General features: G+C 35.9%; 95 protein-coding genes, 2 tRNA genes and 1 pseudogene (2 of these 98 cut by a window edge). 49 read left to right on the top strand and 49 right to left on the bottom strand.

From position 1 onward, the window contains the following. Nucleotides 1–141, bottom strand: partial view of a SusC/RagA family TonB-linked outer membrane protein gene (locus E0Y80_RS07310; protein ID WP_156307003.1) — the beginning only. The gene continues 2,982 nt to the left of window position 1, outside the view; only the first 141 of its 3,123 coding nucleotides appear in the window; it begins with the start codon at nucleotides 139–141; its stop codon lies beyond the left edge, outside the window. Nucleotides 142–496: 355 nt separating this feature from the next. Between E0Y80_RS07310 and E0Y80_RS07305 the strand changes: the two genes are divergently transcribed. The 4 genes from E0Y80_RS07305 to E0Y80_RS07290 all read left to right on the top strand — a co-directional run bounded on the left by E0Y80_RS07305 (nucleotide 497) and on the right by E0Y80_RS07290 (nucleotide 4,521). Next, nucleotides 497–1,972 carry a xylulokinase gene (locus E0Y80_RS07305; protein ID WP_156307002.1) on the top strand — a complete coding sequence of 492 codons (1,476 nt, stop codon included), beginning with the start codon at nucleotides 497–499 and terminating at the stop codon, nucleotides 1,970–1,972. An 11-nt stretch (nucleotides 1,973–1,983) separates the two neighbouring features. After that, entirely contained in the window at nucleotides 1,984–3,312 is a 1,329-nt protein-coding gene (xylA, locus tag E0Y80_RS07300) for a xylose isomerase (protein WP_156307001.1), read from the top strand. 156 nt (nucleotides 3,313–3,468) lie between these two features. Beyond that, nucleotides 3,469–3,542, top strand: a tRNA-Asn gene (locus tag E0Y80_RS07295). A 58-nt stretch (nucleotides 3,543–3,600) separates the two neighbouring features. After that, entirely contained in the window at nucleotides 3,601–4,521 is a 921-nt protein-coding gene (locus E0Y80_RS07290; protein ID WP_156307000.1) for a PfkB family carbohydrate kinase, read from the top strand. A 115-nt stretch (nucleotides 4,522–4,636) separates the two neighbouring features. On the opposite strand, the gene E0Y80_RS07285 is transcribed toward E0Y80_RS07290, so the two are convergent. Both E0Y80_RS07285 and murB read right to left on the bottom strand, forming a co-directional pair. Next, a complete protein-coding gene (locus tag E0Y80_RS07285) occupies nucleotides 4,637–5,152 on the bottom strand; it encodes an RNA polymerase sigma factor (RefSeq protein ID WP_156306999.1) in 516 nt (171 codons plus the stop codon). A 279-nt stretch (nucleotides 5,153–5,431) separates the two neighbouring features. Continuing rightward, nucleotides 5,432–6,448, bottom strand: a complete 1,017-nt coding sequence (gene murB, locus E0Y80_RS07280; RefSeq protein WP_156306998.1) for a UDP-N-acetylmuramate dehydrogenase — start codon at nucleotides 6,446–6,448, stop codon at nucleotides 5,432–5,434. A 103-nt stretch (nucleotides 6,449–6,551) separates the two neighbouring features. On the opposite strand from murB, the gene E0Y80_RS07275 reads away from it, so the two are divergent. Further along, nucleotides 6,552–7,163, top strand: coding sequence for a TetR/AcrR family transcriptional regulator (locus E0Y80_RS07275; RefSeq protein ID WP_156306997.1), 612 nt, complete (start codon nucleotides 6,552–6,554; stop codon nucleotides 7,161–7,163). On the opposite strand, the gene E0Y80_RS07270 is transcribed toward E0Y80_RS07275, so the two are convergent. Continuing rightward, the gene (locus E0Y80_RS07270; RefSeq protein ID WP_156306996.1) at nucleotides 7,152–8,129 is read right to left on the bottom strand and encodes a YpdA family putative bacillithiol disulfide reductase; all 978 of its coding nucleotides are present in this window, start codon (nucleotides 8,127–8,129) and stop codon (nucleotides 7,152–7,154) included. The two genes, E0Y80_RS07275 and E0Y80_RS07270, sit on opposite strands and share 12 nt — an antisense overlap. Next, entirely contained in the window at nucleotides 8,122–10,311 is a 2,190-nt protein-coding gene (locus tag E0Y80_RS07265) for an FUSC family protein (protein ID WP_156306995.1), read from the bottom strand. The genes E0Y80_RS07270 and E0Y80_RS07265 overlap by 8 nt, the downstream gene beginning before the upstream one ends. Nucleotides 10,312–10,547: 236 nt before the next feature. Between E0Y80_RS07265 and E0Y80_RS07260 the strand changes: the two genes are divergently transcribed. From E0Y80_RS07260 to E0Y80_RS07235, 6 genes are all read left to right on the top strand, one after another. Further along, nucleotides 10,548–13,124 (top strand): phosphoenolpyruvate carboxylase, encoded by a 2,577-nt coding sequence (locus E0Y80_RS07260; RefSeq protein WP_156306994.1) that lies wholly within the window; start codon nucleotides 10,548–10,550, stop codon nucleotides 13,122–13,124. A gap of 78 nt (nucleotides 13,125–13,202) precedes the next feature. Then, nucleotides 13,203–13,823, top strand: coding sequence for a hypothetical protein (locus E0Y80_RS07255; protein WP_156306993.1), 621 nt, complete (start codon nucleotides 13,203–13,205; stop codon nucleotides 13,821–13,823). A gap of 10 nt (nucleotides 13,824–13,833) precedes the next feature. Beyond that, nucleotides 13,834–14,856: a Gfo/Idh/MocA family oxidoreductase gene (locus E0Y80_RS07250; protein ID WP_156306992.1), complete on the top strand. Its 1,023-nt coding sequence runs from the start codon at nucleotides 13,834–13,836 to the stop codon at nucleotides 14,854–14,856. Nucleotides 14,857–14,934: 78 nt separating this feature from the next. After that, nucleotides 14,935–15,822 carry a Ppx/GppA phosphatase family protein gene (locus E0Y80_RS07245; protein WP_156306991.1) on the top strand — a complete coding sequence of 296 codons (888 nt, stop codon included), beginning with the start codon at nucleotides 14,935–14,937 and terminating at the stop codon, nucleotides 15,820–15,822. Nucleotides 15,823–15,869: 47 nt separating this feature from the next. Continuing rightward, nucleotides 15,870–15,953: transfer RNA gene (locus tag E0Y80_RS07240), tRNA-Leu, on the top strand. Between the two features lie 107 nt (nucleotides 15,954–16,060). Next, nucleotides 16,061–17,770, top strand: a complete 1,710-nt coding sequence (locus tag E0Y80_RS07235; RefSeq protein WP_156306990.1) for an FAD-dependent oxidoreductase — start codon at nucleotides 16,061–16,063, stop codon at nucleotides 17,768–17,770. A 95-nt stretch (nucleotides 17,771–17,865) separates the two neighbouring features. Here E0Y80_RS07235 and E0Y80_RS07230 read toward each other — a convergent pair whose 3' ends face one another. After that, nucleotides 17,866–18,660 carry a (Fe-S)-binding protein gene (locus E0Y80_RS07230; protein ID WP_156306989.1) on the bottom strand — a complete coding sequence of 265 codons (795 nt, stop codon included), beginning with the start codon at nucleotides 18,658–18,660 and terminating at the stop codon, nucleotides 17,866–17,868. Nucleotides 18,661–18,672: 12 nt separating this feature from the next. After that, entirely contained in the window at nucleotides 18,673–19,968 is a 1,296-nt protein-coding gene (locus E0Y80_RS07225) for a 4Fe-4S dicluster domain-containing protein (RefSeq protein ID WP_156306988.1), read from the bottom strand. 221 nt (nucleotides 19,969–20,189) lie between these two features. Between E0Y80_RS07225 and E0Y80_RS07220 the strand changes: the two genes are divergently transcribed. Continuing rightward, the gene (locus E0Y80_RS07220; protein WP_156306987.1) at nucleotides 20,190–21,881 is read left to right on the top strand and encodes a GMC oxidoreductase; all 1,692 of its coding nucleotides are present in this window, start codon (nucleotides 20,190–20,192) and stop codon (nucleotides 21,879–21,881) included. A gap of 75 nt (nucleotides 21,882–21,956) precedes the next feature. Here the strand turns inward: E0Y80_RS07220 and E0Y80_RS07215 are convergent, their stop codons facing one another. From E0Y80_RS07215 to E0Y80_RS07190, 6 genes are all read right to left on the bottom strand, one after another. Next, a complete protein-coding gene (locus tag E0Y80_RS07215) occupies nucleotides 21,957–22,523 on the bottom strand; it encodes an OmpH/Skp family outer membrane protein (RefSeq protein ID WP_156306986.1) in 567 nt (188 codons plus the stop codon). Between the two features lie 95 nt (nucleotides 22,524–22,618). Next, entirely contained in the window at nucleotides 22,619–23,152 is a 534-nt protein-coding gene (locus tag E0Y80_RS07210) for an OmpH/Skp family outer membrane protein (RefSeq protein WP_156306985.1), read from the bottom strand. 56 nt (nucleotides 23,153–23,208) lie between these two features. Further along, a complete protein-coding gene (gene bamA, locus E0Y80_RS07205) occupies nucleotides 23,209–25,782 on the bottom strand; it encodes an outer membrane protein assembly factor BamA (RefSeq protein ID WP_156306984.1) in 2,574 nt (857 codons plus the stop codon). A 120-nt stretch (nucleotides 25,783–25,902) separates the two neighbouring features. Further along, nucleotides 25,903–26,640 carry an isoprenyl transferase gene (locus E0Y80_RS07200; RefSeq protein WP_156306983.1) on the bottom strand — a complete coding sequence of 246 codons (738 nt, stop codon included), beginning with the start codon at nucleotides 26,638–26,640 and terminating at the stop codon, nucleotides 25,903–25,905. Nucleotides 26,641–26,972: 332 nt separating this feature from the next. Then, the gene (locus E0Y80_RS07195; RefSeq protein ID WP_317163535.1) at nucleotides 26,973–27,866 is read right to left on the bottom strand and encodes an NAD kinase; all 894 of its coding nucleotides are present in this window, start codon (nucleotides 27,864–27,866) and stop codon (nucleotides 26,973–26,975) included. Between the two features lie 42 nt (nucleotides 27,867–27,908). Continuing rightward, on the bottom strand, nucleotides 27,909–28,571 hold the full coding sequence (locus tag E0Y80_RS07190; RefSeq protein ID WP_156306982.1) for a CBS domain-containing protein: 663 nt from the start codon (nucleotides 28,569–28,571) through the stop codon (nucleotides 27,909–27,911). A 175-nt stretch (nucleotides 28,572–28,746) separates the two neighbouring features. Here E0Y80_RS07190 and E0Y80_RS07185 point away from each other — a divergent pair, with 175 nt between their 5' ends. Together E0Y80_RS07185 and E0Y80_RS07180 are read left to right on the top strand one after the other, a co-directional pair. Further along, nucleotides 28,747–29,580, top strand: coding sequence for a lyso-glycine lipid O-acyltransferase GlsA (locus E0Y80_RS07185; RefSeq protein ID WP_156306981.1), 834 nt, complete (start codon nucleotides 28,747–28,749; stop codon nucleotides 29,578–29,580). A 3-nt stretch (nucleotides 29,581–29,583) separates the two neighbouring features. Further along, the gene (locus tag E0Y80_RS07180; protein ID WP_156306980.1) at nucleotides 29,584–30,549 is read left to right on the top strand and encodes a glycine N(alpha)-acyltransferase GlsB; all 966 of its coding nucleotides are present in this window, start codon (nucleotides 29,584–29,586) and stop codon (nucleotides 30,547–30,549) included. 57 nt (nucleotides 30,550–30,606) lie between these two features. Here E0Y80_RS07180 and E0Y80_RS07175 read toward each other — a convergent pair whose 3' ends face one another. Genes E0Y80_RS07175 through E0Y80_RS07165 form a run of 3 tightly spaced genes read right to left on the bottom strand, consistent with a single transcriptional unit; the run spans nucleotide 30,607 to nucleotide 32,278 of the window. Beyond that, on the bottom strand, nucleotides 30,607–31,050 hold the full coding sequence (locus E0Y80_RS07175) for a GNAT family N-acetyltransferase (RefSeq protein WP_156306979.1): 444 nt from the start codon (nucleotides 31,048–31,050) through the stop codon (nucleotides 30,607–30,609). Between the two features lie 6 nt (nucleotides 31,051–31,056). After that, nucleotides 31,057–31,506 (bottom strand): GatB/YqeY domain-containing protein, encoded by a 450-nt coding sequence (locus tag E0Y80_RS07170; protein WP_156306978.1) that lies wholly within the window; start codon nucleotides 31,504–31,506, stop codon nucleotides 31,057–31,059. Between the two features lie 10 nt (nucleotides 31,507–31,516). Continuing rightward, nucleotides 31,517–32,278, bottom strand: coding sequence for an SDR family NAD(P)-dependent oxidoreductase (locus E0Y80_RS07165; RefSeq protein WP_156306977.1), 762 nt, complete (start codon nucleotides 32,276–32,278; stop codon nucleotides 31,517–31,519). A 486-nt stretch (nucleotides 32,279–32,764) separates the two neighbouring features. Here E0Y80_RS07165 and dnaB point away from each other — a divergent pair, with 486 nt between their 5' ends. Beyond that, on the top strand, nucleotides 32,765–34,363 hold the full coding sequence (gene dnaB / locus E0Y80_RS07160) for a replicative DNA helicase (protein ID WP_156306976.1): 1,599 nt from the start codon (nucleotides 32,765–32,767) through the stop codon (nucleotides 34,361–34,363). 166 nt (nucleotides 34,364–34,529) lie between these two features. On the opposite strand, the gene E0Y80_RS07155 is transcribed toward dnaB, so the two are convergent. Next, a complete protein-coding gene (locus tag E0Y80_RS07155) occupies nucleotides 34,530–35,213 on the bottom strand; it encodes a M15 family metallopeptidase (RefSeq protein WP_156306975.1) in 684 nt (227 codons plus the stop codon). Nucleotides 35,214–35,508: 295 nt separating this feature from the next. Between E0Y80_RS07155 and E0Y80_RS07150 the strand changes: the two genes are divergently transcribed. The 8 genes from E0Y80_RS07150 to E0Y80_RS07120 all read left to right on the top strand — a co-directional run bounded on the left by E0Y80_RS07150 (nucleotide 35,509) and on the right by E0Y80_RS07120 (nucleotide 42,906). After that, on the top strand, nucleotides 35,509–36,138 hold the full coding sequence (locus E0Y80_RS07150; RefSeq protein ID WP_156306974.1) for a CatA-like O-acetyltransferase: 630 nt from the start codon (nucleotides 35,509–35,511) through the stop codon (nucleotides 36,136–36,138). A 115-nt stretch (nucleotides 36,139–36,253) separates the two neighbouring features. After that, nucleotides 36,254–38,539 carry an ATP-dependent helicase gene (locus tag E0Y80_RS07145; protein ID WP_156306973.1) on the top strand — a complete coding sequence of 762 codons (2,286 nt, stop codon included), beginning with the start codon at nucleotides 36,254–36,256 and terminating at the stop codon, nucleotides 38,537–38,539. Between the two features lie 58 nt (nucleotides 38,540–38,597). Continuing rightward, the gene (locus tag E0Y80_RS07140) at nucleotides 38,598–39,323 is read left to right on the top strand and encodes a DUF4290 domain-containing protein (RefSeq protein WP_156306972.1); all 726 of its coding nucleotides are present in this window, start codon (nucleotides 38,598–38,600) and stop codon (nucleotides 39,321–39,323) included. A 116-nt stretch (nucleotides 39,324–39,439) separates the two neighbouring features. After that, on the top strand, nucleotides 39,440–40,765 hold the full coding sequence (gene murA, locus E0Y80_RS07135) for a UDP-N-acetylglucosamine 1-carboxyvinyltransferase (protein ID WP_156306971.1): 1,326 nt from the start codon (nucleotides 39,440–39,442) through the stop codon (nucleotides 40,763–40,765). Between the two features lie 97 nt (nucleotides 40,766–40,862). Beyond that, nucleotides 40,863–41,495 carry a YceI family protein gene (locus E0Y80_RS07130; RefSeq protein WP_156306970.1) on the top strand — a complete coding sequence of 211 codons (633 nt, stop codon included), beginning with the start codon at nucleotides 40,863–40,865 and terminating at the stop codon, nucleotides 41,493–41,495. Between the two features lie 117 nt (nucleotides 41,496–41,612). Further along, nucleotides 41,613–42,086, top strand: coding sequence for a 23S rRNA (pseudouridine(1915)-N(3))-methyltransferase RlmH (rlmH, locus tag E0Y80_RS07125; protein WP_156306969.1), 474 nt, complete (start codon nucleotides 41,613–41,615; stop codon nucleotides 42,084–42,086). A gap of 56 nt (nucleotides 42,087–42,142) precedes the next feature. Further along, nucleotides 42,143–42,277 carry a hypothetical protein gene (locus tag E0Y80_RS20870; RefSeq protein ID WP_262885848.1) on the top strand — a complete coding sequence of 45 codons (135 nt, stop codon included), beginning with the start codon at nucleotides 42,143–42,145 and terminating at the stop codon, nucleotides 42,275–42,277. A gap of 332 nt (nucleotides 42,278–42,609) precedes the next feature. Beyond that, a complete protein-coding gene (locus E0Y80_RS07120; RefSeq protein ID WP_156306968.1) occupies nucleotides 42,610–42,906 on the top strand; it encodes a hypothetical protein in 297 nt (98 codons plus the stop codon). 241 nt (nucleotides 42,907–43,147) lie between these two features. Here the strand turns inward: E0Y80_RS07120 and E0Y80_RS07115 are convergent, their stop codons facing one another. After that, nucleotides 43,148–43,609: an NUDIX domain-containing protein gene (locus E0Y80_RS07115; RefSeq protein ID WP_156306967.1), complete on the bottom strand. Its 462-nt coding sequence runs from the start codon at nucleotides 43,607–43,609 to the stop codon at nucleotides 43,148–43,150. Nucleotides 43,610–43,722: 113 nt separating this feature from the next. Further along, nucleotides 43,723–44,451: a hypothetical protein gene (locus E0Y80_RS07110; protein ID WP_156306966.1), complete on the bottom strand. Its 729-nt coding sequence runs from the start codon at nucleotides 44,449–44,451 to the stop codon at nucleotides 43,723–43,725. Between the two features lie 143 nt (nucleotides 44,452–44,594). Between E0Y80_RS07110 and E0Y80_RS07105 the strand changes: the two genes are divergently transcribed. Continuing rightward, nucleotides 44,595–47,012 (top strand): alpha-ketoacid dehydrogenase subunit alpha/beta, encoded by a 2,418-nt coding sequence (locus E0Y80_RS07105; protein ID WP_156306965.1) that lies wholly within the window; start codon nucleotides 44,595–44,597, stop codon nucleotides 47,010–47,012. Nucleotides 47,013–47,044: 32 nt separating this feature from the next. Here E0Y80_RS07105 and E0Y80_RS07100 read toward each other — a convergent pair whose 3' ends face one another. Genes E0Y80_RS07100 through E0Y80_RS07080 form a run of 5 tightly spaced genes read right to left on the bottom strand, consistent with a single transcriptional unit; the run spans nucleotide 47,045 to nucleotide 52,283 of the window. Continuing rightward, nucleotides 47,045–47,902 (bottom strand): ROK family protein, encoded by an 858-nt coding sequence (locus tag E0Y80_RS07100; RefSeq protein WP_156306964.1) that lies wholly within the window; start codon nucleotides 47,900–47,902, stop codon nucleotides 47,045–47,047. Then, entirely contained in the window at nucleotides 47,892–48,989 is a 1,098-nt protein-coding gene (gene aroC / locus E0Y80_RS07095) for a chorismate synthase (protein ID WP_156306963.1), read from the bottom strand. Before aroC ends, E0Y80_RS07100 begins: the two co-directional genes overlap by 11 nt. Before the next feature lie 59 nt (nucleotides 48,990–49,048). Then, entirely contained in the window at nucleotides 49,049–50,302 is a 1,254-nt protein-coding gene (gene aroA, locus E0Y80_RS07090; RefSeq protein WP_156306962.1) for a 3-phosphoshikimate 1-carboxyvinyltransferase, read from the bottom strand. Nucleotides 50,303–50,304: 2 nt separating this feature from the next. Continuing rightward, nucleotides 50,305–51,411: a chorismate mutase gene (locus tag E0Y80_RS07085; RefSeq protein WP_156306961.1), complete on the bottom strand. Its 1,107-nt coding sequence runs from the start codon at nucleotides 51,409–51,411 to the stop codon at nucleotides 50,305–50,307. A 41-nt stretch (nucleotides 51,412–51,452) separates the two neighbouring features. Further along, nucleotides 51,453–52,283: a prephenate dehydratase gene (locus E0Y80_RS07080; protein WP_156306960.1), complete on the bottom strand. Its 831-nt coding sequence runs from the start codon at nucleotides 52,281–52,283 to the stop codon at nucleotides 51,453–51,455. A 591-nt stretch (nucleotides 52,284–52,874) separates the two neighbouring features. Between E0Y80_RS07080 and E0Y80_RS07075 the strand changes: the two genes are divergently transcribed. From E0Y80_RS07075 to E0Y80_RS07065, 3 genes are read left to right on the top strand one after another with little or no spacing between them, the layout of a single operon-like run. Next, the gene (locus E0Y80_RS07075; RefSeq protein ID WP_156306959.1) at nucleotides 52,875–53,729 is read left to right on the top strand and encodes an EamA family transporter; all 855 of its coding nucleotides are present in this window, start codon (nucleotides 52,875–52,877) and stop codon (nucleotides 53,727–53,729) included. Further along, nucleotides 53,726–54,343, top strand: coding sequence for an IMPACT family protein (locus E0Y80_RS07070; protein WP_156306958.1), 618 nt, complete (start codon nucleotides 53,726–53,728; stop codon nucleotides 54,341–54,343). Before E0Y80_RS07075 ends, E0Y80_RS07070 begins: the two co-directional genes overlap by 4 nt. Next, nucleotides 54,340–55,194 (top strand): nucleoside phosphorylase, encoded by an 855-nt coding sequence (locus E0Y80_RS07065; protein ID WP_156306957.1) that lies wholly within the window; start codon nucleotides 54,340–54,342, stop codon nucleotides 55,192–55,194. The genes E0Y80_RS07070 and E0Y80_RS07065 overlap by 4 nt, the downstream gene beginning before the upstream one ends. A gap of 8 nt (nucleotides 55,195–55,202) precedes the next feature. Here E0Y80_RS07065 and rodA read toward each other — a convergent pair whose 3' ends face one another. The 11 genes from rodA to E0Y80_RS07010 all read right to left on the bottom strand — a co-directional run bounded on the left by rodA (nucleotide 55,203) and on the right by E0Y80_RS07010 (nucleotide 67,886). Further along, nucleotides 55,203–56,483, bottom strand: coding sequence for a rod shape-determining protein RodA (gene rodA / locus E0Y80_RS07060; protein ID WP_156306956.1), 1,281 nt, complete (start codon nucleotides 56,481–56,483; stop codon nucleotides 55,203–55,205). Then, on the bottom strand, nucleotides 56,476–58,455 hold the full coding sequence (gene mrdA / locus E0Y80_RS07055) for a penicillin-binding protein 2 (protein ID WP_156306955.1): 1,980 nt from the start codon (nucleotides 58,453–58,455) through the stop codon (nucleotides 56,476–56,478). Before mrdA ends, rodA begins: the two co-directional genes overlap by 8 nt. 19 nt (nucleotides 58,456–58,474) lie before the next feature. Further along, nucleotides 58,475–58,951, bottom strand: a complete 477-nt coding sequence (locus E0Y80_RS07050; protein ID WP_231595985.1) for a rod shape-determining protein MreD — start codon at nucleotides 58,949–58,951, stop codon at nucleotides 58,475–58,477. Nucleotides 58,952–58,994: 43 nt separating this feature from the next. Beyond that, nucleotides 58,995–59,831 (bottom strand): rod shape-determining protein MreC, encoded by an 837-nt coding sequence (gene mreC / locus E0Y80_RS07045; protein WP_156306954.1) that lies wholly within the window; start codon nucleotides 59,829–59,831, stop codon nucleotides 58,995–58,997. An 81-nt stretch (nucleotides 59,832–59,912) separates the two neighbouring features. Beyond that, complete coding sequence (locus E0Y80_RS07040) at nucleotides 59,913–60,935, bottom strand: rod shape-determining protein (RefSeq protein ID WP_093098220.1); 1,023 nt, start codon at nucleotides 60,933–60,935, stop codon at nucleotides 59,913–59,915. Between the two features lie 150 nt (nucleotides 60,936–61,085). Further along, nucleotides 61,086–62,759 carry a M1 family metallopeptidase gene (locus tag E0Y80_RS07035; protein WP_156306953.1) on the bottom strand — a complete coding sequence of 558 codons (1,674 nt, stop codon included), beginning with the start codon at nucleotides 62,757–62,759 and terminating at the stop codon, nucleotides 61,086–61,088. 16 nt (nucleotides 62,760–62,775) lie between these two features. Continuing rightward, on the bottom strand, nucleotides 62,776–64,440 hold the full coding sequence (locus E0Y80_RS07030; protein ID WP_156306952.1) for a DNA polymerase/3'-5' exonuclease PolX: 1,665 nt from the start codon (nucleotides 64,438–64,440) through the stop codon (nucleotides 62,776–62,778). 163 nt (nucleotides 64,441–64,603) lie between these two features. After that, entirely contained in the window at nucleotides 64,604–65,923 is a 1,320-nt protein-coding gene (locus tag E0Y80_RS07025) for an NAD(P)/FAD-dependent oxidoreductase (RefSeq protein WP_156306951.1), read from the bottom strand. A gap of 186 nt (nucleotides 65,924–66,109) precedes the next feature. Beyond that, nucleotides 66,110–66,439 (bottom strand): 2Fe-2S iron-sulfur cluster-binding protein, encoded by a 330-nt coding sequence (locus E0Y80_RS07020; RefSeq protein ID WP_156306950.1) that lies wholly within the window; start codon nucleotides 66,437–66,439, stop codon nucleotides 66,110–66,112. A 2-nt stretch (nucleotides 66,440–66,441) separates the two neighbouring features. Next, a complete protein-coding gene (locus E0Y80_RS07015; RefSeq protein ID WP_156306949.1) occupies nucleotides 66,442–67,446 on the bottom strand; it encodes an NAD(P)/FAD-dependent oxidoreductase in 1,005 nt (334 codons plus the stop codon). Further along, nucleotides 67,443–67,886 carry a MarR family winged helix-turn-helix transcriptional regulator gene (locus E0Y80_RS07010; RefSeq protein ID WP_231595984.1) on the bottom strand — a complete coding sequence of 148 codons (444 nt, stop codon included), beginning with the start codon at nucleotides 67,884–67,886 and terminating at the stop codon, nucleotides 67,443–67,445. Before E0Y80_RS07010 ends, E0Y80_RS07015 begins: the two co-directional genes overlap by 4 nt. 228 nt (nucleotides 67,887–68,114) lie before the next feature. Here E0Y80_RS07010 and E0Y80_RS07005 point away from each other — a divergent pair, with 228 nt between their 5' ends. Next, nucleotides 68,115–69,125 (top strand): zinc-binding alcohol dehydrogenase family protein, encoded by a 1,011-nt coding sequence (locus E0Y80_RS07005; RefSeq protein ID WP_156306948.1) that lies wholly within the window; start codon nucleotides 68,115–68,117, stop codon nucleotides 69,123–69,125. A 31-nt stretch (nucleotides 69,126–69,156) separates the two neighbouring features. After that, complete coding sequence (locus tag E0Y80_RS07000) at nucleotides 69,157–70,818, top strand: glycoside hydrolase family protein (protein WP_156306947.1); 1,662 nt, start codon at nucleotides 69,157–69,159, stop codon at nucleotides 70,816–70,818. Nucleotides 70,819–70,872: 54 nt separating this feature from the next. On the opposite strand, the gene E0Y80_RS06995 is transcribed toward E0Y80_RS07000, so the two are convergent. After that, nucleotides 70,873–71,751, bottom strand: coding sequence for an AraC family transcriptional regulator (locus E0Y80_RS06995; RefSeq protein WP_156306946.1), 879 nt, complete (start codon nucleotides 71,749–71,751; stop codon nucleotides 70,873–70,875). 80 nt (nucleotides 71,752–71,831) lie between these two features. Here E0Y80_RS06995 and E0Y80_RS20980 point away from each other — a divergent pair. The 3 genes and pseudogenes from E0Y80_RS20980 to E0Y80_RS06985 all read left to right on the top strand — a co-directional run. After that, nucleotides 71,832–72,017 (top strand): annotated as a pseudogene (locus E0Y80_RS20980) (glycoside hydrolase family 95-like protein); the annotation flags it as partial. A 129-nt stretch (nucleotides 72,018–72,146) separates the two neighbouring features. Beyond that, nucleotides 72,147–75,218, top strand: coding sequence for a SusC/RagA family TonB-linked outer membrane protein (locus E0Y80_RS06990; RefSeq protein ID WP_156306945.1), 3,072 nt, complete (start codon nucleotides 72,147–72,149; stop codon nucleotides 75,216–75,218). A 17-nt stretch (nucleotides 75,219–75,235) separates the two neighbouring features. Continuing rightward, nucleotides 75,236–76,765: a RagB/SusD family nutrient uptake outer membrane protein gene (locus E0Y80_RS06985; RefSeq protein ID WP_156306944.1), complete on the top strand. Its 1,530-nt coding sequence runs from the start codon at nucleotides 75,236–75,238 to the stop codon at nucleotides 76,763–76,765. A gap of 79 nt (nucleotides 76,766–76,844) precedes the next feature. Here the strand turns inward: E0Y80_RS06985 and E0Y80_RS06980 are convergent, their stop codons facing one another. Both E0Y80_RS06980 and E0Y80_RS06975 read right to left on the bottom strand, forming a co-directional pair. Then, nucleotides 76,845–79,091, bottom strand: a complete 2,247-nt coding sequence (locus E0Y80_RS06980) for a glycosyl hydrolase family 95 catalytic domain-containing protein (RefSeq protein WP_156306943.1) — start codon at nucleotides 79,089–79,091, stop codon at nucleotides 76,845–76,847. A gap of 147 nt (nucleotides 79,092–79,238) precedes the next feature. Beyond that, a complete protein-coding gene (locus E0Y80_RS06975; protein ID WP_156306942.1) occupies nucleotides 79,239–80,231 on the bottom strand; it encodes an acyl-ACP desaturase in 993 nt (330 codons plus the stop codon). Nucleotides 80,232–80,383: 152 nt separating this feature from the next. Here E0Y80_RS06975 and E0Y80_RS06970 point away from each other — a divergent pair, with 152 nt between their 5' ends. Continuing rightward, a complete protein-coding gene (locus E0Y80_RS06970; RefSeq protein ID WP_156306941.1) occupies nucleotides 80,384–81,607 on the top strand; it encodes an aminotransferase class V-fold PLP-dependent enzyme in 1,224 nt (407 codons plus the stop codon). A 9-nt stretch (nucleotides 81,608–81,616) separates the two neighbouring features. Further along, nucleotides 81,617–82,036: a SufE family protein gene (locus E0Y80_RS06965; protein ID WP_156306940.1), complete on the top strand. Its 420-nt coding sequence runs from the start codon at nucleotides 81,617–81,619 to the stop codon at nucleotides 82,034–82,036. Nucleotides 82,037–82,090: 54 nt separating this feature from the next. Here E0Y80_RS06965 and E0Y80_RS06960 read toward each other — a convergent pair whose 3' ends face one another. Continuing rightward, nucleotides 82,091–82,867, bottom strand: coding sequence for a peptidase associated/transthyretin-like domain-containing protein (locus E0Y80_RS06960; protein ID WP_156306939.1), 777 nt, complete (start codon nucleotides 82,865–82,867; stop codon nucleotides 82,091–82,093). 76 nt (nucleotides 82,868–82,943) lie between these two features. After that, complete coding sequence (gene murI, locus E0Y80_RS06955; protein ID WP_156306938.1) at nucleotides 82,944–83,774, bottom strand: glutamate racemase; 831 nt, start codon at nucleotides 83,772–83,774, stop codon at nucleotides 82,944–82,946. A 128-nt stretch (nucleotides 83,775–83,902) separates the two neighbouring features. On the opposite strand from murI, the gene E0Y80_RS06950 reads away from it, so the two are divergent. After that, the gene (locus tag E0Y80_RS06950; protein WP_156306937.1) at nucleotides 83,903–85,285 is read left to right on the top strand and encodes a glycoside hydrolase family 140 protein; all 1,383 of its coding nucleotides are present in this window, start codon (nucleotides 83,903–83,905) and stop codon (nucleotides 85,283–85,285) included. A 43-nt stretch (nucleotides 85,286–85,328) separates the two neighbouring features. Here the strand turns inward: E0Y80_RS06950 and E0Y80_RS06945 are convergent, their stop codons facing one another. Continuing rightward, complete coding sequence (locus E0Y80_RS06945; protein ID WP_156306936.1) at nucleotides 85,329–86,750, bottom strand: glycoside hydrolase family 125 protein; 1,422 nt, start codon at nucleotides 86,748–86,750, stop codon at nucleotides 85,329–85,331. 194 nt (nucleotides 86,751–86,944) lie between these two features. Between E0Y80_RS06945 and E0Y80_RS06940 the strand changes: the two genes are divergently transcribed. Both E0Y80_RS06940 and aroQ read left to right on the top strand, forming a co-directional pair. Continuing rightward, on the top strand, nucleotides 86,945–88,585 hold the full coding sequence (locus E0Y80_RS06940; RefSeq protein ID WP_156306935.1) for a gliding motility protein RemB: 1,641 nt from the start codon (nucleotides 86,945–86,947) through the stop codon (nucleotides 88,583–88,585). 33 nt (nucleotides 88,586–88,618) lie between these two features. Then, entirely contained in the window at nucleotides 88,619–89,041 is a 423-nt protein-coding gene (aroQ, locus tag E0Y80_RS06935; protein ID WP_156306934.1) for a type II 3-dehydroquinate dehydratase, read from the top strand. A gap of 48 nt (nucleotides 89,042–89,089) precedes the next feature. Here aroQ and E0Y80_RS06930 read toward each other — a convergent pair whose 3' ends face one another. Continuing rightward, a complete protein-coding gene (locus E0Y80_RS06930; RefSeq protein WP_156306933.1) occupies nucleotides 89,090–90,292 on the bottom strand; it encodes a multidrug effflux MFS transporter in 1,203 nt (400 codons plus the stop codon). 51 nt (nucleotides 90,293–90,343) lie between these two features. After that, nucleotides 90,344–91,171, bottom strand: a complete 828-nt coding sequence (gene lgt / locus E0Y80_RS06925; RefSeq protein ID WP_156306932.1) for a prolipoprotein diacylglyceryl transferase — start codon at nucleotides 91,169–91,171, stop codon at nucleotides 90,344–90,346. Nucleotides 91,172–91,264: 93 nt separating this feature from the next. Between lgt and E0Y80_RS06920 the strand changes: the two genes are divergently transcribed. From E0Y80_RS06920 to E0Y80_RS06910, 3 genes are all read left to right on the top strand, one after another. Then, complete coding sequence (locus E0Y80_RS06920; RefSeq protein WP_156306931.1) at nucleotides 91,265–92,380, top strand: M42 family metallopeptidase; 1,116 nt, start codon at nucleotides 91,265–91,267, stop codon at nucleotides 92,378–92,380. A 22-nt stretch (nucleotides 92,381–92,402) separates the two neighbouring features. Beyond that, nucleotides 92,403–92,720 (top strand): DUF3467 domain-containing protein, encoded by a 318-nt coding sequence (locus tag E0Y80_RS06915; RefSeq protein ID WP_156306930.1) that lies wholly within the window; start codon nucleotides 92,403–92,405, stop codon nucleotides 92,718–92,720. A gap of 253 nt (nucleotides 92,721–92,973) precedes the next feature. Beyond that, nucleotides 92,974–94,485, top strand: coding sequence for a carbon-nitrogen hydrolase family protein (locus tag E0Y80_RS06910; protein ID WP_156306929.1), 1,512 nt, complete (start codon nucleotides 92,974–92,976; stop codon nucleotides 94,483–94,485). A 33-nt stretch (nucleotides 94,486–94,518) separates the two neighbouring features. Here E0Y80_RS06910 and E0Y80_RS06905 read toward each other — a convergent pair whose 3' ends face one another. Then, nucleotides 94,519–95,250: a 3-keto-disaccharide hydrolase gene (locus E0Y80_RS06905; protein ID WP_156306928.1), complete on the bottom strand. Its 732-nt coding sequence runs from the start codon at nucleotides 95,248–95,250 to the stop codon at nucleotides 94,519–94,521. 50 nt (nucleotides 95,251–95,300) lie between these two features. Between E0Y80_RS06905 and folB the strand changes: the two genes are divergently transcribed. The 6 genes from folB (at nucleotide 95,301) to E0Y80_RS06875 (ending at nucleotide 102,705) form a co-directional block, all read left to right on the top strand. Then, nucleotides 95,301–95,696 (top strand): dihydroneopterin aldolase, encoded by a 396-nt coding sequence (folB, locus tag E0Y80_RS06900; protein ID WP_156306927.1) that lies wholly within the window; start codon nucleotides 95,301–95,303, stop codon nucleotides 95,694–95,696. 245 nt (nucleotides 95,697–95,941) lie between these two features. Further along, complete coding sequence (locus E0Y80_RS06895; RefSeq protein ID WP_156306926.1) at nucleotides 95,942–96,385, top strand: Hsp20/alpha crystallin family protein; 444 nt, start codon at nucleotides 95,942–95,944, stop codon at nucleotides 96,383–96,385. A 158-nt stretch (nucleotides 96,386–96,543) separates the two neighbouring features. Then, the gene (locus E0Y80_RS06890) at nucleotides 96,544–97,176 is read left to right on the top strand and encodes a TetR/AcrR family transcriptional regulator (RefSeq protein ID WP_156306925.1); all 633 of its coding nucleotides are present in this window, start codon (nucleotides 96,544–96,546) and stop codon (nucleotides 97,174–97,176) included. A 34-nt stretch (nucleotides 97,177–97,210) separates the two neighbouring features. Continuing rightward, nucleotides 97,211–98,572 (top strand): TolC family protein, encoded by a 1,362-nt coding sequence (locus tag E0Y80_RS06885; RefSeq protein ID WP_156306924.1) that lies wholly within the window; start codon nucleotides 97,211–97,213, stop codon nucleotides 98,570–98,572. A 4-nt stretch (nucleotides 98,573–98,576) separates the two neighbouring features. After that, a complete protein-coding gene (locus E0Y80_RS06880) occupies nucleotides 98,577–99,635 on the top strand; it encodes an efflux RND transporter periplasmic adaptor subunit (RefSeq protein ID WP_156306923.1) in 1,059 nt (352 codons plus the stop codon). A gap of 16 nt (nucleotides 99,636–99,651) precedes the next feature. Next, a complete protein-coding gene (locus E0Y80_RS06875) occupies nucleotides 99,652–102,705 on the top strand; it encodes an efflux RND transporter permease subunit (RefSeq protein WP_156306922.1) in 3,054 nt (1,017 codons plus the stop codon). 63 nt (nucleotides 102,706–102,768) lie between these two features. Here E0Y80_RS06875 and E0Y80_RS06870 read toward each other — a convergent pair whose 3' ends face one another. Further along, complete coding sequence (locus E0Y80_RS06870; RefSeq protein ID WP_231595983.1) at nucleotides 102,769–103,407, bottom strand: HdeD family acid-resistance protein; 639 nt, start codon at nucleotides 103,405–103,407, stop codon at nucleotides 102,769–102,771. Between the two features lie 201 nt (nucleotides 103,408–103,608). Here E0Y80_RS06870 and E0Y80_RS06865 point away from each other — a divergent pair, with 201 nt between their 5' ends. After that, nucleotides 103,609–104,121, top strand: coding sequence for a PepSY-like domain-containing protein (locus E0Y80_RS06865; RefSeq protein ID WP_156306920.1), 513 nt, complete (start codon nucleotides 103,609–103,611; stop codon nucleotides 104,119–104,121). 60 nt (nucleotides 104,122–104,181) lie between these two features. On the opposite strand, the gene E0Y80_RS06860 is transcribed toward E0Y80_RS06865, so the two are convergent. Next, complete coding sequence (locus tag E0Y80_RS06860; protein WP_156306919.1) at nucleotides 104,182–106,800, bottom strand: valine--tRNA ligase; 2,619 nt, start codon at nucleotides 106,798–106,800, stop codon at nucleotides 104,182–104,184. Nucleotides 106,801–106,971: 171 nt separating this feature from the next. Between E0Y80_RS06860 and E0Y80_RS06855 the strand changes: the two genes are divergently transcribed. Then, the gene (locus E0Y80_RS06855) at nucleotides 106,972–108,852 is read left to right on the top strand and encodes an LTA synthase family protein (protein ID WP_156306918.1); all 1,881 of its coding nucleotides are present in this window, start codon (nucleotides 106,972–106,974) and stop codon (nucleotides 108,850–108,852) included. Nucleotides 108,853–108,857: 5 nt separating this feature from the next. Further along, nucleotides 108,858–110,783: an LTA synthase family protein gene (locus E0Y80_RS06850; RefSeq protein WP_156306917.1), complete on the top strand. Its 1,926-nt coding sequence runs from the start codon at nucleotides 108,858–108,860 to the stop codon at nucleotides 110,781–110,783. On the opposite strand, the gene E0Y80_RS06845 is transcribed toward E0Y80_RS06850, so the two are convergent. The 3 genes from E0Y80_RS06845 to E0Y80_RS06835 form a co-directional block, all read right to left on the bottom strand. Beyond that, nucleotides 110,780–111,799 (bottom strand): hypothetical protein, encoded by a 1,020-nt coding sequence (locus E0Y80_RS06845; RefSeq protein WP_156306916.1) that lies wholly within the window; start codon nucleotides 111,797–111,799, stop codon nucleotides 110,780–110,782. The two genes, E0Y80_RS06850 and E0Y80_RS06845, sit on opposite strands and share 4 nt — an antisense overlap. A gap of 91 nt (nucleotides 111,800–111,890) precedes the next feature. Continuing rightward, the gene (gene odhB, locus E0Y80_RS06840; RefSeq protein ID WP_156306915.1) at nucleotides 111,891–113,135 is read right to left on the bottom strand and encodes a 2-oxoglutarate dehydrogenase complex dihydrolipoyllysine-residue succinyltransferase; all 1,245 of its coding nucleotides are present in this window, start codon (nucleotides 113,133–113,135) and stop codon (nucleotides 111,891–111,893) included. A gap of 65 nt (nucleotides 113,136–113,200) precedes the next feature. Then, nucleotides 113,201–115,343: the 3' portion of a 2-oxoglutarate dehydrogenase E1 component gene (locus tag E0Y80_RS06835; RefSeq protein WP_156306914.1), read on the bottom strand. 599 nt of this gene lie beyond the right edge of the window; only the last 2,143 of its 2,742 coding nucleotides appear in the window; the start codon falls outside the window, past its right edge — the gene reads right to left on this strand; the stop codon is at nucleotides 113,201–113,203.

Raw genomic sequence — 115,343 nt, 5'->3', positions numbered from 1 at the left:
GACACCTTCAATTGGATTACCTTCGATGGATTTTACTGTACCTCGAATAAGGGTTTGATTTTGTTGGGAAAATCCCGGTTCTACAGAGAGTAGGACCATCCATAATAGGGATAGGATGGTTAAAACGTTCTGTTTGGTCATAATTAAATTAGTTAAAGGTTTACATTGCTTTAAATCCTGCTTACCTCAAAGAGATTGAGCCTGATTAAAAATTGTACTAGTAATGCTGTTTGAAAAAGGTTTATAGCACAATGATAACTAATTATTCAGGTGGCTTTGCTAAACCGTTATATGTTTATTTACGAAAACGTTATAGTTAATATTAATAATGTAATTATCACATTTATTGTTGATAATCAGCGTTTTAAGTAGTGGTATGGTATATATGTTAAAAAAAGGGTTGAATTAAACAAATAATTGAATAAATTATAGAACCCTTGAGTTATTATTAAAAATAATTATCTTGTGTATTCAACTTATCCATTATAAACATATTATGCTATTACTAGGGATTGACTTAGGCACCTCATTTATAAAAGTTTCAGTTGTAGATTCTCAGACAGGAAAGAGAATTGCAACAGCACAATATCCGGATTCAGAAGCGGAAATAATTTCCGTAAAGAAAGGCTGGGCCGAGCAAGATCCGTTGATTTGGTGGGAAAATACGAAGCGAGCAATTAAAAAAGCAAATAGCTCAGGTTCGTATAATCCAAAAGATATAGGGGCTATAGGGATTGCGTATCAAATGCATGGATTGGTAATTGTAGACGAAAATCAGCAACCCCTGAGAAATTCGATCATCTGGTGTGATAGTAGGGCAGTTGAAATAGGTAATCAGGCATTTTCAGCACTTAATTCAAAAGGATTTCTTCAATCACATTTAAATTCCCCGGGGAATTTTACGGCTTCAAAATTGGCTTGGGTTAAAGAAAATGAACCCGAAGTCTATGAACGCATTTATAAATTTATGTTGCCGGGAGATTTTCTCTGCATGTGTCTGACTAAACAGATTAATTCAAATCCAAGTTCTATTTCAGAAGGGATTCTTTGGGATTTTGAAAAGGATGAACTTTCGGAAACCTTATTGAATCACTATGGAATTGATCGTTCCTTAGTTCCGGATATTCAACCTATTTTTTCCAACTATGGGTCCTTGGACTCCGCTGTTGCGAGTGAATTAGGATTGTCTGAGCGTACTATTGTTAGCTACAAAGCTGGCGATCAGCCTAACAATGCCCTTTCATTAGGAGTGATTGATGCAGGGGAAGTTGCTGCGACAGCGGGTACATCAGGAGTAATTTATGCGGTATCGGATCATCTAATATTTGACAAGGAGTCTAGGGTAAATAGCTTTGCGCATGTGAACCACAGTAAAGACCAAAGTAATATCGGTGTTTTATTATGCATAAATGGTACAGGGATACAGAATAGCTGGATTAAGAAATTAACGGCAAAAGGATTGGACTATGATCAGATTAACGAAAAGGCAGCGGAAGTGGCGGTTGGATCAGAAGGAATTGTGGTTTTGCCTTTTGGAAATGGAGCGGAGCGGATGCTGAATAATAAAACCGTACAAGGGCATATTGAGAATTTAGATTTTGTTCGCCATGATGAATCCCATGTTTGGCGGGCTGTCCAAGAAGGTATCGCTCATTCATTCAGATATGGATTGGACATCATCAGAGAAAATGATATACACCCCTCAGTCATTAAAGCAGGATATGCGAATATGTTCTTAAGTCCGATATTTCAGCAATCCTTTGCTGGTGTTACTCAAGTCCCTGTAGAGCTATATGAAAATGATGGGAGTGTAGGAGCAGCATTAGGTGCGGGAATAGGAGCGGAGGTTTATAAAGATAAGAAGGAAGCATTTTCAGGATTAAAAAAGATCAAAACCATTGAACCAAGCGACAAAGACTTATACAATGATCTTTATGGGGCATGGAATAAAAGTTTATTGCAAAAATTATAATCAACGAACATATGAAAGTTTTAACTGGAGAAAAAGAGTATTTTAAAAACATTGGGCAAATTAAGTATGAAGGGTTAAATTCTGATAATCCATTGGCATTCCGCTGGTATGATCCGAAAAAGGTTGTTGCAGGAAAGACCATGGAAGACCACTTTAAGTTTGCATGTGCTTATTGGCATTCATTCAATGGAAACGGAGCAGATCCATTTGGAGGTCAGACTCATTTCTTTCCATGGGATGAAAGGACAAAAACTATAGATAGAGCCAAAGATAAAATGGATGCGGCATTCGAATTTATGACGAAGCTGCAGTTGCCATATTATTGTTTTCATGATGTTGACCTTGTTGACTATGGGGATAACGTAAATGAAAATGATGCAAACTTGGCTGCTATTGTAGAATATGCAAAAGAAAAGCAACAGGAGAGCGGTATAAAGTTATTATGGGGGACGGCAAATTTGTTCAGTCACCACCGATATATGAACGGTGCATCGACAAATCCTGATTTTCATGTATTAGCACATGCTGGGGCACAGGTTAAAGCCGCTTTAGATGCGACGATTGCATTAAAAGGTGAGAATTATGTATTTTGGGGAGGTCGTGAGGGTTATATGTCCTTGTTAAACACGAATATGAAACGAGAGCAGGAGCATTTGGCTAAGTTCTTACATATGTCTAAAGATTATGCAAGAAAAAATGGCTTCAAAGGAACATTCTTTATTGAGCCGAAGCCATGTGAGCCGACGAAACATCAATATGATTATGATTCAGCTACGGTAATCAGTTTCTTGAGACAATATGACCTATTAGAAGATTTCAAATTGAATATCGAAGTTAACCATGCGACCTTGGCAGGACACACCTTCCAGCATGAGCTTCAAGTTGCTGCAGATGCAGGAATGTTAGGATCAATAGATGCCAACCGCGGAGATTATCAAAATGGTTGGGATACCGATCAGTTTCCAAATGATCTTAATGAATTGACAGAGGCTATGTTGATTATTTTAGAGGCAGGCGGACTACAAGGCGGAGGTGTTAACTTTGATGCAAAAATCAGAAGAAACTCCACTGATGCCGAAGATTTATTCTATGCTCATATTGGTGGTATGGATGCATTTGCTAGAGCATTAGTTACTGCAGATAATATCTTACAAAAATCAGATTACAGGAAAATCAGAGCAGATCGATATGCTAGTTTCGATACAGGAAAAGGTGCGGATTATGAGAAAGGTAAATTGACTCTTGAAGACTTGCGTACTTTTGCAGTAGAAAACGGAGAGCCTGAAATGAGAAGTGGGAAACAAGAATTCTTAGAGAATTTAGTTAACCGCTATATCTAATAAATCGGATTGATGGGAAAATTTCCTTGTATATGAGAGGATTACGGGAATAAAGGTTTTTTTTAGGAAAATTTTCAATATTTTTTTGTGAATTAATTATTAAAAACCTATTTTTGTACCACTTTGAAGATGAGGGTTACTTCATCAATTCGAAATTCCTGAATAGCTCAGTTGGTTAGAGCATCTGACTGTTAATCAGAGGGTCGCTGGTTCGAGCCCAGCTTCAGGAGCAAGATTAAATAAGCCGGCAATTAGCCGGCATTTTTTTTTATAATAAAATTTATATCCATGAGTTTAGTAATCGTTGGAACCGTTGCATTTGATGCCATTGAAACCCCATTTGGTAAAACTGATAAAATAGTAGGTGGTGCAGCGACATTTGCTGGTTTAGCAGCATCTTACCTATTTCCAGAAGTTAAATTAATCTCAGTAATTGGTGAGGACTTTGGAGAAGATAACCTAAACATCTTAAAATCAAGAGGCATTCAAGTAGAAGGGGTTGAAATCATTCCTGGAGGAAAGTCATTTTTCTGGTCAGGAAAATACCATAACGACATGAATAGCCGTGATACGTTAATTACTGAATTAAATGTACTAGCTGATTTTGATCCTAAAATCCCTGCTTCCTACCAAGACTGCGAATATTTGCTGTTAGGCAACCTAACACCTGCTGTTCAAATGGCGACATTAGATCGCTTAGAAAATAAGCCAAAGTTGGTTGTATTGGATACCATGAATTTTTGGATGGATGTTGCGATGGATGAATTGCGCGAAGTATTAAAGCGTGTTGATGTTTTAACCATCAATGATGCCGAGGCAAGACAATTATCAGGCGAGTATTCCTTAGTTAAAGCCGCTGATAAGATTCTTCAGATGGGTCCAAAATATTTAATTATCAAAAAAGGAGAGCATGGTGCATTATTATTTGGTGAAGGCCAGATTTTTTCAGCACCTGCATTGCCATTAGCAGATGTATTTGATCCGACTGGTGCAGGAGATTCATTCGCAGGAGGTTTCATTGGATATTTAGCAAAATTGCAATCCATCAATTTTGCAAACATGAAGAATGCCATTATCTTCGGTTCAGCCTTAGCGTCATTCTGTGTAGAGAAATTTGGTACTGAGAGATTAGAGAACTTAACTCAAGAGGAAATATCAAACCGTATTAAAGAGTTTGTAAATCTATCAAAATTCGAGATAAGCGAATAAGCTTATCTCGAATTTTATATAGCCAGCCTTGATCCGAAACTTGGATTTAAGGAAGCCCATGGCTTAATAACATTAAACCTAAAAATCTGTAATTATCTAATACTAAAGAAGAGAATTAATTCTCTTTGAATTTGTAGGCAGTAAGCGTCTTTTTCATAGACTTTCTAGCTACGTGAATTCTCGTTTTTACCGTACCGATAGGAATCTGCAAATGATCTGAGATCTCATGGTACTTATATCCTTCAAAATACATTGTGAAAGGTACATAATATTCATCTGAGAGCTTTGAAAGAGCATAGTTGATGTCTTCCATGATGAATTTGTTTTCACCGTTGTTTTTAGTTGCGGATACGACGAGGTTAATTTGAGAGATTTCTTCTTCTTTTGTTATAAAAGAATTGGTTTTGACAACCCGGCGGTAATTGTTGATAAAGGTGTTCTTCATAATTGTATAAAGCCAACCTTTTAAATTGGTGCCGTCTCTGAAGTTTTTGAAGTACGTGACAGCTTTTAGTAAGGTGTCTTGTACTAAGTCATTAGCATCTTCGTGGTCTCTTGTAAAGTTTCTGGCATAACTTCTAAGAGAATCTGAGTGCTTAACAACTAATGAGTTAAATTCAATCTTGTTCATACAATTAGCGATTATAGTATAGTTAAATGATGCGATGTTTGTCAAGAGGAACTTGACGAAAGCTGAACAATTGAAACTTATTATTAAGCTATAACGCTAAGTATCACGCAATTCCTATGCAGAAAATTAATTAAATTGTGGAAATCAATAGATTGAGGGACTTGATTTTCGTAAAACGATAAAAATATAGAATAATCTTTACGCTTTTATTGTATAATAATCAATGATTATTGTTTTATAATAAAAAAAAACTTGATTGAATGAAAGTGTGGAAAACTTTTATAGGATATTTACTTCCCGTTCTAAATGCACTCCAAAGTGTGTATATACATCGTCCACAATAGTAGACGATACTTCAAATATTTCATTTCCAGTAGCTTTCCCTAAATTTGTCAATACTAAAGCTTGATTTTTCCACACTGCTACTTGTCCAACAGTTTTTCCTTTCCAGCCGCATTGTTCAATTAACCATCCGGCAGCAAGTTTTTCTTCTAAATTATTGATGGTATAATGTACAATATCAGGGAATTGTTTTTTAAGATTTTCGAATTGTAGCTTATTGACGATAGGATTTTTGAAAAAACTACCAGCATTGCCAATAGTTGATGGGTCGGGAAGCTTTTCTACTCGGATGTAAGAAACAACTTCAGCTACATCTTTTATTGAGGGATTAAATATTCCTCTTTTCTCTAATTCAGTTTCAATTGCTCCATAACTGGTATTAATCTTACCAAATAGTTCTAATTTATAGGTAACACTACAAATGATAAATCTTCCCTTATGTTCCCTTTTGAAAATACTATCTCGGTAGGAAAACTGACAATCTGGATTACTGAATGTAACAAATTCTCCAGATTGAGTGTCAAATGCCCGGCATGAATAGAATATATGCATTAACTCTTGACCATAGGCACCGATATTTTGGATAGGAGAAGCTCCAACTGTTCCCGGTATTAAAGCCATGTTTTCCAAGCCGGGAAAATCATGTTCGATACAATACCAAACTAAGTCATTCCAAACTTCGCCAGCTTCAGCAGTGACGAACACATGATTGCCCTCAATGAAATGCTGTTTACCTTTGTTTGCAATATGAACAATTAGGCCATCATAATCCTTAGTGAATAGAACATTACTTCCACCTCCAAGAACGAAGAAATCTTTTTCAAAATATTTTTCAGCAAATAGGTCCAATAAAATCTGTTCATCCTCTACTTTGACATATTGATTAGCTAAAGCCTCAATTCCAAAAGTGTTCAGTTTTTGAAGGGATTTTGTGGGTAGAGTTTCGTTTTTCATTTTTTTGACCAATTTCTTTAAAAGTTCGAAAAATTAAAGTATCTTAGTTTATAAGGCTGTAAAGATAGGTAAACGCCGATTTATAAACTAATTTTTGTTGTCTATGGCAAAAAATGCAGATGCGAAAAGGATAAAGATTTTGGAGGCAGCAAAACGTAGGTTTGCGCATTATGGGTTAGCAAAAACTACCATGGCAGAAATTGCACAGGATCTATCATTTTCCAAAGCACTACTATATTATTACTTCCCGGATAAAAATAGATTATACGCCGCTGTATTTGAGATGGCAGTGGATGAAATCATCAATGAAACCACCGAAAAAATAAGAACCTCAAAGGATGTAACTGAAGCAATGGAGGCCTTTTTAAGCACTCGATTGACAGTAATCAAAGAGAACTTCAATATTTTTGAATTTTCGTATTCCTTGCGAAATGAAATGCCAGTTGATATTGAAGCTGTTTTACCTTCTTTATTTGAAAAAGAAATTCAGCAGGTAAGTTTAATCCTTAAAAAAGGAGTAGAGACCAAAGAATTAGTGGTTGACGACGTAGAATTGACCGCAAAGATCCTTTTAATCTCATTATTGGGAATGCGTATTGGAATCCTTCAAGAATTTAAAAATTTGTTCTTACCGCCTACAAAGGAGGAATTTGATTATATCCTAGGCCTTCAGAAGAAATTATCCCATATATTTATTAATGGATTAAGAGCCTGATCTTTTGTCAAGAATATTCTTGATAATTAGATGTGCATGGATTCTTGAATTCTCGATGAACCATAGGTGCGTATTTAATCCGCCGCAGACAACACCTGCAAGGTATAAATTGTTAACATTTGTTTCCATGGTATCAGGGTTATGAACAGGAATACAAGGGCTCATTGATGGTACTTCAATTCCAATTTTTTCCAAGAATTCAAAGTTCGGCCTATAGCCAGTTAAGGCAAGCACAAAATCATTCTCGACGCTAACATTACCTTTAGGTGTTGAAATCTGTACCTCCCTTTCGCCAATGCTCACAATATTGGATCGATATAGCACTTTTATTTCTCCATTTGCAATGCGATTCTCAATATCGGGTCTTACCCAATACTTTACTCTTGGGCTTACTTCCTTTCCACGGATGATTAATGTTACTTCTGCACCTTTGCGGTAAGTCTCTAATGCAGCGTCGATGGAGGAGTTGCTTGCACCAACAACAATTACCTTCTGATTGGCATAATAGTGTGGGTCATCGTAATAATGGCGTACCTTGGATAATCCTTCTCCCGGAACCCCTAAATACATAGGGATATCATAGAATCCAGTGGCGATTATGACATGAGAAGCTCTATATATAGATTTGTTCGTAGTAACTTGAAATACTTCTTCGATTTTATTTATCGACAATACTTCTTCGAATAGATGTGTTTTTAAATCAAATTTCCTTTCTACACGACGATAATATTCCAATGCTTCGGCTCTTCTTGGTTTAGGATTAGTTGTAACAAAAGGAGTGTCTCCAATTTCCAATCGTTCTGAAGTTGAAAAGAACGTCATATTAATAGGGTAGTTGTATAAGGAATTCGTTAAACAACCTTTCTCTAATATAACGTGACTAAGATTGTTTTTCTTCGCTTCAATTCCACATGCAATCCCAATTGGGCCAGCACCTACAATCAATACATCAATTATATTATCCATTTACCATTTCAATTTGTTGCGGATTGATAGAAGATTCTTTTTCCATCACATCCAAAGTAGATTTGTATAAATCTGAGGAAATTTTATTTAAGAATTGCAATTGCTCTGTAATTAATTTGGATTCCTCGGGATCTAATGTTTCGGGAGTAATTTCAGGAAAATCCGTTACCGGAGTAAAACTTTCAGAATCTTTTAGAGGAATAGCTTCGATAGATTTACTAACGTTTGTCAAAATCTTCTTCAAAAGTGTTAAATGCTCTTTTGTATAGTTGGTTTCCGTAGCTTCAGTTAATTGTGTAAGCAATGTAGCGCCATATGAAGAAAGAATATGATTGAGAATTACAAGCCTATTGACTTCTTTAGTGCTTTTTTGCCTCCATTTTGGTTCCGAGAGCATTCGCTGAAATGTTGAGCCCATGTTGGCTGAAGCAATATAGAGTTCCTTTCTGGCAAGTTTATAACTAGTGACTGTAATTTCCTCCCCAGAAAGAATCCGAACGGCTTGAGCTACATATTTATAATTTGCAATGAGTAATTGCCGGACACTGTTCTTAATTTGAAAACTTTCCCAATTTGGAAAGATAATATAGCTGGATAGAAAGGCAATCATACCCCCTAAAAAGGTATCAAAGATTCTTTCTTTTGCAACTTCAAAAGTGTTCATTCCAGAAAAGCTCAACATAATCAAGACATATGGTGTCATGAACATCACAGCCATAATATAGTTGACGCGGAACAAACTATAGGCAATCAAAAAGAAGAATATTAATATGATGAACCTTGCAATCTCTGAGTGCACGGTCATTAAAATGATGGCACCAATGACACCTCCAATAATCGTCCCAAGAAGCCGCTGAAAATTACGTTCTTTAGTGAGTCCGAATCCAGGTTTAAGGATGACCATAATAGTTAGTAAGACCCAATAACTTCCCATTGTCCCGATATTAAAAAAAGGTAGATTAAGGACAAGGTAAGTTGAAGCCATGACGATTGCCATTCTTAATGCATGCCTGAATATACTAGAATCAAATGATAAGTTATCCTTGAATTTGCGCGGGTCAATATGTTCAGTCTGAATAAATTTGCTAGCTTCTTCGATCTCTTGCTTCTTGATGTTGTTTGGCCTAATTACTGCGTAATTATAAATGTTATGAATGAATACAGTTATGTTTCGGATACTGATTAGAATCTTCTTTAAAGGGATCGTATTCAGGCTTTCTTTTTTCTCTATCTCATCAATTGATTTTAAAATTGCTTCAATATCCGGTTTAAAATCATACAAAGGTTTAGGAGCACGGTTGGCATTTAATTGATAGGCGAGGTGATCTAATTCATTGGCGATTTTAAATAAAAGATGTTTAAAGTCCTTTAGTATACCGGTATGTGCATATTCCTTCCGGATTAACTCATAATCATAATGCGTTGTCATTGCCTGCTCAAACAAATCGACAATATCATTGAAAGTTAATGTTAAATAACGACCAATTTTGGTTGTATCCTTAATAGACCTTTTGCTTTGAAACAGAAGGTCTCTTACATTTTCTTGGTGCTCATGAACTTCAATCTGCTTATCGATTAACTTACTATAGTTGTCGTCAATAGACATTTTGGAATCATAGAAGTTAGCTCTCAACCGAATAAAATCACCAACATGTCTTACTGTTTCTGAAAGTTCCTGCTGTGCCAAGCGATATGGACGTGCCTGAGTAATAGAAAAGCTAATCAGCATATACCATACTGCACCTAAGGTGAAGTAAAATAAAAGCATCAACTCTTCTTGAAAGGACATTACATCATCGACATAGATCAGCATGATCAGAACACCCATGGAGCCAACAGTAGCTGCACGAGCATTAAATACCGCAAACATTGAATAAATGAAACATAAGGAGCCGATTACGATGGACATGATCCAAATGTTTCCATTAGCCAAAAAGGTAATAAATTGGGTAAGGATGCATACGATCAGACAAGCAATCATTCCGGTACGCCTATGGGACGGGGCGCCTGGAGTATCCGACAAGCCCACTAATAAGGCGCCTAGGGAAATATAGGTTCCTAAAAGAAATTTGCCAAATGCCGCACTTACTAAAATAGGCACAATACAGCCTATGGTGATTCGTAAGCCATCTGCAAAGTATTGGCTATAAAAGAAATTGCTTAATTCTTTGGTTTTTTTCATGTTTTGCTCAAACAAAGATACAGAAGCAATAGTTAATTAAATGGTTTAAATGAATGAATTTCGATAAATTTTTAAATAATATCCTTTTTAAATCCCTTCTCAAATTATTAAAATAGCAATGTTATTGTTTAGTTAGTGTAAATAATACAATTACTTGCTTTAAAAGATATTAAAATGATATATTTGTAGGAATACGCTATTCAACTTAAACAAACTAACAAGACAGGATACTTACTATGAGATTAAGCCAAAAGACACTAGCTTTTCAAAACGAAGTCCTCACGAGGTTCGATTTATATAAAAGTTTGTTCTTGACCTTACCTTTTCAAAGGGTTAAACATACAGGTACGATTCTTCCTTTTTTTACAACGCATTGTGAACAGGGAGTGGAAGAACATTTATCACCAGAAGTGATTATTGACAGTTTCTTCGGTCAATATGAGCAATATGTTCAGGAAGAAGACCGCTTGGATCTATTGTTCCGTATCGTTCAATATATTGAACGACAGGTGGTATTATTTGATGCGGTTGAAGATTCTGCATTTAAAGCGGTCGGCAAAAGTGATGAGACAGGTGGCTTAGAGTCCATTTTTAATCAGACACAGACCAACCCCCAACTAAAGAAACAGGTTGTTGAAAGACTTAAGGATATGTCGGTACGATTGGTTTTGACCGCTCACCCAACACAATTCTATCCAGGTCCGGTACTATCGATTATCAATGATTTGATTGATGAACTTAAGAAAAACGATATTCCCAAAATCCACTTATTGCTTCAGCAATTAGGGAAAACTCCTTTTATCAATAAACAAAGTCCTACACCTGTAGACGAAGCCATTAGTCTGGCATGGTTCCTAGAGAACGTTTTCTATAGTGTGGCTTCAGGGATCGAAGCTAAAATTGAGGATGAATTGGAAATCAATCCAAAAGATGTCAATCATTTAATTGAATTGGGATTTTGGCCAGGAGGGGACCGCGACGGGAATCCTAATGTTACCTGGGAAAGCACCAAGAAAGTTGCAACATTGTTGAGAACGATCCTTTTTAGATGCTATTATCGAGATTTTAGAATTGTAAAACGCAGAATTACCTTTCGAGGAGTTGAGAAATACATGGAGGAATTACAAGACCTTTTCTATGAAAACTCATTCAATCCAGTAGAAAAACCTGTGGATTTAACAGACCAAATTCTTGAAAACCTAACAGAGGTAATTAGAGTGTTGAGAGAGAACCATGATGGGCTATTTGTTGAAATCGTGGAAGACTTAAGACGTAAAGTTCAAACATTTGGATGTTATTTCACCACGCTGGATATTCGTCAGGATAGCAGTGCTCTTCGTGATACATTCAATTGGTTGGTTAATACTTACCCTAAGGAAACAGCAATTGATTTTAAGGAAATTGAAGGTTCTGAGGAGGAAAAAGAGAAACATATTCAATTTACAGAAGCTACATTAGATTTACAGGATGGTGTAGATCCCTTGGTAGAAGATACAATCAAAGTCATTCGCTTAATAAGAGAGATTCAAGCTTCGGGAAGTGAGCGGGCAGCACAGCGGTTTATAATCTCAAACTGTCAACAGGCATCAGATATTTTAGGATTGATGCAACTTTTCTTATGGGAAGGCTGGACCAAAAAAGATCTAACGATGGATTTTGTGCCTTTATTCGAAACAGTTGATGATTTAAAGCACGCCGCAGATGTAATGCGAAGTTTATATTCCAATCCAACCTATTCTGCCCATCTTAAGAAAAGAGGAAACAAGCAAACAATTATGTTAGGATTCTCAGATAGTACGAAAGATGGCGGTTACTTGATGGCAAACTGGTCTATTTATAAAGCAAAAATAGAACTGACGGCAATTTCAAGGGAATACGATGTTGACCTTGTGTTTTTCGATGGACGTGGAGGTCCACCGGCACGTGGTGGAGGTAAAACCCAACGTTTCTATGCTTCCATGGGTAAAGAAATTGAAAATAATCATATCCAATTAACGATTCAGGGACAGACAATAAGTAGTCAATATGGATCTTTGGATACTGCAAAATATAATATTGAACAACTCTTGCATGCTGGATTGATTTCAGATCTTCAACAGCGAGTTGGGGATACACTGACAGCAAAGCAAAAGGATGTCATTGATCGTATGGCGGCAGAAAGCCACGAGAAATTCTTGGAACTAAGACATCATCCATTGTTCTTAAAATACCTGGAGACTTTAAGTCCATTAAAGTCGCTGTCGAACATGAATATTTCAAGTAGGCCGGTAAAGAGAAATTCTAACAGAGAATTGCGGTTGGAGGATCTACGAGCCATTAGTTTTGTTACTTCTTGGAGTCAGTTAAAACAAAATATCCCAGGATTTTTTGGGGTTGGAACGGCATTGCAATGGGCAGAGGACAATAACCTTTGGTCCTATGTTAAGAACCTTTATGAAACTTCTGGTATGTTCAATACGGTTATCGACAACTGTATGATGTCCATGACCAAGTCAAATTTTGATATTACTTCATATATGAAGGATGATGTGAGATTTGGAGAGTTCTGGACTATGTTGAAGGATGAATATGACCGCACGAAGAAATTCTTGTTAAAATTGACTGGAATGTCTGAGTTAATGGAAAATTATCCAGTAGAACGTGCATCTATTTTAGAAAGGGAGAAAATAATCCTTCCGCTGCTAATTATTCAACATTATGCTATACGATTGCTTGAAAAGCAGGAAATGGAGGAGACTACAGCAGAAACTTATCGGAAATTGATTGGTCGTACCATCTATGGTGTGGTCAATGCTGGAAGAAATTTAGCTTAGATTGATTTTGAATTAAATAGAAATAGGCATTAATAGGGATATTTTTATATTTTTGTGTGTTTTAAAAATAATAAAGCGATGAAATTAAATACATTATTAGTTGCTGCAGTTCTTGCAAGTACATCTTTATCTTCTTGTGTTTTCAAAACAGCAGATGAAAACCAATTAAAATACACACATACTACATTGGTAGACGGTGATGGGTATGCCTTTTTCAGACAAGTAGGGTCCATCGCACCTTATGAGGTATCCTATGCTCAGCATGTAGCTACAGTTGGTAATGCGCAAGCGAAAGATGCTGCTGCAAAAGCTTCGAAATTCTTTTCTGATATCCTTCCACAAATGGATTCATTAGCAACAAAATATCATGTTGATTTTCCAATCTTGGGTACTGAGAAATTCACTGGACCTGGTGAGGAGAATATTGCTGTAGAACCAAATGCGGCTCCTGTTGTTGTTCAAGACTCTACAATTGCTGATACAGCGGCTCCATTGGTATTGCAACATGCAAAAGTTTACTCTGATGCAGAGTACTTAAGCCATATCCAACATCAAGTTGCATTGGTTAAAGAACAATTCAAAAGACTAAGCCGTAATACAAATAAGGATTTAAGAGATTTTGCTCAAGGTCAAACAGAAACTATCGCTCAGTTGTTTACCGCTGTAGGTGGTAAAGAAGATGCACATGCGCATCACTAAGCAAATATAAATGTCAGAAAACAAAATAGTTACAGGTATATTGTCGTATGGAATGTCCGGGAGGGTATTCCATGCGCCATTTATAGAGGTTAACCCCAACTTTGAATTGAGAGGAATCGTTGAGCGTTCTAAAAAAGCAGCTCATGAGAAATATCCTCAAATAATCAGCTACAACTCGGTGGATGAACTGATTAACGATCCTGAAATTGAATTGGTGATCGTGAATACTCCAAACGATACTCACGTTGAATTTGCACTTCAAGCCTTAAAGGCAGGTAAGCATGTCCTTATCGAAAAACCATTCGCTCCAACCATGGGCGAAGCGAATATGCTTTTTCAGGTAGCAAAGGATATGGGAAAGCAAATTCTACCATTTCATAACCGTAGGTTTGATTCCGATTTCTTGGCACTGAAAAAAATCATCAACCAGAATGAAGTTGGTAGACCTATTGAATTGCATATTCGATTTGATCGATTTAAGCCACAAATTGGTCCCAAAGTGTTTAAGGAGACTAAAGTTCCTGCTGCTGGAGTCTTATTTGATTTAGGGTCCCATCTATTGGATCAAACCATCTCCTTATTTGGTAAACCAAAAGCAATGACCAAAGTACGTGGAGTTTACAGACCGGATTCTAAAGTGGATGACTATGGTTGTATCATTTTGAATTATGCATCCGGATTGAATGTTTATATCACAACGAGTTTATTGGTTGCTAATCCACAGGCAAGTTTTGTCTTACATGGTACTAAGGGTAGTTTTGTGAAAAACAGAACCGATGTGCAAGAAGCTCAGTTGATTGAAGGAATGATGCCAAACAATCCAGCATTTGGAATAGAACCGGAGGGGACCGAAGGAATCTTAACGACATCAGATGAAGATGAGAACCTAGTTTCCAGATTTGTTCAGGCAGAGTTAGGGCACTATATGGGGTTATTTGATGAGGTTTATCAAACTATTCGTGAAGGGAAGCCCTATTTTGTTAGCAGAGATCAGATAATTTGGCAGCTAGAAATACTAGAACCGAATAAATAAATCTTCCATTTAATATAAAGTTTACAATTAGTTAATTTTGAATTTTTAACATTGTTAAACTTTTCAAAATATAATAACGTGAGATATGCCGCTATAGATATCGGATCAAACGCTGTTCGCTTATTGATCGCAGATATTATTGTTAGAGAAAACGAAATCACATTTAACAAAAACACTCTACTGCGCGTTCCCCTTCGCTTGGGAGACGACGCATTTATCCATCATCACATTTCAGAAAGTAAGTTTGAAAGCATGATTAAAACCATGAGTGCTTTTAGGAACCTTATGGATGTCTATAAGGTAACGGACTATATGGCCTGTGCAACCTCGGCGATGCGTGATGCAGATAATGGCCAGGATGTGGTGAAAGCATGTAAAGAAGTTGGTGTTGATATCGATATTATTGATGGATCTGTTGAAGCACAGATTATTTATAATGTGCATGGCCATACAGGTATGGATAAAAATAAGGTTTATCTATATATCGATGTGGGTGGTGGTAGTACAGAGATTTCTTTATTTGCCAATGGAGAGTTGGTTGCATCTCGATCATTTAATTTGGGAACAATCCGTATTTTGGATAATCAAGATAGCCCCGAAACTTGGGATGATATGAAGATTTGGGTGAAAAACATCACAAAAGGCTATAAAAATATTTACGGTATAGGTAGTGGCGGTAATATTAACAAGCTTTCGCGACTTGCCAATGAAAAAGCAGATAAGCCTATTTCTTATGCCAAGTTGAAAGCTTTGTATGTCTATTTGAATTCATATTCATTAAAGGATAGGATCAATGTACTTGAGCTAAAACAAGATAGGGCAGATGTTATTATACCTGCATCTGAAATATTTCTGACCATCATGAAGATAGGTCATCTGAAAAATATTATGGCGCCTAGGATTGGTCTTGCGGATGGAATTATCCAAACCTTGATTAATAACAATCTGAAAAAGGAAAACGGTTAAAAAAACGTTGCAAGAATAAAAATAAAGTTTATTTTTGCGGTGTCTCAGCCCAGGTGGCGAAATTGGTAGACGCACCATCTTGAGGGGGTGGCGCCTGTACAGGTGTGGCAGTTCGAATCTGCTCCTGGGCACCCTGAAAATATCTAAGGTCGAGGATTTCCTCGACCTTTTTTTGTACTCTTCCAACAGTTTAAACTTATCTTTTTATATTTAAAAATCAACCATCGCCAAATTACTTATGAAAAGACGTGGATTTATCGAAGCTATTGCAACTGTTACAGGGCTTTCCCTATCATCAAACTCATGGTCCATTCCGATGCATGTGGAAAATCCGCTTCACCGAAAGGAACCGATTTTTACATATCAATCTTCTATAGCAATAATTGGAGGCGGTTTAGGCGGATTTGCGGCGGCACTTGCAGCTCTTAAACATGGAGAGTCTGTAATTCTCACTGAAGAAACAGATTGGATTGGAGGACAGCTTACGCAGCAAGGTGTTCCTCCCGACGAACATCCTTGGATCGAGACACATGGATCCCCTAAATCCTATCGCCAATTCCGACAAGCCATTCGTCAATTCTATAAGACTTATTATCCTTTAACCGATGAAGCTAATGCCGAGGAATATTTAAATCCAGGAAATGGTGCAGTTTCAAGGCTGTGTCATGAACCTAAGGTAGCATTGAATGTCTTAGAAAGTCTATTGGCTCCTTATATAAGCTCAGGAAGATTGATTCTACTGCTCAATCATAAAGCTATTCAATCCGAGCATTCCAAAGAATTAGTCCAGGAGATTCGAGTTAAAAATCTCGTAACACAGAAAGAATCACTTATTAAGGCAAATTACTTTGTAGACGCTACTGAATTAGGTGATTTGCTTCCATTGACTGGTACGGAATACCGAACTGGAGCAGAATCAAAAATGGAGTTCAATGAATTACATGCTCCAGAAAAGGCCGATCCTTTGGATAATCAAGCTTTCACGGTATGCTTTGCTATGGATTATGTGGAAGGAGAGAATCATACGATACCTAAACCTAGAGATTATGAATTTTGGAAAAATTATATTCCGCAGATAAAACCAGCTTGGCCAGGTCGCTTACTTTCAATTTCATATTCTAATCCGCAAACTTTAGAGCCCAAAACTTTAGGATTCAATCCCACTGGAATAGCAACTGGAGACGTGTTGAACCTCTGGAATTATAGAAGAATCATCCATAAGAAAAATTTTTCCGATGGATTTTTCAAAGGGGATATTACTTTAGTTAACTGGCCCCAAAATGACTATTTATTGGGTAACCTAATTGATGTTTCAAAGGAAGAGTTCGATAGACATGTTGACTCCGCAAAACAGTTGAATCTTTCATTGCTATATTGGCTGCAAACGGAAGCTCTAAATGATAAGGGTGAGAAAGGATGGCCGGGAATTCGATTGAGAAAGGATATTATGGGAACTGAGGATGGCATGGCAAAATATCCATATATTCGTGAATCACGCAGGATAAAAGCAGTATTTACAGTAACTGAAGAGCATGTGGGAAAGGAAAATAGGAAACTTGTGGCCGGATTGGGCGAAGATCCTAATAAAGCGGCTGAATTTGAGGATTCTGTAGGAATAGGCTATTACCACATTGATCTGCACCCGACACAGAAGCATAATTACATAGATTTTCCTTCATTACCTTTTCAGATTCCATTAGGTTCATTGATTCCAATTCAGAAGGATAATCTGATTCCTGCAAATAAAAATATCGGAACTACCCACCTCAGCAACGGCTGTTACCGATTGCATCCCGTTGAATGGGGGATAGGGGAAGCTGTTGGACACCTCCTTCATTTTGCCTTGAAAAAAAATGAAAAGCCAAGGAAAATTCATCAGGAGAAAACTTTACTTAAGGAATTCCAGAATTTCCTAATCAACCAAGCTGTAGAAATTGAATGGAAATAAGGACGTAGAATTAAAAAATAGCAAAGCCTCTGTATCCAAAAAGATCGCAAAGGCTTTTTATATTGATTTATTAATCCTGATTAATTTGAAAATGATTAGAGATTATTTGCTTTAACTGTAATCTCCGCGATATCCAAAACTTTTATTTCTTGTTCCTTTTCTTTGACTTTCACACCATCACGAAGCATTGTCATACAGAATGGGCATGCTGCTGCTACGATACTTGCTTGGCTCTCGATAACATCTTCAATACGTTCAACATTGATGTCTTTATCGCCTTTTTCAGGTTCCTTAAACATTTGCGCTCCACCAGCGCCACAGCATAATCCATTGGATTTACAGCGCTTTAATTCAACTAAATCTGCATCCAATACTTCCAATGCTTTTCTCGGAGCCTCATAGACATCATTTCCACGTCCTAAATAACAGGGATCATGGTAGGTTATTTTCTTTCCTTTGAATTCATGTCCATCCGCTGGTCTGAGTTTCCCTTCGTCTATCAAAGATTGAATTAATTGCGTATGATGGATCACTTCATAATGACCTCCCAATCCAGGGTATTCATTTTTTAATGTATTAAAGCAGTGCGGGCAGGCCGTTACGATTTTTTTTATTTCATAGCCATCTAAAACCTGGATATTCATCATGGCCTGCATTTGGAACAAGAACTCATTTCCTGCCCGTTTTGCCGGATCACCTGTACAGCTTTCCTCAGTTCCTAGAATAGCATATTTTATTCCGACGTGAGCGAGGATCTTACAGATATCCTTCGTTATCCTTTGAGCACGTTCGTCAAAGCTTCCTGCACAACCTACCCAAAACAATAAATCTGGACTTTCGCCTTTTGCCATCAATTCAGCAACTGTAGGTATATGTATTTGATTTTCCATGTTTGTTCTTGTTTATTGATTTGTCCAATTTGCACGGTCAGCTTGTGAGTATTTCCATGGAGCGCCGTTATTCTCCAGGTTTGAAAACATATTATTTATGCTAGAAGGCGCTTGTGATTCTTCCATCACTGCAAATTGTCTCAGACCTATAATAATTTCTAGGGGATTGATATTAACTGGGCATTGCTCTACACATGCATTACAGCTCGTACAAGCCCATATTTCCTCTCTACTGATGTAAGTGTCCAACAATCCCTTTCCATCCTCCACAAAACTTCCATTTTTATCTATGTTCTTGCCAACCTCTTCTAGTCTATCCCTGGTATCCATCATTATTTTTCTTGGCGATAATAACTTACCGGTCATATTCGCCGGACAGGATGAAGTACAACGCCCACATTCGGTACAGGTATAAGCATCCAATAAGTTTTTCCAAGTCAAATCTTGAACGTCTTTTACACCGAATCTGCTTGGCTCTCCAGTAGGGGGAGGTAGACTTGGGTCCAACATCACCTTAACTTCCTCCGTAACTGAAGCCATATTATTAAGTTCTCCTTTAGGCTCAAGTCTTGTAAAATAGGTATTTGGAAATGCTAAAATGATATGCAGATGTTTTGAAATTGGCAAGTAATTTAAGAATGCCAACACCCCCAAAATATGAAACCACCAAGCAAATCTTTCGATTACAATCAAGCTTGAAATAGAATCAGGTAAGATTCCAACTAAATAGGAACTAATTGGGAAAGAGCCTACGGAATGATAGCCCTCTACAGCAGATTGCTGTAGCTTATAGTCAGCCGCATTCATAATTAAAAATGCAGCCATAAGTAGGATTTCTGCAGTTAAAATTAAATTAGCATCAGTTTTGGGCCAATTATTTAATTCGACTTGATTAAGTCGTTTTAATTTTAAAACATTCCTCCTTACGAAAAATATCACACAGCCTAATAATACTAAAAAAGCTAAAATTTCAAATCCAGCAATGAGCACATTATAAAATCCACCCAATACGGACGAAAGAACGCGATGAGATCCAAAAAGACCATCAATAACAATCTCCAACATCTCAATATTGATAATGCAGAATCCTACATAAACAAATAGATGGAGTAGGGCAGGGATAGGCCTTTTGAACATTTTCTTTTGTCCAAATGCCACCAAAAGCATGATTTTTAATCGCTCTCCAGCTCGATCAAAACGGTTTACTGATTGGCCTAATTTTATATTTCTATAGATTTTACTTGCGTTCTTATAGAATAAAACCAAGGCAGCAATGAGTATAATACCAAATATGAGTTGACTTATCATAGTTTAATACTTAGGTAAACAAATATAATTATTCAAATTATACTATGCATGCATAATAAATTATTTAGAAAGATTAAAAATAATTGTCGGGTATCAATTAGGTAAGAAACCCATTAAATCAAGGTAAGTATAATAATTGATACAACAAACAGACTGGTATTGTAAGCCTCATTTTGTAAATTAGCCATCAAGAATCAACCTAAAAAAACATTGAAAAGATCATGGCAAACAATAAGAATACATATGATGTCATCGTAATAGGTTCAGGGATTTCCGGAGGATGGGCTGCAAAAGAGTTTTGTGAAAGAGGATTTAAGACTTTGGTTTTAGAACGAGGTTTTGATGTACAGCATGTAAAGGATTATCCGACAGCGTATATGGATCCATGGCAATTTGATCACCATAATCAAGTTGCATTGAAAATACGGCAAGAGAACCCTATTGCTGCAAAGTGTTACGCATTCAATGAAGATGCCATGCATTTCTTTACTAAAGATAAGGAGCAAGAGTATGTACAGGAGAAACCCTTCGACTGGATAAGAGGATATCATGTTGGAGGCAAATCGCTGCTTTGGGCTCGGCAGGTTCAGCGTTGGAGTGATTATGATTTTGAGGGACCAGCGAGGGATGGCTTCGCTGTCGATTGGCCGATACGTTACGCAGATATTGCTCCCTGGTACAGCCATGTTGAAAAGTTCATTGGTGTTTCAGGTAACAGAGATGGGAATGCAGCAATGCCTGATGGAGAGTTTCTTCCTGCCTTTGACCTGAATGCCGTTGAACAGATGATTCAGAAAAAATTACCTTCAAAATATCCCGATCGACAAGTTATCTCTGGCCGATGTGCCCATATAACTGATCCTCAACCAATACATATTGTGCAAGGTCGTACAAAATGCCAAAATAGGACGATGTGCCAAAGAGGTTGCCCATTCGGTGGCTACTTTAGTTCAAATGCTTCAACATTACCTTGGGCAGCAAAAACCGGAAATTTAACGATAAGACCCAATTCCATTGTTGAATCTATAATCTATGATGATAAATCTCAAAAAGCCAGCGGGGTACGAATTATTGATGCCGAGTCGCAGCAGTCTTCTGAATATTTTGCAAAAGTAATTTTTGTCAATGCTTCAGCAATTGCAAGCAACCAAATATTATTGAATTCAAAATCTACAAGGTTTCCAAATGGATTAGGTAATGACTCAGGCCTTTTAGGTAAATATATTGCTTTTCATAATTATTTAGGTTCTATATCCGCAACGATAGATGGTTTTGAAGATAACTATTACTATGGAAGACGACCAACACAACCAATTATTCCAAATTTCAGGAATGTCCAAAAACAGGAGATGGATTTTATGCGCGGATATGCTTCATTTTTTGGGGCTTATCGCGGTCGTGGAGTAGCATCTGAACAGCAGGTAGGAGGGGCATTTAAAGATAGTCTTTCCGAAGTTGCTGGATGGGGAATAGGAATGATGATGCAGGGGGAAACTATACCTAAGGAAGAAAATCATGTGCGACTAAGTGCAGACCTTAAGGATAAATTCGGAATGGCTCAAGTTATATTTAATGTTGGATATGATGATAATGATCAAAAAAGTATGGAGGATTTTCTAAATCAAGGATCTGAAATGTTGGAATATATCGGAGCTAAGAACATTAGTCAGCATAATAGCAAACAGAACCCAGGCCTTGATATTCATGAAATGGGGGGTGCTAGGATGGGGTTGGACCCTAAAACCTCCATCTTGAACAAATGGAATCAAATCCATAATTGTAAGAATGTTTTTGTTACTGATGGAGCGAGCATGACGTCGACAGGTACTCAGAATCCCTCATTAACTTACATGGCATTAACGGCTAGAGCCGCAAATTTTGCAATGGATGAAATGAAAAAGGGTAACCTTTAATCAGAAACAATAAAAGCATAAAAAAAGGATCAACCCCAATAGTTGATCCTTTTTTTATGCTTTTAACGCTAAGAATTATTTCTTAGGTGCAGCAGCTGGTGCAGCAGTAGCACTAACGCCTAATTTTGCTTTAATGTCTGCAGTTAAATCATCACCACCACCGAAGTAAGGAACTCCACCGTTAGAAATGTCTAATACATACGCATAACCTTTTTCTTTAGCTACAGTATTGATCGCAGTCATTACTTTTTGCTCAATAGGAGCGTATAATTCTTGTTGTTTTTTACCAATTTCTTCTTGTGCAGCTTGTTGAACACCTTGGATACGAGTTTCCATTTCACGCATTTTAGTAGCGATTGTTTGAACTTCTGCATCTACAGTTTCTTTATTAGCCTCGCTGCGGTTTCTCAACTTCTCGTTCGCATTGTTTTGTTCTTTTTGATACTCACTGATCATACCTTGAATTTCCTTTTGCTTTGTATCGCTTAAGGTCTTCATCTGTGTTTCAGCAGCTTTGAACTCATTAGTAGACTGAACAATTTCCGCTGTGTTGATGTGTCCGATTTTTTGTTGTGCGTTGGCAGCACTTCCTGCCATTAAAATTCCAGTTGCTAATACTACACTTTTCAATAAATTTTTCATGCTTTTTTTGTTAGTCTTATATTTTCTGATATAAGGAATTTTTCTTGTTTTTATGTTTAAATAATAAAATTAGTTCGCAATAATAATAAAAAATATTAATTCGCTAAAGAAGGATTAGGTTTCAATCCTAATTTAGTGACAACATCGTTACTTTTGTCTAAGCTTGGATTTGCATAATGAAATGTCGATTCACTCCTTTTATCCATAATGAAATCAAATTGTCCAGCTGATGCTACGTCTTGAATTGCTTTCGTAACTCTTGCCTGAATTGGTTTCATCAAATTTTCACGTTGTTTAAATAAATCTCCTTCCATTCCAAATTTAGAACGTTGGAATTCCTTAACTGCTTTTTCTTTATTTACGATTTCATCTTCACGACGTCTGCGCATATCCGCATTTAAATTACCTTGTTCTTTCTGGTACGCTTGATACATACGTTCAATTTCATCGTATTGTTTGTCAACTTCAGCCTGCCATTGTTTGGATTGATCATCCAACTGTTTCAACGCTGAGTTGTACTCAGGAATATGTTTCATAACATACTCTGAATCTACATATGCTAATTTTTGGGCAAAGGACACTGAGCCCATAAGGGTTAACATCACGATCAATATTGCTATTCTTTTCATCGACATATTATTTTTTTAATTCTATGATAAGACAATCCAATTGTTAAAAAGTTTAATTAGAACCCACCCATATTTTGGATAATACTGAATGTGAAGTTTTGTTTCCAACGATCAGTTGTTAATCCAGGAATAGGATCTAATGCATGACCATAATCAATTCCTAACATTCCGAAGATCGGTAAGAAAATACGTGCACCGACACCCACTGAACGGCGAACTTTGAATGGGTTTACCTCATCAAATTTATTCCATGTATTTCCTGCCTCTGCAAATGCTAATGCAAATACAGTAGCCTGGTCATTTAACATGATAGGATGACGTAATTCTAATTGATATTTAGCATAGATAGGGCTACCAGATTGAATGGCAATTCCTTGTTGGTTGCTTCCTGTAGATGCTGGAATTAATGCTCCATTCGCGTAACCACGCATCGCAATAATTTCAGATCCTTGTAAGAAGTCGAATCCTTGCATACCGTCACCACCTAATTTAAAACGCTCAAATGGTGAAACTGGTGCATTACTGCTGTAATTTCCTAGGTAACCAAACTGTGCCTGTGCTTTTAATACTAATTTACCTGCAATCTTAGTATACCATTGTGAATCAAATTTCCATTTGTGATACTCTGTAAATTTGTATTTCTCATTATCTGGAGCTGTTTCGTAGTTCATTCCATTCCATAATGAATATGGAGGCGTCAATTGAACACTGAACTTAATGTGAGATCCTGAAGTAGGGTAGATCGGTGCATCAATTGAATTTCTACTAATCTCTTGAGTAAAGTTGATGTTGTAAGCCGTACCATCTGAGAATACAAAAATTCCACCGTAATTATCCAAGAAATAGCGTTGATAAGATAATGAACTATTAATCTGGAAATAGTTATCTGGCCATTGCAAACGCTTACCTAATGTTGCAGTAACACCATGCATTTGGATTTTTGGAATACCCTCATAATCCTCATAGCGATTCTCAAGATAGTTATAACGTTGTAATTGTGAGTTCGAAATATAAGCACTCAATCCGAAGTAAATAGGTTTTTTACCACCTAACCATGGCTCTGAGAATGAGAAGCTATACGATTGATAACGCTTTCCTGAAGTCTGTCCACGAATACTTAATTTCTGCCCATCTCCACGAGGAAGTGGTTTCCAAGATTCCTTTTTAAAGAAATTACTTGTGGAGAAGTTGTTAAAGGTTAGTCCTAAAGTACCGATTACTTGACCAGCTCCATAACCTCCTGAAAGCTCAACTTGATCCGATGGTTTTTCTGCAACTGAGAATTCAATGTCAGTAGTTCCATCTTCATAATTAAGGTTCGTTGGCATAGGATTAACTTTCTGCTCGTCAAACATTCCTAACTGAGAAATCTCCCTAACACTTCTTACTAATAATTCACGTGAGTATTTTTGACCTGGTTTAGTATAGATCGAACGTAGTACAACACGATCGTTCGTTACATCATTACCTTTTAAAATAACATTGTTAATCGTATACTGTTTTCCTTCAAACATTTGAATCTCCAAATCAATTGTATCTTGGTGAATACGCTTGATTACTGGTTGAACATTAAATGTTAAGTAACCATCGTTTTGATAAACAGCTGCTATATCATCAGAGTTCCTTGTAGGACCACTTAATTTTGAATTTAGTTTTTCCTCGCTGTAAACATCTCCTCTTTTAATACCTAATAAGATATTTAAGGTCGAATCCTTGAATTTGGAGTTCCCTGACCAGGAAATATTACCTACATAATATTTAGGTCCTTCATAAACTTCCATATCAATGGCCACTTCATTATTGTCATGGCGTCTTACAGTATCAGAAAGGATTTGAGCATCACGGAACCCTTTATCTTGCATCTTCGCAACTAGGTTGGTCTTTGCTTCTTCGTATTTTTCATCTTTGAATTTACCAGGTCCGAATACACGGTACCAAGCTCTTGGACGGACACCTTTCATAAACTTCGTCAACTGTCTGTCTGAGAATTCTTCATTTCCAGTAAAGTTGATGCTGTTTACTTTGATTTTTTTGTTTCTTTCAATATTAACAATCACAATTTCATTGTTAGCTTGAGCTGAATCTGGTTTGGTTGTGATGGTAATATCTGGATATAAGTAGGATTTCTCTCTTAAGAATTTTTCGATAGTAGTTTTTGTCGTTAATAGTAAGTTATCATTAACGATCTTACCAGCATTGGTATTTAATCTTTTGCGGACTTCCTCAGTCTGAGTTTTGCTTAAACCATTGATGTCAACGCGGGTTAATCGAGGTCTTTCAACTACTCTAATTTCTAGGTAAATAGTTTCATCCTCAATTTTTGTAGCATATAATTGTACGTCTTCGAACAAGTTCTGAGCCATCAAATCTTTGATAACATTGGAGGTCTGTTCGCTTGGAACCTCGATGTATTGTCCAACAGATAATTTGGAAATCGTAATTAATACCTCAGAGTCTAAGTATTGTGCTCCAGATACCGTTACTCCACCAATAACATAGTTTTTTGGATCCAAATAACTGATGTCATCTGGGTTGTTCAAATTCAAAGGCCTATTTCCTGTTATCTGAGCCTGCGCGAAATTGCAAATTAAGAAGGTGAGTAAAATAGAAAGTTTAATTATACGCTTCATCTACTTTTTATTATGTCTGCTAAAGTACAGCAAAGTCTTGTTAATTTTTGTTAAAAGAAATATTACGATTTTCTGACACTAAACGAGCCAAAATCAAAATGTTGCAAAAGTAATGATTTCTTATAATTGTTCACTAGTTTTCCCAAATCTTCTTTCTCTATTTTGAAATAAATAAATACATTCAAAAAGAGTCTCTCTAGAAAACTCAGGCCACATCATCGGTAGGAAAAACAACTCTGAATAGGCTATTTGCCATAGCATATAGTTACTTATACGTTCCTCACCGCTTGTTCTAATCAATAAATCCGGGTCTGGAAGGTCATGAGTGTACAAGCTTTTGCTAAACAATTCCTCCGTGATATCGTCAGTTGAAATTTCACCTTTTTTAACTTTTTCAGCAATGGATTTTGTAGCATCCAAGATCTCTTGGCGCGAACCATAGCTCAATGCAAGGGTTAATGTACAACCAGTATTGTCCTTGGTTTGTTCAATAGTGGACTGAAGAGTGCCTTGACAATGCTGTGGTAGGTCAGACATTCTTCCAATACTATTGACACGGATATTGTTTTCTTGAAAGGTTGGTAATTCTTGGTTCAATGAGTTTACGAGAAGTTCCATCAGTGCATCCACTTCAAATTGGGGTCGATTCCAATTCTCCGTTGAAAAGGCATACAGCGTCAAATAGGACAATCCAATCTCCACAGCTGCTTCTAGTGCTTCACGAACTGCTGTAACACCGTTTTTATGGCCAAAGACACGTAACTCGCCTTTCTCCTTTGCCCAACGTCCGTTACCATCCATGATGATCGCGATATGCTTCGGTAAATGGTTTTTATCTATTTTATCTTTAAAACTCATTAGATAATCTGAATTTATTCATTGTATTTTTTTTGACCAGCATTTTATTATTAGGCAATATTATCCTTTCCCATCCTTTTGGGACGAAATTAGAAATTACTGAAAAAATAAATTGCGGATAGTATAAGGTTTTGTTTCTAAGAATCTGAACAAAAGGAAATATTCCTATGTTTTTAAGGATAGGAATGCATATTAATAAATTAAATGAAGAATCCGATTCGCCTCTCATTATGTTTTATGGTCCAAATATTTACAGATTTTCACGTAAAGATACAGGTTTTAAGATAATCCGTAAACAAAAAATATGGATAATAGGAGTTTAGACAATAATCTTAATAATTTCGGACATCGATTCCCCAAAGCAATTTCTCACGCAAAATGCTGAAATATTGGTCGTTTGCTAATCTAATCAAGTTAATATCGAAAGGTGCTTTTGTAATAGTTAAGCTCGTTTTTGTGCTCAATGTTTGACTTTTTGAGTCACAGCTGAGAATGTATTTCTCGGTTCTGCTTTCAATTTCTAAATGCAATTTCATGTTCTCATTTACGACAATTGGTCTAACATTTAGGTTATGAGGTGAAATTGGAGTAATCACAAAATTACCGCTGCCCGGCATAATAATTGGACCACCACAGCTTAATGAATAGGCCGTTGACCCCGTAGGTGTGGCAATAATTAACCCATCTGCCCAATAGGAGTTCAACAATTCATTATCCAGCACAGCATTTACCGTAATCATTGCTGATGAATCAGACCTGAAAACAGTAATATCATTGAGTGCGAAATCCTCTCCTTGCTTGAAAGTCCCATCTGAACTCTCAACTTGTAATAACGCTCGTTTTTGAATCTGATAATTGTTTGCTAGTATCTGATCTAGGGCATCTTCTATATGGTTTTTGGAAATATTAGCCAAAAAACCTAAACGTCCAAAGTTAATACCTGCCAAAGGAATACCAGAATCACGTATAAGAGTAGCTGCTGAAAGCATCGTGCCATCACCCCCTAAACTCAACATAAAAGCAATATCAGTAGGAAGATCCTTATGCGACTTAAACTTTTTAAAAGTAAAGTCTAATTTGCAAAGTCGCTTTAAAAAACTATGAAAATCATGGTGAATGTAAACCTTGACGTTTTTTTCACGGAGATACGTGAATAACTCTATTACATATCCTATAACGGATTGGTTAAATTCTCTACCGTATACTGCTATGGATATCTCTTTCATGCTTATTTTAATGTTTTGCGCAAAGATGAGAAATTCTAAGAATTATATATTCAAATAGTTCATCAAAAGGTTATATCGCTCTTGAATGTCGTTTTGGTCCGAACCGTCATTGAAGGACGCTTTCACCACATAGTCATGTCTCCAAAGAGAAGCCAATACAGAGGATATATTGTTTTTATTGACCTTGATTGTCAATTCAACTTTAGTTGAATTTTCTATTGGTCGAATACCAGTACTTAATATTTTGGTATTCTCAGACTCGATGATGTGTGCAACATGTGTCAAACTGTTATCACGATCTTCCATTTCCAAAACAATGATCGCCCCTTTATCCTGATTAGATATTGTTTGATTTACCGCTTTCAATAAATCCATTTGCGTGATTACTCCCACATATTCTTTTTGTTTATTGACAATAGGCAATAAATCGAATTGATAAGTTTCAAGATATTGAAGCGCATCATAAATATGTTGATAATCGTAAAGATAAATGAAAGGAAAATTTAATTTTAACTCCTTAATTAGGGTATCTTCATCTTCAGAAGACAACAGGTCCTCTTCCGTTATGAGTCCAAGATATTCCTTGCCTTTGACAACGGGCAGCTGATGGAAGTGAAGCTCATTGATTTTATCTAAAGCAAAAGCAACCGTATCGTTCGGACGAACTTCGGAATAAAGCGTAGATATGTTTTCACCGATATACATGGTTCCTTTTTTATTTATTAAACTACAATAAACTAAAAACGTTTAATTTTTGTTTAAATATGCTTTTATCGCTAAGGTAACGAAAATATTAATTTCAGATAAATAAAAGATGTTATTACTCAGGTTAAAACTAATTATGTAATTTTACACAACTTTATAAAGCGTGTCATTGTCTATGGGCTTACAAGAGCAAGAGAAGTTTATTGAAATAAAGGAAGTTATAAGAAAGAAAAGTCCAGGTTTAGCCAAATGGATACCCAAGCCATTAGTGAGTTACTTAGAAAGAACCATCCACGAAGATGAAATAAACTACATCATGACGACTTATCATGATGATATGGGTTTGGATTTCGTAGATTCATTATTGAAAGAACTCAAGGTAAATGTACATTTGGAAGGGGCTGAGAATATTCCTTTAGATGAAAGTGTGATTTTTGCTTCCAACCATCCCCTTGGTGGATTGGATGGCGTTGCATTTATGCAAGCCATTGGAAAATATAGAAGAGATGTGAAATTCTTGGTCAACGATATTTTGATGAATATCCGTAACCTAGAACCTTTATTCGTTCCTGTTAATAAGGTAGGAGGACAAAGCAAATCTGGAATTGCTGCCATAGAAAATGCCTATGCCTCTGATCATGCCTTGCTGGTTTTTCCCGCTGGACTCGTTTCCCGAAAAATAAAAGGAGAAATCGTTGATTTGGAATGGAAAAAAAGCTTTATTAGTAAAGCTAAAAAGTATAAGAAAGATATTGTTCCTGTATATATTGAAGGCAGAAATTCAAATTTCTTTTATAATCTTGCCAGATTAAGAAATAATTTAGGTTTAAAAGCAAATATTGAAATGTTATATTTACCTGATGAGATGTTTGCCCAAAGAGGAAAGGATATTACCATCAGGATAGGAGAGAAGATCCCTTATACCCATTTTGACACGAGTAAAAATGAACGTCAATGGGCAGCTGAAGTAAAAAAAGTCGTTTATGCCATGGCCGATGGTAAAAAATAATTTATGCAAGAAATAATACAACCGGTAGATAGAGATCTAATTAAACAAGAACTTACCAAAGAAGCTTTTGTGCGTTATACTAATAATGGAAACAATGAAGTTTACTTGGTAAATTATCATACCGCACCTCATATCATGCGCGAGATTGGTAGATTAAGGGAGCTAACGTTTAGGGGTGCTGGCGGTGGTACTGGATTGCCATTAGATATCGATGAAAATGATACCTCCGAACATAATTACGACCAATTAATCGCTTGGAATCCTGAAGATGAAGAAATAATTGCTGGTTACCGCGTTATCAAATGCGATGATGCAGCAGCTGAAGATGGTGAACTTCACCTTTCTACCGCCCATTATTTCAACTTTTCTGAAAAATTCAAAAAAGATTTCCTTCCATATACCATTGAGTTAGGTCGTTCATGGGTACAACCTAAATATCAACCTGCAATAGATAATAGAAAAGGTATTTTTTCTTTAGACAATCTTTGGGATGGACTTGGAGCTATCGTTCTTATGAATGCGGATGTAAAATACCTTTTTGGTAAAGTAACCATGTATCCCCAATACAATGAAGTAGCAAGGGATTTATTAATTTATTTTATGAATCACTATTTCCCTGATCCTGATGGGTTAGTTCAACCAGTTGACGATTTATACCTAGGTTATAAGACCGATATCTCGAAATATGAAGGTATATTCGATGGATTAGATTATAAAGAAGGGTATAAAGTATTAAATACAAGAATTAGAGAATTAAATGAAAATATCCCTCCTCTGATCAATACTTATATGAACCTTTCACCAACCATGCGTGTTTTTGGAACTGCCAGAAATAATGAATTTGGAGAAGTAGAGGAAACAGGGATTATGATTACATTGGATGATATTTATCCTGCTAAAAAAGAAAGGCATATGTCTACTTTTGAAAGAGACAGAAATTATGGGGAAAGACCTGTAAAAGCTAGATAATCAAAAAGATAATAAAAGAATAGGCTGTATCAACTCGTTATGATACAGCCTATTCTTTTAATATAAAGCCATTTCCAAATGGGGGATGTTATCTTCTAAATAAACATCACTTTCGACCTTAAATCCTAATTCGGTATAGAACTTCTTAAGGTATTCCTGTGCGCTAATCCTAATGGGAATTCCTGGAAATTCATTCCTTAATGCATTAATTGCGCGATTCATGAGTTCCTGACCATATTGATGCTGCCTAAATCCAGCATGGACTACGACCCTCCCAATAGAACTGCAATTGGGATAAGAAACATTAGGCGGCAATAATCGCGCATAGGCAATACATTCCTTACCTTCCATCGCAAATAGATGCTTGCCTTGTAAATCTTTATTGTCGCATTCGGGATATAAACAATCCTGTTCCAACATAAAGACATTGATCCTTAGTTGTAATATTTTATACAGTTCAAGAGAACTTAATTCTGAAAAAGATTTAATCCTCCATTCCATTTCTGTTTAGCTAAGGAGTGATTTTACAACTTCAGAAATGGTCCTACCGTCAGCTTGACCAGCTAATTTTTGGTTTGCTGCACCCATCACCTTTCCCATGTCTTTAATGGAAGATGCGCCAGTTTCAGCAATGATTCCTTTAACCACATCTTCTATAGCCTCACGGTCGAGTTGTTTCGGTAAAAATTCCTCAATAACTTCCATTTCTTCAATCTCTATGGTGTACAAGTCCTTTCTGTCCTGTTGTTGGTAGATCTCTGCAGATTCTTTGCGCTGTTTAACAAGTTTTTGCAATACCTTGATTTCGCCTTCTTCAGTTAATTGTTCTGCATGGCCTTTCTCTGTATTTGCTAATAAGATTGCTGCTTTAATGGCGCGCAATCCACGTAATCTCACATTGTCTTTAGCGATCATTGCCGCCTTAATATCTTGGTTGATTTTTGCTTCTAATGACATAATCTATTTTTTATTTTCTTATTACTAATGTTCCGTTTGCTTGAGCTGTGGGCATAACTAACAGGTCATTGATGTTAACATGTTTTGGCCTTGAAAGCACAAAAGAAATGATTTCGGCGATATCTTGTCCTGTTAATGGAGTCAATCCTTGGTAAACACTTTTTGCCCTTTCTTTATCGCCGTGGAATCTGACTTCAGAAAACTCCGTTTCAACCATCCCGGGATCAATACTCGTTACTTTAATTCCTTTGGAGAGCAAATCAATACGCATAGCTTTCGTCAAAGCATCGACTGCGTGTTTCGTCGCACAATAAACATTCCCATTCGGATAGACCTCTTTTCCTGCTATGGATCCCAAATTGATGATATGTGGCTGTTCACTTCCTTCCATCATTGGAATTACTTGTTTGCTGACATACAATAGCCCCTTAACATTCGTGTCAATCATCCTGTCCCAATCACCAATTTGACCGTCTTGGATCGAATCAAGTCCTTGGCTTAAACCAGCATTATTAATCAGGATGTCAATCTCTTTCCATTCTTCCGGTAAATTGGATAGGGTTCTTTCTACTTCTTCAGAAATCCGTACATCCAATTTAAAACTATGGGTTTCAATGTTTGGATTTATAGTTTTGATCCTTTGGATTAATTCTTCAAGTTTCTCAACTCTCCTGGCACATAACAAAAAACGATATTTGTTCTCTTTTGCCAATTCCAATGCACAAGCTTCGCCTATACCCGAGCTTGCTCCTGTGATTAAAACTGTCCTCATTTTATATGTTTTTATTTTTCTCAAATCATGCTACATCCTTACAATTTAGAAGTTAGAATTTTAGTAGATGAATTATTTGATATATAGAACAAAGATACAACAATTGCAAAGATTTTTTTGACTTTTCAGTAGACCTTATGAACCTTAAGAACACATGAAGGATGTTAACTGCTTGACTATGAATATAACAGGGAAGATGAGGTAAATCTGACCGTCTAAATTCCTCATCGGGTAGGTTATTCACAGCGCTCAATCTTATCCACAACACATTAAAATACTGATTTATAATGCGTAAATTTAGTTATTAACAGTTTGTTCACATTCAATGTGAATTATTAGTCCCTGTTTTACAACTGCTATTGCATGATTGTTGGAGCACCTATTTTTAACTGTTTATAACTTGATGATAGGCCGTCTTTTATTTTTATTACATTTGTTACCCTATCGTCGAAAACAGGAAAATCAAGCCGAGAAATATTTTATAGTATGTCTTTAGAAAACGAATTTAATAGTAGTGGGTCAGGTCAACCTAGCCGCGCAAATTTCAATAAAAAAAGAACGAGCTTAAACAACTTAGTCTCTGGACTAGGAAAGCTCCCTCCTCAAGCTTTGGACTTAGAAGAGGCTGTTTTAGGTGCTTTAATGTTGGAGAAAAATGCACTAAGCGAGGTTATTGATATCCTAAAGCCTGATTCGTTCTATAAAGAAGCTCATCAGAAAATCTTTCAATCGATTTATAACCTTTTCCAAAAAACTTCACCAATCGATATCTTAACGGTTGTTGCTGAGCTTCGTCAAATGGGAGCCCTGGAAATGGTAGGTGGAGCATATTATATTACCCAATTAACCGATAGGGTAGTTTCTGCTGCTAATATTGAATACCACGCTCGTATCATATCCCAAAAATATATTCAACGTGAACTGATTAAAGTTTCTACTGAAATTATCAATTCATCCTACGATGAAACATCTGATATTTTTGATTTGCTGGATCATGCTGAAAAATCACTTTTTGATATTGCACAAAATAACCTAAGAAGAGATTCTAGGAAGATGGATGATATCATGCGAGAAGCGATCTCATCATTAGAATTACTGCGTGATAAGACTGACGGACTTACAGGTATTCCTTCCGGATTAACAGCATTGGACAGAATGACCTCCGGTTGGCAACCATCTGATTTAGTAATCATTGCAGCACGTCCAGCAATGGGGAAAACAGCATTTGTATTATCTGTAGCACGTAATGCTGCTGTGGATCATGATAAACCAGTTGCTGTATTCTCTTTGGAGATGTCCTCAGTACAGTTAGTTAATCGTTTGATAGCAGGGGAAACTGAAATCGAACAAGAAAAACTTAAAAAAGGTAATTTAGCAGACCACGAATGGCAACAATTGCACTCCAGAATTGGCCGATTGACTGAAGCTCCCTTAATTATTGACGATACCCCAGCATTAAATGTATTTGAATTCCGCGCTAAATGTCGCCGCTTAAAAGCACAATACGATATTCAGATGGTGATTGTCGATTATTTACAGTTAATGCATGGTAAAGGTGATGGCAAAGGTGGAGGAGGAAACCGTGAACAAGAAATTGGTAGTATTTCACGTGCATTGAAATCCGTGGCTAAGGAATTGAACATCCCAGTTCTAGCCTTATCGCAGTTAAGCCGTGCAGTTGAATCCAGACCTGGTAACAGTAAACGCCCGATGCTTTCCGACTTACGTGAATCCGGATCTATTGAGCAGGATGCCGATATGGTACTTTTCTTATACCGTCCTGAATACTATGGATTGTTGGAGGATGAAGAAGGTAGATCAACCGTTGGGGTAGGTGAGGTTATTATTGCTAAGCACCGTAATGGGGAAACTGGTATTGTTCCACTACGATTCGTAGGAAAATATGTAAAATTTGTGGATTTGGAGGATGATTTCTCTGGAATGGGAGCAGATTCAGGTGGTTTCAAAGACTTTGGTTCTGGAATGGGCAATGCCATCCAACCTTCCGGAAGTTTCGGTGATTTTGGCGGTGGAATAACAATGCCATCTAGAATGAATGATATGCCGGATGATGCGCCGTTTTAATGGTAATGAGTAGAAAGTAGTTAGTAGTTAGTAGTTAGTAGTTAGTAGTTAGTAGTTAGTAGTTAGACTAAAGACATAAGACATAAGAGAAAAAGATATAGCGGACATTTGTCCGCTTTTTTGTGTTTTAGGTCAAATAATAAGATTTGCGCCAATTATATATTTATTACTTCACGTTAAAATCGAAGTATTTTTCCTTGAAGGGTTCATTTTTTAAAGTGTAATGCCACCATTCTTCTTCGATGGCTTTGAAACCATATTTTTCCATGATGTTGCGTAATAACTTGCGGTTGTTCTTTTGTTCTTCTGTAAGATTTTTATAATCATGATGAGAAGGTTCCCCAAAGTAATCAAAACCAGTTCCCATGTCGAGTTCGGTTTTGTCAGCTAGTTTGATTAGTGTTAGGTCGATCGTGCTGCCTCGGCTATGACCAGATTTCTCTGCAATATATCCAAGCTTAAATAAATCTCTTTTGTCTACATTTGGATAGAACTCTTGTTTTGCCAAAGTGTCCGCAATGTCCAATGCCCATTCTTTAAAGTTATTTACCGCCTTTTGAGGTCTATAAGCGTCAAACACTTTAATCCCCAATCCCTTACTATTAAGTTCTTTTTGTATTGCCAGCATTGCTGTAGCTGCTTCTTTGCTAATATAAACATTGTCGGATTCATAGCCGGTTACGGGTTTTCCCAGAAAATTGTGGTTTCCATGATAACGAAGGTCAATTTCTATGTTGGGAATAAGCTTTTTTAAATTGACAAAGGAAGCTGGGATATCCTTCTGTAGAGAACATGACATCAGAAAAATAAGACATATAAAAGCTTTATTCAGAAAAATATTTTTAGTCATCGTACTTGATTATAGGTATTAGCATAAAGCATAATAATGTATAGTGGCTATCTAGTGTTAAGTTAATCCTTTATTATTAGGTTAGTCGCCCAATCAAATAATTTTATTTATTCAATTTTGATTTGAATATAACAAAAGTTGCTAAAGAATAATAGGGTAATATCGATGGTATGGGTTTGGATAATTTTTAGAAATGTGCTTTCAAATTGTCTTTCGAAGGCCTATCTTTAAAAGAATTCATAACTATGTATTCAATGAATACTGTTAGGAACTGATTTAATTATTTAAATGAAGGATGAGAAAGGAAATAGATTTAGAAAAATGGACAAGAAGAGAGCATTTTGAGTTCTTTTCAAAATTTACAGAACCATTTCATGGTGTTACTTTTGAAGTAGATATGACCATTGCCTACCAGCAAGCAAAGAAAAAGTCTACTTCCTTCTTTCTGTACTATTTATTCAGATCATTGAAGGCGATGAACGAAATCGAGAATTTTAGATTGAGGATCGATGAAGGTAAAGTCTACCTCTATGATGAAGTTGTAATATCTACAACGGTATTAAGGTCCGATGAGACGTTTGGATTTTCATATATTGATTACAATGTGCATGAATCGGAGTTTTTGCATGGGGCAAAACTTGCTATAGATAAAGTTTTAAATTCAAAAGGGTTAGATTTGACTGGGGCAAAAATCAATGAGGTACATTGTTCAGCACTTCCTTGGGTGAATTTTACCGCTCTTTCTCATGCTAGAAATTTTGCATATGCAGATTCATGTCCAAAGATTTCTTTTGCAAAATTGATGGATAAAAATGGGAAAAAGACGATGAACATATCCTTGCATGCTCATCATGCGCTTGTCGACGGTCTCCATGTAGCTAAGTTTTTGGAGAGATTTCAAATGCTTTTGAATGAAACTGATTAGATTATTCCTATCTTATTGTCTCTGTGGATAAAAGTTCTATAATAGTACGTCTATTTTTATTAAATTTGAGTCCCCATTTTTGAGGCATTACATAAGATAAATTTAGGAGAGCATTTTGGATTTTTTAGCAGGACTGAACCCCTCACAACGAGACGCAGTTGAACAGACAGAAGGTCCAGTAATGATTGTTGCTGGTGCTGGTTCTGGAAAGACGCGTGTAATTACCTATAGAGTAGCCCACTTGATACAAAAAGGAGTTGATCCTTTCAATGTTTTGGTGTTGACCTTTACCAATAAGGCAGCAAAGGAAATGCGCGAGCGTATTATGAAAGTGGTAGGCTCAGAAGCAAAAAATATTTGGATGGGAACATTCCACTCTGTTTTTGCACGTATTCTGCGGGTTGAAGCCGAACTTTTGGGATACCCAAAGAATTTTACAATATATGATACGGATGACACAAAAAGCTTGTTGAGGACCATTTTGAAAGAATTGAACCTTGATGATAAACTTTATAACGTCAATCATGTTTACGGAAGAATTTCTTCTGCAAAGAATAATTTGATATCCCCACAAGAATACAATAAGAACGAAGCGATACTTGCTGAAGACCTGTCAAATGGCCGTGGACAATTAGGACAAATCTACTTAACCTACGCACAACGCTGTTATCGTGCTGGAGCAATGGACTTTGATGATTTGCTCTTCAAAACAAACGTTTTATTGAATAAATATCCTGATGTATTGCATAAATATCAGCATCAATTCAAATATCTGATGGTTGATGAGTACCAGGATACTAACTTTTCGCAATATTTAATCGTTAAAAGATTGGCTGCGGTCAATGAAAACATCTGTGTCGTTGGTGATGATGCTCAAAGTATCTACGCTTTCCGCGGTGCAAATATTCAAAACATCTTAAATTTCCAAAAGGATTATCCAGATGTGAAAGTTTTCAAATTAGAGCAGAATTACAGATCTACCAAAATGATCGTGAATGCTGCGAACAGCATTATTGCAAACAACAAAAATCAGCTTGAAAAGAATGTATTCTCTGATAACGAGGAGGGCGAGAAAATTAAAGTAAGTCGTGCATTTTCTGATAATGAAGAAGGTAAGATTGTTGCAGAAGCTATATCGCAAGAAAAATCTCTGAAAGGATTGAGGTATAAGGACTTTGCAATTCTATATCGAACCAATGCTCAATCAAGATCCTTGGAAGAGGCTTTAAGGAAAATAAACATTCCATATAAGCTTTACGGTGGAACTTCGTTTTATCAACGTAAGGAAATTAAGGATTTAATTGCTTACTTTAGGTTAACTTTCAATCCGAATGACGAGGAGGCCTTGAAACGCGTCATCAATTATCCTCGAAGAGGTATTGGTGATACAACTGTAGACCGGATCATGGTAGCTGCTGATCAACAGCAGATTAGATTATGGGATGTGGTTGCCAATGCTCAAATGTTTTTGGATGGTCGAAGTGCTGCTTCAGTTTCAAACTTTGGATTGATGATTCAAAGCTTTCAAGCGACAGCAAAGACAAATACAGCTTTTGATACAGCTATGCATATTGCACAGCATTCAGGAATCTTAAAAGATCTCTATGAAGATAAATCTGTGGAAGGTCTTGCAAGATATGAGAACATCCAAGAATTGCTGAATGGGATTAAAGAGTTCTCTGAAAGGGAAGATTTAGAAGAAAAAGGATTGGATGTCTTCATGCAGGATATTGCCCTCCTGACAAATGATGACAATGATAAAGATCCCAATGCGGATACGGTTTCATTGATGACAATCCACTCCTCTAAGGGCTTGGAATTCCCAGTTGTACATATTGTAGGATTGGAGGAGAATTTATTTCCGTCACAATTATCCTTGAATTCAAGGACTGAATTAGAAGAAGAGCGCCGACTGTTTTATGTTGCAGTTACCAGAGCAGAAAAAAAGCTCCATATATCGTATGCAACTTCTCGGTACCGTTGGGGAACATTAAATAACTGTGAGCCAAGCCGTTTTTTAGATGAGCTAAATCCTAGTTGTTTGGATTTAGACTTTAAACCTCGTAGCTCTGGAATGTCAGATGATGATTTTGGTTCAGAACGCGTACAATGGCAACGGAAAGATAATAATACTTCTGGAGATGTGTTTTCAAAACCTAAGCCAAAAGTTATTAAGACGACTTCTATTTTACCAAAAGCTCATGTACCAAGTGCAGGATTTGCCCCTTCGGATACATCAAACTTGCAAGTTGGAATGGAAGTTGAGCATGAACGTTTCGGTTTCGGGAAAGTTATTAACTTAGAAGGGAACAAACCGGATATAAAAGCAACTATTTTTTTCAAAGAGTTGGGACAGAAGCAATTGTTGCTTAAATTTGCAAAGCTTAGAATAGTAAATTAACACCCAATTTAAAAATTACATATTTAACACCTATTAAGGGTTAGAGCAAAACAAACATATGATTTTTGATTATAACAGCACTAGACCAAAGTTGATTTTGGCAGAATATGGCCGAAATGTACAGAATATGGTTGACTATATCTGCAGTTTGTCAGATAGAGAAGAAAGAAACCGTTTGGCGCAGGTTGTCATCGATATGATGGGAGTATTAAACCCACACCTTCGTGATGTATCTGACTTTAAACATAAACTTTGGGACCACTTGTACATTATTTCGGACTTTAAGATTGATGTCGATTCCCCATATCCTATTCCTACAAAGGAAAACATTCATCATAAACCTGAGCCATTAAAATATCCTAACCATAATATTAGATTTAAACATTATGGCCACACCGTTGAGGATATGATTAAGAAGACCTTGAACATTAGCAACCTTGAAGCAAGACACAAGATGACCTTGAGTGTAGCTAATTTTATGAAAATGGCTTACCTAACTTGGAATAAAGATTCAGTTTCGGATGATCAAATCTTACAGGATCTCAACACACTTTCCAATGGTGAACTTGTACTTCCTCCAGATACAGTCCTAACCAAACTCGACTTCAAAACACCGCCTCCAGGAAATCGTATTAAAACCTCTGGTAGTAACAATAATCAGCAGCAAAACAAGCCGCAAAATAACTACAACAACAAGAGGAATAATAACAACAACAATAACAACAAGAGGCCCTCAAACAACAACAATAACAATAATAACAGACAGAAAAAAAGTTATAAATAAAACCTTCAGAAAAAGCAATTGAGCCTATTGAACAATTGCTTTTTTCATGTTGGGATTATAAATTAAACAAACCTTTAGTAAATCCATTCTGAAGGTATGGTTGATATGAAAAAACTATGAATGCATTTGAAATTTACGGTGGAAAGCCATTAAAAGGAGAAATCGTTCCTCAAGGAGCAAAAAATGAAGCATTACAGATAATCTCTGCGGTTTTATTGACTGAAGAGAAAATGACCATCAGTAATATCCCTGATATTAAAGATGTTAATAAATTAATAGATTTATTAGCAGCTATGGGGGTTGATGTAAATAGAATTAATGAGGATACCTATGAGTTCGAAGCAAAGAACATAGATATAACCTATTTCCAATCCGAAGAGTTCAAAAGAAAAGGTGGTAGCCTACGTGGATCCATAATGATTGTTGGTCCATTATTGGCAAGATTTGGAAAGGCAGCTATTCCTAAACCAGGGGGTGATAAAATCGGACGCCGAAGATTAGACACTCACTTTTTAGGATTTGAAAAGTTGGGGGCAAAATTTGTATATGATGCTGAAAACCATTTCTTTAATGTAGATGCTACTCAATTAAAAGGCACATATATCTTATTAGACGAAGCTTCTGTAACTGGAACAGCTAATATCGTTATGGCTGCTGTTTTGGCTAAAGGTGTTACAACCATTTATAATGCAGCATGCGAGCCTTACTTGCAGCAACTTTGCAAAATGTTGAACCGTATGGGTGCAAAAATCTCTGGGATTGGTTCTAATCTCCTAACAATCGAAGGAGTCGAAAAATTGGGTGGAACTAGCCATAAAATGTTGCCTGATATGATCGAAATAGGTTCTTTTATTGGATTAGCAGCAATGACCGGTTCCGAAATTACCATTAAAAATGTGTGTTTCAATGAACTGGGAATTATTCCTTCTGTATTTTCTAGATTAGGAATCAAATTTGAGTTGAAAGGTGATGATATCTTTATCCCCGCTCAAGAAAATTATGAGATTGATACCTTTATCGATGGTTCAATTTTAACAATTTCAGACGCACCTTGGCCAGGATTTACCCCAGATTTATTAAGTATTGTACTTGTTACCGCTATCCAAGCAAAGGGTAATGTTTTAATTCATCAAAAGATGTTTGAGAGCAGATTGTTCTTTGTCGATAAATTGATTGATATGGGGGCTCAGATTATCCTGTGTGATCCTCATAGGGCAACGGTTATTGGTTTGAATAAACAAAATAAATTACGTGGTATTGAGATGACTTCTCCAGATATTCGTGCGGGAGTTTCCTTGTTAATTGCAGCTCTTTCAGCTCAAGGGAAGTCAGTGATTTATAATATTGAGCAAATTGAGCGTGGATACCAACATATTGAGGAACGTCTAAAAGCTTTAGGAGCTGATATTAGAAGAGTGGAAGCTCAACCAACTGGGCATTAATCTGAATTGTCTTTGTTTTGTTAAAAAACGCTCGACTATTTGAATAACTACTAAGTCTATATATTTTTGTGTATAAATTAATTGTTCAAACAAACAAATGAAAAAAATCACATTATTCTCTGCTTTTGCAGCATTAGTACTAGCATCATGTGCTGGAAACCCAGAAGGAAAAAAAGCTGAAACAACAGATTCAGTAGCTGTTATACAAACAGAAGTTGCAGGATCTACTTTCAATGTTGATACAACTGCTTCAAAAGTAGTATGGACAGGAACTAAGGTTACTGGTAAACACACTGGTACCGTAGATATTAAATCAGGAACTGTAACAGTTGACAATGGTAAATTAACTGGAGCTAATGTTGTTCTAGATATGAATACAATTAGCTCAACTGACTTAGAAGGTGAATTTAAAGGTAAATTAGATGGTCACTTGAAATCTGATGATTTCTTTGCTGTTGCTGCTAATCCAGAAGCTACTTTTACAATTACCGAAGTTAAACCTGGAGCTACTGATGCTGACTTGACAATCTCTGGTAACCTAGTAATCAAAGGTGTTAGCAAAAATATTACTTTTGATGCGAAAGTACTTGAATCAACTGATGCTACAGTTAAAGCTACAGCTAACTTCAATATCACTAGAGCTGATTGGGGAGTTTCTTACGAAGGTAAATCGGATGATTTAATTTCTAAAGAAATCAATTTTGATATTACTTTGGTTGCTAATAAATAATTTTAATCTATTAAAATATAAAGCCTCTGATGCATAATCAGGGGCATTTTTTTTGCGATTCACTGGAATTATAACTGACTTTAAATCTTATTTTTGTGCAAGGACTAAAATTTATTTATGAAAATTACTCTCATTTGTATCGGAAAAACTGATGACCAACATATTGTCAAAGGAATTGAAGTGTATACGAAACGTTTGAAACACTATGTAAATTTTCAGATTGTTAACATTCCTGATATAAAAAATTCTAAGAATTTGAGTGAAAGTCAACAAAAAGAAAAAGAAGCCCAACAGTTATTGAAGAATATCAGCAATCAGGATTTTATCATCCTATTAGACGAAAGAGGGAAGGAGTATAGCTCGATGGAATTTTCAGCATTCCTTGAAAAACAGATGGTCTCCAGCGTTACTCATTTGGTATTTATGATCGGAGGTCCTTATGGATTCGATGATACTGTGTATCAAAGAGCCAATTCAAAGATCTCCTTATCAAGAATGACATTCTCCCACCAGATGGTAAGACTCTTCTTCGTAGAGCAAATTTACAGGGCTTATACAATTATGAGAGGCGAACCTTATCATCATGAATAAAATTTTATGTAAATTGTAATCAATTAGCATCATATTATTAAAAGTAGGAGGATACAATGGAAGATAATAAGTTTAAAAAAAGAGACTATAAATTCAAAAGTCAAGAAGGGGCACATGGTGGTGATATTAACAAATGGATTATTATCATTGGTGGTGCAATTATAGTACTGTTAGCTTATTTCTTTAAATAAGCTTAGAGGATTTTTGTAGGATAAAACCAAATAAGATCTTTCAATTTCAATTGTTAAATCTCTTTATTAAAAAATTATATTATGGGAACAGGTTGTTCCCATTTTTTTGAATTTAGCTCTTGTTGCTTCAAGATTTATAACCTCTTATAATTTCAATTTTTATTCCATTATCTTTCATTTTTCCAGTCATTTATTGAATCCCAATACGCTGTTTTACCTATTATAATTAAAAATTTATATTAAATCATGAATTAGTGAATTAAATTTTGAAGTTGCTATGGGTAGGTATATCTTTGTGAAAATCAACCCAATTAATTAAAAAATAGTTAGATATGGATGAAGGTGTTCTGCTGAATTTAGCAAATTCAATTCTATTGGCATTGTCTTACCGTTATGGAAAAAAATTACCGGAGATCACTCAATTAAGTGATTTTAAATCTGCAATAAGAAAAATAATTGTATCTGATCAGGCGGAAGATGATGGCGAAATGCTTATCATTCCAGTAGGGGATTTAGTGACCATTCAACTCGATGATAAAACATTTATACAAACTATAGCAGATTTTAAACCATTAGCACAATATTTTCAACAACTTCAGGAAGAAAATCATCAATCACAAATATTATGATACGCCCTTAGTTTCCCTAATCTTACAATGAAATAACGGATTGTTAGGTTCAGTTTCTATTAATTAAATAAGGCGATACGGGGAGTATCGCCTTAAAATCACACTAACTATTAATAAAACCCTATAGAACTAGGTGTTTTCAAAACATAGATCTTGGACTAGACTTCAGCCTATCTCCAAGACCCACTGTAAAAGTAAAAACCTTTTATTATAAAATCAAATAAAAGTTGCAACATTTATATTATAATTGAATTTTATCAATATTTTTCAAAAATTCAACCCACGCAACTTGGTCAGTTTTAAATGTTAGGTCATTTTTTTGCAAATCTTTTAAACCAATTAATCTAAACGCTTGTAACTTTCCTTCTAGGGATTTTTCAGTAAAATCGAAAGATTTTGTCCTAATGTTTAATTGTATGTCACTTATTTGTTTAACCTGATAGTATATCGAAATAATTTGACTTTCATTAAAACTCGATTTTTCATAGAAATCAGTTGTGTAAATATGCTTTACCACTTCAATTTCCATCCCTGTTTCTTCTAGATATTCCCTCTTCAAAGCATCAATCAAACCTTCACCATATTCCAATCCACCACCGGGAAATTTAGTAAATGAAACGTTCTCTGTTTGCTCATCACTGATTAGAACTTCGTTATTCTCATTGATCAGAATACCATAGACCCTAACATTAAATAAAAACATAATTGAAAATGTTCGACTTCGCCTTTTTTAAAAGCTAAGTACAGATGTAGTAATTTGTATAAATGATTGTATTGAAAAAAAGGCCAGAACTGAAAAGCTCTGACCCTAATTTTTTATAAAGGCTGGAATCCTGAATCCGAATCCAATCCGACTAAAGAGTAGTGCTTAGGTAGAAACCAAGAAATGGTATTCATCGCCTGCTTATATTCCCTTTCATTGGAAAAATTCTTTGGCGTAATGTTAAAAACTAAATCCTGTGTTACTTTTTCTTCGTCCGTATAGTTTCGGGCGATTAACATAACCATCGGATTTTTTACTCCAGAATATTGTAGGAATTCACGAATTTGTTTACGAGCATATGCAGGTAAGATTTCTTCTGATGGTTGTCCTACTAATATCTCCTCATCGCTACCTATAATGAAATCTTCATTGTTTAATGAAAAGTGATGTTCGTCTGTATAAAATTCATTGCGAAGCGCTAGATTTAATAAATCACCGTAACTAAACATCCAATCAGGATCTTGTTTCCTCGTGTTTAAGGCAACACCAAAACCATTCTGAAGTAGATTGGGTAATTTATTTTTAATGACATAGGCCTGAAAATTCTCGCCTGGTTCAACCGAACGTAAATTGACGTATGGAAATCCTTCCGTACTCATTATGATTTCTGGCTCAGAAACTGCCAGGTTCGCGTCAGCAATATTATCAATAAACTCAGCTACCCAATCATTATTCCTTTTCTCTAAAGGGATCGTTAGCAAGTTGTTAATAACAAGGGTTTTCTCAAGATCTCCTAAATTTCCAGATCCCGCATTCGCATCAAAAAAATGTATGTTACTCATAAGTCCTTCGAAAATACGGCTAAAAGTAAGGAATATTGTCATAATCTAAAGCGATTAATTCAAAATAGATCTGATTTAAACCTCAAATAGGGTAAGATAAACTGGTTTATTTTCTTATTTTTGTTAAAAAAGGAACCACTTTAATGTCAGATTTAAACGCGACACGAGCAGTGCAATACAATACGTCAAAAATAAGCTATGAGGAATTCCGCCAGGTTCTCTTAGAAGATTATAAACTAGCCACTCAAAGCCGATATGTAAGTTTATTGGGAAGAAAGGAAGTGCTTACAGGTAAAGCTAAGTTTGGTATCTTCGGAGATGGAAAGGAATTGGCGCAGATTGCCCTATCTAAGGTTTTTAAACCCGGTGATTGGCGATCGGGCTATTATAGAGACCAAACCCTAGCATTTGCACTTGGAATTAGCAGTATATATCATTTCTTCTCTCAACTCTATTCAAACCCTGATATTGAAGCTGACCCATCATCTGCAGGAAGACAGATGGTAGCCCATTTTGCAACTCCATTTGTAGAGGAAGATGGCGAATGGATCGACCAAACAGCACAAGTCAATTGTTTCTCTGACATCTCGACCACAGGTGGACAAATGTCCCGGATTTTAGGACTTGGACTGGCATCAAAATTATATAAAAATAATCCTAACCTTTCACATAAAGAAAAGTTTACCAAAAATGGAGATGAAGTTATTTTCTGTACTATCGGAAATGCTGCAACCTCTGAAGGAGTATTCTGGGAAACTGTTAATGCCGCAGGCGTAAAACAATTGCCAGTAGTTATTTCAATTTGGGATGACGGATACGGAATCTCCGTTCCTAATGATATTCAAACAACAAAAGGTGATATTTCAACTGTACTTAGAGGTTTTCAAACCGATGAAGCAGGGCCAGGATTTGAAATATTCAGAGTCAAAGGATGGGATTATGCTGGATTATGTGAGGTCTATGAAAAAGCTGCAGATGTAGCTAGAACCAATGGAACACCTTGCATAGTTCATGTTGTGGAAATGACACAGCCCCAAGGACATTCAACCTCAGGATCCCATGAACGTTATAAAACTAATGAACGTCTGGATTGGGAAAATGAATTCGATTGCAATAAGAAAATGAGGGATTGGTTAATTGATTCTGGAATGGCAACGGAAGAAGAACTTTCTGCAATAGATTCCGAAGCAAAAGAATTCGTGCGAAAAGAACAAAAACGTGCCTGGGTAGACTACAGAAAAACTCTACAGGTTGACTTACAAGAAGCAATCCAGAAATTGGAAGGCATAAACCATCATGCAGCTGAAATTCCCCTAAAAACCTTATTGTCAACAACTGAACCTTCTTTAAAAGAGGTATATGTTAATGTTCGTCGTGTAATCAGGGAATTACGTGGAATTGAGGTGCATGGTAAGGATGAATTGATCTCTTGGTATAGAGAAAAACAAGAAGTCAATCGACATAGATTCAATGATAAATTATTCGTTGATACAAAGTATTCACCACTGAAAGTGGAAGTTGTAGCTCCAGAATATGACCAAGACTCAGCCATTGTCGATGGCAGAGAAGTGCTGAATGCCTGTTTTAAAGCAAATTTTGATAAAGATGCTCGATTATTGGCTTTTGGTGAAGATGTTGGTAAAATTGGAGACGTAAATCAAGGTTTTGCCGGTTTACAAGAAGAATTCGGAAACCAGCGGATATTTGATACCGGAATTAGAGAATCTGCAATTATAGGGAAAGGAATTGGATTGGCTGTTAGGGGGTTTAGACCCATCGCTGAAATTCAATACCTGGATTATTTAATCTATGCAATGCCTGTTCTGAGTGATGATTTAGCAAGCTTGAGCTACAGAACCAAGGGAAGACAAAAGGCTCCTTTAATTGTTAGGACTAGAGGGCATCGCTTGGAAGGAATTTGGCATTCAGGATCACCTATGTCAGTATTACTTGGTGGATTGCGTGGGATGCATATTTGTGTACCGAGAAACATGACTCAAGCGGCTGGAATGTATAACACGCTTTTAAGATCAGATGAGCCTGCACTAGTTGTAGAATGCTTAAATGGATACCGTCTAAAAGAAAAAATGCCCGTTAATATTGCTGAATTTACCGTGCCAATCGGAAAAGCCGAAAAAATTAGGGAAGGTTCAGATATAACTGTAGTTTCTTATGGTTCTACTCTTAGAATTGTTCAGGAAGCCGCTTTAGAACTAGATAAATTAGGAGTAGCCATTGAAATTATTGATGCTCAATGTCTTCAACCTTTTGATAGAGATCATATTTCCGTGGATTCGTTGAAAAAAACAAATAGATTATTGGTAGTGGATGAAGACTTCCCAGGTGGAGCATCTGCTTACCTTTTACACGAAATCTTGGAAAAACAAGGGGGATATTATCATTTAGATGGTGAACCCAAAACATTAACTGCTAAACCTCATCGTCCTCCATATGGTTCAGATGGTGATTATTTCACAAAACCTGCTGTTGATGATGTGGTAGAAGCTGCATATCAAATGATGTCAGATAGTAATCCAACTACATATCCTCCTATTTTTTAGGAGGATATGTTCCTAGATATTTCATTATCATTTTATTTAGAAAATAAAGCCGCAGCCCCGATTATCGCAGCATGCTCTTGATATTTTCCAATCTGAATATCAAACCCTTTTAAAATTGATTTTTCAGGGAAAATTCTTTCCCATGCTTTGACTATGTTTCCTCCAATCACAAAGGATTTGCAATTGTATTTTTCACTGAAGAATTGCATGAAGTTCAACAAGTTTTCTTGATATTCAGCAAGTAGTTGAATGACATCCTCTGAATTACCATGTTTTTCAAGAATTTCCCTAAGGCCGGTTTCCTTCATTCCTGTTAGTTCTTCAAATCTGCGAACAAACCAACGGGTTACTAAATATTCCTCGAAAATTGATTCTTTATAGGCTGTATTCCACAGGTCTGCATCGAATGCTTTTTCACCTTGACTCCACACAGCACTGCCCAATCCCGTTCCAAGTGTAATACCTAAAATTCTATCCTTATGATCAAGGCCACACCCGAATACCTCTCCTTGTAAAAATGCAGCAGCATCATTGATATAAAGGATATTCAGTCCATCATTTCCTAATCCATTTAAAATAGGTCCAGTAACTTGAATGTTATAGATGCTATCATATTTAGACTGTCCCTTCATCAGGGCAATACCTTGCTCATAATCGAAAGGCCCTGGTGCTGCAATTCCGATGTTATTGATCTCTAAATCAGTCTTTTCTAAACAGGATTTCATATTATTTGTCCAATCAAGAAAAATCGATTTAGCATCTTCTAAAGAATTTACATGCGAACGAGTAATGGTTTCGTTGATAATTTTCCAAGAATCCTTCTCTACGATCGCTGATGTGATATGGGTTCCGCCAATATCACATGAGAGAATATAATTGCTATTCTGCATCCTTTAAATAGGCCTTATATTTTAGTAAATGGTCAGCAATTACCAAAGCTGACATGGCTTCAACTATAATTACTGCTCGAGGAACTACACAAGGATCATGACGACCTTTACCTGAAATGGTTGTTTCTTGTCCTTCTTCATTTAATGTGCTTTGATCACGCATAATTGTCGCAACTGGCTTAAATGCTGTACGGAAAGTAATATCCATGCCATTGGAGATGCCTCCTTGTATACCACCTGAAAAATTGGTTATTGTTTTTATTTGATCGTCTTGATTGACGAAAATATCATTATGTTCGGAGCCAAGCATTTTTGACCCCTCGAATCCTGAACCATACTCAAAACCGTGAACCGCATTTATACTCATCATCGCCTTGGCAAGATCAGCATGTAGTTTATCGAATACGGGTTCACCAAGTCCTACGGGGACTTTTCGAATTACAGTAGAAATTACACCTCCAACTGTATCCCCATTCTTTCTAACTTGATTGATAAAGTCTTCCATTTCAACAGCAGATGCAGGATCAGCACATCTAACGATATTGCTTTCTCTGGTTTGAAGTAGTCCTTGTAAGTCAGAATGGTCTAAATTCGGAGCATTGATTTGGCCAACAGCTGAAACATGAGCAAATATTTCGATTCCATATTGTTTCAGAAATAATTTTGCTACCGCTCCAGCAGCAACTCTCGCCGCAGTTTCCCTTGCTGAAGACCTTCCTCCACCACGATAATCGCGGATGCCATATTTCTTTTGATATGTGTAGTCGGCATGTGATGGTCTGAATTTATCTTGAATATGAGAATAGTCCTTAGAACGCTGATCTTCGTTGGGAATTACAATGGCAATAGGCGTACCTGTTGTTTTTCCTTCAAATGTTCCTGAAAGAATTTGTGCAGTATCACTTTCTTTTCTTTGAGTTGTTATTTTGGATTGACCTGGACGACGCTTATCCAATTCGGATTGAATGAACTCTTCGTCCACTTCAACCAATGCAGGGCACCCATCAACTATCACCCCTATAGCCTTTCCATGTGATTCTCCGAAAGTGCTAATCCTAAATAAATCTCCAAAAGTATTTCCTGCCATAATTTAATAATGCCCGTAAATATATAAAAATTGATATGAAATATGGTTAGCTAACCATATTATTTTTCTTCGATTTTGAAGCCCTGGTCCTCCAAATGTTGCCAAAACATAGGGTATGATTTTTCAACTACACTCGGTTCTTCAATCTTAACTTTCTTAAAAACCAATGCTAATGGCGCGAATGCCATCGCCATTCTATGGTCCTCATAAGTAGATATTGTAAGATCCCCTGGATCTGAAACTTGTTCCGTTTTTAAATGATAGGTTTCTCCATCAGCTATCAACTCTGCACCAAATTTTGAAATTTCAGTCTGTAAAGCAAAAATACGATCTGTTTCCTTAATTTTTAAAGTTTCTAATCCTGTGAATGAAACATCCTTTTTTAATACAGAGGCGATTACCACCACTGTTTGGGCCAAGTCTGGACACTCCTTGAAGTCAAAAAGTGATTTATTTGAATCTAAGCTTATCTTTCTTAAATGCAAACCATCGTTTTCGAAACTGGATGAAACACCAAAGTATGTCATTATCTCAACAATCTCCTTATCGCCTTGTAAACTGTTTTCTTTTAAACCAGGTAAAACAATATGACCATTTTTGGATAGGGCAACGATAGAATACCAATAAGACGCAGCGCTCCAATCTGGTTCAACGTATATTATTGAATCTTTGAAATCCTGCTTCGAAATATAGATACTGCTCTCTTCAAAATTATATTCTATTCCACATTCCTTAAGCATTTCTAAGGTCATGGTAACATAGGGCTTAGAAGTAAGTTCTCCTTGAATATTAATAGTCAGCCCTTTCTTTAAAGAAGAAGCTATCAAAAGGAGTGAGGAGATGTACTGGCTACTGATATTTCCTTGGATTGAAATTTTATCCTTTCCCTGAATCATACCGCCCTCAATCTTCAATGGGGGATAGCCTGTTTTATTTTCATAATGAATATCGGCACCTATATCCTTTAGAGCATCTACTAAAATGCCTATCGGTCTCTGTTGCATTCTTTCAGTCCCAGTAAGCATAAAATTTCCTTTTACAAGATTAAGAAATGAAGTTAAAAACCTCATAGCTGTTCCCGCTGGACCGATATTTATAGTTTTTAGGTCGCTGCCACCTGAAATGGCCAAATTCAATGCAGCCTGAAGTGTTACTGTATCCGCAGCTTCAGATAGATTTTCTACTTTGACCAAACCTTTACTCAGTGCTTGAATAATTAGAGCACGGTTGCTTTCTGATTTTGAACCAGTCAGCTGTACCGTGCCGTTAATTTCTTGCGAAGGGTGGGTTAAAACTAAGCTTTTCGCTATCATTCTTAAGCCTCCGCAATCGGTTTAGTGTTCATAACCTCGTTTTGCTTACGAATAGATTCATTATGCAATAACTCTAAGTATTTTGTTGTAAACTCTTCACTCAAGTTAAGAGCATTTGCCAATTGAATGCGTTTTTTTACTAAGTCATCCCAACGATTAATTTGAAGAATAGTCACGTTGTTATCTCTTTTTACCTCACCGATTTTCTCAGCTATCTTCATACGGTCAGCAATTTGTTTGATGATCTGATCATCCAATTTGTCAATTTGACCACGTAATTCAGCTAATTTATCTTCGAATACAGGATTGTTAGATTCTGGTTTACGAACCGATACGCTATCTAAAAGATCTGCTAACGCTGCAGGAGTAACTTGTTGTTTTGCATCAGTCCATGCAACTGAAGGGTCGATATGTGACTCAATGATCAAACCTTGCATGTCCATATCCATTGCCTTTTGAGTTACATATGGAATCAACTCACGATTACCACAAATGTGACTTGGATCGTTAATGATAGGTAATTCTGGAGCTATTCCTTTAAGTTGTATAGCAATATCCCACATAGGTTCATTACGGAAAGCGGTCTTTTCAAATGATGAGAATCCGCGATGGATAGCACCTATTTTCTTAATCCCAGCTCTGTTAACGCGCTCTAATGCACCTAACCACAAAGATAAATCCGGGTTTACTGGGTTCTTGATCAAAACAGGTACATCAACGCCTTGTAATGCATCTGCAATCTCTTGAACTGTGAATGGGTTTGCCGTAGAACGTGCACCAATCCATAAAATATCAATTCCCGCTGCTAAAGCCTCCTCAACATGTTTTGCAGTCGCTACTTCTGTTGCCGTCAATAATCCCGTTTCTTCTTTAGCTCTCTTCATCCATTCTAATCCGATGCTTCCGATACCTTCGAATTCTCCTGGACGGGTACGAGGTTTCCAAATTCCAGCACGCAAAACATTCACTTTTCCAGTGTTAGCTAATAAGTGTGCAGTAGATACCAATTGCTCCTCTGTTTCAGCACTACATGGTCCGGCAATGATTAATGGTTTATCTCCTGTGTCTAACCAAGATTTTAAAGGGAGAATGTCTAATGAATGTTTCATTGTATTTTAGTTTGATTATTTACTTAATTAATTATTTTGATTTAGATCTTTTCGTTTTTAATGTATTCACCCATGATGCTAAAGTTCACCGTGTGTTTTAATACCTTTCTTATAGCGGCATCATAATCTGCCTGCTTCTTCCATTCTACATCCACATAGAAATCATATTCATTCCTCCGACCAACTACAGGCATCGATTGAATTTTACTAAGGTTCACATTCTGCTCAGCAAAACATTGTAATACTGTTGCTAAGGCACCAATTGCATGTGACGTTTGAAATGATAATGAAGCTTTGTTAGCATTCTTTTGCTCTTCCAATTCATTGGATAATATCAAGAAACGTGTGGAGTTCTTTTTATTGGTCTCAATTCTTTTTTCTAAGATCTCCAACCCATAAAGTTTTGCTGCAGCTTCGCTAGCAATCGCCGCAGTGTTTGTTAATTTCTCATCTAATATTTTCTTAGCACAGGCTGCTGTATCCATTCCTTCTTTAATAATCCATTCAGGATGGTCACTTAAGAATTCATCACATTGTCTGATTGCTATTGGATGTGATTCCACAAAATGAATGTCTGACATCTTAACTCCCGGAAGGGCCAATAGATGCTGCTGAATATTTAAATGAACTTCGCCAATAATATGAAATCTATAATCTCTTAATAGATTGTAGTTAGGTAGAATACTACCAGCTATTGAATTTTCAATCGCCATCACCACAAAGTCTGCTTTCCCCTGTTTTAGTAAATCGCATGTTTTCTTGAATGAGGAACATTCAAGTGTTTCAATGTCTTTGCCGAAATACTTATAAGCTGCTTCTTCATGAAATGAAGCTTTTACTCCTTGGATGGCAATTTTTATCTTTTCGCTCATTTGTTTTTCTCTACTTTGTATTTAGTCAAAAAAAGGTCCCTAACTTCTCAGCAGGGACCTCTTTATTTCTTGTATAATCTATATACTAGTCCCAGCTCTTATCTCTAAAATAAAAGAACCAAAAGTTTGTATATGTATATTTTCTGTTCATCTCCCGATTAATTGTTGTCAAATATAAAACTTCTTTGTTTAAGTGCAAAATAATTTTAAAAATTTTATTAAAAAACTGTTTAAAAAAACTAAAAAATAATAAAAAATTCACATAAAAAAACGCTTAAAAACACATCAAAATTTACAAAAATTTAATGCTATTTTTTTATCTTATTTAGTTTAAATGTTTATTAAAAGCCTTTATTCAATGTTTTTTATAAATTTTATGTGATAAAAAAGAGTGATAAAAATTGTAAAAAATCGATTAAAAAATCACATGTTTTTTTGTAAAAATTCATTCATTTTATAATCAAAAATATTTACATATTAATAATGAAATTATAGATGATTACAATTAAAATTCTATAATTGGTAAGCCCGAGTAACTATTTTGCTGATTATAAAAGAATATATTTGTACAATTTCAATTGAAAAAACTTCATGCTCTATATTCTAATTTCAGTTCTCTGCTCTGTTACTGTAGCTATCATTATAAAACTGGCTAAGCTGAGAGGAATAAATTACTTACAGCTTTTGGTCTGGAATTATCCAATTGCGCTTTTAATGACTTATTTAGTCTTGAAACCCGAAATTGTATCCTGGACATCAGATCTCCCTTGGAACCTATATTTACCACTGGGATTTTTACTCCCCTTTATTTTTATCTGTATTGCCATGTCAATTCGTTATGGTGGAATTGTAAAAACGGAAGTTGCTCAACGCTTATCCCTTTTTATTCCCTTAATTGCTGCCTATCTATGGATGGATGAAAAAATGGAAAGCTCCAAATTCATTGGGATTGCTGTAGGCATATTAGCAATTGTATTCTCAATTGGATGGAACAAGAAAATCCAAAATGATAGTAAGAAATTTTGGTTCTTTCCCGTACTAGTATTCGTCGGAATGGGTATCATCGATATTATATTTAAACGAATTGCCCAACATCAGGAAGTGACTTATATGTCGTCCCTATGGATTGTCTTTATCATTGCCTTAGGTTTCGCTTTATTATTTCTATCCTACTTGCTTTTAATTCGAAAGGAACCTTTTGATAAAAAGGCATTGTTATATGGAGCCGTTTTAGGATTATTTAATTTTGGAAATATTGTGTTTTATATGAAAGCACATCGAGCTTTGCCAGAAAGTCCATCCCTTGTCTTTACAGGGATGAATATTGGAGTTATATCTGTAGGTGCATTGGCAGGAGTGCTTCTATTTAATGAGAAACTTAGTATTTATAATAAAATAGGGGTAATTTTGGCCATTATTTCAGTCTTATTAATAGCATTTCTGTGAGTTTATTTGAAGATACATATAGAGCAATTGACGAACCTTCTGAGGGAATTTTTAGAGATAAAGGAAGTAAATTTATAGCATATGCTTTTCCTTTTAAAGATGAAAATAAAATCAAGGAAATCATAGCAGAGTTGAAAGCATTGCACCCTAAAGCCAGGCATCACTGTTGGGCATACAGATTAACTCCCGATAGAACTATATTTCGAGTTAATGATGATGGAGAACCCTCCGGTACCGCCGGTCGTCCAATTTTAAATGTTTTATTATCCATGGATGTCACAAATGTTATGGTTGTTGTTGTCCGTTATTTCGGCGGAACATTACTGGGAGTGCCAGGCTTAATCAATGCCTATAAAACAGCAACGCAAGAAGCATTATCAAATGCTGAAATCGTTGAAAAAACAGTCAATGATGTATATGAAGTGCAATTTGACTACTTGCAAATGAACGATATCATGAAAATGGTAAAGGAGTTGGACCTCATTGTATTGGGTCAAGAATTTGATACGAATTGTAAAATTACACTTGAAATCCGTAAATTACGGGTAAATGAAGTGATCGGAAGACTGGATAAAATTGAAGGGGTAAAGATCAATTACTTACGAACCATATGATTAACGATTCTGAACTAATTATTAATTCCGATGGAAGCATTTACCATTTGAATTTATTGCCTACTGATATTGCTGATACCATCATTTTTGTTGGTGACCCTGACCGCGTTCCGGAAGTTTCTAAATATTTTGAAAATATTGAAATTAAAAAAGGTAGAAGGGAGTTTATTACACATACGGGAAATGTTAATGGAAAAAGAATTACCGTTATCTCAACTGGGATAGGAACTGACAATATAGATATTGTCCTGAATGAATTGGATGCACTCGTTAATGTTGATTTTGCAACCAAGACCTTAAAGCCTGAAATAAAATCTTTGGATATCATTAGGATTGGAACTTCGGGATCTATTCAAGGAAATATCTCCATGGGAACTGTGTTAGCATCGGAATATGCTATAGGATTTGATACCTTAATGCAATATTATAGAAAGCATTATACCCAACCCGAAATAGAATTACAAGATGCCGTAATCAAACATTTTGATAACCTTACTTTCAGACCTTATGTGGGAAAAGCTTCTCAAAAATTGTTGGACAAATTTGCTTTTGATCTACCAAAAGGAATAACCATGACCGCACCGGGATTTTACGGCCCACAAGGACGTAACGTAAGATCTCAAAATACTTACCCTGACCTCATCAAAAAAGCTAATAGTTTTCAAATTTCAGGAAGAAACCTGACCAATCTTGAAATGGAAACAGCAGGAATCTATGCTTTAAGTAATATGTTTGGACACCATGCAATTTCCATAAATGCAATTTTAGCAAGTCGAGTAAGTGAATCCTTCAGTAAAAATCCGCAGGAAATTGTTGATAATGCAATCAAACTTATTATAAGCAGGATTTAATACCTAAATTAAATTAACCCAACAGCTGTACCTTTTCTCGCTGAATCAAACCTTAAAAGAATAAACAATAATATCGTAAAAGACCATAACGATGATCCTCCATAGCTTATAAAGGGTAGGGGAATTCCAATTACTGGAACAATCCCAATGGTCATCCCGATGTTGATAAAGAAGTGAAAAAATAGGATGGAAGCTACTCCATATGCATAAATTCTCGCAAATGCCGTCCGCTGCCTTTCAGCAATATTGACTAAGCGAACCAATAATGCCACATAGATTGAAATCAACACAACAGAACCAACAAATCCCCATTCCTCACCAACTGTACAGAAAATGAAATCCGTACTTTGCTCAGGAACAAAATTATACTTCGTCTGCGTGCCTTGAAGATATCCTTTCCCAAACAACTGTCCTGATCCAATAGCAATCATAGATTGGTTAAGATTATAACCTTGGCCTTTCGGATCATCCATTTTACCTAAAATAATATCGATACGGTTTCTTTGGTGTGGTTGAAGAATTTGCTCATATGCAAAATCTACACATAGAATATAAACACTAGATACTACGAATAGGATCGCCATATTGATTAAATTCTTCCGCTTTTTTCGCATCATAAATGCAAAAAATCCACAGATTAATGCTAGACAACCAATTAATATCCACTGATTAATTAGTAAGGCCAATACAAATAATAGAATCGCAAGTCCTCCAATAATCAATAGCCCGGTACTAACATATCCCTCTCTATAAAAAACAAATACTAAAGAAAAGAAAGCTAAAGCAGAACCCGTATCAGGTTGCAACATTACTAATGCAACCGGGAATAAAACAATGCAAATCCCTATGAATAAAGTTTTCATATTGGGGTTCTTATTGGTTTGATTACTAAGGTAATATGCTAACAATAAACAGGTGGCGAGCTTCCCAAATTCTGAAGGTTGAAGCCTGAAACTCCCAAGCGGTATCCATGCCTGGTTACCTCCTACATTCCTACCAACTACCAAAACTGCAAGTAATAGTAATATAACAACGATGTAAATGATTGGTGCAGAAGATATAAAAAATCGGGAATCAATAATTAGAATACAAATCCCAATGATTAAGGCCGTGAATATATAAATAGACTGTTTGCCATAATTCGTGGCAAGATTAAACAACCCTGGGTTTTCAGGGTCATACACAGCAGCATGAATATTAAACCACCCAATAAGACATAGTGCCAACCATAGCCCAATTGTTAACCAATCAATTCTACCAAAAAAGCTTTTCTTTTGTAGGTTATTCATGGATTCTCCTCACTTGACTATGATGTACTAAAATTCCAGATTCATTCTGTTTCTTTGGATCTACCAAAGCAGTTCTTACCGGTTCAGCTTTCGGTTTATTGTTTTTAGTGCTGTCTTTTTTAATGGTTTCCTCTTTCTTCACTTTTGGTTTAGGCATCAAATTACCATTGTATATTCGATCCTGAATATACTTAGGCAATGAAATAGTATCCTTTAAGTATTTTTCAACCATCATACTCGCAATAGGGGCTGCCCAAGTACCACCGTAACCTGCATTTTCAACAAATACCGCAATTGCAATCTTGGGGTTGACCCGTGGAGCAAATGCAAAAAATACAGCATGGTTCTCTCCGTGAGGGTTTTGAACCGTCCCTGTCTTTCCACACATCTCTATACCTGCAATTTTTGAAGCTGCACCTGTTCCCCCTTGGTTCACTGCTTGGCTCATGCCTTCAATTACTGCCTCATAATATTTCGCATCCACACCGGCAGAAATCTTTTCCGTAAATTCTTCCTTAACAATTTGTTTCTCACCGATTCCTTTAATTAGGTGTGGTCTATAATAGAAACCCCGGTTGGCAACAATCGCCATAATGTTCGCCATTTGTAATGGCGTAATTCCTAATTCTCCTTGACCAATTGAAAGAGAGATATTAAATCCTGATCTCCAATTTCCACTTCCATAGCGTTTTGTGTAGAAATCTGAAGTAGGTACCAATCCTGGCTTTTCGCCCGGTAAATCAATTCCTAATTTATGGCCTAATCCAAACTTACCCAATGCTTCTTTCCAAAGATCATAAGCTTTGGGTCCACTCATACCTCTCGAATCAATCATCTTTGCATATACATATCCATAATACGTATTGCAGGACATTTTAATAGATTTTACAAGGCCTGTGGCACCATCAACATGCGTACAGCGCATTATCGCTCGGCCTCCTCCATATCGGTAACCGCCAGGACAGTAAAATACAGTTTGGTCATTAATCACACCTGCCTGTTGTGCAGTTAAAGCAGAAACTACTTTAAATACTGATCCCGGTGGGTATGATGCTTGAATAGGGCGAATAAACATTGGTTTAGTCTCATCATTCAACAGTTTCATGTAGTTGTTGCCCAACTCTCTTCCAACCATCATGTTCGGATTATAGGAAGGACTGCTGACGAAACTTAAAATCTCTCCCGTTGAAGGTTCTATCGCAACAACAGAGCCCAATTTATTCTTCATTAGCTTTTCAGCTAGAATCTGAAGATCCTTATCTAATGAGGAAACAAGGCCGTCACCTGTGACAGCTAATGTATCATACTTTCCTTCCATAAAGCTCCCTTGAGGACGATTCAAGGCATCTACCATTTGGTTTTCTACTCCACGTTTCCCTCGTAGAAGCTCCTCATATGCCCTTTCAACTCCCGATGCGCCAATGTAATCCCCAGGTCTATAAAAACCACTTGACTTTTCAATATCACGATCGTTTACTTCTTGAATATACCCTAAAAACTGCGCAGCAATACTATCAGGATAGCTTCTTACAGTACGGTTCAAAGGATAAAACCCTCTGAACTTATATAAATGCTCCTGAAATTTAGCATAGACAGTCGATGAAACCTGTTTCATGAATTGTGACGCTCTGTAAGGTGAATGAGCTTTTGCCTTTTTCATCCTTACATTGAAATCTAACGTATCAATGCCCAGTAAATCACATAATAGCAGAGTGTCCAAATCCTTAACTTCCCTCGGAGTAACCATGATATCATAAACAGGTTCATTTTGAACCAAGACCTTACCATTCCTGTCGAGAATAACTCCCCGTGCAGGATAGATAATTTTTTTGCGCATTACATTATTGTTGGCTGATAATAGATACTTGTCGTCAATGACCTGTATATAAAACAGCCTAGCAACAATCACTAGTGCAATAGCAATAAATATTCCTTGAATTACAAACTTACGGTTGAAATAACTATTGTTCATGAGAATAAGACCGTAATTATTAATTACTTAATAAGCGAGATTTTCTTTTATAAATAAGTATACTAATCAATATGATTAACAAGATAGTAAAAATACTGCTTAGTAAGATGCTTAGCAACGTGCTTAAATAGTTTGAGAAACTAAAATATTCAACGTGTAGGAGAACTAAATGATGAATTAAAGTTCCAATCGAAATATAGGACAAGTACCATTTTGACCCCATATTCCCTAAGGAAGGCGTCTCAAATGAATCTTGTACATCAACGTCTAACGTGATTCTATGGAAAAATATTCTATACCATGCCAATGCAACGCAGGCTGCAGCATGTACTCCAATGGAATCGTAAAATGCATCAACAGTCAATCCTGTTAAGAATGCCAAAACATATAGTAGGAAGTTGGGCGTTCCAATTGGTAATAAAAAAATAATTAGAATATAGGGAAATGGTGTCGCTAGATTGTAGTATCCAATATTTTTGAATAATACTACCTGCATAGCAATCAATATTACAAAACGTAGTACATTGAAAATTATTAACCTACCCATCATTGTCCTCCGTTACTGCTTCCAATTGATTTTTTTCATCCTCTAATAAATCCTTAACAACATAAACATGATTTAAGTTGCTAAAATTCGTCCTTAACTTAATCTTTACGTCCAAAAATGACCCCCCAGAACTGATGCCTGTTTCTTCAACCGAACCAATTTCAATCCCCTTTGGAAATAAAGAAAATCCTGAAGTATAAACTTTTTGACCCTTTTGAACTTTAATATGATTGGGGATATCCTTAACTATTGCAAATTGAGGATCCGTAGTATTTCCCCAAACTAATGAACCGAATACATTCGTTGTGTCTAAGGTTACTGAGATCCGCGTGTCGGGATGTAATAATGATTGAATGGTACTGAAATGAGGAGACACATTCAAAACTATACCGACAACCCCATTGGAGGTAATAACACCTAAACCCTTTTGAATACCAGCTAATGACCCTTTGTTAATAGTGATAAAGTTACTTTTTTGATGAATACTATTATTCACCACCTCTGCCATTGTAAACTGATAGCGGTTCATTTCTATCGAATCTACTATTCGGACTGAATCCAAAGTGTCTGTTAATAAATAATGTTGTAATTGCTTACGAAGCTCAGAGTTTTCTACAGCCAAATTCTTGTTTGTTTCCTCAAGTGCCAAGTAGCTTTTCCAGGAGTTCAGCTTGTCATAGAGAGAACCAACAACTACATTCGAAGAATTAATAAATGCGGATCGTTGATATCGGTTGTTTTGGACAACTAATAAAAGGGAAGCAACAAAAAAAAGAATAAACCAAAAAAAGGCATTATATCTAACCAAGAAAAGCCAAAGGTTCTTCATTATTGTTCTCTTTTAATAATTACGCGATATAACATTATTGGAATATTATATCGCGTAAACATAAATTCTTTAATTATTCTATTACTGCATTAAGAACTTGAATCGTCCAATGTTCTTAAGAGCAATACCTGTTCCTCTTACTACCGCGCGAAGTGGATCTTCAGCAACGTGCACAGGAAGCTTTGTTTTTGCTTGGATGCGTTTATCCAATCCTCGAAGAAGTGCACCACCCCCTGTTAGGTAGATCCCAGTTTGATAGATATCAGCAGAAAGCTCCGGTGGAGTAATCTCCAATGCTTTTAAGATTGCTTCTTCTATTTTAGAAATGGATTTGTCTAAACAATGGGCAATTTCTGTATAGGAAACAGTAATTTGTTTTGGAATACCAGTCATCAAATCACGACCTTGAACTGCAAAATCCTCTGGTGGATCAGTAAGCTCTGGTAAAGCAGCTCCAACTTCGATTTTAATCTTCTCCGCTGTACGGTCTCCGATCATAATGTTGTGCTGACGACGAATATACTGTACAATGTCTGAATCAAAGTTATCTCCTGCAACACGTATAGATTGATCACATACAATACCGGATAAAGCAATAACAGCAATTTCTGTAGTACCTCCGCCGATATCAATAATCATGTTGCCTACAGGCTCCTCAACATCAATACCTATACCCACTGCTGCTGCCATCGGTTCGTGAATTAAATAAACTTCTTTGGCACCTGCAATTTCTGCAGAATCCCGTACAGCTCGTTTCTCAACCTCAGTGATGCCTGAAGGGATACATACAACCATACGTAATGACGGAAAAAACCAACTCTTACCTTTGTTAATCAATTTAACCATTCCTCGGATTAAATGCTCTGCAGCTGTAAAATCTGCAATAACACCATCCCGTAATGGCCTTACTGTTTTTATGTTGTCGTGAGTTTTACCCTCCATTTGCATTGCTTGACGACCTATCGCTATCACCTTGTTGGTGGTGCGGTCAAATGCTACGATTGAGGGCTCATCTACTACTACTTTATCATTGTGAATGATTAGGGTGTTAGCTGTTCCCAAGTCTATTGCAACTTCTTGCGTAAACCAATTAAAAAGACCCATTTAGATGTGAAAGTATTTTTTGTAATTTAATTGCAAACCTAATGAAAAAAAATGGTTTTTTATGAAAGCATTATCTATAAAAAATCATCTTTTTATTATGAAAAAATTCAAATTTTTAAATATGTCAATGCAAACGAAAATATTCTAAAATTATTGTACCGATGTCCCAATATAATAGTTGAATGTGTCTGCTTTGAAATTCTCACTCGTCAATCCTTCCAATCGCATGACTTTAAAATTGTCAGTAGGTTTTATGAGCATCCTTTTTCCATCCTTATCAAATATATGAACCGGCATGTCAAACCCTTTAACTTCTGATATCCATCGTACCATAAATACACCTGGATCATTCTCGATAACCTCCAGGATAGGGATATTTACCGTCTTTACATACTGCTCGAAGGTTTTGGAGAGATTCATGCCTGACTCTCTGTTTATGTAACTAACAATATCGTCATAGTCAACAGTTTTATGATAGAATTCTTCATTCAGTCCTCTTAATATCTTCAACCATTTCTCATCATCATCAATAATCGTCCGAATCATATTCAGCATAACTCCACCCTTATTATACATGTCTCCCGAACCTTCTTTATTAACATGATATGGACCTTGCGTAGGAATGTCATTTTGAATCCCTCTCCGGTTCCCATTAACATACGCTTGGCTCGCTTCCTTTCCATAGAAAAAGTCAATAAATAAAGCTTCTGAATAATTCGTGAAACTTTCATGAATCCACATATCTCCCAAATCTTTCGACGTAATGTTGTTCCCAAACCATTCATGACCCGATTCATGCACAACAATAAAATCCCACTTTAAACCCCAGCCTGTCCTAGAACCATCCCTTCCTAAGTACCCGTTTTGATACTTATTTCCATAGGCAACCGCACTTTGATGCTCCATGCCCAAATGCGCTGTCTCAACTAATTTATAACCATCCTCATAAAAGGGATAGGGGCCAAACCAATGCTCGAAGGCCTTCAAAGTCTCATTTGCATTCTTCTTTAAATGATCTATTTTCTTCGCATTTTCCTTAAGAACATAATAATCAACACTTAATGGACCTTTCTCACCTTGATACGTTTCTTTAAAATGTGAATAGTCTCCAATGTTTAACGCTACATTATAGTTGTTGATAGGATTATTAACCTTCCAATGGTATTTTGTAAACCCATCCTTCAGTTTTTCGGTTTTAATAAGCCTCCCATTAGATACATTCATTACCTCATTCGGCACAGAAACAGATATTAACATACTCTCGACTTCGTCTGATTGGTGGTCTTTATTTGGCCACCATACGCTTGCTCCTAATCCTTGGCACGCTGTAGCAACCCATGGCTTTCCATTACTGTCTTTCTTCCAATCAAACCCTCCATCCCATGGAGCCCTCGTTGCTTGGATCGGATTGCCTGAATAGAAAACAGTAAATGAATCCACTTTCCCCTTTTCTATATAATGTGGAAAATCTACAAATACCGCATTATACTCCCTAGTAAATGGAATATCCTTGCCTCTATATTGAACCTTATCCACAGAAAGATTGTCAAATAAGTCGAATTGTAATTTATTGAACCTTTCAACTGCTTGGAATTTAAAGAGATTGCTTCCTGATATAAACTTATTGTCGATGTCAACTTTAACATCTAAATGATAGTATTGAATGTCATAGCATGTCCTTAGTGGAGTCAGTTCCCCCCGAAGCGAATCTGCCTTATTGTATATTTCTTTTGCTTTCATCAATTGTGCTTGACCCGTCATTGCGTTCGAACAAAATATCAGACCAAGCAAAACTGCTTTTGCATAATTCTTTTTTAATTTCATATTTAGGATTATTCTATTATTTCTTTTTGCTATTAAAATAGGATTCTATCTGATCTAAATTAAATGCATTCAAACATTTTTCCTTAGTCAATCCGCCTTTTCTTCCCACATAGACACCATATTCCATATCCAAGAAACCTTCTTTTCGATGAGCATCAGGATTTATTGAAAGCAAAACACCCTTTTCTAATGCATAGTGATGCCATCTCCAATCCAAATCTAGACGTAGTGGGTTCGCATTTATCTCGATTACAACTTGATTTGCTGAACATGCATCAATGACTTTTTTGAAATCCAATGGATATCCTGCTCTTGAAAGCAATAATCGACCCGTTGGGTGTCCAAGGATAGTCGTATATGGATTTTCAATAGCTCTTATAATTCTTTCAGTAGCCTTGGATTCATCCATTTTTAAATTGCTATGAATCGAAGCAACTACAAAATCAAATTTTGCTAATATCTCATCTGGGTAATCCAATGAACCATCGGATAGAATATCAGATTCTATTCCTTTAAATATTTTAAACGGTGATAACTGTTGGTTTAATTGATCAATTTCAGCCCATTGTTGCTCAAGCCTTTCAACCTGCAGGCCATTTGCATATACTGCCGTCTTGGAATGGTCGCAAACTCCTAAATACTCAAGACCTAAATCCTCTTTACAGTAATTCGCCATTTCTCTAAGCGAATGAACGCCATCACTATACGTCGTGTGATTATGTAAAGTGCCCTTTAAATCTGAATAGCTGATTAAAGTTGGAAGTTTGTCCTCTTTTGCCAGTTCAATTATGTTGCCAGATTCCCGCAACTCCGGCTCAATATATGCTAATCCTAATGATTTATAGATTTCTTCTTCAGAATTTAATGGATCTATGGTTCCAAGTTGTTCCAATTGCTCGATATGGGCCGCAGATCCTGTACTTATCAATAATTCCTTGGCATATAGCTCTGGGGAACATATAGTTATTTCAAAAGGAATTCCATTCTGGTCTTTAAAACTTATTTTTTGTGTCTCCGTATGAACATCAAATTCAAATTCCATAGCCTTAACTGCTTTTTGAACTTCCTTTGAATCAGCGGCAATTATTAAATCAACATGTTGTAGCACCTCAACTTTACGACGATAGTCGCCAGTAAAGCTAATAGGAGATAGGGGCAATTGTTTTTCTAAATGTTGAATAACTTCTAGTGAAGATGGCATAACTTTCGCAAATAAGTACCAACCTTGGTTGGCAATTGAAAATTCTATCGCCTTCTTAATATCCTCCTGAGTTTTTAAACCGAAACCTTTGGCTTCGATCAATCTATTCTCATTACACGCATAATAAAGTTCACCAACAGATTCAATTTGTAGCTCATTCCAGATTATCTGAATCTTTTTAGGACCGAGACCCTTTATCTTCAGCATTTCCAATATACCTTCTGGAGTTTTAGAAATTAACTTCTCCAATTCCGGGAATGTACCAGTGCTAATCACTTGAATAATCTTTTCCGCAGTACTTTTTCCTATGTTGGGTTGATCACTTAAAGTTTCCAAATCTGATTGACTTGCTGAAAATGGTAATTTGTCTATTCGGAAGGAAGCTGATGCCATAGCCTTAGTCCTAAATGGATTCTCATTATACAATTCCATTAATTGCGAACACAATTTAAAAACCTTAGCTATGTCTTTGTTTGTCATATTTTTTTCTTTCTGTTTGTTAAAATCAAATCTACGAAATTTGAAATTAGATTATGGAAATCCTTTTATCGCTGAATGAATTTTCAGGAATAGAATTTCTAATTTAGAAAAGGCATAAAAAAAGCCTCATCATTCGATAAGGCTTCATCTTTTATAGTTTGTTTTAATGTGTTGCTACTTCTTCTTTTTTTACAACCGGTTCAGATTCTGGACGATTGTACTTGTGGATGATTAAGCGAATACCTGAATTTTTCGTCAAGAACTTAATGGACCAGTTTACAAACGTTACCAACCTATTTCTAAATCCGAAAATCGAAACAAGGTGAACGAACATCCATGTCATCCATGCCAAAAATCCTTTCATATGTAAGCTGCCCATATCCACAACAGCCCTATTTCTACCTACAGTAGCCATAGAACCTTTATCGAAATATTTGAAATTTTCTGTTTCTTGGCTATTAAGTTGATTTAAAATATGCTTCGCAACATATTTTCCTTGTTGTTGTGCAACAGGCGCAACCCCTGGCAATCCCCTAGGATTTTCAGCCGTAATCATGGCCGAAACATCGCCAATCGCATATACATCTTTTTCTCCCTCAACCTGACATTGTTCGTTGATTCTGATGCGGTTGCCACGTTCAATAATATCTGAAGAAATTCCCTCAGGCATTTGACCCATCACACCTGCTCCCCAAATTACCGTTTTTGTAGGAATTTGCTCACCTGATGATAGAGTTACCGTATTACCATCGTAATCCGTTACAACTGTATTTAATATTGTCTTTACTCCTAATTCATCTAAATATCTCTCCGCATCTCGTGATGATTTTTCTGATAAGGCACCTAATATTTTCCCGGTTCCCTCAACTAAAAAAACCTTCATCTCATAAGTCGATAATTCAGGATAATCCTTTTTCAACATATGTTGTTGGTATTCAGCAATTGCGCCTGATAGTTCAACACCTGTTGGACCACCTCCTACAACAACAAAGTTTAAATATCGCTCTCGATCAGATGTATTCTTTCTTAAAACCGCCTCCTCAAGATTCTGCAATAAGTAACTCCGAATATTTAATGCTTCAATGATGTTTTTCATCGGAAGTGCATATTTCTCAACTTGCTTGTTCCCAAAAAAGTTTGACGTAGCTCCTGTAGCAACAACCAAATAATCGTAGTCATAGTCAGCAACCGACGTATGTACAATCTTATTCTTGCTGTCAATACGAAGTACTTCGGCCAACCTAAAACGGAAGTTGCTTTGATTTTTGAACATCTTTCGAAGTGGAAACGAAATAGAATCTGACGCTAAAGTTCCTGTCGCAACCTGATACATCAGGGGTTGGAAAGTGTGGTAGTTGTTACGGTCAATAAGTAAAACTTCTACCTCTTTGTTTTTCAATTGCCGCGCTAACTCAACACCACCGAACCCAGCTCCAATGATAATAACTCGGGGAAAGTTTCTTTCAGAACGATTTAACAACATAATAATTTCTTGTTATTAGAATTTTAAAATAAAGAACAAATATCTGACATTTTCCTGCATAATCCACTAATTAATTGCATTAATTTTAGTTTTTTAGCAATTTTGATGTTTGAACTTATTCTATCTTCTTAGTTTTCAATTACTTAATTAATCAATACTAAGTGTAGAAAGTACACTATTGATCGACTATTGTAAACTGCCTTTAATTTTTACCGTCAATCCATTATTCATTTCAGTCAACCGAAGTTGGCAGGCTAATCGGCTGTTATCATCCGAATCTGGTAAGGTGTCTAACATGTCAAGTTCTTGGTCGGCAGCTTCAGGTAAATTCTCCATTCCTGATAATACCTCTACATAACAGGTCGCACATAATGCCATACCCCCACAAGTCGCTAAAATGTTATATTCTGATGCTTTAAGTATTTCCATCAAACTTAGATTTACATCTGTAGGAACCATAACCTCTTGAATTGTCCCATCTCTGTCTTCTACATGAATTGTGATTGTATTCTCCATTTTTAAAACGCATTTATTCCATTTACAGTTGTATATTTAAAACTTAGCTTTTGTTCAGGATAAACATATTTAAATGCACTCTGAACCATAAGGGAAGCCTCATGATAACCACAAAGAATAAGCTTCAATTTGCCAGGATATGTATTAATGTCGCCTATGGCATAAATGCGTTCTACATTTGTCGAATAATCAAAGGTATCGACCTCTATGGCATTCTTGTCTATCGTTAATCCCCAATCGGCAATCGGTCCAAGTTTCGGACTTAAACCATACAATGGAATAAAATGATCTGTATGAATAACAACCTCCTCCTTACTTTTGTTTGTCATAAATACTGATTCTAAATGTCCATTCCCGTTGAGTTTCTGTAAGTTATGTGATAATAATAAGTTAATCTTACCTTGCTGAGCTAAATTAAAAACCTTCTCTGCTGAATCTGGTGCTCCTCGAAAACTATCACTTCGATGAACTAATGTCACCTCCTTAGCGATATCACTTAAAAAAATCGTCCAATCTAATGCAGAATCTCCTCCTCCAGCTATAACAATCCGTTCATCCCGAAATCTTTCCGGGTCTTTAACCATATAGTGAACATTTTTACCTTCATATGTTGTCAGATTTTCTAGTTCCGGTTTTCTAGGTTCAAAACAACCTAATCCTCCTGCTATAACAACAACTTGGCAATGGATCTCACTGCCTTCCGAACCTAAAACTACATATGAACCATCATCCTGCCTATTCAATGTGTCAACCCGCTCTCCTAAACTAAATGTTGGTTGGAATGGCGCAATCTGTTTCATCTGATTGTTAATAAGCTCTTGTGCTGTAATACTCGGGTAGCCAGGGATGTCATATATCGGCTTGTGAGGATATATTTCTGAAAGCTGCCCGCCAACTTGTGGCAAGGCATCTATTAAGTGACAACGCATTTTTAATAATCCTGCCTCAAATACAGCAAATAAACCAACCGGTCCAGCTCCTATAATGCAAATATCTGTTGTTATCATATCTTTTTTTTGTCTAGATTATTGTAAATTGTGTTTAATATTCTGCTGAAATGCTCAAAATCTTCATCAGTCAGGTTCTCCCAAGCTTGCATCCTGAATTCCTTAACTAACGGAGCAAGATTTTTTGCCTGGTCCTTACCCACTTCCGTTAATTGAATATGTAGGCTCCTTCGATCTGTTGGATGTTCTACGCGTTGTACTGAGCCTTTCTTTATTAATAGGTCTATAATTCGGGTCATGGTAGGTTGGTCCTTACCACATAAATCTGCTAAATCCTTATGCGTTAAATCCTCATGCTCGTACAATGTCTTGATAACTGACCATTGATCTACCGTGAGATCAATCCCATTCTCCACAAAAGCTGATTGAGCAAATTGTTTAACCCGACGTGCCGTACGATCTAAAACAAAGGAATACTGATTGAATTTTTCTTTTAGCATAACAACTATTAGTATGACAAGTAAATCTAGTGATTTTTCTTTTATAAAATGAATTCCTTATACAATTTTACATGAACTAGACTTTCTTTTAATTTACCCTTCTTTTTAAGTAAATTCTTAGTTAATTAACATTTAATACCCAAGGTTAATATTCTATTATATTTAGATAACATTGACGAATAGAAACGTCTTACTCCAACCTAATTTTATAAAAAACAATTTATACCTATGAAAGCCTTAATCTGTTCAGAACCTGGATACTTAATTTACGATGAATTTGAACTGCCTGAACAAAAACCAGGTTATACGCTATTAAAAGTCAAATGTATAGGAGTATGTGGAACAGATATACATGCTTTTGAAGGAACTCAACCCTATTTTTCTTATCCAAGAGTTCTAGGACACGAAATAGCAGGTGAAATAGTTGAAACAAGTCATAATGAATTTAAAAAAGGTGACTTTGTAACCATTATTCCCTATTTCAATTGTGGAGAGTGCCAAGCATGTAAATCATCAAAAGGAAACTGCTGTGTTTCTTTGGAGGTTTTTGGAGTCCATACTGATGGTGGAATGAGAGAATACATTGCTGTTCCAAATAGTTGTTTGATTGCTGCTGAAGGGTTGAAACTGTCAGAAATGGCAATGATAGAACCCTATTCAATTGCTAAACATGGTATTAAAAGAGCTGCCTTGAAAAATGGTGAATGTGCTGTTATTGTTGGCGCGGGTCCTATTGGTATTGCTGCTGCTACTTTTGCCAATCTAACTGGTGCAAAAGTTTTAGTATTAGATGTCAACAAGGAGAGATTAGATGTATGTAAATCAATTTTGCCAACTGTTGAAACCTGGACGGCAAATGAGGGAGATATTCTTGAAAAAGTATCTGAATTTACTGCTGGAATTATGGCTAATGTCTTAATTGATGCCAGTGGAAATCTAAATGCAATTAATTCAAGCTTTAAATTCTTAGCACATGCAGGTAGATATCTGTTAATCGGACTACAATCTGGAAATATTTCTTTTAGCCACCCTGAATTTCATAAAAGAGAAGCTACTTTGTTAAGTAGCAGAAATGCTTCAAAATATGATTTTGAAGAAGTGATTGCACATATACGAAATCGGGAAATTGATGTGAATAAAATTATAACCCACAGGATTCCATTTTTAGAACTTGGGGATAGATTTCCGGAATTATTAAATCTGGAAAATAAAGTTTTAAAAGCCGTGGTGGAATTTTAATCTAACCTATATAAAATCTTAAGATCTAATTATGAAGTACAGAAATCAAATTTTTAATCGGAATTCTCTCTTATTGGCAGGATTTGCTTTTTTAACATTCACCAATCCAATTAAGGCACAAGTTAAGGACCGTGAGATTCCGAAAGAATGGGATAACCTCGTAGATGGGGGAAGGTTTAGAGATTTATTTCTCCCAATGCATAAAGGAAAGATAGTCAAAAAACCAAATTGGGGAGCAGATGCTGTAATGAATCGTTATGTAGATAATGGAATTGAAGACCAAAAAAATTCCTATTGGGGAGGCAATATCAAGTATGCCAATGGTCAATACCATCTCTTTGTTTGTGGTTGGCCCGAATCTTCAGAAAAGGGGCATATGGCATGGCCAGGATCAACAGTATACCATACAACCAGCAAAAGAATTAACGGACCTTACAAAATTGTAGATACCATTGGAAAAGGGCACAATCCTGAAATATTTCAAGCAAAAGATGGGTCTTATGTTATATATGTCATCGATGGTTCGTACCGATCAAAAACATTGAATGGTCCATGGACCTATCAAAAATTATCATTTGACAATAGAGATCGACCGATAATTGAAGGTCTCTCTAATTTAACTTTTGCAAAAAGAGAGGATGGATCTCAGCTTATGATTTGTAGAGGAGGTGGGGTTTGGTTTAGTGAAAACGGTGTCAGTCCTTATATGCAAGTGTCAAATCAAAGAGTTTACCCACCAGTAGAAGGCGAATTTGAAGATCCAGTGGTTTGGAAAGACCATATTCAATATCATTTAATCGTCAATGATTGGTTGGGAAGAATTGCTTTTTATCAGCGTAGTCCTGATGGTATTAATTGGGTCACTGATCCAGGTCAAGCTTATACAATTGGTATTGCAAAACACAAGGATGGAAACAAAGAAGAATGGTACAAATATGAACGTATTAAAATCTTTCAGGATGAATATGGAAGAGCAATATCATCAAATTTTGCAGTTATAGATACCATTAAATGGGAAGATAAGGCTAATGATAAATATAGTTCTAAAAATATAATTATTCCATTGACCAAACCTGTCTTATTGGAATTCCTAAATCCAAAACTTCCTAAAGCTGATGAGGAAATTAAAGTTTTAGTAAAAGCTGAAAAAGGATTTGATCCGAATAAAGATCTTGATTTAAAATCTTTACGGTTTGGCTCCAATGAAACCGTTAACTATGGCGGTGGAAGTCAAGTTCTAAGGACAGAAAAGGCTAAAGACGGTTTAATTTTAATCTTCTCAAAACAAGATCACAAATTAAATCAAGATGAATTCGCTCCTAAGTTATTAGGAAAAAGAAAGGATGGTAAGCTTTTATTTGGATATACTCGTGTCCCTTGGGCAAAATATGAAAAAGGAATTCTAAGTGCTAGAAAACCAGTGTTTCTCGTAGAATCTGGAAAGTCAGTTGTGAAGATGGAAGTTCAAAATTTTGGAGTAAAACCAAGTTCTAATGCAAAAATCAAATTGTATCAAATCGTCAATGGCGAAACAAAAATACTTGCTGAACATGCTTTAAATCAAATTAAACCCTATGAAAAAGAACTGGTATCAATCAATTTAAAGGAGTTCGTCCCTTCTGATGAATATAGTATCATTATTGATGAGGAAGGATCTAAACTTAATGAATGGAAATTTAAAATGAAAGATTAATTCAAATCGCTGGACCCTCCTTAAAAAATAAAAAAATTGTTTTTTAAGGAGGTTTTAATCAGATTTTATAGCAAGTCTCTCTTTGAACTGCCTTGGGGTAATGCCTTTAATTGATTTGAAAATTTTATTGAAGTTTGAAAGACTAGAAAAACCAGAATCATAAGCAATATTGCTAATCAAATTGTCTGTTTTCATCATTTCCTGACATGCAATACTGATTCTAGTCTCATTTACAAACTGAATAAAGCTCTTCTGAGTCCTATTCTTAAAAAACCTACAAAATGCCTGTTTTGTCATGTTTGCCATTTCTGCCGCTTCGTCCAATTTAATTTCCTTGTTATAATTCTCTAAAACAAATCGGATTATATGATCCACTTGATTACCCTTGAAATCTTGCGAAGAGTATCTATTTCTATAACTTGAACTTGAAATAAATTGGTAGTTTTCTGACTTAACGATTTGATCCAAGAGCTGAAGGAAATAAATGGTCCTCTCTAAATCCTCAGCTTCATTTATGGCAAATAGGAGTTTAGTCAATTGACTCTTGTTTTTGCCCATAAATATTATTCCTCTTTCAGCTTGTTTAAAAAAAGATCTTATACCATGAACCTCTTGTAAAGGTGCAAGAAGTGATAAGCATTTTTCAACGTCAATAAATAAGGTGATGGAGGATGCTGTTTTTTCATGCTTGGGATTGGCTTCTTGCGAATACCAAACATGTGGTAAATTGGAACCTAACAAGGTAAGTTCCCCTTCTTCAAAATTTGAAATATTATCTCCAATAACTCGCTGACCTGAACCTTCCAAAATGTAGTTTATCTGGATTTCCTCATGAAAATGAAAATTCGTGGAAAATAATTGATCGCTGTAGTGTCGAAATTTGTACACTTCATTATCAAGCTGGCTTAATATCCGATCAAATTTTGGTTTCATTTATAAATTGCTGTCATGTGATAAAGAGAGCTTGAAAATAAGGATATAATCTTGTTTAAGCAAGTTTTAAGGAATGGAAAGATGGAAAAATATATGGTTTAAAGGCTCGTGCTGGAGTTGAGGTTTCCATGGAATGGAAAGATAATAAACTTATAAAAGTTAGACTAATCGCTCAGAAAAATAAAACAATTAAAATTGCATATCAAGATCAGGTTAAAACAGTGAAATTAACCGCTAATAAACCATTGGAATTACATGAATTATAAGGGATAAGCAATTGATTGCCAATTCTATGTTAAATAAGTTAATATTGGATTAATGGAAGTTAATTTACAGGGAATGTAGAGGCTGAATTACTTGTATTTTGAGGGTAATATAAACCTAATAATATTAACATGATTCAAGTAATTAAGCTAAGCAAACTAGCCTTGCTCTCGCTGGTCATATGTCTTTTGACCAGCCTAAGCCTCATGGCCCAGCAGCAGATTCAAGTAACCGGAAGAGTTACGAATAATGAAGCCGTTGCTATTCCTGACATCACTGTCAGAAACCTGCAATCCAATGCTGTCGCATCTACAAACGCAAAGGGTGAATTTAACATTCAAGCCAAAATCAATGATAAACTACAGTTTACTGGTGTTGGTTTTGAAACTCAAACATCTACTGTTAGTTCCTCAGGAATTGTTAACATTCAGTTAGCATCTAAAGACGAAGAAATTGATGAAGTGGTAGTTGTCGGTTTTGGCCAACAAAAAAAGGTAAATCTTACAGGTGCTGTTGCAACTGTTGGGGGAGATGAGTTAACAAAAAGACCAGTTACCGATGCAGGATCTATGCTCCAAGGTAAAATGCCTGGCGTTAGGGTAGTCCAAAACTCAGGACAACCTGGCGAAGAAGGCCTTTCCATTCGGGTTAGAGGACAAGGTACTTTCAGTGGCGCAGGATCTAATCCTTTGGTGCTTATTGATGGGGTAGAAGGTAGACTTTCCGATATCAACCCAAATGATATTGAAAATGTTTCCGTATTGAAGGATGCCGCCTCTGCATCTATTTATGGATCCCGAGCCGCAAATGGTGTAATAATCGTGACTACAAAATCCGGAATTGCGGGAAAAACTAAAGTAGACTATCAACTGGGATTAAATGTTCATGATGTTACCAGAATACCAGAATTTATTACAAATTCTGCAGAATATATGGAGCTTTGGAATGAAGCCAAAACAAATTCCAATATGCCAAGTGGACTTTATCCTCAAGATATTATCGATGCCTATAAAAATGCTACCGACAGAAATCAATACCCAAATACAGATTGGGTAGATGTTATGTTCAACCCAGCTTTTGTTCAAAACCACTACCTAACCTTTAATGGTGGCGAAGGCAAAACTAAATATAACGTCTCTTTAGGTTATGTCGATCAACCTGGGACAATGAAAGGGTTTGATTTTCAACGTTATAACTTCAGATCAAATATTACTTCTGATATCAATGATTTCATAACTTTCGGAACTAATCTTGCTTTTAAACATGGAGTTAAAAACAGTCCTCGGTCAGGAGGAGGAGATATTTTCCTATCAACTCTCGCTCAAGCACCAACCTATGGACCATACCTTCCTGATGGAAGTGGGAGATATAGCTATAAAGCTTACCTATTCGAAAGCAACAATAAAAATCCTGTAGCAATTGCCGAAAATGGAGTGTTTAACAGATTGAGAGATTATTCTGGAAATCTTCAAGCTTGGACAAATGTAAAATTACTTAAAGGTCTTTCTTGGTACAGCAAATTTGCTGTCAATGGCGACTTTTATAGAAATAAAGACTGGAGACCTGTTGTGCCTCTTTATAATTTTCACACCGGTGAATATATGACCAATCTCGATGTCGGAGATAAAGGGTTGACGAATAGATCTGAACAAAGAATATATACAAACCTTTATTCTTATCTATTGTATGAAACAAGTTTCGTTGAAAAACATAATTTAAAATTACAGCTAGGTTATAGCCAGGAGAATTCGAAATTTGAAAATTTAACCGGTTATAGAGAACAGTTTCTAAATAATGATCTCCAAGAGTTAAACGCTGGGAGTGCTGCGGTGCAAACTGCTGGTGGATATACGGAAGAATGGGCTATTCAATCGCTGTTCGGTAGGGTAGGATATGACTATTTAAATAGATATTTATTAGAAATGAATGTGCGTTATGATGGTACTAGTAGACTTAATCCAGATAACCGTTGGGGAGCATTTCCTTCTATTTCGGCAGGTTGGAGAATTTCTGATGAACCTTTCATAAAAGCAAATAACTGGAATTGGTTGAATGATTTCAAATTAAGAGCCTCTTATGGTATCCTTGGTAATCAAAATATTGGATTATATCCTTATCAAAGTATATTGGAGCTAACCGGAGCTTATTCCTACGATAACGCAACCTTGATTCCCGGTGTAGCTCAATTGAGTTTAGCTAACCAAAATATAAAATGGGAAACTACGAAATCCACAGATGTAGGCGTTGATTTAGCCCTGTTTAATGGATTAACAATTACTGCTGATTGGTACAGAAAGGTGACTTCTGACATCTTAAGACAATCTCAACTAACTGATTTGGTCGGTCTATCTGCTCCTTACGTCAATCGAGGTGTTATGGAAAACTCCGGAATTGAACTGAATGTAGCCTATAGAAATACGGTCAAATCAGGTGCAATGGAAGGTCTTGCATATGATTTTGGCGTAATGTTCGATAAGTTTAAAAACAAATTGGTAACCTTCGGGGCAGAAGAAATTTCTGGATATTACATGAAACGTGAAGGATTACCTTATGATAGTTTTTATATGTTGGAAATGGACGGTATTTTTCAATCTCAAACTGAAATTGACAACGCACCAAAACAATTCAATGATAAGACCTTGCCCGGTGATATTAAGTATAAAGATCAAAACAATGATAACAAGATTGATAATAGTGACCGCATAATCATTGGAAATCCATTCCCAAAATTTGAATATTCTTTCAATTTAGGAGCGAGTTGGAAAGGAATTGATATTTCTGCATTCTTCCAAGGTGTTTATAAAAGAGATGTGTATGTAAATAATTGGGGAACCATTCCTTTCGTTCAAGGCGCTGTGCCAACAGTGGATTGGAGAGATAGATGGACCGAAGCAAATCCTTCTCAAACAATGCCTAGAATTTATTGGGGATGGGACGGTGGCGAAAAAATCACTAGAAACTCATCTTATTACCTAAAAGATGCAAGTTTCTTGAGATTTAAAAACTTAGTGGTTGGTTACACATTCCCTGAATCTGTTACTAGTAAACTCAAATTAAACAAAGTAAGGGCATATTTCTCCGGCGACAACCTGTTTACAATTACCGATTATCCAGGCTTAGATCCTGAACGTGGAGGAAGTGGTAATTTCTTGAGCTATCCTCAAAATAAAATATACTCATTCGGCCTGCAATTAAGTTTATAACCCTAAAATTGAAAAAAATGAAATTTAATTATAAATATTTATTAATCCCAGCACTCGCTCTTACAATGAGTTCTTGCTCCGATTATTTAGATAAAAACCCAACAGATAAACTGTCCCCTTCTTCGTTCTGGAAAACCAAAGGTGATGTCGAATATGCTCTAACTGCTGTTTATTCTACCCTACAGGCCAGCCAATACTCTTATGGTGCTCCAAATTTTGATAATATTACCGATAATGGATATGGTCAACACAATTATGATAATAGTAGTAATATTGCCCAAGGAAATATTTCCTCTACTACTGGAGGATATATATCTTCCATTTACTCAACCTCATACCGTGGTATTGCGAGGGTGAATATCTTCTTAAAAAATCTAAGTGAATATAATGCTGCTGATATCTCCGAACAGGATAGAAAAAACTATGAAGCTGAAGCAAAATTTATCCGTGCATATTATTATTTCCAACTTTATATGTTTTATGGTTCTGTTCCACTAGTAACCGAACCTCTAGACCTGGAAACGCAATTTCAGGAAAAAACTGATGCTAAAAACATCTATGCACAAATAATCAAGGATCTGGATGAAGCTATCGCGGTTTTATCTGATGTTGCTTATGCTGATAAACAAGGACATGCCGTAAAATCCTCTGCTCAAGCTTTGAAGCTCAGAGTTATTATGAATGACGCTTTTACTTCTAAAACTGTGGCTGATGCAGCTAAATTGGCTGAGGCTGAACAAGTAGCTAATGCCTTAATATCGAAAGGTTTATATACTTTAGACGCAGACTATGTCAGCACTTTTCAAGATGCTAGTCAAAAGAATAGTAAGGAAATAATGTTCTCCATCAATTTTCTAGCACCAAATAATTCTACTGGAATGGATATGTGGTATGGGGACTGGATGGTTGTTAGTCCTTTGCAAAACCTCGTCGATTCATACGATTATACTGATGGTCTAGCCTATGGTGTATCTCCATTGACCGATAAAACTGACCCATTTAAAAATAGAGATCCTAGATTGGCAAAAACTATTTTTAAAGGATTCGTCCAATGGCCTGATGGAAAAATTCATAGACCTTCCAATGGTGGGCCAACTGGTTTTGGATTAAAGAAATTTCTAACCCCTGATTTAGTGCCTTATGGATATTCTACACGAAGCCAGCAAGATTGGGTAATGCTACGTTATGCTGATGTACTACTCTTGGCCGCTGAAATTGAAAATGAATTAAATGGACCTACCTCTAAAGCTCTTAATTATGTAAATACTGTCCGTAAAAGAGCAGGAATGCCAAACTATACAGCTGGAATTTCCAAAGATCAATTCCGAGAACGCCTGCGTAAAGAAAGAAGAATTGAACTCGCATTTGAAGGCCTCAGATTTTATGACTTAAAAAGATGGAAGATTGCTGAAGATGTCCTTAATAAAGTGACTGATGGAATTATTCCTTACTCTTTCGAAACAAAATTCTATAGATGGCCATTCCCTCAAACGGAAATCGATAAAAGTCAAGGAAAATTAGTTCAAAACCCTGATTACAGTAACTAAAATTCTCGAAAATTGATTTAACAAGAAAAGGTGCCAATCATTTAAGATTGACACCTTTTTGCTTGAAGGATGCACCGTTTTAGATCTCTCTTAAAACAATCTCTTCACCCTTCTTTAGGTTGATTACGTAGTTCTGATTTTCTTTTTTTACTGCTTTTCCGTTCAATCCAACTAATCCTTTTTCGAACCTTATATTGATTGTCCCGCCTTCACTGGCTTTAATTTTTAATGAGGTCAGTTTTTTGCTTTCTCTTTTTGCACTTATCAAAAATCCACCCTCAGTTCTTAAATTGTCAAATGATAAATTGTCCCAAGTTGATGGAAGTGCTGGAAATAATTCAACATAACCCTTTTTACTTTGAAGCATTAGCTCATGAAGTCCTTGTGCAAAAGCAAAATTTCCCTCTAAAGTGAAGGGTCTATAAGTGAATTTTGAATATTGACCTCCTTTTTGATCCCCATTTAAATGAAATGAATTAATCGAACAAAAATTATTCGCGAATTTTTGAAGATTTAATAATGCTGAATCCCCATTCTTCCCCCGTGCATGTAGACTTGCCATCCACGAAAATGAATATCCAACCCATGAATCTGTACCTAATTCATCCAAATGTTTTAAGGATTGTTGAATGGTAAGTTTATCCTCTGGATTGTTGATATCCATCGTACCTAATGGATAAATGGCCATATATGGTGACATGTGACGGTGTGAGTGCTCCATAGGATGATCAACTGCCACAAGTAATCCCGTATTGTCTTTTGACAGTTCTGGAAATTGAGATCTAATCTTTAGCCATTTCGACGATTCTTCAACCTTACCCATAGCTTTACTTACCTCTGCTGCCGCCTCAAATAAATAGTGTACTAAGGCTAAATCAAAGTTCGTCCAATCTTTAAACCATGCATTTATACTATTATCATTATATTCCGGACTCGAACTTAATGGAAGATAACGTCTACCATTCCTCATTTCTGTAATTTGTTCTAAATACGAAGCAACATCATGAATGTATGGATAGGCCTTTTCTTTCAGAAATTGAGAATCCATACTGTATCTCCATTGCCAATAAAAATGCTGGGCAGTCCAGGCGCTTACAGTGGGAGATAGCGAATATTGAATCCATCCACCCATAGGAATTCCATTCAAGGTTAACACGCCTGGTACATTTAATCCTTCTGCATTAAAATATTGCTTGGTATATGCTTTGTTTTTATCTCGAATTGACCATAACCAGTCCGTAAAGGATGCCGATTCTGCTAATCGATTCCCTGAATATCCCGGCCAATAACTCAATTGTGTATTTAAATCATTATGAAAATCACCTTTCCAAGGGGGTAATCCGCCATTATCTGCCGTCCATACTGCCTGTAGGGTAATCGCTGGAGAGCCTGCTCTCGCGGCTGATCCAAATTTGTACATCTCAAGGTAATACTGCTTCTCCAATATCGAATCTGGAATTCTTATATTCGATTGTGCCCAATAATTTTTCCACCATGACTTATGACCCTCCTCAAATTTTCCATTCTCAATGCTAGACATACTCTCATCGAGACTCGCCGTTTTGTTATCACTGATCGTCCATAATCCAATGATCCTGTCTGAAGACATTTTTTTCCAAACCAACAGCACCTCAAAAAACCTACCTTCATATGTTGGTTGATGTATGATCTGATAATTTGCCCCTTCTTTTAAAGTTCCTTGATTATAGCCAAGCCTTGATAACTTCTGTCCTTCAACTACGGATTGCTGTCCAGAATCTGAATGACCTTCCGCATAGGTATGTGGTATTAATTTAGGTAGAGCAACCTCTCCTTGAATTCCCGATATTTCAAAGTACCCAACAGGTTTAACGGCATGAATAAAATTTTTAATGGATAATCCATTTTCAAATCGAATTGTATTAGTAGCATCTTCTAAATTCAACTCATTACTGATCACTTTTCCTAATTTTGATAAATCAAAGGTCATTGCTGCAGCAGGTAATTTAGTCGGATAGGGCAATGCGTCATAGGGACGATCTCCCCATTCTTGTGCATTTTTATAAGTGTTATTTTGAACTTGTTCCACAACCCATTTGAAATCGTGCTTTTCAATATCCAATGCTTTTCTTTCATCCCATAAATCTGCTCGGTCCAAAGAATATCTCAATGTATTATCTTTCTTCCAAATTAGAGCCCCAATTTGGCCATTACCCAATGGAATAGCTTCATCCCAGAGGTCTGCAAGTTTGTCGAATTTTAAATTATGATTGGGTCCAGGTTGACCCTGCACTAGGATAGCAAGGCTAATGAAATATAAAAATATGGCTGCAGATTTTAAATACATAGTCGTAGGTTAAACTAATTAAAATTAAGCGAATTATCTCATATGGTATGAAACACCATTAGCATATACTTACACTATATTGACCTTCTTAAAACAAAAATCGGCTATCAAATTGTTTGATAGCCGATCTTCATATTTTTTATGGGATTAATAAATCCATTTAAAATTGTATTCTTTCTCGGGAATTTTCATTCTGTCTGCAAGTCGTAATAATCGATCCGGTAATCGCATTAAGTAATCTCTTGCCTTTTCCCCTTGCTCATTCAATCCAGTAACTTGGTCTATTTTCCAGTCCGCAAGTAGCTCCTTAAGAATATCTACATAATCTACTGCCGTATATACTCCTAACCTTTGGGCAGCATCTGAAAAATGAGCAAATGCTCCTCCTTGTGGCTCTCCAGATTCTCTTAAAAAATGTGCCGGCATAACAATTTTCTTCTTCATCATATCCTCAAATGCCAACATAACTTCACTTGGATCTACTTTCATCGCTTGTGAAATAAAGGACATATAGGCCTTTGCATGTCGTGCCTCGTCCGAAGCTATAACCCCACACATCTTCGCCAATAACTTATCTCCACTCTTTTTAGAAAGTGCTGCAACTCGTCTATGAGAAACATTTGTCGCTAATTCCTGAAATGAGGTGTAGATAAAGTTCCTATAGGGGTCAGCGCCTGTGCCAATATCAAATCCATCTTTAATCAAGTATTGAACAGAAATCTCAAACTGTCTCATGTCAATTCGACCAGATAAATATAGATACTTGTTCAATAGGTCTCCATGTCTATTTTCTTCAGCTGTCCATGCACGTACCCACTTCATCCATCCGCCTTGCTCATTCTTGTCTACATCATCAACCATCGTTAACCAAGACTCATAGGTCGGCAAGGCCTCCTCTGTTACTGTATCTCCAATTAATACCGCAACTAAGTCATACGGCAATTCTTTTGCACTTTCCTGTAAATCACGAACTTCTTCGAAAAATGTCGCCCGAGAGGAATCCGGTAAGAAATCAGCAGGTTGCCACATATCCTCAACTGGTTTTAAATACTCAGACATTTCATTTAACATGAAGGGTTCCAAGTAGGTCATAACCTCTTTCCTTGAGCCTTCTGGGATATTTAAAGGTAGTTCTTGCATAGTGTTAACAAAGGTAGTCAATATCGACTTAATATAAATTTAATATTTTTTTATTTCATCGGCCTTCCCGATTATTACTTTTAAATAACTTGATTAATGCCGATAATGTTTTATTATATATTAACTTTGTAGGAATTTAAAATTAGTTAGAATTGGATACACTAGACATCAAAACGATTAGAGAAGATTTCCCAATTTTGAAACGTGAGGTAAACGGAAAACCTTTAGTCTATTTAGATAATGGGGCAACAACGCAGAAACCTAAAGCTGTAATTGACGCAATCATAAACTATTATACGGATATGAATAGTAATGTGCACCGTGGTGTTCATTACCTTAGTCAAATCTCCACCGATGCCTTCGAAATTACTCGTAGAAAAGTTCAAGAATTCATAAACGCTAAACATGATTATGAAATCATCATAACAAAAGGTACTACTGACAGTATCAATTTGGTCGCATCTTGTTATGGACAGGAATTTATTTCAAATGGCGATGAAATAATCATTTCTGCTATGGAACATCACTCGAATATTGTTCCTTGGCAAATGATTTGCGAAGCTAAAGGGGCCATCCTAAAGGTGATTCCAATGACCGAACATGGGGAACTGGATATGGAAACTTATAAATCATTCTTAAATCCAAAAACTAAAATAGTTGCTGTTAATTATGTTTCAAACGCTTTAGGAACTATTAATCCAGTCAAAGAAATTATTGATTTAGCACACGCACAGAATATCCCAGTTTTAATCGATGCCGCACAAGCTGTACAACATATTAAAATTGATGTTCAAGCCTTGGATGTCGATTTTCTGGTGTTCTCAGGACATAAAATGTACGGACCTACAGGAGTCGGGGTCCTTTATGGTAAAGAATATTGGCTCAATAAAATGCCTCCTTACCAAGGTGGTGGTGATATGATCAAGGACGTTACTTTTGAAAAAACAACCTACAACGAACTACCTTTCAAATTTGAAGCTGGAACCCCTAATATTGAAGCCGGTATCGCATTAAATGCTGCAATTGATTATATCAATAGGTTAGGCCTTGATAATATCAAAAAATACGAAGATGATTTACTTCAATATGCTACCGAAAAACTCCAAGAAATAAAGGGCCTCCGAATTATTGGTACTGCTAAAGAAAAATCATCCGTCATATCCTTCGTCGTCGAGGGTACCCACCCTTATGATATTGGGGTACTATTAGATAAAATGGGAATCGCAGTAAGAACAGGTCATCATTGTGCACAACCCGTAATGGAACAATTCCATATTCCCGGAACTGTAAGAGCTAGCTTGGCAGTTTACAATACAAAAGAAGAAATTGATGCTTTGGTAGCTGGTGTAAATCGTGCCGTAGCAATGTTAGTATAATATAAAATCATGACTATTAACGAAATACAGGATGAATTAATTGATGACTTTTCTTTCTATCAAGATTGGATGGAAAAATATGAATTGATCATTCAAATGGGGAAAGAATTACCCTTAATTGATGAAGCAAATAAACAGGACCAATTTATAATCAAAGGCTGTCAATCCAAAGTTTGGTTGTTTCCTGAATTAAAAGATGGAAAACTTTTCTTTACAGCAGATTCTGATGCTGTAATTACTAAAGGATTAGTGAGCTTAATGGTGAAAGTACTTTCTGGACATAGCCCAAAAGAAATTGCTGATGCAGATTTATATTTTATCGATCAAATTGGATTAAAAGAACACCTTTCTCCAACCAGAGCTAATGGATTACTTTCCATGGTAAAACAAATGAAATTATATGGCTTAGCACTTGCCGCAAAAGTTTAATCCTTAATTATAAGATTTTTATAAGTCACTGTTTGAACTTTATACCAAAGTGAATCAGTGACTTTTTTCCTTATGATCATTTTTTGAAGGTAACCTTAATTTTTGAACCTGGAATTCTTCATAACATTTTTTGATATAGACCCTAATATCAATTTCTGTCATTTTACGAAAATCTCCAATGGTCGGTCTGTATGTATTTTGAAAAACTAAGGCTTCGTCGCCTTTTAGACCTGTCAGCTCTTCTATTAATTCCAACTTAAAACCCATATCAATGTACTGTAGGGTTATTTCGTCAGCCTCCATTGAAGGTTCTGTCGAAACTTTCTCTTTGCGCTTAAATAACATTCTTGATAGCGAAAGTAAATCAATTGTTATCAGACTAGACGTGCTTCCGCTTGACTTTAGACTAGGCTGATTGGATATTCTTGAACGATCTAAAACAATCTCTCGATATTTAGGTAGTTTGGGAATTCCTAGATCTGATTTAAACTTAAACGTATCTCTCTTAACTTTTGTCCTTGTAACAGTTACTTCTTCTATGGGAATCGATGATTCAACCATTTCAACAAAAATAGCTGTAAGACCCTCTAAACTATCCGTTGCAAGGACAACTCGCCGATAGGAGGGGAATGTAAAAATAAGGCTATCTGATTTCAGAATCGAAATAACAAATTCTGCTTGACCGTTAGAATAAGTTATTCTATTCCCGCTTTGTATCTTGACATTGATAAGCGGTTTAAACGAATATTTATCCCTGATTTTTCCTGTAACAACCTGACCATGCAGTTGATACATAAATAAAATCATAATAATGGATAGGAAATATTTCATTTAGGTATTTTGTACCTAAATATAAATCCTAAAAATTTGACTTTCTTTTAATTAACTATTTTTAACTTGTGTGATTTTAGGTTGAGACCTTTAAGAATTTAGATTCAATTCGTTTTCCGAAAAATATTTCTGCTTTACTATTGAAGTCAATCGGATTGTCTGTCGTAAAAAATTGTAAAGTTTGATTCTTGGAACAGTGCTCTTCAACTTCAGGATGTCGATTTAAATAATCAACTAAGCTTTTTGCAACAAGTTCACCCTGAGATATTATATTAATCCCTTTTGGTACATATTTTTTAATTAATGGTAACAGCAGTGGGTAATGTGTACAGGCTAGTAAAATCGTGTCCATATCTGCAGATTGACCTAGTAACTGTTCAAGATCTTGCTGTACAAAGAAATGTGCTCCTTCGCTATTTAGTTCATTATTCTCTACTAAGGGCACCCAAAAAGGACAGGCGTGTTGAAATACATCAATCTCTGGATGAAACTTATTGATCTCAATAACATAAGAATTTGAATTAACAGTTCCTTGGGTCGCTAATATCCCAACCTTGTTCGTCTTAGTAAACTGATCAACAACCTCTGATGTTGGACGAATAACTCCTAAAACTTTTTTCCCTGCCGGAAGATCATGCTGTTGAATCGTTCTCAATGCTTTTGCTGAAGCCGTATTGCATGCTAAAATGACCAAATTACAGCCTAAATCGAATAATTTAAAAACACATTCTTTCGTATATTCATAAACCGTCTCAAATGATCTAGTTCCATATGGAACCCGAGCATTATCCCCCAAATAGATATAATCATATCTTGGAAGATACTTGTGAATTTCTTTGAAAACCGTTAATCCACCATATCCCGAATCAAAAATGCCTATCGGTCCTGTGCTCTCTATTTCTGACATGAATTTGCCCCTTTTAATTTATTATACAAAGGTTGGAGATTCTGACCTTAATTGCAAACAGAAATAAATCTTGTATTTAATTTTTTAATGATGTTATTACTGAATTATTAACATTATTTTTAAGAATTATGAAATCTAAAATAATTGTCAGTTTACTATTTATTGTCTTGTCTAAGTTCTGTTTTTGCCAAGAGGAAATTAAAGAAATTAAAATCTCAAAAAATGGTCAATCTTTAATTTATTCCGATGGAGAACCTTTCTTTTGGCTGGGTGATACTGCTTGGGAGCTTTTTCATCGACTTAAAATTGAAGAAATTAAAGAATACTTGGATAACCGAAAGGCTAAAGGATTCAATGTTATTCAATGTGTAATTTTAGCGGAATTGGATGGCGTAAATACACCTAATCAATATGGTGAGAAACCTTTAATTAATAATGATCCAACAAAACTGAACGAGAAATATTTTGAACTCATAGATTCTGTCGTAAAATTGGCAACAGAAAGAAACCTTTATTTGGCAATTCTGCCTACTTGGGGTGATAAAGTTACCTTAAAATATTCCGGAGCAGGACCAGTGATTTTTAACAAGAAAAATGCCTTTGAATATGGTAGATTATTAGGGGAAAGATATAAAAAATCCAATAATATTTTTTGGATATTAGGAGGAGATAGGCCTCCTGCTGATAAAGAAGATAGTTGGTTAACTATTTATTCAGAAATGGCAAATGGATTAAACACTGCTGAAGGTGCAAAGAAAACCTTGAAATCATTCCATCCAGGAGGTTATATCTGGGAATCTAGCCCCATGTTGCACCACGAAAAATGGATGGATTTCAATATGATACAATCCGGACATGCTAAATTAGATGTGCCTGTTTGGAAGTTTATTCAAACTGATCTCGCCCTTAATCCCAAAAAACCTACAATTGACGCCGAACCTTGCTATGAAGACCACCCTATAAATCCTTGGAATGGATGGGATCCTTCAAAGGGTTATTTCAGAGATTGGGAAGTAAGAAGACAATTGTATAGGTCTGTATTTGCAGGTGCTTTTGGTGTAACCTATGGACATCATGCCATCTGGCAATTTTATTCCCCAAATTTTGAACCTGTTAATTATCCCGATCGATCTTGGATTGATGCATTAAATAGACCCGCAGCCTATCAGGCCGGATATTTAAAAGAACTAATTCTCTCTAGGCCATCAACAGATAGAGTGCCATTGCAAAACATAATTATCAATCAAGATTCTTTAAATAATAAAAATTTTATGGTAGCGTTTTCAAATCGTGAAATGACTTATGCCATGATATATTTGCCAAATAATAAAGTCCTAAAGCTTAATATGACAGCATTTCCTAGCAAAACCATAAAATACAGTTGGTATAAACCAGAAAGTGGAAAGATTGTTGATTCAAATACATTCAATGTTAAAGAGCAATTGATTCTAAACCCTCCAAAGGATGAAAATAATACAGATTGGGTTCTAATTATTGATAAATTAAAATAAAAAGGGAAAGCGATGAGCTTTCCCTTTTTATTTTAAAAATATTTTAACCTTTTAAAAGCTCAGGTTTCTCTTTATATAATCGCCACATTAATTCTCCAAAAAGGGTATTGGTCCATGCAAACCAATGCCTGGTGAATTTTTTAGGATCATCTTTGTGAAATGATTCATGCATAAAACCAGTTCCCCCATGTGTGTTTTTTAGAGTTTGAACACACTTCCGGATTTCAGCATCGTCATTTGAAGTGTTTGCACGCATAATGATCGACATTGGCCAAATCATATCTCGTCCAATATGTGGACCTCCAATTCCTTCAGCAAATTTCCCTTTAAAGAAAAATGGGTTATCTTCAGATAGAATGAAGTTTCTAGTTCTCTGATAAACCTCATCATTTATATCAACTGCTCCTAAATAGGGAAGGGCCAATAGACTTGGTACATTTGCATCATCCATCATCAAGTAACTTCCAAATCCATCCACTTCAAAGGCGTAAACCCTTCCGTGTGTAGGATGATCTATAATACCATACTTGTTGACTGCTGCCTCAACTTCGTCGGCCAATGCTTCCATTTGATCAGCAAGTCCAGTGTTTTTCTTAACTTTTCTTAGGATTTCCGCAGACTGTCGTAAACTGACAATTGCAAATAGATTGGAGGGAATTAGAAAACCAAATATACTACTGTCATCCGAAGGTCGAAAACTCGATACAATCAATCCTACCGGTTTCACAGGATAACCATATCCATCAACCTGTAACGTGTCAGAACCTCTTGATGTGGTTCTTTCAAATTTATATGGACCTAAATTTTCCTTCCGTTGTTGCTCTTTAAATGTTCTCAAAGTCGCTTCCTGCGCCTTTACCCATGTATCGTCGAAGGCTGTACTATCATTCGTCTCTTTCCAATAACGATAAGCTAATCGAATTGGATAACATAGGGAATCTATCTCCCATTTGCGCTCATGCATCCCCGGTTTCATATCCGTATGGTCAGAAAACCATTCTCCCTTTTTTGTAGGATCATTGTAGAACGCATTCGCATAAGGATCAATATTGATGCATTCGGATTGTTTATTGATCAACCCTAATATCATATTCTTTAATTTAGGATCCTTATTTACAAATTGAATGTATGGCCATACTTGAGCACTACTATCCCTTAACCACATTGCGTCGATATCCCCTGTAATCACATAAGTTAACTTACGATCCCCTTTACTTTCATCATAAACTGTGGTGTCCAATGTGTTGGGTAGACAATTATTGAACATCCATCCTAGTTCTTTATCAGCAACATTTTTCTGGAATTCTTTTATCATATCTTCCACTAACTTGCTAGTGAAATGTCGCTTTTCTAAAGGTGTCCGGACTACTGGAAAATCATTTATGCTTGATGCAAATGAAAATTTACTTGCTAGCATTCCAGCACCTAAGAGTGCCGAGTTTTGTAGGAATGTTCTACGCTTCATATCTTGAGTACAATAGTTTTATAATTTATTTCTTTAGCAATATACAAATTGTCCGTGATTTTATATAGTGCAGACTAAACGATTTAGCGTTAAATGTGGCTAAAATTAAGGTTTGCTCAATTATTAAAAGTACCTTTGGAAGTTTTTAGGAATAAAATTTGATAGTATAGCCCAAACATCTCGACTAATAATTTATGAAACAGACGTTATCATATGCTTTTGCCGCAATACTGAGTCTCAGCGCTTTCGGTTCTTTGCAAGCACAAGTCAAAAATCAACCTTACTCTTACCAACATTACCAAAAGTATGATGAAGAGTTGTATTCACCTAATACTCGTTATCATACATCTTCTAAACCTTACCTTTTTAAAGGTACGCTTTTAGAAAAGATGGATTCCATTCAATCTTTGTATCCTACGCAATCTGATAATTGGTTCATGAGAAAAATCTTCAATGAGCATTTGATTGAAGTGGAAAAAGAAGACCATACTTTCTATCTGGATGTATTGCCTGATTTTGTTATCGGTACAGAAATGATCGATCCCGATAAAAGGACAACTTGGTTAAATACCCGCGGAATCCAAGCTGGTGTTACCATTAAAGATAAATTTACTTTTTATGGTAATTTCTTCGAAAATCAAGGAGTATTCCCAAGATATATTGATGAGTACATTCAGGAAAGCATGGTGGTGCCTGGACAAGCAATGTCTAAGAAAAGATTCAACAGAACAAAGGATTGGATGTATGCTACTGCGAATTTAACTTATGATTTCAGTGATTATTTCCAAGCAACCTTAGCTTATGATAAAAACTTTATTGGTGATGGCTATCGATCTGTTCTATTATCCGATTTCTCTTCCAATATGGCCCATCTAAAATTTACTGGTAAAGTTGGAAATGTACAATATACCTCAATTTGGGCATATATGACTGATCCAAATAATCCAAGAGTAGATTCTTTAGATTCTGGTGGTCGATTTGGGGATGGTATCAAATGGGGTGCCTTTCAATACCTAGACTATAACGTAACGAATAGATTGTCCATTGGATTCTTCCAATCTGTTATTTGGGCAAACCGTAATCAGGCCGGTCATAGGGGATTTGATTTTAATTATCTGAATCCTGTTTTGTTCCTAAGACCTGTAGAAAATAATAATATATCTTCCCCCGATAAAATGTTCTTAGGATTGAATGCAAAATATAAAATCCTAAATAACCTGACTGCTTATGGACAGTTCCTACTAGGAGAATTTACTGCTAAAGAATTCTTCGCAAATAACGGGTACAAACACAATAAATGGGGTGCACAAATAGGTGCTAAAGCATTCAATATATTTGGAGTTCAAAATTTAAATATCTTAGGTGAATATAACTTAGTGCGTCCTTATACCTATCAACATTTTGTTTCAATCTCAAATTATAGTAATAGAGGAGAACCTCTAGCGCATCCTAGAGGTGCTAATTTTAGAGAATTAATCGGTATCGCTAATTATTCATGGAATAGATTCGACTTCTCTGTTCAAGGGTTGTATAGCCGGTATGGAACTGATTCCTATGGAAACCTTGGTAATTTAATTAATTACGGAGGCGACATTTTCCAATCTTATAATACTGCTCCTAATACCTATGGTAATAAAATTGGACAAGGTGTTCAAAATGATTTATATTATGCCGACCTCAAAGCTGCCTATGTCTTGAACCCTAAATATAACCTTAGATTTGAAGTTGGTTATACTCAACGATACAATAAGATAGAAGGCGAAAAAACACAAAAATCCGGAGTAATTAATGTAGGCTTGCGTTCAAGTTTCCGTAATCTTTATGGAGATTTTTAGGATTATAGTATCTTTAAAGTATAAAATCAAAAAATGAAAAAGATATTAATCCTAAATGGACCGAATTTAAATTTACTTGGTGTGCGTGAAAAGAGTATCTATGGTGATCAATCATTCGAAAATTATTTTCAAAATTTGAAATCCAAATATGATGTCCTGGAATTACACTACTTCCAAAGTAATTCGGAAGGTGCAATCATTGATAAACTTCATGAAATTGGATTTTCATTTGATGGTATCATTTTAAATGCCGGGGCTTATACCCATACTTCTGTAGCTATTGCAGATGCAATCGCTGCAATAAATACCCCAGTAGTTGAAGTCCATATCTCAAATGTGCATCAAAGAGAAGAATTTAGACACCATTCCTACCTCTCTAAAAACTGTAAAGGAATAATTGTCGGATTTGGCCTTGATGGTTATAGATTAGCATTAGAAAGTTTTTTGAGTAATTAACTAGAAATTATTTTAGATAATAAAGGGCATCTCAACAATGCCCTTTTTTTATTCCTCTGTTTTAACCTTGTTCTTTACAACAATATGTAAGATCAATGATAATATGGCACCAGAACACATCACACCGAGCATTGGCCAGGCTGTCTCATTATGTAATACACTTACTAACGCTGAAGCAAATGCACCAATGGCCATTTGGATACATCCTAATAGCGCTGATGCACTGCCTGCCAATCCTTTAAATGGCGTAAGTGCAACAGCTGAGGTATTCGGAAAAATAAAACCATGGCCAAATAAAAAACAAAATATAAGTATTAAAGTTATCGGAAAGGTTAACATACCACTAGATAATACAATTATCATGATTACCCCGATAAATGCTTGCCAGATATTCGCAACCCGACTTATCTCTTCACTGCTGTGCTTTTTTAAAAAATAACGATTTAATTGTGTAGCAATAACCATTGCCGATGCAATAAATGCAAATGCAAGTCCATATTCGGCTTTGCTCAATCCAAAATATTGTTGCATAACAAATGAAGAGCCCGCTAAATAGGCATAGGTCCCAGCCGAAGCTATCGAGCCAATTAAACAATAGGAAATGAAAACTTTATTGCTTAAAACCTTCCAAAAATTTGAAATTATCGATTTTGGAGCTAAGGATAGATCCCTATTTCCTGAATAACTCTCCGGAAGTAAAAAAGTAGTAGCAATAAAAATCAATAGTGATAGTATCGCCAAAAAAAGAAAAATATTATGCCAGTCAAAATGTTCCAACATAAATGCTCCAATGCTCGGAGCTAAAATGGGAGAAACCCCAATCACTAACATCAACAAACTAAAAACCTTTGCAGCTTCTCGACTGCTGTAATAATCTGTAACCATCGCTCTTGCACCAACCATCCCTCCACAACTCCCTAGTGCTTGTAAAAACCTTAATAGAATTAAATGGTTGATATCCCGAGTAAATATGCACATTAGGGATGCTACAAAGTAGATTGCTAATCCTATTAATAATGGCTTTTTGCGTCCATATTTATCTAATAGCGGACCATAAATCATCTGTCCAAATGCTATACCAACAAAATAACTTGTTAAAGTTAATTGAACTTGGTCTACTGATGTATGGAAGTCTTCTGCTATAATATCAAATGCAGGCAAATATAAATCGATAGAAAATGGTCCTATTGCCGATAATAAACCTAATATCAGTAAAGTTACCTTCCTATTGTTTTTTAATGATTTTAACATGTATTTTATTATAAAAATAAAAACCCTACCGGATGGTAGGGCTATATTGTATTATATGTTTTTTATATCTTTTGGTTTTCTAAAGAGTAAAAAGATCCCAATCAGTATAAATGGAATACTTAAAATTTGACCCATGTTTAATAACATTCCTGCCTCAAAATCAACTTGGTCAATCTTAACATATTCAATTATAAAACGTGCGCCAAATAAGAGTATTAAGAATATGCCAAACAATTTACCTGGACGTGGATTCTTATTCTTATTGTAAATCGCCCACAAAATAAAAAAGATAATGACATAGGCTATTGCCTCGTACATCTGAGCTGGATGTCTTGGAACCTGATCAATGGTTTTAAAAATTACCGCCCAAGGTAAATCTGTTGGATTACCAATCATTTCCGAGTTGAAAAAATTGCCTAAACGTATAAACGCTCCTGCAATAGGAACAACTAAAACCAATCGGTCACATATCCACATGAAATTTGTCTTGCTGTTCCTTGAAAACAACCATAAAGCAGTTATAATTCCAATTGCGCCACCATGACTCGCTAATCCAGTAAATCCCGTCAATTGCCATTCCCCGTTCACCTGTTGGAATGGAATAAATATCTCTAAAAAATGCTCCTTATAATAGGCCCAATCGTAAAATAGACAATGACCTAACCTTGCACCCGCAAGCGTACCGATAAAAACATAGATGGTCAGTTTATCCAACAATTCCTGTGACTTTCCTTCTCTTTTGAAAATTTTTAACATCAAAAAATAGGAAACAACAAATGCTAACAGCCAACATAGGGAATACCATCGAACCCCAAAAGAACCAATTTTAAAGATTTCCGGTTCTGGACCCCAGGTAATAAAGCTTAAAATATCCTGCATACAGTAATAAAATGTCTGGTAAAGATAAGGTTTCGGTTTTTATTTTTGCGAAAATAGAGGAAATACTTATTTTGCGAGAATTAAATCAAGGCTATGGCTAAAAAAACATTGAAAGTAGAAGAAAAACCTTCTGTCGTTACAGAATCATCATTGGCTTTTTTTGAAAAATATATCAATAATCCCTCCCCAACTGGTTTTGAATGGAGCGGACAACGTTTATGGTTGGATTATATCAAACCTTATGTCGATGATACTTATATCGATAATTACGGAACCGCAGTGGGAATCATTAATCCAAAAGCTGAATATAAAGTGGTTATTGAAGCCCATGCAGACGAAATTTCCTGGTTTGTTAATTATATATCTAAAGATGGATTGATTTACGTCATCAGAAATGGGGGCTCAGACCATCAGATTGCACCATCAAAACGCGTAAATATACATACCGATAATGGAATTGTGAAAGCTGTTTTCGGATGGCCAGCAATTCATACAAGATCCGGAGAAAAAGAAGAAAGTCCTAACCTTAAAAATATCTTCCTGGATTGCGGGTGCACTTCGAAGGAGGAAGTTGAACAACTGGGTATTCACGTTGGTTGTGTAATTACCTATGAAGATGAATTCATGATTCTTAACAATCGTTATTACGTCGGAAGGGCCTTGGATAATCGTGCTGGTGGATTTATGATTGCGGAAGTGGCTAGGCTTCTCAAAGAAAATAAAAAGAAACTCCCCTTCGGATTATATGTTGTCAATTCTGTCCAGGAAGAAATCGGATTACGTGGTGCGGAAATGATTGCTGATTATATTAAACCTAATGTGGCTATCATTACCGATGTTACCCATGATACCAATACCCCAATGATCAATAAAATTACCCAAGGGGATTTAGCTTGTGGAAAAGGTCCTGTAGTTTCTTATGCTCCTGCAGTTCAGATTAATCTAAACAAACAATTAATCGACGTCGCTCAGAAAAATAATATTCCTATTCAACGTCAAGCTTCATCAAGATTCACTGGTACTGATACTGATGCATTCGCTTATTCAAATGGAGGTGTACCATCTGCGCTTATTTCATTACCTTTGAGATATATGCATACCACTGTGGAAATGGTACATAGAGACGATGTAGATAATGTCATTAAATTGATCTATGAAATGGTCCTAACCATTGAAAAAAATCAAGATTTTAGAACTTTTAGTAAATAATAAAACCAACCGATTAAATAAAATGGAAAACAATAATGTAAATCCAGAAGGACAAGAATTAAGTATCGAACTAACAGAAGAAACAGCAGAAGGAATCTATTCTAACCTGGCTATCATCACACACTCAAATACAGAGTTTGTTGTTGACTTCGTTCGTATTATGCCCGGAGTGCCTAAAGCAAAAGTAAAATCAAGAGTAATATTAACCCCTGAACATGCTAAACAATTAATGAAAGCATTGCAAGAAAATATTGCCCGTTTCGAAGGTCAAAATGGAACTATCCAGCCAAAGGATATGCCCTATCCATTAAATTTTGGTACTCCAAAAGGAGAAGCTTAATTTAATTCCATATAGCTTAAAAAGAACTACCCAAAGGTAGTTCTTTCCTTTTTATGATTTCGCACTACCTAATTTCTATAATTTTTAAAAACCTATTAATCCCAATATCTCTAAAGAATCTTTAATGAATTCTCATTTTTTGAACTTTCATAATCGATTCATCCTTAGTCTAAAAGGATTTCTCCTTAAAATTTGGAATGGGATTTGATTATTGGATATCATTGCCGATTCTGGCAATTCAATCATATTTAAAATGGATATTAAAGTAAGAAACCTTAGTAAAAAGGATTATAAGGATTTGAAGAAATCCATGGAAGAAGCTTACCATGGTTTGGTAGGGGATCCTTGGACTAAAGAAAATATTGTAGATCTAATTGATATCTTTCCCGAAGGACAGATTGCAGTGGAAGTGGATGGAAAGGTGGTTGCATGTGCTTTGTCAATCATTTTAAATTCTCAAAAAACCAATGTATACGATAAGTATTACACAATTATTGATGATGGTAAATTCGATAAACACGATTCAACAGGGGATACCCTGTATGGTATCGAAGTTTTCGTGCATCCAGATTTTCGATCATTAAGACTCGGTCGTAGGCTATATGACCAACGTAAGGAATTATGTGAGCAAATGAACCTGCAACGCATTATTGCGGGAGGTAGAATCCCAAATTATCATAACTACTCCGATAGTATGACCCCCCGTACTTATATTGAAAAAGTAAAACGTAAGGAAATATATGATCCTACGCTCACATTTCAACTTTCTAATGATTTCCACGTAAAGAAAATCCTTAAAAATTACCTTCCTGAAGATTCGGAATCTATGGAAGTCGCTACCTTATTAGAATGGAATAACATTTACTATGAACCTGATGCTCCTTCAAATTCTGCATCAAAACAAACCATTCGTTTAGGGCTTGTTCAATGGCAGATGCGTTTATTCAAAGATCTTGAGGAATTCTTCGACCAAATTGAATTCTTCGTAGATACGGTAAGTGATTATGGAACAGACTTTATTATGTTCCCTGAGTTTTTCAATACCCCTTTGATGAGCCCTTATAATGAGTTGCCCGAAAGGATGGCCATGGAAAAACTCGCTGAACATACCAAAGAAATTGTCGAAAGAATTCAACAGTTCGCAGTCTCTTATAACGTAAACATTATCTCTGGTTCCATGCCAATAATGGAACGTGGAAAATTGTATAACATCAGTTACCTCTGTCACCGAAATGGTAGCTTGGACCATTATAAAAAGATCCATATAACCCCAAATGAAATGAAATATTATGGATTAGTCGGTGGGTCTGAAGTTAAAGTATTTGATACAGACTGTGGTAAAGTTGGACTGCTAATCTGCTATGACGTGGAATTCCCTGAATTAAGTAGGATACTCGCCGATCAAGGTATGCAAATACTTTTTGTGCCTTTTATGACTGATACACAAAATGGATATATTCGAGTTCGTGCTTGTGCTCAAGCTAGAGCTATCGAAAATGAATGCTATGTTGCAATAGCCGGATCTGTAGGGAACTTACCAAGGGTAAATAATATGGACATCCAATATTCCCAATCCGCGGTTTTTACCCCCTCTGATTTCGCCTTCCCTAATAATGCAATTAAAGCTGAAGCAACGCCGAATACCGAAATGGTTCTAATTGCTGACGTCGATTTGTATGCCTTAAGAGATCTTCATGAATATGGTACCGTGAAAATACTGAAAGACCGTAGAAAAGATCTATATGAAGTGAAACTATTAAAATAAAACAAAAAATGGGCGTTATAAACGCCCATTTTTTTATAATTCTCGAATCCAAATATTTCTGTATGAAACTAGATCTCCATGATCCTGCAATGAAATAGGACCTGGACCGTGGGCCTTCATCTTTGGTAACCCTATATATTCCGTCGTACCTTGTAATTCTGTGTTGTATTGAACAACAACTCCATTATGAAGTACTGTAACCTGGCCTCTTTTTATAAGCATACCATCTTTATTAAATCTCGGTGCTGTATATAAAACATCATATGTATGCCAGCCACTTTCCGGTTTCCTAACTTCTGCCAATGGTGGACTCTGTTTATAGATACTACCGGCCTGACCATTTGTGTATGTTTTATTATTGTCATTATCTAATACCTGTAGTTCATATATGCCCTGTAAAAATATCCCGGAATTACCTCTTCCTTGACCTTCTCCCTTGATGGTCTCGGGGCTTTTCCATTCTATGTGTAGCTGGAAATCTTCGAATTTCTTGTTGGTAACTATTCCACCAGTTCCCGGCTTAACTGTAAGGATATTATCCTTTATCGTCCATTGGGGTTGACTCCCATCTTTTTCACTTACCCATTCTGATAGATTCTTCCCATCAAATAAAACTAGGGCATCTGAAGGTGCTGAATTCGCCTTCGTATTCACAACTCTTGGAACAGGTTCATAGAATTCGGTGTCCTGAGGTTGGAATTTTGTCTGTGCGCCTGCATAGGTTGCGCCTGCAAGCAAAGCTATTAGTAAAGAGTACTTTAACATAGGTTTAAGAATTTTGTTAGGGTAATATAAGAAAAAACATTATTTTTAATATGAAAAACCTCAAAACTTTATCAAAAATGGCCCAAACAACTCAAAAAATTTCCCTAGAAGATGTCCGTTTTTTCTCCCCAATTGGATTTTATGAAGAAGAACAAATTTTAGGTAATGAATTTTTTGTAAGTGTATCTGTAAGTTTCCCCTTTAAAAATCCAGATGCTGAAAATATTGAAAATACAGTAAATTATGAAGAACTCTATGCTATCTTAGTAGATGTAATGGGACCAAAAAGAAAATTATTGGAATCTGCTGCTGAAGATATCTTAAATAAAATTGTCGAAGTGTACCCTCAAGTTCAAATTGTAGATATTGCCATCAGAAAAATTAATCCACCTTTTGGAGGTGATATAGCAAAATCTGTGGTTTCTTTAAATTATTGTAGAGATTAGTCCTTTCCATTGTTTTAATATTCTTTTTCCTTCTTAACACAATTTGCTACTACTAATCTCTAGGTCAGTCTATTGTATTAAGAATATCATCTTTGAATTTTATTTTTCAGTCATTTTGGCTGCGATTTGTTGAATATATAAGACAATTTGTCTTGTAAATATTCCTTGAATCCGTTGGTACGTTAGTTGATTAATCAGTGATATATAATTGAAAATAAAAAATTAATAATAAGGAGGAATTAAACATGGCGTTAATCAAATTACCAGGAAAATCTTACAACACTGATGCAGTCAATCCATTCGTAAACAATGTATTTGATAATTTATTCAATGATTCTTTTATTTCAGATCGATTAGTAACTCGAGTTCCTGCAGTAAATATCACAGAATCTCCAGAAGCATTTAACATAGAAGTTGCTGCTCCTGGTTTACAGAAGTCAGACTTCAAAATCAATGTTGATAAAAATATCATCAATATTTCCGTAGAAAAACAAGAAGAAAAAGTTGAAGAAGGTAAAACATATAGCAAAAAAGAATTTAGTTACTCTTCTTTCTCTAGATCATTTACGTTGCCTGAAGTAGTAGATTATTCAAATATCGATGCTTCTTATGAAAATGGTGTACTAGATATCAAAATCGGAAAGAAAGAAGAAGCGATCGTAGCAAAGAGACTAATTGAGGTGAAATAAATTTAGTTGTTGGTTAGTTGATTAGGGCAGCATTTTTATGCTGCCCTTTTTTTATGCCTCTAATTTTTAATCCTTCTTTTGTCATCTGAATGTCTTTAAATAAAAAAAAATAATAAACTACTTAACACTGTTAAGTAGCTTTGGTTTAATATTCAATTATGATCGTTAAAAAAATAAAACATAAAGAGGATCTAAGATCTGTAATTCTTGAAGCTGCTAAAAAACTTTTTGTACATGAAGGATATGAAGCAACCTCAATCCGGAAAATTGCAAAAGAAATCGGCTTCAGTCCAACTACTATATATTTATATTACAAAGACAAAAATGATATCGTTTATGCTTTGCATCAAGTTGGTTTCGGAATATTAAAAGAAAGATTCTTCCCACTAATGGCAGTAGATAATCCTTTTGAGCGATTGAAAGCGCTCGGGAAATTATATATACAATTTGCATTTGATAATCCTGAGTATTACCAAGTTATGTTTATGATGAAAGAACCGCTTTCATTTTTAAATTCCCAAAAGGAAAATAATGAATGGATTGAAGGTGAATTAGTCATTGAATTTCTTAAAAATACAGTGATTGAATGTCAATCAAAGGGCTATTTCAAAGAAATGGATCCCATTGCCGTCACTATTCATGCTTGGGCAGCTGTACATGGACTCGTATCACTGCATGTTACTCAGCATCTTGATTGTATAAAAGATGTTTTTGATAAAATGGAAACGATGGAAGAGATTGTCTATAATTCATTTCAGGTATTAGTAGAATTAATGAACTCCTCAAAATAATATTTTTTTGAATAATAGGTTAACACTGTTAATAATGAAGCTTACAAACATACTAACCATTATTACAGCTTTTCTCGTCGGAATCTGTAATACAAGCTTGGCGCAAATAAATACCTTAGATCAATATATTAAACAAGGATTGGACAGCAACCTTGTGCTTATTCAAAAAGATCTTTCCTTGCGGAAGGCTTTGAATGGGTTGGATGTTGCTAGAAGCATGTACTTGCCTAATATAACTTTTGATCTTATGTATTCTCATGCAGATGGTGGCCGATCAATAGATCTTCCAATTGGGGACATGTTAAACCCCGTGTATGCCACCCTAAATCAATTGACCCAAAGTGAAAATTTCCCCCAAATTAACAATGAGCAAATAAACTTCTTGCCAAAAAATTATTATGACGCGAAAATTCGAACTGCTGTTCCGATTATTAATACAGACCTAAAACATAACAAAGTAATGCGTGAAAAAATGGTCGAATTGAGCAAAAATGATATTGAACTCTATAAAAGGGAACTCGTTAAAGATATCAAAATAGCTTATTACAATTATTTAAGTGCTCTTCAAGCTAAAGAGATTTACGAAAATTCCCTTGCTCTCGCCAATGAAGGTAAACGCGTCAATGAAAAATTATTGGAAGCTGGTAAAGGATTGCCAGCTTATGTCATTCGAGCGAATGCTGAAATTGCTCAGCACGAATCTAAAATTGCTGATGCTGAACAGCAAATTCGAAACGCAAAATTTTATTTCAATTCCTTATTGAATAGAGATCCTGATTCTCCGATAGATTATTTTTTGGAAACGAATCAGCTGGACAGCGTTCAAAATGCAGAACTTGAAATAGATATTAACGGCAGAGAGGAAATAAAGTCTCTTGAAAGTAACATTTCAATTCAGGAATCTCTCGTTGAAATGAGTAAACAAGTTTATATCCCCAAATTAAGCGCTTTCCTAGACCTTGGTTCCCAAGCTGAGGGTTTGAGAGTTAATAGAAATTCTCAATATTATATGATTGGTGCACAATTATCTTTCCCAATCTTTCAAGGAAATAGAAATAAGTTAAAAATTCAAGAGAACCAAATCGCCGTTGCTGAGGCACTGAATAAACTGGATCAAGCTAAACAACAGTTACAGCTTTCTGCAGAAGTGGCTAGAAACGAATTTTTTGCTTTGCAGAAAAGCTATGAAGCATCAAAAGTTCAGGTGGAAGCAGCCGCAACCTATCAGCGTTTGATTCTCAGAGGCTTTAATGAAGGCGTGAATACTTATATTGAAACAATCGATGCTAGATCACAATACACTAATTCTTTAATGGCAAATAATATTGCCGCATATAAATTACTCTCCGCATTCGCAAAGCTGGAAAGAGAAAATGCAACTTACCCTTTAAACTAAGATCATGAAAATAAGCAATATTACCCTCATTATATTGATGGCTTCTTTAGGAGTTAATTCCGGATGTCACAGAACTGAACGTCAAACTGAATTATCCATTCAAGATACTATTCCTGTAAAATTATTGGCTTTAAATTCTGGCTCGCCTGATGAAAGAATTGAAGCTACTGGCGTTTTTACAACAGATGATGAAACTTTACTAAGTTTTAAAAACGGAGGTGTAATTTCTCGAATCTCTGTAAAAGAAGGTGATCCCGTCAAAAAAGGCCAGCTTTTAGCTTCAGTATTAAGTTCCGAAGTAGATGCAAAAGCAGGTCAGGCGCGTCTTGCAGTCGAAAAAGCTAAAAGAGATTACGATAGAGCCTTTAAATTATTCCATGATAGCGTCGCAACTTTAGAGCAAATGCAAAATGCTAAAACAGCTTTAGATTTAGCTCAGCAGGATTTAAAATCAGTCAATTTCAACCAACAATATTCAAATATTTATTCCCCAGTATCAGGATTCGTATTGGCAAAATTAGCAAACCATGGACAGGTCGTTGGACCAGGAACCCCCATTCTACAGGTTAATGGTGCCAGCAATTCTAAATGGAATTTAAAAGTAGGAGTTGCTGATCAACAATGGTCCCAAATTAAAATTGGTGATATAGCTAAAATTAGTACTGATGCCGTGCCAAATGATACTCTGAATGCTGTCGTGGCTAAAAAATCTGAAGGAATTGATCCTCAGTCTGGTACATTCTCTATTTTTCTAGAACTTACTGAAAAACCTAACTACAAATTAGCCTCTGGGATTTTTGGAAAAGCAATTATTCTGACATCTGGACAGAAAAATAGTTCTTGGTGGAAAATACCTTTCTCCTCAATCCTTCAAGGTAATGGAAAAGAAGGATATGTATTCATAACTGAAGATGGCAAAACTGCTAAAAAACAAAAAGTCAAAATTGCCAAAATTGAAAATAATGACGTCTTAATAGATGCTGGTTTAGAAAATGCAAATTCTATTATTATATCTGGTAGCCCTTATCTTGTCAATGGGTCTCCTATAATCGTTAAAAAATAACTCAATTTCTTTTGCCATGAGCTTAATTAGATATCCAATAAAGAATTATCAATTCACCATGATTATGGTATTGATGATTATAGTTGTTGCTGTTTCTTCGATGTTGACAATGCCTAGGGCAGAAGATCCTGATATGAAAGGTGTCACCTTTCCAGTGTTGGTGGTTCATCCGGGTACAAGCCCCAAAGATATGGAACAGTTAATTGTAAAACCTTTGGAAGGCAGATTCTATGCTTTGGACAATATTAAAAAAATAAAAACAACCATAAATAATAGTGTAGCATTTTTCTTTATAGAATTTGAATACGGCCAAGACTATGATGATAAATATCAAGAATTAGTAAGAGAGTTGAATGCTGCTAGATCTGAACTCCCAGATAATATCTATAGCATGGAAGTATTAAAGATTGACCCTACCAATGTAAGTGTCGTACAGATGGCGTTAATCTCCGAAAATGCTCCCCAATCCAGCATGAAAAAATTTGCCGATGAATTAAAACAAGATCTTGAAAAAGTTAAAGCATTAAAAGCTGTTGAGATTTCTGGGCTTCCTGATCAACAAATAAGAATAGATCTCAACCAAGCAAAACTTGCTGAATTAAATATTACAATGAATCGAATCATTCAAGCGATTCAAAGCGAAAATCAAAATATCCCCGCTGGAAGCATCAATGCTGGAACTCAATCCTTCGCTGTAAAAAGCTCTGGAAATTATCAAAGCATACAAGATATTCAGAATACAATTGTTGCCAGTGCTCAAGGTAAAAATATCCTGTTAAAGGATGTAGCTGATATTTATCCAACATTTGGTATTAACAGCCATATTACACGATTGAATGGATTTAGTTCTGTCTTGATAACTGCAGCTCAAAAGGAAGGAATGAATATCTCCGACACACAGACTGAATATTTAAAAGTAATTGATGCATTTAAATCACGCCTGCCCGAAAATATCGATTTGGTTCTGAACTTTGATCAAGCTAAAAATGTTAACCAGAGACTGGGTGGATTGGCAATAGATTTCGGAATTGCTATTTTCCTTGTCTTAGTTACTCTTTTACCCCTAGGATTTAGAGCTTCTATCGTGGTAATGATTGCCATTCCCCTGTCACTCGGTTTGGGAATAATTGCCATGAATTTATTTGGCTACTCTTTAAATCAATTGAGTATCGTTGGATTTGTAGTGGCACTTGGATTAGTCGTAGATGATAGTATAGTGGTTGTTGAGAACATTGAACGATGGATGCGTGAAGGATATTCTAAAATTGAAGCCGCTATTAAAGGAACTGAACAGATTGCTTTAGCTGTTTTGGGTTGTACGGTAACTTTAGTTATCGCGTTTATGCCGCTAGTGTTTATGCCTGAAATGGCTGGAGAATTTATCCGTAGTATGCCTATTGCTGTAATTTCTTCAGTTGTGGGATCAATGTTTGTTGCACTTTTAGTCGTACCATTCCTGTCTAGTAAATTGTTAAAACCCCACCCTCATGAAGGTGGAAATGCTATACTTAGAGGTATGCAGAGTCTAATCCATAAATCATATGGCGTATTCCTCGATAAAGCGTTGAAACATCCCGGTCGTACTGCATTAATTGCACTCTCAATATTCTTAGGTTCATTAGCCTTAATCCCAGCAGTTGGATTTAGTCTTTTTCCTCCTTCTGAAAAACCTCAATTCATGATACATATCAATACAGCACTACAAGCTAATTTACAGACAACAGATAGTATTACGAATGAAATAGAAAAAGAACTCAAGCAAATACCCGATGTGAAATATTTTACCGCTAATGTTGGAAAAGGTAATCCTAGGGTATATTACAATATGCAGCAAGCAAGAGAAGATGTCTCTTATGCAGATATATTTGTTCAGCTTCATGATGATGTTAAATCAAAAGATAAAATCAAATTGATTGAAGATTTAAGAATGAAATGGACACCTTATTTGGGCGCAAAAATTGAAGTAAGAGACTTTGAACAAGGAGTTCCAATTATCTCTCCTGTTGAGGTCAGGATTTTTGGAGACAATCTAGATACTCTTCAAAATCTTTCGTATAAAATTGAAGACCTCTTGAAGAAAACTCAAGGTACAGAATATGTCAATAATCCAATTAAAAATAATAAAACGGACCTAAAAGTTAATATTAATAGAGAAAAAGCTATGGCATTAGGCGTGCCAACTTCAGCAATTGATCAGACAATTCGTGTGGCGTTATCCGGTTATAATGCTGGAACCTATGCTGATCCTAATTCAGATGATAATGATTATGATATTTTGGTAACCGTACCTAGAAATTCCGAACCTACTGTTGCAACTTTAGAAGGGATATATGTTGATAATGTAATTGGGACCTCTATTCCTCTTTCTCAATTGGCATCACTTGAGTTTGAGGAATCACCTTCAAATATCTATCATCAAAATAAAATTAGAACAGTCTCGGTTAATTCTTTTGTTAAAAAAGGCTTTGGAAATGATGAAGTCATAAACGCTGTTATTGAACAAATGGACAAATTTCCTTTGCCTGACGGATATAGTTATGAAATGGGAGGGGAAGTGGAAAGTCGTGAAATGGCTTTCGGAGGTTTTGGAACCATTATCATGATTACAGTATTTATGTTTATTGCTGTATTAATTCTTGAATTTAAAACATTTAAAAGTACCCTCATCGTTCTTTCTGTTATCCCGTTAGGTATCGTTGGTGCAGTATTAGCCCTTTTGCTAACAGGAAATACCTTATCCTTTGTGGCAACTATTGGAATTGTAGCACTGGCTGGTATTGAAGTGAAAAATACAATCTTATTGGTGGACTTTACTAATCAATTAAGGCGGGAAGGGATGCAGCTAAATGAAGCTATTGAAAAAGCCGGTGAAATTAGGTTTTTACCAATTATCTTAACAACCTTGACAGCTATTGGTGGTTTAATGCCAATTGCCTGGTCCTCTAATCCGTTGATTTCTCCTTTAGCAATCGTCATGATTGGGGGCCTGATCAGCTCAACTTTATTGTCAAGGATTGTGACTCCTGTAATCTATAAACTAATTCCTCCTACTATAGAAATAGAAAAATAAAAATACAAATAAAAAAAGGGTGCTTAAATATTATTTAAACACCCTTCTAAATTTTTATCTGTCTTATTTTTCTGATTTAAATCGACGATATTCTTCCTCAAGATCTTCATATCTTTTTTTCCAATCTTCAGGTGTCCTAGAAGAAATGTTTTTTAAACTTTTAAGCTGGAAAGATAGAATACATGATGCCATTCCCGCAGATAAAATCGCGATTCCTGTCCATAATACTATGGTCATTCCAGCAAATACTGGGTTCCATAATAATATAAAACTGAAGATAATCCCCAAAATCGAAAAGAATAAAATCCATCCCCAATTTTTTGATCCATATTGCTTTAATTCTAAGGATAATGATAGATATTGAATGGATTTAAACATGACGAAAAATCCAATTATAAATGGCAAAGTTGCCATTGAAATAGCTGGATGGGTGATTAATAATATACCAAAAATCGCATTTAAAATCCCACCCGTCAAATACCATCCCCAACCGTCTAGCTCATTTTTATTGTTTAATGAAAAAATAATTTCAGCAATTCCCGAAAATAAAAATGAAATACTAAATACAAAGGAAAGCGCTAAAAAAGAGGTGACAGGCGTTGATATTACATAAAAACCTAAGATAATTAAGATAATTCCAACGATTAAAGGTAGATACCATTGCTTTATGGCAGACCTAACTGATTTAAGAAAATTTTCCATGATAATATGTTTTAGTTTCCTGTGATAATTTTTTATGATTCTCTAATACTATCAAATTAATAAAATTTTCAGCCTAAAAAAAGTATTGTAATGAATGTCATATTATTGGTTAATCTTAAGGAATAAACTTACTTAGGTGCTTGGAATAATTAACTTCAAAACAAAATGGCTTTACCCTTGTTTAATTTTTAAACGACAACTATGAAAAAACTATGTATACTAGGTGCTGCTTTATTCATGTTAGCATGTAACAATCAAAATAAACAGTCGAATCAACAAATCGACGAAAACAAAACAGGTGGTATTGCGGAAGGCTCAAGTGATGGTGCAATTCCTGCAAACAACCCCGCAGATGTTTTGCCTTATGAGGCTAAGAAATTTATTGAAGAACATTTTCCTGGAAGTTCCATTATACACGTCGAAAATAAAACATCTCCAGTAACTGATGGAACCGTCTTTGAAGTCGAGTTATCTGACAAAACTGACATTGACTTTGATAAAGATGGTGCTTGGAGGGAAATTAGTACTGAAGGAAATGTAGTGGTCCCTACAGCAGTTTTGCCTGCTTCCGTTCAAGATTATATTAAAACTAATTATGCTGGCCAATCCATAAAATCTGTCGATATCGACATGGATGCAATGGCTGTCGAACTTAATAATGACCAAGATTTGGTCTTCGACCTAAACGGAAAGTTCCTAAGAGTCGATAAATAATTTCAAGAAATAAAAAATCCCTTGAACATTTGTCCAAGGGATTTTCTCATAGAAAAATTTTTATGAATTAAGACTTGCTAAACTCTCCTCCAATATCTTAATTTTTGCTTCAGCATCTGCCTTTTTATTTTTTTCGTTTTCAACGATTTCAGGTTTGGCATTCTGAACAAATCTTTCATTCGAAAGTTTCTTGTCTACTGAAATCAAAAATCCTTGTAGATATTCAATCTCCTTGGATATGCGTTCCTTTTCAGCATCAATATCGATGTTATTTTCTAACGTAATATAACACTCGTCTTTACCTGCAAGAAAACTTACTGCTCCACTTACTTTCTCCTTAACAAAAGTTAATTCCTCAATATTGGCAAGCTTAACGATACTATCCTGATATTTGCTATAATCAATATTTGTAGCATTTATAGCTAAGGGAAGTGCTACCTTAGGCGATAAGCCTTTTGAATTCCTAATGTTTCGAACTTCAGATATGATTTGTTGTACAGTCGAGAATTCTTTAATAAGCGATTCGTCAAATTGTCCAACTTTTGGAAAATCAGCAATAATGATACATTCCTTCTCAGTACGATCCCCAAAGATTTCATCATGCCATAGTTCTTCTGTAATAAATGGCATGAAAGGGTGCGCTAGCTTTAATACCTTTTGAAATAAGCCTTTTACAATTGCCAATGTCTCGCTTTCAATTGGTGATTGATAAGCTGGTTTTATTAACTCCAAATACCACGAACAGAAATCATCCCAAATTAATTTATAGGTAGACATTAATGCATCCGATAATCTATAATTCGAAAAATGCTCCTCTATTTCAATTAATGCTTGGTTAAATCTACTTTCAAACCATTTAGCAGCTGTTTTTTGTGATGCAGTTGCTTCTTTTTCAACAACTTCCCAGCCTTTAACCAATCTGAACGCATTCCAAATCTTATTGGCAAAATTTCGACCCTGTTCACAATAAGAAACATCAAACATTAAATCATTACCAGCTGGGGAAGATAATAACATTCCAACACGGACGCCATCTGTCCCGTATTGTTCCATCAATTCAATTGGATCAGGCGAATTTCCTAATGATTTTGACATCTTCCTGCCCAATTTATCCCGTACAATACCCGTTAAATATACATTTCGGAATGGCGGCTTTTGAGTATAATCATGACCCATGATGATCATTCTGGCAACCCAGAAAAATAAAATCTCTGGGGCCGTAACTAAATCATTGGTCGGATAATAATATTGAAAATCTGCATTCTCCGGATTTCTTACTCCATCAAATACCGACATCGGCCATAAGCCCGATGAAAACCAAGTGTCTAATACATCATCTTCTTGGCGAAGTCCTGATGCCATTTTTCCCTGGCTCTCAAATTCTTTAACGGCTTCTAACTCCGTTTTTGCAATCACCCATTCATTCTTCTCATTGTACCATGCTGGGATCCTTTGTCCCCACCATAATTGTCGTGAAATACACCAATCCTTAACATTCTCCATCCAATGCTTGTAGGATGCAAAAAACTTGTCAGGAATTAATTTAATTGTTCCGTCTTCTACATATTCCAACGCTGGCTTCGACAGTTTGTCCATCTTTAAAAACCATTGCATCGATAATTTCGGCTCGATAGCAGCATTGGTACGCTCTGAAAATCCAACTTGTGATTTATAGTCCTCTATTTTTTCAATCTGACCAGCTTCTTCTAATAAAACTGCAATCTTTTTTCGAGCAATAAATCGATCCTCTCCGATTAAAATCTGTGCTTTTTCGTTTAACGACCCATTATCATTAAGAATATCAATCACTTCAAGATTATGCTTCTGACCTAACTCATAGTCATTCAAATCGTGCGCAGGGGTAACCTTAAGACAGCCTGTCCCGAATTCCATCTCTACATATTCATCCTGGATAATCGGTATTTCTCGATTAATTAAGGGTACTAATACCGTTTTTCCTTGTAGATGCTTGTAGCGCTCGTCTAATGGATTGATACATATGGCTGAATCAGCCATAATAGTTTCTGGACGCGTAGTGGCAATAATAACGGACTCTTCCGAATCTTTAATTTGATAACGAATGTAATATAGTTTCTGATTTACTTCCTTGCGGATAACTTCCTCATCTGATAATGCAGTTTTACCTTCTGGATCCCAGTTAACCATACGGATACCACGGTAAATATATCCCTCTTTATAGAATTTAATAAAAGTATCTAGAACAGCTTCCGATAAATCAGGGTCCATAGTGAATTTTGTCCTCTCCCAATCACAGGATGCACCTAACTTCTCCAATTGTTTTAATATGATGCCGCCATATTTTTCCTTCCATTCCCATGCATATTCTAAAAACTCCTCCCTGCTAATCGAGGATTTTTCAATGCCTTTCTCTTTTAACATGGCAACGACTTTCGCCTCTGTCGCAATTGATGCATGGTCCGTTCCAGGTACCCAACACGCATTTTTCCCTTGCATTCGTGCACGGCGAATTAACACATCTTGAATCGTATTATTCAACATATGACCCATATGCAGTACTCCAGTGACATTGGGCGGTGGCATGACTATCGTATAGGGTTCCCGATCATCTGGTACCGAACGGAAAAATCCGTGCGACATCCAGTACGAATACCACTTATCTTCTGCTTCTTTTGGATTGTACGTCTTTGCTATGCTCATGATAGTATTTTCATTATTCTAAAAGGAGTACAAAAATACGGATTTATAGGCTTATTTCCCATCAGTTCATAGCAAATAAATAACCTATCCCATTTATTTGAAATTTTAATCTTTATTAACTGTTTCCTATTCCCATTTAATGTAAATTTGGCGGTTGAAATTTATTATGAAATGAAGAATGTTGTCAAAGATTTAACGGGCTTCTTGCTTTATTTTGCCTTTTGGCTATTGATGAGCTTCATTGATCGCTTTATTTTTCTAATCTCATTCCCCGACAAAATCAATTTTTCAAATATTAAAGATATATTGAGGATTTATCTCCATGCTTGGTCTCTTGATTTTTCTATGGCTTCTTATATTTGCGTAATCCCTTTCCTTGGTTTCTTAGCGCTTAATTTCTCTAACAATGAAGGTCTAAAACGTAAATTGTTGAAATCATATACTTTTATTGTCATACTCTTTTTTCAAATCATTTCGTTTGCTAATATCAATATCTATAGAGAGTGGGGCGACAAAATATCGAAACGTGCAATTGACGCTATCGCTGAGGACGCTGCAGGTGCAGCAGCTTCAGCAGAAGCTACACCTATTTTGATCCCTGTATTAGGAATTGTTATCCTTACTGCTGCTAGTTATGCACTATTTAGCTATCTTTTTGGAAATATAAAATTTCCAAATAAAATCCCTAATTGGAAATTACTGCTAATTCTTTTAATTGGAGGATTTGTCCTTTTTGGTTTTATTCGAGGCGGTTTTGGAAGAGCTCCATTAAATCCAAGTAAAGCCTATTTTTCTTCTAAAACTTTCTATAATCATGCTGCAGTAAATACCCATTATTCCTTAATGAGAGAATATTTTACGCGTAATCAAAGGATGAGATCCCCCTATAAATATTTCTCATCTGATCAGGAAATACAACAAACTCTAAAACCTGTATTTGCCGAAAATCCTGACTCTGCTTTCTCTATATTGAATACTAAAAAACCAAATGTCGTTCTAATTTTAATTGAAAGTTATGTAGCTGATCTGATTGAATCAACAGGTGGGGAAAAGGGAATTGCACCGCACTTTGAAGACATGATTTCTAATGGACTTTTTTTTGATCATATATATGCAGCTTCCGACCGATCTGATAAAGGTATGGTCGCCGTATTCAGCGGATTCCCTGCACAAGGGCCAGAAAGTATTATTAAATATATTGACAAACATGAAAATATGCCCGCAATTGGTCAGGAATTCTTTAATGCTGGATATAAAACTTCATTCTATCATGGAGGACAAAGTGAATTCTATAACTTTAAATCTTATATGCTTTCCCATGGAATAGATAGGGTAGTGGATGTTCTCAATTTTAATCCTCTCTTGCCAAGAACATCTTGGGGAATTTATGACCACTTAGTGTTTGAAAGAATGATCGATGATCTAGATGACGAAAATCAACCTTTCTTTTCTAGTATCTTTACATTGGTAAATCATGAACCATTTGAACTAAATGAATCTTATAAATTTGGAAATGATAATAATGTAAACAAATTTAAAAGTACCGCATATTATACGGATCAATCAATACACACATTTATTGAAGCTGCTAAGAAAAAAGATTGGTATAAGAATACCTTGTTTATTTTAATTGCCGATCATGGTCATCGCTTACCAACTGAAAAATGGGATATTTCACATCCTCAACGTTTCCATATCCCTTTATTGTTTTTTGGAGACGTTATCAAAGAGGAATTTAAAGGAAAAATAATAAATACTGTGGCAAATCAAACTGATCTTGCTAAAACCCTATTAAATCAATTAAAATTACCGTCTGATCGATATAAATGGAGTAGAGATTTATTGAATAAAAGTATTCCTCAAGTGGCGTTTTATAATTCAAAAGATGCTTTTGGAATTATCACGCCTCAGGATGTAATCTCCTATGACAGAATAGGTAATCAAGTAAATTTTAACGCAAATGACCTTTATCCAAAAGCTCAGAAAGATAGTTTAGTGAATATTGCTAAAGCTTATTATCAAGGAGTATATGAAGATTTTATGAAGTATTAAAAGACATGATTAGATTAAAAGGCTGGTTTGGACCCTATCTGGCATTGGCATTACGCTTATTCGTGTTATTGCTGATATATGCTATTCTGAGACTTGGATTCTATGGATTTAATATTGCCCAATTTCCGCAAGTTTCTTTCAGTGAACTCATGTTCATGATGTTTGGTGGGGTAAAATTTGATATTGTAGCATTGCTTTATATTAATTTACTTTACATTCTCCTTGAAGCATTTCCAATTCCTTTTAAATATAATCAAGCCTATAGAAAAGTTACTAAATGGATATTTGTTGTCACAAACAGTATAGGAATAGCCTTAAATCTTGTTGATTTTGCCTATTATCCTTTTACCTTAAAAAGGACTACTGGGACTGTATTCAGCCAGTTTGCTAATGAAGAAAATATTGGAAAACTCTTCTTTGATTTCGGTTTGGAGTATTGGTACCTTATCCTATGTTTTGCATTCATTATTTGGGGATTAATTAAAGTTTATGATTTAGTTATCGTTGAAAAACCTAAAGTATTTAATTGGAAATTTTATTCGGTTCAATTGGCATTATTACTAACCGTTGCTTTCTTATTCGTTGGCGGGGTTAGGGGTGGTTGGGCTCATAGTATTAGACCAATTACTTTAAGCAATGCCGGCGATTATGTGAAAGCTCCTGAAGAAATGAATATCGTCTTGAATACGCCATTTTCAATTTTGAAAACCTTGAAGGCTGTAACATTAAAGGAAGAAAGTTTCTATTCTGATGAGGAGTTGAATAAGGTCTATCCGGTAATTCATCTTCCTAAAGATTCTACAGAATTTAAGAAATTGAATGTAGTCGTCCTGATTTTGGAAAGCTTCGGTAAAGAACATATCGGTTTTTTTAATAAACAATTGGATAATGGAACATATAAAGGTTATACTCCATTTTTAGATTCTTTAATTCAACAATCTTATACTTTTACTAGGTCCTATGCAAATGGTAGAAAATCCATTGATGCATTGCCTTCGGTTATTACAGGTGTTCCTTCTATTGGTGAGCCTTTTGTACTTTCAATTTATTCAGGCAATAAAACCACAAGTTTAGCCAAGTTACTGGCAGAAAAAGGCTATGAAACATCATTTTTCCACGGAGCGCCAAATGGTAGTATGGGATTTTCGGCTTATATGCAATTGGCGGGAATTCAACATTATTATGGTAAAAATGAGTATAATAATGATTCTGACTTTGATGGTATGTGGGGTATATGGGATGAACCTTTCATGCAATTCATGGCCAAAAAAATCGATGGAATGAAAGAACCTTTTTTCTCGAGCTTCTTTTCATTATCTTCCCATCATCCGTTTAAAGTCCCTGAAAAATATGTAGATAAATTTCCTAAAGGAACTCTTCCTTTGCATGAACCTTTGGGTTATGCTGATTATGCCTTAAAACGTTTCTTTGAAACCGCCTCTAAAAGTCCATGGTACAAAAATACATTATTTGTAATCTGTGCTGATCATGCCAGTATGAGTCATTTCAAGGAATATAATACAATGCCTAATTCTTTTGCTATTCCAATTGTGTTTTACTACCCTGGTGGAGAGTTAAATGGTCTGTCGGATAAGTTAGTTCAACAAATAGATATTATGCCTACTGTATTGAATTATCTTCAATATGATAAACCTTACTTTTCATTTGGATTTGATGCATTTTCTCCTGAAAAAAATAATTTTGTGGTCAGTAATATTGGTAATATTTATAACTTTTTCAAAGGTGATTATTTTATGACTTATGGCAATAATGAAGTTAAATCTGTCTACAACCTAAAACAAGACCAGTTTTTGACGAATGACCTGAAAGGTAAAGTTCCTCAGGTGCAAGATTCTCTTTTGAGAACTTTAGAAGCTTTTATGCAACAGTACAACAACAGAATGATTAAGAATAAATTGGTCGCCGATTAATTGAATATTGTTCTTCCAAAATTATACCTCAAGGTAAACATTTGTTGATTATCAACCTGACCAGGAGAGAAATGGAAGGATGCAGTAAATTTCCCTTCTATTTTATCAGTTTTAAACGGAACCCAGCCCAGGTCCAGCCTATCATAGCTGTCTCGATGATAGAATGAATCACCATTAGGCAAGTTCATCGCTTGACCTAAGTACAGGCTGTTAGATATAAAAAATCGTTTATAACCCAAATGCACATTAGAAATAAATCCTGTAGATTTTTTCATATCATAGACTGATCGTACACGGTCAAAACCTATAGCTCCACCTGCATCTATACTCAAGGAGTCCAAGAATGTCTTAGTGCTTAAATCAATGCCAACCCTTAACATAATTACCGCATTATCCTGAATATGTTCATCAATGCTATCATTACTTGTAAGCGCATTGTGGTATAGCAATCCATCATTGCGTACAAAGAAGTTTCCAAACCCATACTTTCCAGAAATACCCGCAACAAATTGCTCTCTTTTTGTAGGACTTTGTTTACTCATCCAATCGATGAAAACTGATTGCTGTACATTGCCATTTTGATAATTGAAATACATTCCTTCAATATTCGGACGATCATACATGAATGTATCTGCTAAGACCATTCGAGGAATGTCTTTTAACCGTTCAAATCTTGGAATAAATCCTAATGCAAAATCAAATTTTTCGGTTTTATAATTATAATATGCAATAGGGTTTAATCGGCTCTTGTTTTCGACATGTTTTCCAAATTCTTGGTTAAAATGGATACCACCATAAATGCGATGGTTTTCCTCTAATTGAAAATATAGATTTGGGGAAATAGTTGCCCCAAAAAATGTTTTGGGGATAGTATATTGAGCTCCGTATTCACGATTATCAGCATATCCAAAAAAGTCTACACCTAATCCTATTTTTTGTGCAAAGCTTAAGGTAGATAGAGTTATTAAAAGTATGGTAAGAAATATTCGCGATATTGATTTGTTGTTTATTTGCATAGAATATATTGAATCAACATGAAAATCCTATAAAAATACAAAAGGTCGCCTGATTTCAGGCGACCTTTTATAAATTATCTATTTATTGGAATTAAACTTCCAATAATAATCTAGCTGGATCTTCTAATAATTGTTTTACACGAACTAAGAAGCTTACTGATTCACGACCGTCGATAATGCGGTGGTCATAAGAAAGAGCAATGTACATCATAGGACGTATTACAACTTGACCATTCTCTGCAATTGGTCTTTGAATAATGTTGTGCATACCTAAGATTGCTGACTGAGGGGCATTGATAATCGGAGTAGACATCATTGAGCCAAATACACCGCCATTTGTAATCGTAAAGGTACCACCAGTCATTTCTTCGATGGTTAATTTGTTGTCACGTGCTTTACCAGCTAATTCAGCAATTGCTTTTTCAATTTCATAAAGAGCCATTGAATCTGCATTTCTAATGACAGGAACTACTAAGCCTTTTGGAGCAGAAACTGCAATAGAAACATCAGCAAAGTCTGAATAAACTATTTCATTTTCATCAATACGAGCATTCACTGCAGGCCATTCTTTTAATGCAGTAGTAACCGCTTTTGTGAAGAATGACATGAAACCAAGACCAATACCGTGTTTTTCTTTAAATACATCTTTATACTTAGAGCGAAGATCCATGATAGGTTGCATGTTAACCTCGTTGAATGTAGTCAACATTGCTGTTTCATTTTTCACAGCTACTAAACGTTTAGCAATTGTTTTACGCAATGAACTCATTTTCTCACGGCGTTCAACACGATCTCCTTTGCTCACTGGAGTAGTTGGGGTTACTGCAGAAGGTGCAGCAGGTTTAGATTCAGTCTTAGCTGGAGCCAATTGAGCTTTTTCAGCATCCTCTTTGGTGATTCTACCGTCTTTACCAGTTCCTTTTATTGTTGAAGGATCGATACCTTTTTCTCTCAAGATTTTTGCAGCAGCAGGTGACGCAGTGCCGGCAGCATATGTCTCTGGACTTTCATCGGCTTCAGCTTTTGCAGCAGGTTTAGATTCATCCTTCACAGCTGGAGCTTCCTCTTTTGCAGGTGCATCCCCAGAACCAGATGGAGCATCGCCATCTTCAATGGTACAAACAACAGCACCAATTTCTAAGGTATCACCTTCTTGTGCAATGATCCGTAGGATACCAGCTTTTTCCGCAGGTAATTCAAACGTTGCTTTGTCAGATTCCAATTCGGCAATGTTCTCGTCCATTTCGACGTAATCACCATCTTGTTTTAGCCATTGGGCCAAGGTTACTTCGGTAATTGATTCCCCAACCGAAGGGACTTTGATTTCTAAGCTCATATTTACTTTTTTAAAACCTCCACTAAATATACTATAATATTACAACGGTAGGTTAAACAAATTGTTTATTCAAATGATTTATTAATTATCGCTTCTTGTTGTGCAACATGCTTCTTCATGTAACCTGTTGCTGGACTTCCACTTTCTGAACGTGAAATGTGTTCCGTGAACTCCAAATCTGTTCTGTTGAAAATACGACAGTAATATGGCCATGCTCCCATGTTCTCATTTTCTTCCTGAACCCAAATAAACTCCGTAGCTTTTTTGTATTTCGCACGAATGGCCTTCAGTTGATCTACTGGTGCTGGATATATTTGCTCAATTCTAACTATAGCAATATCTGTACGCTTGTCTGCTTGTTGCTTTTCTAACAAATCGTAGTATATCTTACCTGAACAAAATAATACACGTTTTACCGTGGTTGGTTTTGCGTAGGTATCATCGATAACCTCATGGAAGTTTTCTTTGGTAAAGTTATCTAGTTTAGAAACAACCTTTGGATGACGTAATAAACTCTTAGGAGTAAAAACAATCAATGGCTTGCGGAAGTCTCTAACTAATTGACGACGCAATAAGTGGAAATAATTTGCAGGGGTAGTACAGTTTGCAATAATCATATTATCATTCGCACATAATTCCAAGAAACGCTCAATGCGGCCAGAAGAGTGCTCCGGTCCTTGACCTTCCATACCATGTGGCAACATCATCACTAAACCGTTTGATCTTTTCCACTTTGTCTCTGCACTTGATAAATATTGGTCTACAATAATTTGAGCCCCATTATAAAAATCTCCAAATTGAGCTTCCCAAACTGTCAATGCTTGTGGATTTGCCAAGGCATATCCATATTCAAACCCTAAAACAGCATATTCTGATAGTAATGAGTTATAGATATTAAATCTTTCACCTCCATTTACATTCGCTAAAGGAATATACTTTTCTTCAGAATCTTCCAAAGTAAGAACTGCATGTCGGTGAGAGAAGGTGCCTCGCTGAACATCTTGTCCAGAAATACGAACACGTTTTCCTTCATCCAATAAGGTAGCATATGCCATTAATTCCCCCATTGCCCAATCGTAGCTGTCATTTTTAACCATAGCTGCACGATCTTCGAACAATTTTGAAATCTTACGGAAGAATTTTTTGTCCTTCGGTAGTGTTGTGATTTCTGTAGCTAATTTTAAGAACTCCTTTGAAGCAACCTTTGTATCTACTTCTTCAGAAATATCTGCTTTCTTCGCCGCATGCAAACCTTTCCATGCTCCTCCGAACATTGGAATCTCATCATCCAATTTATCCGTTTTCTTAGCAATGTCTAATTGGTCTTGTAAATAATCCTTAAATTCTTTCTCTATGTTTTTAACATAGTTTTGATCAATTGATTTTTCATCCACTAATTTCTTAGCGTATACATCCTTTGGATTAGGATGCTTTTCAATTGCTTTATACAACAATGGTTGAGTGAACTTAGGCTCATCTGCCTCGTTGTGTCCATAACGACGGTAACATAATAAATCTATGTAAACGTCAGTTTTATATTTTTGACGGTATTCAACCGCTAAATTAATCGCATAAACTACAGCTTCTGCATCATCACCATTAACATGGAATACCGGAGATGAAGATATCTTCGCAACATCCGTACAATACGTCCCAGAACGAGCATCTTTATAGTTGGTAGTGAATCCCACTTGATTGTTAATTACAATATGGATCGTACCGCCTGTGCGATATCCTTCAAGTTTTGACATTTGAGTAACCTCATATACAATGCCTTGTCCTGCGATAGCAGCATCTCCATGAATAAGGATAGGAGCGATTTTTGAAGAATCGCCATTGTATTTCATGTCGATTTTAGAACGTGTAATACCTTCAACGATAGGGTCTACTGTTTCTAAGTGAGAAGGGTTAGGTGCTAAGGATAGGTGAATTGATTTACCATCCTCTGTCGTAACATCCGAAGAATAGCCTAAGTGATACTTCACGTCACCACCAAATTGCAATTCAGGATCTTCTTCAGCATACATCTTTCCTTCGAATTCCGAGAAAATAGTCTTGTAGGGTTTCCCCATGATGTTTGCCAAAACGTTCAAACGGCCTCGGTGAGCCATTCCAATCATAAATTCTTGGATTCCCAAGCTTGCACCTTTCTCAATCACTGAATCCAATGCTGGAATTAAACTTTCTGCCCCTTCAAGTGAAAAACGC

The sequence above is a fragment of the Sphingobacterium endophyticum genome (genome assembly GCF_009733535.1).
In the GTDB taxonomy this organism is placed as follows: Bacteria; Bacteroidota; Bacteroidia; order Sphingobacteriales; family Sphingobacteriaceae; genus Sphingobacterium; species Sphingobacterium endophyticum.
Note: the sequence above shows the minus strand (reverse complement) of the source record. Positions and strands in the feature narration are given on the sequence as shown.

Excerpts from the sequence above, each read along its gene's own strand:
- E0Y80_RS07305 (WP_156307002.1), top strand. The coding sequence starts at position 497 with ATGCTATTACTAGGGATTGACTTAGGCACCTCATTTATAAAAGTTTCA.
- xylA (WP_156307001.1), top strand. The coding sequence starts at position 1,984 with ATGAAAGTTTTAACTGGAGAAAAAGAGTATTTTAAAAACATTGGGCAA.
- E0Y80_RS07290 (WP_156307000.1), top strand. The coding sequence starts at position 3,601 with ATGAGTTTAGTAATCGTTGGAACCGTTGCATTTGATGCCATTGAAACC.
- E0Y80_RS07285 (WP_156306999.1), bottom strand. The coding sequence starts at position 5,152 with ATGAACAAGATTGAATTTAACTCATTAGTTGTTAAGCACTCAGATTCT.
- murB (WP_156306998.1), bottom strand. The coding sequence starts at position 6,448 with ATGAAAAACGAAACTCTACCCACAAAATCCCTTCAAAAACTGAACACT.
- E0Y80_RS07275 (WP_156306997.1), top strand. The coding sequence starts at position 6,552 with ATGGCAAAAAATGCAGATGCGAAAAGGATAAAGATTTTGGAGGCAGCA.
- E0Y80_RS07270 (WP_156306996.1), bottom strand. The coding sequence starts at position 8,129 with ATGGATAATATAATTGATGTATTGATTGTAGGTGCTGGCCCAATTGGG.
- E0Y80_RS07265 (WP_156306995.1), bottom strand. The coding sequence starts at position 10,311 with ATGAAAAAAACCAAAGAATTAAGCAATTTCTTTTATAGCCAATACTTT.
- E0Y80_RS07260 (WP_156306994.1), top strand. The coding sequence starts at position 10,548 with ATGAGATTAAGCCAAAAGACACTAGCTTTTCAAAACGAAGTCCTCACG.
- E0Y80_RS07255 (WP_156306993.1), top strand. The coding sequence starts at position 13,203 with ATGAAATTAAATACATTATTAGTTGCTGCAGTTCTTGCAAGTACATCT.
- E0Y80_RS07250 (WP_156306992.1), top strand. The coding sequence starts at position 13,834 with ATGTCAGAAAACAAAATAGTTACAGGTATATTGTCGTATGGAATGTCC.
- E0Y80_RS07235 (WP_156306990.1), top strand. The coding sequence starts at position 16,061 with ATGAAAAGACGTGGATTTATCGAAGCTATTGCAACTGTTACAGGGCTT.
- E0Y80_RS07230 (WP_156306989.1), bottom strand. The coding sequence starts at position 18,660 with ATGGAAAATCAAATACATATACCTACAGTTGCTGAATTGATGGCAAAA.
- E0Y80_RS07225 (WP_156306988.1), bottom strand. The coding sequence starts at position 19,968 with ATGATAAGTCAACTCATATTTGGTATTATACTCATTGCTGCCTTGGTT.
- E0Y80_RS07220 (WP_156306987.1), top strand. The coding sequence starts at position 20,190 with ATGGCAAACAATAAGAATACATATGATGTCATCGTAATAGGTTCAGGG.
- E0Y80_RS07215 (WP_156306986.1), bottom strand. The coding sequence starts at position 22,523 with ATGAAAAATTTATTGAAAAGTGTAGTATTAGCAACTGGAATTTTAATG.
- E0Y80_RS07210 (WP_156306985.1), bottom strand. The coding sequence starts at position 23,152 with ATGAAAAGAATAGCAATATTGATCGTGATGTTAACCCTTATGGGCTCA.
- bamA (WP_156306984.1), bottom strand. The coding sequence starts at position 25,782 with ATGAAGCGTATAATTAAACTTTCTATTTTACTCACCTTCTTAATTTGC.
- E0Y80_RS07200 (WP_156306983.1), bottom strand. The coding sequence starts at position 26,640 with ATGAGTTTTAAAGATAAAATAGATAAAAACCATTTACCGAAGCATATC.
- E0Y80_RS07195 (WP_317163535.1), bottom strand. The coding sequence starts at position 27,866 with ATGAAAGAGATATCCATAGCAGTATACGGTAGAGAATTTAACCAATCC.
- E0Y80_RS07190 (WP_156306982.1), bottom strand. The coding sequence starts at position 28,571 with ATGTATATCGGTGAAAACATATCTACGCTTTATTCCGAAGTTCGTCCG.
- E0Y80_RS07185 (WP_156306981.1), top strand. The coding sequence starts at position 28,747 with ATGGGCTTACAAGAGCAAGAGAAGTTTATTGAAATAAAGGAAGTTATA.
- E0Y80_RS07180 (WP_156306980.1), top strand. The coding sequence starts at position 29,584 with ATGCAAGAAATAATACAACCGGTAGATAGAGATCTAATTAAACAAGAA.
- E0Y80_RS07175 (WP_156306979.1), bottom strand. The coding sequence starts at position 31,050 with ATGGAATGGAGGATTAAATCTTTTTCAGAATTAAGTTCTCTTGAACTG.
- E0Y80_RS07170 (WP_156306978.1), bottom strand. The coding sequence starts at position 31,506 with ATGTCATTAGAAGCAAAAATCAACCAAGATATTAAGGCGGCAATGATC.
- E0Y80_RS07165 (WP_156306977.1), bottom strand. The coding sequence starts at position 32,278 with ATGAGGACAGTTTTAATCACAGGAGCAAGCTCGGGTATAGGCGAAGCT.
- dnaB (WP_156306976.1), top strand. The coding sequence starts at position 32,765 with ATGTCTTTAGAAAACGAATTTAATAGTAGTGGGTCAGGTCAACCTAGC.
- E0Y80_RS07155 (WP_156306975.1), bottom strand. The coding sequence starts at position 35,213 with ATGACTAAAAATATTTTTCTGAATAAAGCTTTTATATGTCTTATTTTT.
- E0Y80_RS07150 (WP_156306974.1), top strand. The coding sequence starts at position 35,509 with ATGAGAAAGGAAATAGATTTAGAAAAATGGACAAGAAGAGAGCATTTT.
- E0Y80_RS07140 (WP_156306972.1), top strand. The coding sequence starts at position 38,598 with ATGATTTTTGATTATAACAGCACTAGACCAAAGTTGATTTTGGCAGAA.
- murA (WP_156306971.1), top strand. The coding sequence starts at position 39,440 with ATGAATGCATTTGAAATTTACGGTGGAAAGCCATTAAAAGGAGAAATC.
- E0Y80_RS07130 (WP_156306970.1), top strand. The coding sequence starts at position 40,863 with ATGAAAAAAATCACATTATTCTCTGCTTTTGCAGCATTAGTACTAGCA.
- rlmH (WP_156306969.1), top strand. The coding sequence starts at position 41,613 with ATGAAAATTACTCTCATTTGTATCGGAAAAACTGATGACCAACATATT.
- E0Y80_RS20870 (WP_262885848.1), top strand. The coding sequence starts at position 42,143 with ATGGAAGATAATAAGTTTAAAAAAAGAGACTATAAATTCAAAAGTCAA.
- E0Y80_RS07120 (WP_156306968.1), top strand. The coding sequence starts at position 42,610 with ATGGATGAAGGTGTTCTGCTGAATTTAGCAAATTCAATTCTATTGGCA.
- E0Y80_RS07115 (WP_156306967.1), bottom strand. The coding sequence starts at position 43,609 with ATGTTTTTATTTAATGTTAGGGTCTATGGTATTCTGATCAATGAGAAT.
- E0Y80_RS07110 (WP_156306966.1), bottom strand. The coding sequence starts at position 44,451 with ATGAGTAACATACATTTTTTTGATGCGAATGCGGGATCTGGAAATTTA.
- E0Y80_RS07105 (WP_156306965.1), top strand. The coding sequence starts at position 44,595 with ATGTCAGATTTAAACGCGACACGAGCAGTGCAATACAATACGTCAAAA.
- E0Y80_RS07100 (WP_156306964.1), bottom strand. The coding sequence starts at position 47,902 with ATGCAGAATAGCAATTATATTCTCTCATGTGATATTGGCGGAACCCAT.
- aroC (WP_156306963.1), bottom strand. The coding sequence starts at position 48,989 with ATGGCAGGAAATACTTTTGGAGATTTATTTAGGATTAGCACTTTCGGA.
- aroA (WP_156306962.1), bottom strand. The coding sequence starts at position 50,302 with ATGATAGCGAAAAGCTTAGTTTTAACCCACCCTTCGCAAGAAATTAAC.
- E0Y80_RS07085 (WP_156306961.1), bottom strand. The coding sequence starts at position 51,411 with ATGAAACATTCATTAGACATTCTCCCTTTAAAATCTTGGTTAGACACA.
- E0Y80_RS07080 (WP_156306960.1), bottom strand. The coding sequence starts at position 52,283 with ATGAGCGAAAAGATAAAAATTGCCATCCAAGGAGTAAAAGCTTCATTT.
- E0Y80_RS07075 (WP_156306959.1), top strand. The coding sequence starts at position 52,875 with ATGCTCTATATTCTAATTTCAGTTCTCTGCTCTGTTACTGTAGCTATC.
- E0Y80_RS07065 (WP_156306957.1), top strand. The coding sequence starts at position 54,340 with ATGATTAACGATTCTGAACTAATTATTAATTCCGATGGAAGCATTTAC.
- rodA (WP_156306956.1), bottom strand. The coding sequence starts at position 56,483 with ATGAATAACCTACAAAAGAAAAGCTTTTTTGGTAGAATTGATTGGTTA.
- mrdA (WP_156306955.1), bottom strand. The coding sequence starts at position 58,455 with ATGAACAATAGTTATTTCAACCGTAAGTTTGTAATTCAAGGAATATTT.
- E0Y80_RS07050 (WP_231595985.1), bottom strand. The coding sequence starts at position 58,951 with ATGCAGGTAGTATTATTCAAAAATATTGGATACTACAATCTAGCGACA.
- mreC (WP_156306954.1), bottom strand. The coding sequence starts at position 59,831 with ATGAAGAACCTTTGGCTTTTCTTGGTTAGATATAATGCCTTTTTTTGG.
- E0Y80_RS07040 (WP_093098220.1), bottom strand. The coding sequence starts at position 60,935 with ATGGGTCTTTTTAATTGGTTTACGCAAGAAGTTGCAATAGACTTGGGA.
- E0Y80_RS07035 (WP_156306953.1), bottom strand. The coding sequence starts at position 62,759 with ATGAAATTAAAAAAGAATTATGCAAAAGCAGTTTTGCTTGGTCTGATA.
- E0Y80_RS07030 (WP_156306952.1), bottom strand. The coding sequence starts at position 64,440 with ATGACAAACAAAGACATAGCTAAGGTTTTTAAATTGTGTTCGCAATTA.
- E0Y80_RS07025 (WP_156306951.1), bottom strand. The coding sequence starts at position 65,923 with ATGTTGTTAAATCGTTCTGAAAGAAACTTTCCCCGAGTTATTATCATT.
- E0Y80_RS07020 (WP_156306950.1), bottom strand. The coding sequence starts at position 66,439 with ATGGAGAATACAATCACAATTCATGTAGAAGACAGAGATGGGACAATT.
- E0Y80_RS07015 (WP_156306949.1), bottom strand. The coding sequence starts at position 67,446 with ATGATAACAACAGATATTTGCATTATAGGAGCTGGACCGGTTGGTTTA.
- E0Y80_RS07010 (WP_231595984.1), bottom strand. The coding sequence starts at position 67,886 with ATGCTAAAAGAAAAATTCAATCAGTATTCCTTTGTTTTAGATCGTACG.
- E0Y80_RS07005 (WP_156306948.1), top strand. The coding sequence starts at position 68,115 with ATGAAAGCCTTAATCTGTTCAGAACCTGGATACTTAATTTACGATGAA.
- E0Y80_RS07000 (WP_156306947.1), top strand. The coding sequence starts at position 69,157 with ATGAAGTACAGAAATCAAATTTTTAATCGGAATTCTCTCTTATTGGCA.
- E0Y80_RS06995 (WP_156306946.1), bottom strand. The coding sequence starts at position 71,751 with ATGAAACCAAAATTTGATCGGATATTAAGCCAGCTTGATAATGAAGTG.
- E0Y80_RS06990 (WP_156306945.1), top strand. The coding sequence starts at position 72,147 with ATGATTCAAGTAATTAAGCTAAGCAAACTAGCCTTGCTCTCGCTGGTC.
- E0Y80_RS06985 (WP_156306944.1), top strand. The coding sequence starts at position 75,236 with ATGAAATTTAATTATAAATATTTATTAATCCCAGCACTCGCTCTTACA.
- E0Y80_RS06980 (WP_156306943.1), bottom strand. The coding sequence starts at position 79,091 with ATGTATTTAAAATCTGCAGCCATATTTTTATATTTCATTAGCCTTGCT.
- E0Y80_RS06975 (WP_156306942.1), bottom strand. The coding sequence starts at position 80,231 with ATGCAAGAACTACCTTTAAATATCCCAGAAGGCTCAAGGAAAGAGGTT.
- E0Y80_RS06965 (WP_156306940.1), top strand. The coding sequence starts at position 81,617 with ATGACTATTAACGAAATACAGGATGAATTAATTGATGACTTTTCTTTC.
- E0Y80_RS06960 (WP_156306939.1), bottom strand. The coding sequence starts at position 82,867 with ATGAAATATTTCCTATCCATTATTATGATTTTATTTATGTATCAACTG.
- murI (WP_156306938.1), bottom strand. The coding sequence starts at position 83,774 with ATGTCAGAAATAGAGAGCACAGGACCGATAGGCATTTTTGATTCGGGA.
- E0Y80_RS06950 (WP_156306937.1), top strand. The coding sequence starts at position 83,903 with ATGAAATCTAAAATAATTGTCAGTTTACTATTTATTGTCTTGTCTAAG.
- E0Y80_RS06945 (WP_156306936.1), bottom strand. The coding sequence starts at position 86,750 with ATGAAGCGTAGAACATTCCTACAAAACTCGGCACTCTTAGGTGCTGGA.
- E0Y80_RS06940 (WP_156306935.1), top strand. The coding sequence starts at position 86,945 with ATGAAACAGACGTTATCATATGCTTTTGCCGCAATACTGAGTCTCAGC.
- aroQ (WP_156306934.1), top strand. The coding sequence starts at position 88,619 with ATGAAAAAGATATTAATCCTAAATGGACCGAATTTAAATTTACTTGGT.
- E0Y80_RS06930 (WP_156306933.1), bottom strand. The coding sequence starts at position 90,292 with ATGTTAAAATCATTAAAAAACAATAGGAAGGTAACTTTACTGATATTA.
- lgt (WP_156306932.1), bottom strand. The coding sequence starts at position 91,171 with ATGCAGGATATTTTAAGCTTTATTACCTGGGGTCCAGAACCGGAAATC.
- E0Y80_RS06920 (WP_156306931.1), top strand. The coding sequence starts at position 91,265 with ATGGCTAAAAAAACATTGAAAGTAGAAGAAAAACCTTCTGTCGTTACA.
- E0Y80_RS06915 (WP_156306930.1), top strand. The coding sequence starts at position 92,403 with ATGGAAAACAATAATGTAAATCCAGAAGGACAAGAATTAAGTATCGAA.
- E0Y80_RS06910 (WP_156306929.1), top strand. The coding sequence starts at position 92,974 with ATGGATATTAAAGTAAGAAACCTTAGTAAAAAGGATTATAAGGATTTG.
- E0Y80_RS06905 (WP_156306928.1), bottom strand. The coding sequence starts at position 95,250 with ATGTTAAAGTACTCTTTACTAATAGCTTTGCTTGCAGGCGCAACCTAT.
- folB (WP_156306927.1), top strand. The coding sequence starts at position 95,301 with ATGAAAAACCTCAAAACTTTATCAAAAATGGCCCAAACAACTCAAAAA.
- E0Y80_RS06895 (WP_156306926.1), top strand. The coding sequence starts at position 95,942 with ATGGCGTTAATCAAATTACCAGGAAAATCTTACAACACTGATGCAGTC.
- E0Y80_RS06890 (WP_156306925.1), top strand. The coding sequence starts at position 96,544 with ATGATCGTTAAAAAAATAAAACATAAAGAGGATCTAAGATCTGTAATT.
- E0Y80_RS06885 (WP_156306924.1), top strand. The coding sequence starts at position 97,211 with ATGAAGCTTACAAACATACTAACCATTATTACAGCTTTTCTCGTCGGA.
- E0Y80_RS06880 (WP_156306923.1), top strand. The coding sequence starts at position 98,577 with ATGAAAATAAGCAATATTACCCTCATTATATTGATGGCTTCTTTAGGA.
- E0Y80_RS06875 (WP_156306922.1), top strand. The coding sequence starts at position 99,652 with ATGAGCTTAATTAGATATCCAATAAAGAATTATCAATTCACCATGATT.
- E0Y80_RS06870 (WP_231595983.1), bottom strand. The coding sequence starts at position 103,407 with ATGGAAAATTTTCTTAAATCAGTTAGGTCTGCCATAAAGCAATGGTAT.
- E0Y80_RS06865 (WP_156306920.1), top strand. The coding sequence starts at position 103,609 with ATGAAAAAACTATGTATACTAGGTGCTGCTTTATTCATGTTAGCATGT.
- E0Y80_RS06860 (WP_156306919.1), bottom strand. The coding sequence starts at position 106,800 with ATGAGCATAGCAAAGACGTACAATCCAAAAGAAGCAGAAGATAAGTGG.
- E0Y80_RS06855 (WP_156306918.1), top strand. The coding sequence starts at position 106,972 with ATGAAGAATGTTGTCAAAGATTTAACGGGCTTCTTGCTTTATTTTGCC.
- E0Y80_RS06850 (WP_156306917.1), top strand. The coding sequence starts at position 108,858 with ATGATTAGATTAAAAGGCTGGTTTGGACCCTATCTGGCATTGGCATTA.
- E0Y80_RS06845 (WP_156306916.1), bottom strand. The coding sequence starts at position 111,799 with ATGCAAATAAACAACAAATCAATATCGCGAATATTTCTTACCATACTT.
- odhB (WP_156306915.1), bottom strand. The coding sequence starts at position 113,135 with ATGAGCTTAGAAATCAAAGTCCCTTCGGTTGGGGAATCAATTACCGAA.